At 33.6% G+C, this 115,343-nt stretch carries 99 protein-coding genes and 1 pseudogene (2 of these 100 cut by a window edge); 74 read left to right on the forward strand and 26 right to left on the reverse strand.

The features are described 5' to 3' along the window. The 3 genes in view from JJQ60_RS02285 to JJQ60_RS02295 are tightly spaced (at most 32 nt apart) and all read right to left on the reverse strand, a layout consistent with a single transcriptional unit that may run on beyond the window. Nucleotides 1–1,011: the 5' portion of a BamA/TamA family outer membrane protein gene (locus JJQ60_RS02285; RefSeq protein WP_201916317.1), read on the reverse strand. The gene continues 108 nt to the left of window position 1, outside the view; 1,011 of the gene's 1,119 nt are visible here — the first part of the coding sequence; it begins with the start codon at nt 1,009–1,011; its stop codon lies off the left edge, out of view. Then, on the reverse strand, nt 1,011–1,676 hold the full coding sequence (locus tag JJQ60_RS02290; protein ID WP_201916318.1) for a hypothetical protein: 666 nt from the start codon (nt 1,674–1,676) through the stop codon (nt 1,011–1,013). The genes JJQ60_RS02285 and JJQ60_RS02290 overlap by 1 nt, the downstream gene beginning before the upstream one ends. A 32-nt stretch (nt 1,677–1,708) precedes the next feature. Continuing rightward, nucleotides 1,709–2,722: a S1C family serine protease gene (locus tag JJQ60_RS02295; RefSeq protein ID WP_201916319.1), complete on the reverse strand. Its 1,014-nt coding sequence runs from the start codon at nt 2,720–2,722 to the stop codon at nt 1,709–1,711. A gap of 397 nt (nt 2,723–3,119) precedes the next feature. On the opposite strand from JJQ60_RS02295, the gene JJQ60_RS02300 reads away from it, so the two are divergent. The 12 genes from JJQ60_RS02300 (at nt 3,120) to JJQ60_RS02355 (ending at nt 16,956) form a co-directional block, all read left to right on the forward strand. After that, complete coding sequence (locus JJQ60_RS02300) at nt 3,120–3,533, forward strand: hypothetical protein (protein WP_201916320.1); 414 nt, start codon at nt 3,120–3,122, stop codon at nt 3,531–3,533. A 32-nt stretch (nt 3,534–3,565) separates the two neighbouring features. Further along, the gene (locus JJQ60_RS02305; protein WP_201916321.1) at nt 3,566–3,976 is read left to right on the forward strand and encodes a hypothetical protein; all 411 of its coding nucleotides are present in this window, start codon (nt 3,566–3,568) and stop codon (nt 3,974–3,976) included. Between the two features lie 43 nt (nt 3,977–4,019). Beyond that, complete coding sequence (locus tag JJQ60_RS02310; protein ID WP_201916322.1) at nt 4,020–6,362, forward strand: TolC family protein; 2,343 nt, start codon at nt 4,020–4,022, stop codon at nt 6,360–6,362. A gap of 10 nt (nt 6,363–6,372) precedes the next feature. Continuing rightward, nucleotides 6,373–7,464, forward strand: coding sequence for an efflux RND transporter periplasmic adaptor subunit (locus tag JJQ60_RS02315; RefSeq protein ID WP_236669019.1), 1,092 nt, complete (start codon nt 6,373–6,375; stop codon nt 7,462–7,464). A gap of 21 nt (nt 7,465–7,485) precedes the next feature. Continuing rightward, entirely contained in the window at nt 7,486–10,596 is a 3,111-nt protein-coding gene (locus JJQ60_RS02320) for an efflux RND transporter permease subunit (protein WP_201916323.1), read from the forward strand. A gap of 24 nt (nt 10,597–10,620) precedes the next feature. Then, on the forward strand, nt 10,621–11,274 hold the full coding sequence (locus JJQ60_RS02325) for a hypothetical protein (RefSeq protein WP_201916324.1): 654 nt from the start codon (nt 10,621–10,623) through the stop codon (nt 11,272–11,274). 5 nt (nt 11,275–11,279) lie between these two features. After that, nucleotides 11,280–12,500: a phospholipase effector Tle1 domain-containing protein gene (locus tag JJQ60_RS02330; RefSeq protein WP_201916325.1), complete on the forward strand. Its 1,221-nt coding sequence runs from the start codon at nt 11,280–11,282 to the stop codon at nt 12,498–12,500. 6 nt (nt 12,501–12,506) lie between these two features. After that, on the forward strand, nt 12,507–13,169 hold the full coding sequence (locus tag JJQ60_RS02335) for an ion channel (protein WP_201916326.1): 663 nt from the start codon (nt 12,507–12,509) through the stop codon (nt 13,167–13,169). A 1,049-nt stretch (nt 13,170–14,218) separates the two neighbouring features. Next, on the forward strand, nt 14,219–14,413 hold the full coding sequence (locus JJQ60_RS02340; protein ID WP_201916327.1) for a cold-shock protein: 195 nt from the start codon (nt 14,219–14,221) through the stop codon (nt 14,411–14,413). A gap of 401 nt (nt 14,414–14,814) precedes the next feature. Beyond that, the gene (locus JJQ60_RS02345; RefSeq protein WP_317193979.1) at nt 14,815–15,861 is read left to right on the forward strand and encodes a bestrophin family protein; all 1,047 of its coding nucleotides are present in this window, start codon (nt 14,815–14,817) and stop codon (nt 15,859–15,861) included. A 132-nt stretch (nt 15,862–15,993) separates the two neighbouring features. Then, nucleotides 15,994–16,338, forward strand: coding sequence for a hypothetical protein (locus JJQ60_RS02350; protein ID WP_201916329.1), 345 nt, complete (start codon nt 15,994–15,996; stop codon nt 16,336–16,338). 78 nt (nt 16,339–16,416) lie between these two features. Next, complete coding sequence (locus JJQ60_RS02355; RefSeq protein WP_201917186.1) at nt 16,417–16,956, forward strand: helix-turn-helix domain-containing protein; 540 nt, start codon at nt 16,417–16,419, stop codon at nt 16,954–16,956. Here JJQ60_RS02355 and JJQ60_RS02360 read toward each other — a convergent pair. Beyond that, complete coding sequence (locus tag JJQ60_RS02360) at nt 16,951–17,217, reverse strand: hypothetical protein (protein WP_201916330.1); 267 nt, start codon at nt 17,215–17,217, stop codon at nt 16,951–16,953. The genes JJQ60_RS02355 and JJQ60_RS02360 overlap by 6 nt on opposite strands. A 141-nt stretch (nt 17,218–17,358) precedes the next feature. Here JJQ60_RS02360 and JJQ60_RS02365 point away from each other — a divergent pair, with 141 nt between their 5' ends. From JJQ60_RS02365 to JJQ60_RS02395, 7 genes are all read left to right on the forward strand, one after another. Next, a complete protein-coding gene (locus tag JJQ60_RS02365; RefSeq protein WP_201916331.1) occupies nt 17,359–18,213 on the forward strand; it encodes a prohibitin family protein in 855 nt (284 codons plus the stop codon). Between the two features lie 163 nt (nt 18,214–18,376). Next, nucleotides 18,377–19,267 (forward strand): mechanosensitive ion channel family protein, encoded by an 891-nt coding sequence (locus JJQ60_RS02370; protein WP_201916332.1) that lies wholly within the window; start codon nt 18,377–18,379, stop codon nt 19,265–19,267. A gap of 431 nt (nt 19,268–19,698) precedes the next feature. Beyond that, a complete protein-coding gene (locus JJQ60_RS02375; RefSeq protein ID WP_201916333.1) occupies nt 19,699–20,049 on the forward strand; it encodes a cupin domain-containing protein in 351 nt (116 codons plus the stop codon). Between the two features lie 18 nt (nt 20,050–20,067). Next, nucleotides 20,068–20,235, forward strand: coding sequence for a hypothetical protein (locus tag JJQ60_RS02380; protein ID WP_201916334.1), 168 nt, complete (start codon nt 20,068–20,070; stop codon nt 20,233–20,235). 49 nt (nt 20,236–20,284) lie between these two features. Then, a complete protein-coding gene (locus JJQ60_RS02385; protein ID WP_201916335.1) occupies nt 20,285–21,328 on the forward strand; it encodes a beta-1,6-N-acetylglucosaminyltransferase in 1,044 nt (347 codons plus the stop codon). Nucleotides 21,329–21,336: 8 nt separating this feature from the next. Continuing rightward, nucleotides 21,337–21,531, forward strand: coding sequence for a hypothetical protein (locus JJQ60_RS02390; RefSeq protein ID WP_201916336.1), 195 nt, complete (start codon nt 21,337–21,339; stop codon nt 21,529–21,531). 25 nt (nt 21,532–21,556) lie between these two features. Continuing rightward, complete coding sequence (locus JJQ60_RS02395) at nt 21,557–21,862, forward strand: co-chaperone GroES (RefSeq protein ID WP_201916337.1); 306 nt, start codon at nt 21,557–21,559, stop codon at nt 21,860–21,862. Nucleotides 21,863–21,982: 120 nt separating this feature from the next. Here JJQ60_RS02395 and JJQ60_RS02400 read toward each other — a convergent pair whose 3' ends face one another. The 3 genes from JJQ60_RS02400 to JJQ60_RS02410 are packed head-to-tail and all read right to left on the reverse strand — an operon-like array spanning nt 21,983 to nt 25,077. Continuing rightward, nucleotides 21,983–23,776 carry an alanine racemase gene (locus JJQ60_RS02400; RefSeq protein ID WP_201916338.1) on the reverse strand — a complete coding sequence of 598 codons (1,794 nt, stop codon included), beginning with the start codon at nt 23,774–23,776 and terminating at the stop codon, nt 21,983–21,985. Next, nucleotides 23,758–24,849 (reverse strand): DUF1611 domain-containing protein, encoded by a 1,092-nt coding sequence (locus JJQ60_RS02405; protein ID WP_201916339.1) that lies wholly within the window; start codon nt 24,847–24,849, stop codon nt 23,758–23,760. The genes JJQ60_RS02400 and JJQ60_RS02405 overlap by 19 nt, the downstream gene beginning before the upstream one ends. A gap of 45 nt (nt 24,850–24,894) precedes the next feature. Then, entirely contained in the window at nt 24,895–25,077 is a 183-nt protein-coding gene (locus JJQ60_RS02410; RefSeq protein WP_201916340.1) for a hypothetical protein, read from the reverse strand. A gap of 1,696 nt (nt 25,078–26,773) precedes the next feature. Here JJQ60_RS02410 and JJQ60_RS02415 point away from each other — a divergent pair. From JJQ60_RS02415 to JJQ60_RS02460, 10 genes are all read left to right on the forward strand, one after another. Further along, nucleotides 26,774–28,231 carry an arginine decarboxylase gene (locus tag JJQ60_RS02415; RefSeq protein ID WP_201916341.1) on the forward strand — a complete coding sequence of 486 codons (1,458 nt, stop codon included), beginning with the start codon at nt 26,774–26,776 and terminating at the stop codon, nt 28,229–28,231. A 23-nt stretch (nt 28,232–28,254) separates the two neighbouring features. Continuing rightward, nucleotides 28,255–29,193 (forward strand): agmatinase, encoded by a 939-nt coding sequence (gene speB, locus JJQ60_RS02420; RefSeq protein WP_201916342.1) that lies wholly within the window; start codon nt 28,255–28,257, stop codon nt 29,191–29,193. Continuing rightward, nucleotides 29,193–30,614 (forward strand): hypothetical protein, encoded by a 1,422-nt coding sequence (locus JJQ60_RS02425; RefSeq protein WP_201916343.1) that lies wholly within the window; start codon nt 29,193–29,195, stop codon nt 30,612–30,614. The genes speB and JJQ60_RS02425 overlap by 1 nt, the downstream gene beginning before the upstream one ends. Continuing rightward, nucleotides 30,611–31,591, forward strand: coding sequence for a deoxyhypusine synthase family protein (locus JJQ60_RS02430; protein ID WP_201916344.1), 981 nt, complete (start codon nt 30,611–30,613; stop codon nt 31,589–31,591). The genes JJQ60_RS02425 and JJQ60_RS02430 overlap by 4 nt, the downstream gene beginning before the upstream one ends. A 3-nt stretch (nt 31,592–31,594) precedes the next feature. Beyond that, nucleotides 31,595–31,900, forward strand: a complete 306-nt coding sequence (locus tag JJQ60_RS02435; RefSeq protein WP_201916345.1) for a hypothetical protein — start codon at nt 31,595–31,597, stop codon at nt 31,898–31,900. Between the two features lie 11 nt (nt 31,901–31,911). Beyond that, entirely contained in the window at nt 31,912–32,328 is a 417-nt protein-coding gene (locus JJQ60_RS02440; protein WP_201916346.1) for a VOC family protein, read from the forward strand. A 38-nt stretch (nt 32,329–32,366) separates the two neighbouring features. Continuing rightward, nucleotides 32,367–32,957, forward strand: a complete 591-nt coding sequence (locus JJQ60_RS02445) for an SET domain-containing protein (protein ID WP_201916347.1) — start codon at nt 32,367–32,369, stop codon at nt 32,955–32,957. 886 nt (nt 32,958–33,843) lie between these two features. Continuing rightward, nucleotides 33,844–34,443: a hypothetical protein gene (locus JJQ60_RS02450; RefSeq protein ID WP_201916348.1), complete on the forward strand. Its 600-nt coding sequence runs from the start codon at nt 33,844–33,846 to the stop codon at nt 34,441–34,443. 266 nt (nt 34,444–34,709) lie between these two features. Further along, on the forward strand, nt 34,710–37,205 hold the full coding sequence (locus JJQ60_RS02455) for an efflux RND transporter permease subunit (RefSeq protein ID WP_317193990.1): 2,496 nt from the start codon (nt 34,710–34,712) through the stop codon (nt 37,203–37,205). A 6-nt stretch (nt 37,206–37,211) separates the two neighbouring features. Continuing rightward, complete coding sequence (locus JJQ60_RS02460) at nt 37,212–37,874, forward strand: two pore domain potassium channel family protein (RefSeq protein WP_201916349.1); 663 nt, start codon at nt 37,212–37,214, stop codon at nt 37,872–37,874. Between the two features lie 251 nt (nt 37,875–38,125). On the opposite strand, the gene JJQ60_RS02465 is transcribed toward JJQ60_RS02460, so the two are convergent. The 4 genes from JJQ60_RS02465 to JJQ60_RS02480 form a co-directional block, all read right to left on the reverse strand. Further along, nucleotides 38,126–39,736, reverse strand: a complete 1,611-nt coding sequence (locus JJQ60_RS02465) for an isocitrate lyase (protein WP_201916350.1) — start codon at nt 39,734–39,736, stop codon at nt 38,126–38,128. Nucleotides 39,737–40,402: 666 nt separating this feature from the next. Beyond that, the gene (locus tag JJQ60_RS02470) at nt 40,403–42,136 is read right to left on the reverse strand and encodes a serine hydrolase domain-containing protein (RefSeq protein ID WP_201916351.1); all 1,734 of its coding nucleotides are present in this window, start codon (nt 42,134–42,136) and stop codon (nt 40,403–40,405) included. 18 nt (nt 42,137–42,154) lie between these two features. Beyond that, nucleotides 42,155–42,955, reverse strand: coding sequence for a type 1 glutamine amidotransferase domain-containing protein (locus JJQ60_RS02475; protein ID WP_201916352.1), 801 nt, complete (start codon nt 42,953–42,955; stop codon nt 42,155–42,157). Between the two features lie 99 nt (nt 42,956–43,054). Then, nucleotides 43,055–44,125 (reverse strand): helix-turn-helix domain-containing protein, encoded by a 1,071-nt coding sequence (locus JJQ60_RS02480; protein WP_201916353.1) that lies wholly within the window; start codon nt 44,123–44,125, stop codon nt 43,055–43,057. A 407-nt stretch (nt 44,126–44,532) separates the two neighbouring features. Between JJQ60_RS02480 and JJQ60_RS02485 the strand changes: the two genes are divergently transcribed. From JJQ60_RS02485 to JJQ60_RS02515, 7 genes are read left to right on the forward strand one after another with little or no spacing between them, the layout of a single operon-like run. Continuing rightward, nucleotides 44,533–46,038 (forward strand): pyridoxal phosphate-dependent decarboxylase family protein, encoded by a 1,506-nt coding sequence (locus tag JJQ60_RS02485; protein WP_201916354.1) that lies wholly within the window; start codon nt 44,533–44,535, stop codon nt 46,036–46,038. Nucleotides 46,039–46,051: 13 nt separating this feature from the next. Continuing rightward, nucleotides 46,052–47,380: a lysine N(6)-hydroxylase/L-ornithine N(5)-oxygenase family protein gene (locus tag JJQ60_RS02490; protein ID WP_201916355.1), complete on the forward strand. Its 1,329-nt coding sequence runs from the start codon at nt 46,052–46,054 to the stop codon at nt 47,378–47,380. Beyond that, nucleotides 47,377–48,546 carry an MFS transporter gene (locus JJQ60_RS02495; RefSeq protein WP_236669021.1) on the forward strand — a complete coding sequence of 390 codons (1,170 nt, stop codon included), beginning with the start codon at nt 47,377–47,379 and terminating at the stop codon, nt 48,544–48,546. The genes JJQ60_RS02490 and JJQ60_RS02495 overlap by 4 nt, the downstream gene beginning before the upstream one ends. A 4-nt stretch (nt 48,547–48,550) precedes the next feature. After that, a complete protein-coding gene (locus JJQ60_RS02500; RefSeq protein ID WP_201916356.1) occupies nt 48,551–49,141 on the forward strand; it encodes a GNAT family N-acetyltransferase in 591 nt (196 codons plus the stop codon). Nucleotides 49,142–49,149: 8 nt separating this feature from the next. Next, a complete protein-coding gene (locus JJQ60_RS02505; protein WP_201916357.1) occupies nt 49,150–51,000 on the forward strand; it encodes an IucA/IucC family protein in 1,851 nt (616 codons plus the stop codon). Then, nucleotides 50,984–52,096, forward strand: coding sequence for a heparan-alpha-glucosaminide N-acetyltransferase domain-containing protein (locus tag JJQ60_RS02510; RefSeq protein WP_201916358.1), 1,113 nt, complete (start codon nt 50,984–50,986; stop codon nt 52,094–52,096). Before JJQ60_RS02505 ends, JJQ60_RS02510 begins: the two co-directional genes overlap by 17 nt. Nucleotides 52,097–52,100: 4 nt before the next feature. After that, a complete protein-coding gene (locus JJQ60_RS02515; RefSeq protein WP_201916359.1) occupies nt 52,101–52,928 on the forward strand; it encodes a crotonase/enoyl-CoA hydratase family protein in 828 nt (275 codons plus the stop codon). Here JJQ60_RS02515 and JJQ60_RS02520 read toward each other — a convergent pair. Continuing rightward, nucleotides 52,925–53,932, reverse strand: coding sequence for a helix-turn-helix transcriptional regulator (locus JJQ60_RS02520; protein WP_201916360.1), 1,008 nt, complete (start codon nt 53,930–53,932; stop codon nt 52,925–52,927). The two genes, JJQ60_RS02515 and JJQ60_RS02520, sit on opposite strands and share 4 nt — an antisense overlap. Before the next feature lie 114 nt (nt 53,933–54,046). On the opposite strand from JJQ60_RS02520, the gene JJQ60_RS02525 reads away from it, so the two are divergent. From JJQ60_RS02525 to JJQ60_RS02555, 7 genes are all read left to right on the forward strand, one after another. Next, nucleotides 54,047–56,443 (forward strand): TonB-dependent receptor, encoded by a 2,397-nt coding sequence (locus JJQ60_RS02525; protein ID WP_201916361.1) that lies wholly within the window; start codon nt 54,047–54,049, stop codon nt 56,441–56,443. Nucleotides 56,444–56,477: 34 nt separating this feature from the next. Beyond that, nucleotides 56,478–57,773, forward strand: coding sequence for a DUF4374 domain-containing protein (locus JJQ60_RS02530; RefSeq protein ID WP_201916362.1), 1,296 nt, complete (start codon nt 56,478–56,480; stop codon nt 57,771–57,773). Between the two features lie 80 nt (nt 57,774–57,853). Next, entirely contained in the window at nt 57,854–59,011 is a 1,158-nt protein-coding gene (locus tag JJQ60_RS02535) for a PepSY-associated TM helix domain-containing protein (protein WP_201916363.1), read from the forward strand. A gap of 270 nt (nt 59,012–59,281) precedes the next feature. Then, nucleotides 59,282–59,578, forward strand: a complete 297-nt coding sequence (locus JJQ60_RS02540) for a hypothetical protein (RefSeq protein ID WP_201916364.1) — start codon at nt 59,282–59,284, stop codon at nt 59,576–59,578. Continuing rightward, entirely contained in the window at nt 59,575–60,876 is a 1,302-nt protein-coding gene (locus JJQ60_RS02545) for a hypothetical protein (protein WP_201916365.1), read from the forward strand. The genes JJQ60_RS02540 and JJQ60_RS02545 overlap by 4 nt, the downstream gene beginning before the upstream one ends. Nucleotides 60,877–60,985: 109 nt before the next feature. Further along, on the forward strand, nt 60,986–61,312 hold the full coding sequence (locus JJQ60_RS02550) for a hypothetical protein (RefSeq protein ID WP_201916366.1): 327 nt from the start codon (nt 60,986–60,988) through the stop codon (nt 61,310–61,312). Between the two features lie 256 nt (nt 61,313–61,568). Continuing rightward, a complete protein-coding gene (locus JJQ60_RS02555; RefSeq protein WP_201916367.1) occupies nt 61,569–63,803 on the forward strand; it encodes a DUF5916 domain-containing protein in 2,235 nt (744 codons plus the stop codon). A gap of 102 nt (nt 63,804–63,905) precedes the next feature. Here the strand turns inward: JJQ60_RS02555 and JJQ60_RS02560 are convergent, their stop codons facing one another. The 5 genes from JJQ60_RS02560 to JJQ60_RS02580 form a co-directional block, all read right to left on the reverse strand. Continuing rightward, nucleotides 63,906–64,115 (reverse strand): hypothetical protein, encoded by a 210-nt coding sequence (locus tag JJQ60_RS02560; protein ID WP_201916368.1) that lies wholly within the window; start codon nt 64,113–64,115, stop codon nt 63,906–63,908. A 209-nt stretch (nt 64,116–64,324) separates the two neighbouring features. After that, on the reverse strand, nt 64,325–66,070 hold the full coding sequence (locus tag JJQ60_RS02565) for a helix-turn-helix domain-containing protein (RefSeq protein ID WP_201916369.1): 1,746 nt from the start codon (nt 66,068–66,070) through the stop codon (nt 64,325–64,327). A gap of 240 nt (nt 66,071–66,310) precedes the next feature. After that, on the reverse strand, nt 66,311–67,060 hold the full coding sequence (locus JJQ60_RS02570) for a LytR/AlgR family response regulator transcription factor (protein ID WP_201916370.1): 750 nt from the start codon (nt 67,058–67,060) through the stop codon (nt 66,311–66,313). 9 nt (nt 67,061–67,069) lie between these two features. After that, the gene (locus JJQ60_RS02575) at nt 67,070–70,129 is read right to left on the reverse strand and encodes a sensor histidine kinase (protein ID WP_201916371.1); all 3,060 of its coding nucleotides are present in this window, start codon (nt 70,127–70,129) and stop codon (nt 67,070–67,072) included. A gap of 171 nt (nt 70,130–70,300) precedes the next feature. After that, nucleotides 70,301–70,879, reverse strand: coding sequence for a hypothetical protein (locus JJQ60_RS02580; RefSeq protein WP_201916372.1), 579 nt, complete (start codon nt 70,877–70,879; stop codon nt 70,301–70,303). A 425-nt stretch (nt 70,880–71,304) separates the two neighbouring features. Here JJQ60_RS02580 and JJQ60_RS02585 point away from each other — a divergent pair, with 425 nt between their 5' ends. The 4 genes from JJQ60_RS02585 to JJQ60_RS02600 all read left to right on the forward strand — a co-directional run bounded on the left by JJQ60_RS02585 (nt 71,305) and on the right by JJQ60_RS02600 (nt 77,504). Beyond that, the gene (locus JJQ60_RS02585) at nt 71,305–72,147 is read left to right on the forward strand and encodes an N-acetylmuramidase domain-containing protein (RefSeq protein ID WP_201916373.1); all 843 of its coding nucleotides are present in this window, start codon (nt 71,305–71,307) and stop codon (nt 72,145–72,147) included. Nucleotides 72,148–72,311: 164 nt separating this feature from the next. After that, a complete protein-coding gene (locus JJQ60_RS02590) occupies nt 72,312–75,206 on the forward strand; it encodes a ligand-binding sensor domain-containing protein (RefSeq protein WP_201916374.1) in 2,895 nt (964 codons plus the stop codon). Between the two features lie 71 nt (nt 75,207–75,277). Further along, entirely contained in the window at nt 75,278–75,751 is a 474-nt protein-coding gene (locus tag JJQ60_RS02595) for an RNA methyltransferase (RefSeq protein ID WP_201916375.1), read from the forward strand. A gap of 370 nt (nt 75,752–76,121) precedes the next feature. After that, the gene (locus JJQ60_RS02600) at nt 76,122–77,504 is read left to right on the forward strand and encodes an alanine/glycine:cation symporter family protein (RefSeq protein WP_317193980.1); all 1,383 of its coding nucleotides are present in this window, start codon (nt 76,122–76,124) and stop codon (nt 77,502–77,504) included. A gap of 4 nt (nt 77,505–77,508) precedes the next feature. Here the strand turns inward: JJQ60_RS02600 and JJQ60_RS02605 are convergent, their stop codons facing one another. Beyond that, entirely contained in the window at nt 77,509–79,524 is a 2,016-nt protein-coding gene (locus JJQ60_RS02605) for an OmpA family protein (RefSeq protein WP_236669022.1), read from the reverse strand. A 223-nt stretch (nt 79,525–79,747) separates the two neighbouring features. Between JJQ60_RS02605 and era the strand changes: the two genes are divergently transcribed. The 4 genes from era (at nt 79,748) to der (ending at nt 88,113) form a co-directional block, all read left to right on the forward strand. Further along, nucleotides 79,748–80,629: a GTPase Era gene (era, locus tag JJQ60_RS02610; protein ID WP_201916376.1), complete on the forward strand. Its 882-nt coding sequence runs from the start codon at nt 79,748–79,750 to the stop codon at nt 80,627–80,629. 376 nt (nt 80,630–81,005) lie between these two features. Continuing rightward, nucleotides 81,006–83,774 carry a T9SS type A sorting domain-containing protein gene (locus JJQ60_RS02615; protein ID WP_201916377.1) on the forward strand — a complete coding sequence of 923 codons (2,769 nt, stop codon included), beginning with the start codon at nt 81,006–81,008 and terminating at the stop codon, nt 83,772–83,774. Nucleotides 83,775–84,223: 449 nt separating this feature from the next. Beyond that, nucleotides 84,224–86,395 carry a T9SS type A sorting domain-containing protein gene (locus JJQ60_RS02620; protein WP_201916378.1) on the forward strand — a complete coding sequence of 724 codons (2,172 nt, stop codon included), beginning with the start codon at nt 84,224–84,226 and terminating at the stop codon, nt 86,393–86,395. 410 nt (nt 86,396–86,805) lie between these two features. Continuing rightward, nucleotides 86,806–88,113, forward strand: a complete 1,308-nt coding sequence (gene der / locus JJQ60_RS02625; protein ID WP_201916379.1) for a ribosome biogenesis GTPase Der — start codon at nt 86,806–86,808, stop codon at nt 88,111–88,113. Nucleotides 88,114–88,306: 193 nt separating this feature from the next. On the opposite strand, the gene JJQ60_RS02630 is transcribed toward der, so the two are convergent. From JJQ60_RS02630 to JJQ60_RS02655, 6 genes are all read right to left on the reverse strand, one after another. Then, the gene (locus tag JJQ60_RS02630; protein WP_201916380.1) at nt 88,307–89,119 is read right to left on the reverse strand and encodes a TPM domain-containing protein; all 813 of its coding nucleotides are present in this window, start codon (nt 89,117–89,119) and stop codon (nt 88,307–88,309) included. Beyond that, on the reverse strand, nt 89,120–89,557 hold the full coding sequence (locus tag JJQ60_RS02635; protein ID WP_201916381.1) for a TPM domain-containing protein: 438 nt from the start codon (nt 89,555–89,557) through the stop codon (nt 89,120–89,122). Next, nucleotides 89,557–90,159 carry a LemA family protein gene (locus tag JJQ60_RS02640; RefSeq protein ID WP_201916382.1) on the reverse strand — a complete coding sequence of 201 codons (603 nt, stop codon included), beginning with the start codon at nt 90,157–90,159 and terminating at the stop codon, nt 89,557–89,559. Before JJQ60_RS02640 ends, JJQ60_RS02635 begins: the two co-directional genes overlap by 1 nt. A gap of 124 nt (nt 90,160–90,283) precedes the next feature. Next, a complete protein-coding gene (locus JJQ60_RS02645) occupies nt 90,284–90,613 on the reverse strand; it encodes a MerR family transcriptional regulator (RefSeq protein ID WP_201916383.1) in 330 nt (109 codons plus the stop codon). Between the two features lie 2 nt (nt 90,614–90,615). Continuing rightward, nucleotides 90,616–91,722: a CapA family protein gene (locus JJQ60_RS02650; protein WP_201916384.1), complete on the reverse strand. Its 1,107-nt coding sequence runs from the start codon at nt 91,720–91,722 to the stop codon at nt 90,616–90,618. 6 nt (nt 91,723–91,728) lie between these two features. Continuing rightward, on the reverse strand, nt 91,729–92,706 hold the full coding sequence (locus JJQ60_RS02655; protein ID WP_201916385.1) for a M23 family metallopeptidase: 978 nt from the start codon (nt 92,704–92,706) through the stop codon (nt 91,729–91,731). Nucleotides 92,707–92,916: 210 nt separating this feature from the next. Here JJQ60_RS02655 and alaS point away from each other — a divergent pair, with 210 nt between their 5' ends. The 4 genes from alaS to JJQ60_RS02670 all read left to right on the forward strand — a co-directional run bounded on the left by alaS (nt 92,917) and on the right by JJQ60_RS02670 (nt 96,998). Then, nucleotides 92,917–95,550 carry an alanine--tRNA ligase gene (gene alaS, locus JJQ60_RS02660; protein ID WP_201916386.1) on the forward strand — a complete coding sequence of 878 codons (2,634 nt, stop codon included), beginning with the start codon at nt 92,917–92,919 and terminating at the stop codon, nt 95,548–95,550. A gap of 23 nt (nt 95,551–95,573) precedes the next feature. Then, complete coding sequence (locus tag JJQ60_RS22250; protein WP_317193981.1) at nt 95,574–95,819, forward strand: GxxExxY protein; 246 nt, start codon at nt 95,574–95,576, stop codon at nt 95,817–95,819. Beyond that, nucleotides 95,791–95,985 carry a GxxExxY protein gene (locus tag JJQ60_RS22255; RefSeq protein ID WP_317193982.1) on the forward strand — a complete coding sequence of 65 codons (195 nt, stop codon included), beginning with the start codon at nt 95,791–95,793 and terminating at the stop codon, nt 95,983–95,985. Before JJQ60_RS22250 ends, JJQ60_RS22255 begins: the two co-directional genes overlap by 29 nt. A 65-nt stretch (nt 95,986–96,050) precedes the next feature. Then, a complete protein-coding gene (locus tag JJQ60_RS02670) occupies nt 96,051–96,998 on the forward strand; it encodes a GSCFA domain-containing protein (protein WP_201916387.1) in 948 nt (315 codons plus the stop codon). Between the two features lie 24 nt (nt 96,999–97,022). Here JJQ60_RS02670 and JJQ60_RS02675 read toward each other — a convergent pair whose 3' ends face one another. Further along, complete coding sequence (locus tag JJQ60_RS02675; RefSeq protein ID WP_201916388.1) at nt 97,023–98,783, reverse strand: aromatic amino acid hydroxylase; 1,761 nt, start codon at nt 98,781–98,783, stop codon at nt 97,023–97,025. A gap of 117 nt (nt 98,784–98,900) precedes the next feature. Here JJQ60_RS02675 and JJQ60_RS22260 point away from each other — a divergent pair, with 117 nt between their 5' ends. Then, nucleotides 98,901–100,589: a T9SS type A sorting domain-containing protein gene (locus tag JJQ60_RS22260; RefSeq protein ID WP_201916389.1), complete on the forward strand. Its 1,689-nt coding sequence runs from the start codon at nt 98,901–98,903 to the stop codon at nt 100,587–100,589. A 31-nt stretch (nt 100,590–100,620) separates the two neighbouring features. On the opposite strand, the gene JJQ60_RS02685 is transcribed toward JJQ60_RS22260, so the two are convergent. After that, nucleotides 100,621–101,061 carry an META domain-containing protein gene (locus JJQ60_RS02685; RefSeq protein WP_201916390.1) on the reverse strand — a complete coding sequence of 147 codons (441 nt, stop codon included), beginning with the start codon at nt 101,059–101,061 and terminating at the stop codon, nt 100,621–100,623. Between the two features lie 138 nt (nt 101,062–101,199). Here JJQ60_RS02685 and JJQ60_RS02690 point away from each other — a divergent pair, with 138 nt between their 5' ends. From JJQ60_RS02690 to JJQ60_RS02775, 18 genes and pseudogenes are all read left to right on the forward strand, one after another. Then, nucleotides 101,200–101,769: a TetR/AcrR family transcriptional regulator gene (locus tag JJQ60_RS02690; RefSeq protein ID WP_201916391.1), complete on the forward strand. Its 570-nt coding sequence runs from the start codon at nt 101,200–101,202 to the stop codon at nt 101,767–101,769. Between the two features lie 102 nt (nt 101,770–101,871). Continuing rightward, complete coding sequence (gene paaE / locus JJQ60_RS02695) at nt 101,872–102,945, forward strand: 1,2-phenylacetyl-CoA epoxidase subunit PaaE (RefSeq protein WP_201916392.1); 1,074 nt, start codon at nt 101,872–101,874, stop codon at nt 102,943–102,945. 12 nt (nt 102,946–102,957) lie between these two features. After that, a complete protein-coding gene (gene paaA, locus JJQ60_RS02700) occupies nt 102,958–103,938 on the forward strand; it encodes a 1,2-phenylacetyl-CoA epoxidase subunit PaaA (RefSeq protein WP_201916393.1) in 981 nt (326 codons plus the stop codon). A gap of 60 nt (nt 103,939–103,998) precedes the next feature. Continuing rightward, the gene (paaB, locus tag JJQ60_RS02705; RefSeq protein ID WP_201916394.1) at nt 103,999–104,283 is read left to right on the forward strand and encodes a 1,2-phenylacetyl-CoA epoxidase subunit PaaB; all 285 of its coding nucleotides are present in this window, start codon (nt 103,999–104,001) and stop codon (nt 104,281–104,283) included. A 72-nt stretch (nt 104,284–104,355) separates the two neighbouring features. Then, a complete protein-coding gene (gene paaC, locus JJQ60_RS02710; RefSeq protein WP_201916395.1) occupies nt 104,356–105,111 on the forward strand; it encodes a 1,2-phenylacetyl-CoA epoxidase subunit PaaC in 756 nt (251 codons plus the stop codon). Nucleotides 105,112–105,177: 66 nt separating this feature from the next. Next, nucleotides 105,178–105,681 carry a 1,2-phenylacetyl-CoA epoxidase subunit PaaD gene (gene paaD, locus JJQ60_RS02715; protein ID WP_201916396.1) on the forward strand — a complete coding sequence of 168 codons (504 nt, stop codon included), beginning with the start codon at nt 105,178–105,180 and terminating at the stop codon, nt 105,679–105,681. A gap of 1 nt (nt 105,682) precedes the next feature. Then, nucleotides 105,683–106,048 carry a VOC family protein gene (locus JJQ60_RS02720; protein WP_201916397.1) on the forward strand — a complete coding sequence of 122 codons (366 nt, stop codon included), beginning with the start codon at nt 105,683–105,685 and terminating at the stop codon, nt 106,046–106,048. A 2-nt stretch (nt 106,049–106,050) separates the two neighbouring features. Next, the gene (locus tag JJQ60_RS02725; RefSeq protein ID WP_201916398.1) at nt 106,051–106,830 is read left to right on the forward strand and encodes an enoyl-CoA hydratase-related protein; all 780 of its coding nucleotides are present in this window, start codon (nt 106,051–106,053) and stop codon (nt 106,828–106,830) included. Between the two features lie 199 nt (nt 106,831–107,029). Beyond that, nucleotides 107,030–108,193, forward strand: a complete 1,164-nt coding sequence (locus tag JJQ60_RS02730; RefSeq protein WP_201916399.1) for a 3-hydroxyacyl-CoA dehydrogenase NAD-binding domain-containing protein — start codon at nt 107,030–107,032, stop codon at nt 108,191–108,193. A gap of 42 nt (nt 108,194–108,235) precedes the next feature. After that, nucleotides 108,236–108,619: a four helix bundle protein gene (locus JJQ60_RS02735; RefSeq protein WP_201916400.1), complete on the forward strand. Its 384-nt coding sequence runs from the start codon at nt 108,236–108,238 to the stop codon at nt 108,617–108,619. Beyond that, complete coding sequence (locus JJQ60_RS02740; RefSeq protein ID WP_201916401.1) at nt 108,616–109,038, forward strand: PaaI family thioesterase; 423 nt, start codon at nt 108,616–108,618, stop codon at nt 109,036–109,038. Before JJQ60_RS02735 ends, JJQ60_RS02740 begins: the two co-directional genes overlap by 4 nt. A gap of 13 nt (nt 109,039–109,051) precedes the next feature. Then, nucleotides 109,052–109,609 carry a hypothetical protein gene (locus tag JJQ60_RS02745; protein ID WP_201916402.1) on the forward strand — a complete coding sequence of 186 codons (558 nt, stop codon included), beginning with the start codon at nt 109,052–109,054 and terminating at the stop codon, nt 109,607–109,609. Between the two features lie 94 nt (nt 109,610–109,703). After that, nucleotides 109,704–110,912: a 3-oxoadipyl-CoA thiolase gene (locus JJQ60_RS02750; protein ID WP_201916403.1), complete on the forward strand. Its 1,209-nt coding sequence runs from the start codon at nt 109,704–109,706 to the stop codon at nt 110,910–110,912. Between the two features lie 3 nt (nt 110,913–110,915). Then, nucleotides 110,916–113,414, forward strand: coding sequence for a phenylacetic acid degradation bifunctional protein PaaZ (paaZ, locus tag JJQ60_RS02755; RefSeq protein ID WP_201916404.1), 2,499 nt, complete (start codon nt 110,916–110,918; stop codon nt 113,412–113,414). Between the two features lie 64 nt (nt 113,415–113,478). Beyond that, nucleotides 113,479–113,775 (forward strand): annotated as a pseudogene (locus tag JJQ60_RS02760) (GIY-YIG nuclease family protein); the annotation flags it as partial. A gap of 39 nt (nt 113,776–113,814) precedes the next feature. Next, on the forward strand, nt 113,815–114,567 hold the full coding sequence (locus JJQ60_RS02765; protein ID WP_201916405.1) for an enoyl-CoA hydratase/isomerase family protein: 753 nt from the start codon (nt 113,815–113,817) through the stop codon (nt 114,565–114,567). Between the two features lie 74 nt (nt 114,568–114,641). After that, nucleotides 114,642–115,238: an acyltransferase gene (locus JJQ60_RS02770; RefSeq protein ID WP_201916406.1), complete on the forward strand. Its 597-nt coding sequence runs from the start codon at nt 114,642–114,644 to the stop codon at nt 115,236–115,238. A 72-nt stretch (nt 115,239–115,310) separates the two neighbouring features. Then, nucleotides 115,311–115,343, forward strand: the 5' end (the start) of a protein-coding gene (locus JJQ60_RS02775) for a dihydrolipoamide acetyltransferase family protein (protein WP_201916407.1). The gene runs 1,260 nt beyond the window's last position; the window shows 33 of its 1,293 coding nt (coding positions 1–33); it begins with the start codon at nt 115,311–115,313; its stop codon lies beyond the right edge, outside the window.

The raw sequence follows: 115,343 nt of genomic DNA on the forward strand, positions 1-115,343 counted from the left end.
TCCAGCTCCTACACTGGGTTTCATATTGCTTATGCTAAAGAAATTTTCAGGATTACTTGCTACTTCGCCTACTAATCCAAAGGCTGCCATTGTCCATCGTGGTCTAAAACGCCATCTATACTCTGTTTGTATAATATACATATGGTTGTCTGTAAATCTACCATAGAAATATCCTCTGGCACTATAGCTTCCACCAAACTTTGCTAATCCTTGAAAAGGTGCGTCTCCAAAAGTATTCTCACTATATACTTGCATAGCCAGAATGCTTGTTTTAGTTAATGGTTCGTAGGTCCGCAAATCCAAAAAGAATTTATTATACCCATGAGTGGCCCCCAGAAGTTCGCTAGAAAATTGAGCATTAAGCTTATAATAACGTCCGGATAGAGGAGATCCAATATCATCTCGGGTATCTAAATTAAAAACAACGCCTAGCCCGCTTATAATTGCACGATCACTGCCTAAAACTGTCGCAGCATCTAGAATTCCTCCCTCTTCAACCTCGGTAACTTCATGGTTTTCGAAGACATACTCAAATCCGAAATTAAGATTGGGAGGTAAGCGTCTTAAATACCCCATTTTTAATTTATGCGAAGTCATATTATAAACTTCCTCATTTCTGTCTGGTGTACTATTACCTATGCCCCAAAATAAATTAGGGTATATTTCCCAAGTATAGTCTATATCGATAAAATAATCTCCTTTACCCAAATAGATTTCTGGTTTGACTTCAAATAGAAACTGTTCATTTAGTGTGTAAATTCCACTAAATAAAATGTTTGATTGACGATCATTATAGATATTGCTTTTATTTAATAAAAAAAGTTGTCCTCCACCGCCAAAACCAAATTCAGTTTCTGGCGTATAAAAGGCAATAGGAACTCCTATAAATTGAATATTTTTTGTGCTTGCAATCGTGTCGGTTTTAAATACAGTCTCTTTACTTTGAGACTGAACCCCATTAGAAAATAATAATACGAGAGCAATTATATATGTTGAAATTTGTTTCTTCATTAGAACTGATCTACTAAAATGTTAAAACCAAACGAAAAAGAAATACTATTCACAAAAATGTCTTCTGAGGTAGTCGTATTTATAGGGATTGATTCTTGATCAATATTGATCCATAATAAGTTGGTTTTTAACCCGATATCAAAGGTGACTATGTCAAAAAAAGCATAAGAATACCCAACTCCCAGTAGTGTTCCAAAACCACCACCTTCACCTAATTCCTCTAAAAAACCGTTGGTTTGTTCTATTCGAGTATTATCTCGATAACGTACATAACCAGGGGATGCTTGAAAAAAAAGCGATCCACGTTCTACCTTTGAGATATAATACGAAACTAAAGGACCTACAAATAAGTTCTCTGTAGTTCTCTCTACAATTCCTGAGTTATTGCTCCTGTTAGCAGCAATAGTGATTCCTACTAAAAAACGATTTTTTATAAATTTTCCGGTAGTGAGATTAATCCCATATTCGTTGGTGGTTGTAGTTTCATCAGTACTTCTTAATTCAATGGTACTTGAATTAATCGTACCTGATAAACCCGTAAGCCATTTTCCTTTACGGAATGGAGATACAATGGTATCTTTTTCCTGACCACTTATACTATTGCTAAAAACTAGCAACAAGATAATGGTTAGTGTTTTTAATGAATTATAACTACGTATTTGCATGCAATTAATTTCTGTTAGATTCGAAATAAGGTTTAGTCTTTTTTTAAAGTTATAATTTTTCCATCACGCAGTACTTTTAACTCTAAGACATCTGTAGTTTTTAAGTTTTTACCCAACTCACCAAGTTTTACCAAAGAATCATCTGTAAGATCAAATATGATATTATTAAAAGCTAGAATAATATCACCACCAATAATGAGTTTTTGTCCATCAATTACAACTTCGGTATCACCTCCTAATAACCCCATTTTGTGCAATACAGATCCAAAAACAACACGTTGTACCAATAGCCCGCTATTTTGAGGTACATTAAAAAATCGCTTCGTCTTACCTGTAAGAGGGTGTGCATCAAAACCTAACCAAGGAGTTCTATTATTTGCGATCAGGTTTTTAGTAATATTTGCGGTCGCGGCGAACCCAATACCTTCAAAACCTCCTGATTTCGTAAGAATTTGGCTTACTACACCAATTACTTCTCCTTTCATATTAAACATTGGACCTCCAGAATTACCTGTATTAATAGCCGCATCTGTTTGAATAAACTCAGATTGAGTAAATGGATTAGCACCTAGTTTGTTCTTAATAATTCCGCTCACATACCCTGAAGAAAGTGAATGACTATAACCAAAGGGAGCACCAACAATGAACACTTGTTCTCCTATTTTTACTTGATCCGAGTCTCCAAAGGATACTGTTATAGCATTTTTTTTGGGTATATCTAATTTGATTAAAGCAACATCTGCTGATTTGAAGGTAGAAATCACTTTTGCAGATCGCACTTCTCCATCAATAAATTTAACTCTTAATGTTTCAGCAGCATCAACAACATGTGATGCAGTAATAATTTCAGATTCTGAAACCATAAAACCAGATCCTAATCCTTCAGAAGTAACTGTTTTGGTAATACCTCCATTAGATTCTAATTTTGCTTCTTGCGTGAAGATTACAACCACTGCCGGATTTACAGTTTCATAAATTTTAGAGAGATCTTGCGCCGTACAAAAACTACTTAGTAATATAAAAATAAGGAAGCATGTATTTTTCATCGTTGAATTTTCAAAAGAGTATGATTCTTGTATTACAGATGTTTTGCTACTTTAAAAAACTGAGTCAGTTTTTAGAGCATCGTAAGATTCATTAAAAGTAATATAAAAAACTTCTATATCAAACATCTCTAAATGCAACTGCGGAGATCAAAAGTATTGATCTTTTTCAGGGATTCTTATGAAAACATGATGATCGATATGACTTATCTTAAAATCTTTATTACTGACTTTTATCAGATTTTGGTATTCTAGATTTTATTTAAAAGTTTTTTGATTTCGTATAACTCCGTTTAAAACAAGTCTCAACAATTCATAAAAAAATCATAATCATATTATTTTAAATTAAAAAAGTTAAATTTATATGATTTTTAAACCAAAACTCATCAACACACAAATCATGAAAAATTACTTCACTGGACTACTCTTGCTAGTCTTCATATCTGCCTTTGGACAAACACAAGAAGAAAAACTACAGGAAAGGCAAAAGAACAAAGTAGAAATATTCGAATCCAATGAAAAAGACAATTTACAAGTTTTCGTTGCCGGAGAAGTGGATAAAATGAAACTAACAGAAGACCTTAGAGATGACTACTATGGTATTCTCTTATACTACACCAATAAAATGGGACGTATCGGAGATAAGAATAAAGGATATACCGAAGCTGAGATGAAAACAAAGTTTGACGCTATGGTAATTCAGCTTAATGATGAGGTCAAAGAATTTCTAACAGACGAGCAGTATAAAATACACCGAGAAAGTTTCGGTAAAATTGTTACTAGTGTCTACAATAGAAAAGGTTGGGTCAAGTAGCATATATCAATCATCATAACTTAGCTAAAGATATGAGGATCAAAGACATTTTTATCTGCATATGTTTTGCTTTTTTTTCAATAACCATTTTTGGACAAACAGAAGTTGTTGAAAAAGAGGCTAAACCTGTTTTGGAAATATTTAAGAAGGAAGAAACCAACTATATCGAAAATTGGATGAGGGATCTTATTACTGATGAAACGATGACTCCGGAAACAACTACCCGATTTACAATTATTACTTCTTATTATGGTTTGAAAATGAAGCAGCTTGGTGAAGACACTAAACTATCTAAGATTGAAATTATTGACGGCTTTAACAACCTGGTAAAAGAACAAAATAGGGAGCTTGAACAAATATTACCTATAGAACAATTCGAGAGTTTCTCTAATTTTTATGATAAACTATCCTGGTCAGTGAATAAGCGACTCAATCAATTATAAACTATTATTTTAATTTATAGTATACACGCATCATTTTAGTAATATGAAAAATATAAAATTACTACTCTTACTTATCTTCGTACACTTTTCAGGATATTCTCAATCCTATAAAACAGTGATCATAGGTATTCTTTCCGATACATCATCTGAAGAAACAAAACCCTTACTTTCTACATTAAAAAACGAAATAAAAGGTGTTGTTGGACAAGATGCAACGATCGTTTTTAAGGAAGTACTGGAAAACGGATTTAATGTTACCAGAGCAAAAGAAAACTATCAAACACTTATAAACTCTGATACTGATATTATTTTAGCGTTTGGAGTGATCAATACGCTGATCATTGATAAAGAAAAAAACTATCCAAAACCTGTTATTTTATTCGGATCTGCGAATAGCGATTTTTATGATTTTCCAGAAAATCAAAAAACTTCGGGAGTTGCTAATATTACCTACCTCATCGCGCCTTTTTCATATACAAAAGATTTAGATGTTTTCGAATCTCTTTACCCCTATAAAAAAGTGGGGATTATCATCGACGATTTTTTGCCTGATCTATTACCAATTAGAAAGTTATTAGACGACTATTTTTCAAAAAAAGAAGCTACGTATACATTGATTCCTCTTCAGAATAATCAAAATATAGCGACAGATTTAGATGATGTTGATGCAGTATACCTTACCACAGGATTTCATCTAAACGATACTGAATTCAAAACATTGGTTACTACGATCAACGCAAAAAAATTACCTTCGTTTTCAGCTTATAGTATCGAAGATGTACAGAGAGGGATTTTAGCATCTAACCAACCGGAAACGTATATCGATCAGTTTTTTAGACGTATTGCTTTAAATATAGAAGCCATTATTAATGGCACAAATGCTTCTGAGTTACCCATCTACTTAGAATACAAAAATAAACTTTCTATAAATGCTAATACCGCAAAAAAGATTGGATTTCCATTACGCTATAGTATGTTGGCTACAGCAGATTTTATCGGAGGAGCTAATGATGAACAAGTAGGTACGTCTTATTCTATTATAGATATCATGAAGGGAGTGGTCGCTAAAAACCTATCACTTGATGCAGAAAGAAAAAATATTGAGTTAAGTACTCAGGATCTAAAAACAGCAAAAAGCAGTTATCTTCCCAATGTAACCGCCAGTGCCAATAGTTTATATCTAGATCCGGATGTTGCAGAGATTTCTAATGGTGCTAATCCCGAGTTTTCTACTTCTGGAAACGTAACACTAGAACAAGTGATTTACTCTGAAGGTGCCGGAGCCAATATTACAATCAGTGAGAATTTACAAAAAGCACAGGAGGAAACTTATAATGCAGCAGAACTGGATGCATTATTAGACGCATCAGTAGCCTATTTTAATGCTTTGATTTTAAAAACTAATGTCGAAATTCAAAATCAAAATCTTCAGGTCACCAAAAAGAATTTAGAAATAGCGGATCAAAACTTTGCTGCTGGAGAATCCGGAAAGTCAGATGTATTACGTTTCAGAAGTCAGTTAGCACAGAATACCCAGAGTTTAATTAATGCAGAAAATCAAAAACAGCAAGCTTTTAACGCGATTAATCAGTTAATGAATAACCCTATTGCTACTGAGATTGATATTGATAATGCCGAAATATCCGAAGGGGTATTTGAAAATTATAAATACCAGGATTTTCTGGAAATTTTGGATGACCCAAAATTACGACCGGCACTCATTGAATTTTTAGTCGAAGAAGCAAAGAAAAATGCTCCTGAGTTAAAAAATATTGGCTACAATATGGAGGCTACCCAACGTAACTATCAATTTAATAATCTGGGACGATTTGTTCCTACAGTGGCGTTACAAGGCCAATATAATCTTGCTATTTCAGAATCTGGTAAAGGATCAACAATACCTGCCGGTTTTCCTGATGCTCCTGATGGAACCTATAATGTTGGTGTAAATCTTTCCTTACCTATATTTCAGCAAAACCAGCGAAACATTAACAGGCAAACTGCAAAAATTCAAGAAGATCAGTTATTGGTCCAGAAAGAGAATATAGAACTTAGCATCGAAAGAAATGTAAATGACATTTTGCTAGACATGATCAATCAAATTGCAAATATCGAAATATCCAAAGTATCAGAAGAGGCTGCCAAAGAGAGTTTAGACCTTACTCAAAATGCCTATGCTCAAGGAGCTGTTCCACTGATTCAGTTAATCGATGCGCAGACTAATTATTTACAGGCCAAACTTGCAAGAGCAACAGCCAATTATGATTACTTATTAACCTCTATGCAGTTAGAAAGGGCTATAGGATATTTCTTTTTAATGAATGATGAAGCAAATAACCAGGATTTTATTCAAAGAGCTACACAATATATTTTAAATAAAAACTAATACACCACCTATGAAATCTATAAAGCATATAGTACTTATGGTATTTTCATTACTAATGATACATGCCTGTAAAGAAAAAGAAGTTATAAAAGAAGAAGTGCTAAGACCGGTTGAATATCAAGTTGTAGGTAGTTCCAACGCTCAAAAGGTGAGAACCTTTAGTGGTGTTGCTAAAGCTGGTGATGAAATAGAACTAAGTTTCAGAAGTACTGGAATCATTACGACTCTCGATATCAAAGTTGGGCAAAAAGTAAGTAAAGGTGATTTGATTGCTAAATTGGACAATGTACAGGCCAATCTTGCTTATGAACAATCAGTTTCTGCTCTCAATAGCGCTAAATCAGCTATGAATACTGCCAAATCTAGTATGGATCGTATTAAATCCCTGTATGAAAAAGGGAGTAATTCTTTAAGTGATTACGAATCTGCAAAAAATAATTATCAGAGTGCTTTAGATCAATATGAATCTGCAAAACGAAATAAAAGTATCCAGCAATCTCAGATCAGTTATGGATATATCAAGGCACCAAAGACAGGGATCATTGCTGCAAAAAACAGTCAGCTTAATGAAAATGTAAGTGCCGGGCAGGTTATTGCAATACTTAATGCCGGAGACCATACTAATATCGAAGTAGGCTTACCAGAAAATGTAATTAACAAAGTACAATTAGGAATGAATCCCGAGATCTCATTTTCCGCTTTGGGTGATAAGAAATTCACCGGAAATGTTATCGAAATTGCCCCTATTGTAGGAGAAGGTTCTGCCACTTATCCGGTAAAAATTGATATTACAGATCCAACTAAAGAAATAAAACCCGGAATGACCGCCAATGTTACTTTTAATTTTGGAAATACTCAAACTAGTGGTGATACTGCATTAGTAATTCCCGTAAAAGCTGTTGGAGAAGATGGCGAAGGTAATTTTGTCTTTTTAATTGAATCTAAAGATGGAACCACAGGGATTGCAAAAAAACATCGCATAGAAATTGGAGAACTTACTACAGCTGGTTTTAAAATTAAAAACGGTCTTGCAGAAGGGCAAAAAATCGCTACTGCAGGGCTTCAGACCCTGTTAGACGGACAAAAAGTGAAGTTACAATAACCACTATCAAAAGAATCAACTATGAATTTTGCTAAATTTTCTATTGAAAAAAATCGTGTTGCGCTAAGTATTCTTGCTGTAGTGATGGTCATGGGGATGGTTTTTTATGCGTCACTTTCGCGAGATAGCATGCCACCATATACGATTCGTGTGGCATCTGTTGTTTCATCATTTCCAGGAGCAAGTCCAGAACGTGTTGAGGAATTGGTAACAGACAAAATTGAAAAAATAGCGCAGGAACTCCCTGAACTAAAAAAAGTAACCAGTACTTCCAGAACCGGACTTTCTGTAGTTCAGGTAGAGTTAAAGATGGAAGTTGCGCCTGAACAGTTACAACCCGTTTGGGATCGATTGCGGCGTAAATTAAATACAATCCAGGGATTGCCAAGTAATGTACAGCCACAATTGAATGATGACGGTATTGGAGAAGTATTTGGTATTGCTGTGGGAATTACCAGTGATGGATTTTCATATGCAGCTATGAAAGAACAAGCAGATGATCTTCGTGATGATCTGATTAAGTTAGAAGACGCTGCCAAAGTAGAAATCAATGGAGCACAAGAAGAACGTGTTTTTGTAAAATTTGATAATACAAAACTCAAGGCATATGGATTAACCTCCAGCAGTCTGCAAGGAATTATTGCAAGTACAAATATCCTGAATTCTGGAGGAGAAGTAAATATTGAAGACGAACGTATCATATTAGAGCCAACAGGTAATTTTAATGAAATAGAAGATATTAAAAGTATGCTGATTCCTATTGGGCAAAGTGGTCAAGTAGTTACCTTAGGGGATATTACGGATATAGAAAAAGGATATATCAATCCACCAAAACAAAAAGTTCGAATTAATGGAAAAGATGCTATTTCACTACATATTTCCTTAAAAGAAGGAAGAAATATTATCCAATTAGGAGAGGAAATTGATCTGTTATTGGCAGAATGGCAATCAAAACTGCCCATAGGATTAGAAGTTTCCCGATTAGCATCTATAGACCAATATATCGATCTTAAGATTAGTGATTTTTTAGGGAATTTGATGCAAGCTATTGCTATTGTATTAGCAGTGATGCTTATTTTCTTAGGATTCCGTACAGGGATGGTTATTGCCAGTTTAATTCCTATGGTAACGATTACGACATTAATGGTCATGGGACTTATTGATGTAGGTTTAAATCAGATAACCCTGGCGGCTTTGATTATGGCATTAGGAATGATGGTAGATAATGCCATTGTAGTGGCAGAATCCATTATGGTGAAAATGGAAAATGGGATTGAAGTTAAAAAAGCGGCTATTGATTCGTGTGCCGAATTATTTATGCCCTTATTGATTTCTACACTAACCACTTCCGCAGCATTTCTGGCATTTTTTATGGCAGAATCTGTGATGGGTGATATTATGGGGCCTATTTTTGTAGTAATTACTATAGCTCTCTTATCTTCCTGGATTATTTCACTAAGCATCATCACGCTATTCTGTGTGTTTTTTCTGAAAATAAAAAAACGAAAGGATGGCAAAGTTGGGTTCTTGGATCGAATGATCAATGGCCTAAAATCCAAATATAAAGATCTTATCCTAATCGCTCTGGCGTGGAAAAAATCTGTTTTGGTAAGTATTGTGGTCTTGTTCTTTTTATCACTCTATGGTTTCACAAAATTAGCATTTGTATTTTTCCCGGATAGTGATCGTAATATGATTACGATAGATATTAATTTACCTCAAGGAACAAAAATCGAAAGCACTACAGAAACCATATTAGCCATCGAAGAATTTATAACGAATACGCTAAAAGTTACTGAAGAAAGAACAGATGGTATCGTGGATTGGTCTTCGTATATTGGAGAAGGACCATCATCCTATGATCTGGGCTATAATGCCGATGAGCCCAATTCTAATTACGCTCATATTTTAGTCAATACTTCCTCTTTTTTAGTAAACAATGATATGGTAAAGCAACTGGATGCTTTTTGCTTCGATACCTTTCCTAATGCAGATATAAAAGTGGGATTGTTAGGATCAGGCGGTGGAGGAACTCCAATAGAAATTAAGGTATCTGGTGATAATCCGGATAAACTAGCCAGTATTGCCGAAGAAATCAAGGCAAAACTCTTTAGTATTTCGGGGACTAAAAATATTAAGGATGATTGGGGACCTAAAGGGAAAAAGTTCGTTATTGATATCGACCAAAATAAAGCACAGTTGGCAGGAATTACAAATCAGGATGTAGCCATCTCTCTTCAAACTGTATTAGATGGTTTTCAGGCAGGAGAATTTAGAGAAAATGATAAGTCTATTCCGATTGTAATGACCAGTAATCAAGGAAAACAACAATCCTTAGCTTCTCTGGAAACGCTTAATATTTATGGACAAAACTCCGGAAAAAGTGTTCCTTTATTACAAGTAGCGAATATCATTCCGCAATGGCAATATTCTAAGATAAAGCGATTAAACCTTACACGAACCATCAATGTATCCAGTGAATTAACCGAGGATGGAAATGCCTCAGAAGTGACTGCAATAGTAACTCCATGGTTAAAAGAACAAGAATCAAAATGGGGAAAAGAATACACCTATACATTAGGTGGAGATGCTGAGAATAGTGCAGAAAACATGGGCGCTGTGGCGAAATATTTACCACTTTCCGCTTTTATTATTGTCATGTTATTGATCATTCAATTTAACTCTTTTAGAAAAATGACAATGATTGTTACTACCATTCCTCTTGGTGTGATTGGTATGGTAATAGGTTTATTAATTTTTGGAGTCCCTTTTGGTTTTATGGCGTTCTTAGGTGTAATCTCATTAGCAGGAATCGTGATCAATAATGCTATTGTATTAATCGACAGGATAGAAATAGAAGAAAACGAACTGAAACGAAAACCTCAAGATGCGATTATCGCAGCTTGTATTCAACGTTTTCGACCTATTCTTTTAGCAACATTTACTACGGTACTCGGTTTAATCCCATTATATCTTGGTGGAGGAGAAATGTGGGAACCTATGGCGGTAACTATTATGATTGGACTATTATTTGGTACTGTGATCACCTTACTATTTATTCCTGCTTTTTATAGCGTATTGTATAAGGTAGATTATACAGAATATGAGTTCGATGATACATTGTTGGAGTAAGATTATAAAACAACTGTTTTTTTGATGAATAAATATGTGTCAATTTTATGTTTAGCACTCCTATTTACGAGTTGTGGAGCAAGTGAAGTAATAGATTCCTGGAAATCAGATAATTTTCAAAATATAAAAGGAAACAAAATTCTTGTTATAGCAAAAACTCCTGATCCTATTGTCCAGAAAACGTATGAAAAAGCGATTGTATCAAAATTACAAGGACAACATATTGATGCTATCGGAATGCATAGGATATTCCCTGATATTGAAGATAAAGAACAACGAACTACAGAAGAAGTAGAACAGATACTAAGAATGTTCAAAGACAAAAAAATAGAAGGCTTATTAATAACATCATTAAAGCAGACTATCGAAACCAATAGTTCTTCGAAACCGGAGCGAGGAAAAATTCAAATAGAGAATAAAAGAAAAGGTTCTTTCACCATAGAAGCTTATGATAATCTAACTGATTTACCGGACTTAGACAAGTTAGATTTTGATACCTCTAAAGGCTCAAAAAATATAGCTATTACGTATATTTTAGAATCTATTACGTACGATTTAACCTTAGAAAAAGACCAACAGCTAGTCAACGTATGTCTTCTTGATGTTGTAGATCCTGACGCTGCTGACCAAGTTCTAAATGCCTTTGTTAAAATGATTTCTGATCAATTTAAAAAATAGTTAATGTGACATTAAAGAAATCAACTTTCAGGAATTCATTAATGCTACTTCTTTGTCTTGCTTGTGCCAGTTGTGCTATTAAAGCTCCTATTGTTCACTATCCAATATCTAATGGAAAAGCGCCTAAAAAACTAGCTGTATTTCTGGATGGCACTCATAATAATGAGGCGAGTCATACGAATATATCTAAACTTTATAATCTAACGACACTTCAGGACAATCCAAATGTAAGTGCTGTATATCTAAGAGGAGTTGGAAATGGAGCAGATATATTAGGGATGGTGACAGGTTCAGGAATAAGACGAGAAGTATGTAAAGCGTATTTGTATCTGGCAGAGCATTATGATCATCAAACAAAAGATGAAATCTATATTTTTGGATTTAGTCGTGGTGCATATGCGTCCAGAATATTAGCAGGGTTAATTTACGTAGCAGGAATTGTAGATGTTAAAGATATTCCTAAAGAAAAGCGTTTAAAATTTATCAAAAGAATCTATGATGCGCACAAAACTAACAAGACCTTAGAAGATCGAAGAAATGATGTTTTAAAAATAACAGGAAAACTCTTAAATCCTGATAATTACAAGATCGATTTTATAGGGCTGTGGGATACAGTAGCAGCTCTTGGGGTTCCAAAATATGATGAAGAATATTATGCTCCAAAAAATAATTATTTTGATCAATTATGTAATGTAAAAAAAGCAGTACACGCATTATCGATTAATGATAATCGCAGTTCTATATTTACACCAGTATTGCTAACACAACAGCGTATGATATCTACATGTCCCGAGGTAAAGCCAGAGGATATTGCTAATGAAGTTTGGTTTTTTGGGGCACATTCTGATGTAGGAGGAGGCGCCAGAAATACCAATATTAGTGGGGTTTCACTAAACTGGATGATTCAACAATTAGAACCTTATCAACTACTTCCCCAAGGCGTGAGGGTGTACGAAGATCGTTTTGACAAAACTAATAATCCGGCAAAAGGCTTTGTGAGATTGTTTTATCCCAGAAGCAGTCGTAAGCTTTCTTTTTTAGTTTCTAAAAATGGTTATAAAAAAGAAAAACTAAAAATTCATAAATCCGTTTTAGACCGATTAAAAGTATCTTTACAAACTTATGAGATTAATCTTATCAAGCTTTTTAGCGAATGTTTTGAAAAAAATCAGATCGGAGGATACAATTATAATACAGATTCTGATTGTTTTATAGTGGTTGAATAACTTAATATGACAGAGAAATTATATTCATATCGTTTCGAGCTTTTTTTGTTTAGTCAGATTGCAATCCTATTTGGGTCTTTGATCATTCCTGGAGATTTTTTTGAGACGATAATATCTCCCATATTATTTCTTATCAACCTAGTTGCAGGGATTGTATTAATCTCTAAAAAGAAAAAACTCATGTGGTTTTTTATTATACTACTACTAGTATCTGGAATTGTTTTTAGTGCGGATTTATTCAAAAGTCAAAACAATAGGTTTCTAGATTTTCTTAATATGGGGACTTATTTTTTGTTTTACATCTTTGTTACTTTCGAGATTATCGGACAAATCTGGAAAACTAAGGTTATCAATAAGAATGTAATTTTTGGATTGATTAGTGGATATATTGCATTAGGGCTCATCAGTTTTTTTATTTGTTTATCTATAGAAATGGTTTACCCAAGTTCTTTTGAAGGACTTAAAGCTACCATTAACCAATCACAATTATTCACAGAACGATTGATGTATTATGCATATATTACTTTAATGACTATTGGGTATGGAGAAATCGTACCAGTGACTTCCTTGGCACAGAAAGCAGCTATCTTGATTGGAATGATGGGACAGTTTTATTTGGTGATTCTTACTGCGATTGTTGTTGGTAAGTATATAAATCAGAAAAAATGATTTCTTGAAAAACAGGTACTTCATAAAAAAGTACCTGTTTTAAGTACCCATTTGTAGGTATTTGCAAGTTTTTAGGTACTTCATATAAGTTAAAATACTGATAATCAGTATAATTTCAGTGAGACCGAAATGGCTCATAACCCGAAGGTCACAGGTTCGAGTCCTGTTCCCGCTACTATCAAAGGCTAAAACATTGAATATTAATGTTTTAGTCTTTTTTTTACTCCAATTTCATCTTGTAAAGGGTGAACTTTTCGTATCATCCACCCGAAGGTCTCAAATACATTTTTTGGTAATTTTCATATTTAAATTATTGGAAATGTGTAAATTATACTGATTCAAAAGTATTTTGAATAATAAAAGCAACTTTTGAAGTACCCAAACGAAGTACCTGTTTTTCCAAGTATACCTTCAACAAAGGTTTGGATCAAGACCAATTGTTGTGTTTATGCAAATATTCTGGTTAATCTAAATAGGAAGAATTCTACATTTTTAACCTCACTACTTTACCAGAAGTTAAGGTACTTGGTATTATGAAGCGTTTATAAAGAAGCTTGTAAGTTTAGTTTTAAGTTGGTATTCGGGTTTGATTTAAATTACGAAATATTGTATCTCAGTATTTAACATATGATATGGAGATAAGACCTAAATTAAAAGTATCTTTACAATGATAAAATTCGTAAAGCTTCAATTTAATTTTGTTTTTTCAAATTCAATATTCTTTTCTTGCTCTCTTTTTTTCTCGGCAATAGTGCAAAAACATTTTTAAGCTAAATGTAAGGATAGCAACATCAGTTTGGACGCTGTTTTCAACGTAGAACAAGTCCTTATAATTGGATATTTCTGTTTGTTTCTCAATCTTTTTATGCTTATACATCGTCCTCGAATTATACTTGGACAGGCTTAAAACAAAAAGCCGGTAGTATCAAAAATCTAATTTTTCCCGAAAGAACAAACTCTAACTTCTCAAAAAAAAAACGCTAAGAAGCAGAGTAAATAATTATATCAAACAAACATTAAATAGAATATTAAGTAATAAATACAAAGTAATGAAAGAAGGAACAGTAAAATTTTTCAATAGTGCCAAAGGATTTGGCTTTATTAAACTCAAGGATTCTGATGAGGATGTCTTTGTACATCAAAGCGGTATTATAGATGAAATTCGTGAGAATGATAACGTAAAATTTACGATGGAAAGAGGTGAAAAGGGAATGAACGCAGTCAATGTTGAATTGATTAAATAACAAGTCCTGTCGCTCTGAAAATGTTGAAAAGCCATCTATTGAAGATGGCTTTTTATGTCTAACATCCAGACTAGTATGGATCGAAGTGCCCGAAATTGAAAAAAAGGTTAGTTAATATTGAAATAACAAACCAAAGTCAGATAGGATGAAATATGACTATAGAAGTTTCTATCATGGCAGCAAAATTCAGTATGAAGTCCTATCGAGTGGCGTAAAAAGAACACGACATGCTTTCTAAATTGACGACCATTAATTGAGCATTTTAAACGAGTTTGATTCACGCTAGAATCGTAGTGCCAAATCATACACGTATATAGTGCTTATGTGGTCAAAGTTCACATTCGCTTAGCTGTAAATAAAAATAGAGTATGTATATAAAACCTGTTTACTCCTTAAAAATAGTGCTCCTATGGACGAGAAAATATATTTATTTTTTTTTCTTAATGTCCATTGTACCGGTGATACTGTATGATGTTGTTGGGTTAAAATGGTTATATCTGCCTTGGCTTCCCATTGGACTTATAGGCACATCTCTCGCATTCATAACCGGATTTAAAAACAATGCTTCTTACGAAAGACTTTGGGAAGCCCGAAAGATATATGGAGGTATTGTAAACACTTCAAGATTATTAGCTACTATGGTCAATGATTTCATTACCAATGAATTTGTCAGAGTAGAGAGAACCGATAAAGAATTTTTTAATATAAAGAAGGTTATTATCATGCGCCATATAGCTTGGATGACTTCTCTTAGGTATGCTCTTAGAATCAAAAAGCCTTGGGAAACCCTTGTGGGTAGTAAGTCAGGTAAAGAGCACATGAAAACGATAGTAGTCAAAGAACACGAGCTGACGCTACAAGAAGAACTTCATGGATATTTAAATGAAGATGAAAAAGAATTTGTGTTGAGCATGACAAATAAACAAGCAGCCTGCCTCAATATGCAATCTAAGCATTTTAAAGAATTAAAATTAGAAGGATTGATTGATGACTTCCGACATATCGAGTTCAACAATATCATTGGTGAACTATTTACCTTACAAGGTAAGGTCGAAAGAATTAAAAACTTTCCGTACCCAAGGCAATTTGCGACGCTAAACTTGTTTTTTATATGGATTTTCATGATTCTCCTACCGTTTGGAATGATGCATGAATTTCATGAAATTGCCCTCAATTTAGGCAATCATGAAAATAGATGTTTTATGAATCGCCTAATTGTTGAAAATTTTGTTTGGATGACCGTTCCGATCAGTGTTGTTATATCATGGGTGTTCATGCTTATGGAAAAGGTAGGCGATGTGTCGGAAAACCCTTTTGAAGGAACCAGAAATGACGTCCCGATTACTACAATTTCAAGGGGAATAGAAATTGATATCCGAGAAATAATTGGGGATGATAAAAATGTAATACCAAAACCCCATCCAAATTATGGTGATACTGAAATGTAAAGAGGATATTAACAGTCAACCAGGTGTATAACTAACCACTTTTGGTCAACAACGCCCTGGGCATATAAAATTAAGGTATTGTTCTATCCCATAAAACGAACAGTTAAACTACCTTTTAAAGACATTAAGATAATGATACGTACAATGCTATTCTTTATATCTCTTATCTCATTAGCCATTTTCCCTACGCAAGAAATAAATCAGATAAGACAATTAGAGGGGGTTTATCAAGGACAGGTTGAGGGGGGGTATTCGTTTTGTTATAAAACTGCATCTGGATTTGAAAGAATATTGGTTTTTAACGAAGTTTTGTCCGTTATACTTGAAAAATATCCATTACATATTGATAAACATGTCGGAGAAAATTTTATCATATCGTTTACTAAGAATATAATTATTGAGGGGAAGAAGAATAGAGAAGTATCAACCGTACTACGTTTACAGAAGCTTGTGCCTGGACAGCATATTCGAAAATGATATAAAATTTTAATTCTTAACAAAAAACAAATACCTCGTTAAAATATAAACATGAGCACAAAATTATTCATTAAATACATGGTCAGTTTACGATGCAAACTCATGGTGAAAGAAGAGTTAAAAAAACTTGGATTGCATTATGTCGTTTTGGAATTAGGTGTTATTGAACTCTTGGAAGATATAACCAAAGAGCAACGATTCGAATTGAAGAAAAATCTAAGTAAATCTGGCTTAGAATTAATGGAAAATAAAAAAAGTATTCTAATTGAAAAAATAAGAAATGTCATTATAGAAATGATTCATTATACAGATGAATTACCTAAAGTCAATTATTCCGATTATTTAAGTGAAAAAGTTGGCTATAACTACACATATCTAGCAAATATTTTTTCTGAAGTGAAAGGAATTACCATTCAGCAATTTATTATTATCCATAAAATTGAAAGGGTTAAAGAATTGCTTATTTATGATGAACTAAATCTTACCGAGATCTCCTATAAACTACACTACAGCAGTGTTGCGCATTTATCTAATCAATTCAAAAAAATCACAGGATTAACACCTACATTTTATAAGCAATTAAAAGAAAAGCGTAAACAAAATCTGGAAGATTTATAACCAATTATATCCTGTTATCCAGATCTTAAGCCTATAAATTAATCTTTTATACAAACTTACAGGATACCACTTTTTCAATTTAGCATCATTTAGATAAACAGATATATTGTTTTGATACTTACATATCACAAAATACCCTGCATTACGTTCAATGATTGCTGTTTTACCAGTAGCATTTCTTATCCTAATAGGTAAACCCATAGATAAAATTATTCTTTTATTCATAACCATAAAGGTGACCTCTTTTTTGCCAGAAATCATGTTTATTGAAAGTTATTTTATACAAAATAATCTTTTTCTGTATTGATATTTGAGAATGTGTGATATATGTAATATGGATTTAATGTAGTATAACACAATGTATATTTAATTATCCCATTTTTGCAGTAAAATAAAAGCAAAATGGATGATCAAGATATAAATCAAATAAAGAATGCATTGAAAAATGGCAAATGGAAGAAATTATTCATTTTGGCATTTGTATTTATACTATTAATAGCATTTAAGCCATGGGTTCAAGTAGGAGCAGGTGAAAGAGGAATTGTTCAAAATTTTGGGGCAGTTCAAGATGTTGTACTGGGGGAAGGGATTCACTTCAAAATACCAATAATGCAAACAGTGATTCTAATTGATGTAAAGATCCAAAAAACGATGACTGATGCTGCATCCTCTTCCTCAGACCTTCAGGATGTAGATTTATCAGTGGCCTTGAATTATCATATTATACCGGATAAAGCAAATTTAGTTTACCAAACCATTGGAGTAGAATTTAAAGAGCGTATTATTGATCCAGCCATTCAAGAGGTAATGAAAGCTGTTTCAGCTAGATATACTGCAGAAGAATTAATTACCAAAAGACCAGCCGTCAGTACCGAAATGCAACAGGCACTTACCTCAAGACTGCTTGCATCAAATATATCAGTTGATGCTTTCTCTATTATCTCTTTCAGCTTTTCTCAAACTTTTACTGATGCTATTGAAGCAAAACAAACCGCAGAACAAAATGCATTAAAGGCAAAGCGAGATTTGGATAGGATAAAAGTTGAAGCAGAGCAAACTATTGCTGCTGCAACAGCTGAGGCAGAGGCACTACGTTTACAAAAAATGAATATTTCACCTGATCTGATTGAACTCAGAAAGATCGAAGCTAACCTTAAAGCCATAGAAAAATGGAATGGAATTTTACCACAAGTTACAGGTGCAGGTGCTATACCCTTTATCGGAGTAAGTGATGCTGCTAAAAAGTTAAAACAATAGGATGATTTTAAGGGGTCAATCTATAGCTTATGATAATTTTATTTGTAATGATTCATTTGATTTCTTTTAAAACAAAAAAATAAGTTAACATATAACTGTCTTTAAAATAATCAAAATTAGTATTTAGCTTCATGTTGGGTTTAATAAAGACAGGTCATCACCTATGAAAATAATAGATTTTATAACTAAATGGAGCAACAATTACATCATAATTGTTGTTTTAGCCATTTTGGTGACAATGGCACTTATCAAAGTATCGATATGGGTACTCAATAAGTACATTCTGCATACTTCAAAAAAATCTCAAATAGCGCCTACTCATTATCATTTTTTTAAAAATGCTGTTGCTTTTCTATTTTGGCTAATTGCCCTAGCTACCATTACTTTCCTAATCCCTCCTCTCAAAGCTTATGCACTTACGGTTTTTGCAAGTGCAGGTATTTTTCTAGCTATTCTTGGGTTAGCTGCGCAACAAGCCTTATCTAATATTGTTAGTGGAACTTTTATTGTTATTTTCAAGCCATTTAGAGTTGGTGATTTTATCACAATTGCTAATCAATATACAGGGACAGTAGAAGATATTACTTTAAGACACACAGTAATTGTCAATTTTGAAAATAGAAGGATCATTATCCCAAACTCAATAATAAGTGGTGAAACAGTTATTAATAGTAGTATTGCAAATGAAAAAATATGTCAATCAATTGAGATTGGAATAAGTTATGAAAGCAATATTGATATTGCCAAAACCATTATGAGAGAGGAGGCAGAAAAACACCCTTTTTGTATTGATAACCGATCTAAGAAAGAAAAAAATAGAAATATAGAAATTGTTCAGGTTTTTCTTATTGGTTTTGGTGAGAGTAGTGTAAACCTGAAAGCTAGAGTATGGTGTGATAATCCATACAAAGCTTTTGATATGCACTATGATATTAATCAATCTATTAAAAAAAGGTTTGATAAAGAAAGTATTGAAATCCCATATCCACACCGTACAATTGTTTATAAGAAGCCTTTTAAAAAGAAGAGTGATATAATGCCTTCTTCATTATAATTAGACCCTTTTGTTTATGATTAATCAGAAAAACCTCAAATGAGGAATTACTATCTAATCATATCCTAACAAATTGTAGTTCTGATATATTGGTTATTTAATATTCAAAATAATATTATTCAAAAGTGTGATATATGTAACGTAGGTTCAGCGTAATGTAACGCATTAAATCATTAATTAACTGATTTTTGTATACATATTAAAACTACCCATAACAGGTGAGCTACTAATATTATTAAAACAGAAAATCATGTCAAAAGAAAAAGAAGGTAAATCCAAGTCAGGTAAAAAAGCACCTGCAAAAAGCTTGAAAGAAAAAAGGGCTGCAAAAGCTGCAAAAAGAAAGGAGAAAAGGAGTGGTGAATGAACGTTATGTAAAAAATCATGATCATCTTATTCTAGTTTAGCATTAATCTTCTATCATATTATTCATGAAAAATCAAGAATTAGAAAAATCCTTTAAACTTAATTTGGTTGACACTATTGATTATGTGCCTAAATCTGTGATTATGAAAGCAATCCTGAAGAAAAAAACAGGAACTGTAACTATATTATCATTTGATAGTGGAGAAGCGTTGCCCTCTAAAATATCTCCTTTTGACAATCTTATTCAGGTAATAGATGGAGAAGCTGAGATTATTATTAATGAAGAATCAAATACGATTGAAACTGGTCACGTAATCATTATCCCAGCTCATACAAGAAATGTAGTAAAGGCTAATAAACGATTTAAAATGATGTCGATCATCATTAAAAGTGGTTATGAAGATGTGAGTATTTAGAATTTAAATATAAAGTATATGGAAGGACAAGAAAGTAAATTCAAACCAGGTGATACGGTTTACACCAAAGCAAATCCTGAAGTTAAATTGATTGTACGATTATACTACCGCCGAATATATTACTGTACGTTTGCAGAAGATCCTAAGAAAAAGGAAGTAGTGTTTTTTGAAAGAGAGCTTTTATAATGATTACTTAAAATAACTAAAGTTAAGAACAAAATAACACATACATAAAATGGCACAAGAATTAGGTATACCAAAAAAGCAAAGCTTTCATTTTAACATTCCAAAAAAGAAGCCGAAGATTGCCTACTTCATATTGGTTCACCGTTTTCCTGGACAGTTCAAACGATTGTTTAAAGCCATTTACCATCCAGAAAACCACTACTTAATACAGATCGATCAAGAGGTTCATATAAACATTGAAAAAGGTGTTAAAACATTTTTGGAAGATTACTCCAGCGTTTATCTTTTAAAAAGCGAAAATGTAGAGAGGGGAGGATATAGTATGGTACAGTCTCAAATTAATGGAATGAAATATCTCTTAAACCGTTGTCTGAAATGGGACTTTTTCATTAATCTAAGCGATCAGGATTTTCCCTTAAAATCTCAAGATTTCATTCTTGATTTTTTGCATAGAAATAAAAGTAAAAACTTCATGAAAATAGTAAGTCAAGTTAGAGTACGACCTTATACACTGAACTGTGTCGAAAACCATTTTCAAGAGATAGATGTTGGCTTTTCGGGCATACCTTATAAAAGATCTTTCATGAAAAATGTGACTTGGTATGTTGGCGGACAATGGATGATCTTGACCAGAGCATGCTGTGAATTTATTTGTCACAGTCCTGAAGTGAAAAAGTTTGAAGATTTCTATCGTAAGATCCTAATTGCTGATAAATCATTTTTTCAAACGTTATTAATGAATACTTCATTCAAAGAAACGATCATAAACGATGATAAGAGAGCTGTTGTAAGGATAGTTGATGGCGATATAAAATTGAAACCAAAAACTTTGACAAGAGCGGATATCGACTTCTTAATACAAGGAGACAACTTATTCGCCAGAAAATTCGATGAAAGAGTAGATGAATCTATATTGAATATTCTGGAGGAAGCTCTAGACACACATCAAATAACAAATAATTCTAATAGTATTGATTTTAACCTTATTTCAACGCTTACTATTGATGCAAAAAAAAGTGATCTATTAGATCCAGAAACAATTATAAATCCGTCAATTCAACTACCAAAACCACTACTTAATGGTAGTAAATAAATAGTAAAATGGCTAAAACAAATATTACAAGAAGTTGGAGAGAACAAAAGGTAATGCTCAAACGGAGATTCACTTTTTTATCTGATAAAGATTTTGACTTTAGAGATGAGCAAAAAGAAATGATGCTTGATAATCTTGCTATTAAACTTAAGAAAACCAGAGCAGAGCTAGAATCGCTTTTTGCAGAGCTTCAAACCTATTGAATTTTAATAATTAAGAAAAAAGATCATGCATAAATTCAAAATACAACCACTTGCCGATGGGGTCTTAGTAAAAGCAGATATAGCAGAAGAAAAATCAAAGGGAGGCATTATCATACCTGATAGTGCTAAAGAAAAACCTCAAAAAGGAATCATCCTGGCCGTTGGAAAGGGTAAAAAAGATGAACCCATGACGGTAAAAGTTGGTGATACGGTATTATACGGAAAATATTCTGGAACCGAAATTACTATTGAGGGTATTGATGCGCTTATTATGAAAGAATCAGACATCTTTGGTATTATTCAACCAACTACTACTTTAGAACTTATATAAGAATATTGAAATAGGCATATGAGAAAAGAATATATATTTTAGTTAAAATACTACCTCAGTATACTTCAGGAAAAGAGTATTGAATTACGTAATGGAACATTTTTATAAAATACCACATGTCTAAAGATAAAAGAACACTTTATCAGGATATTGAAGATTGGCTGACTGTACAAACGATTCTTCTAAAATACCATAGTTAGCGTATTCCTTGTTTTTTTCTACCGCCCAACCAATATTGCCATAGTCAAAATGCCAATACTCTTTATGATCACACACAAAATCTTCATCCTCAAAAAGTTTCATTAGAAGTTTGCGGTTTTTCTTTGCTTCTTCACTAATGTCAGGATGTTTGGGATAGCATTTTTTATTTAAATCAATATGTAGTCCATCGTTGGTTCCAAAATTGAGTACGCATTTTTTTCTTAAATCATAAATCAGCGCATCAACAGCCCCTCCTGTTGCATGGGTAGATTGCCTTTTTGGAGCAATAAACATTGACACTATTTCGTTAATTTCTTCTTCTGTTTTTTTAGGGTATTTATTTTTCATAAAACTGGCTTTTTGATCCCATAGTTTTTGCTGATGTTCAAATGATCTCCAGGCTGATCTAATAATTAGTTTTTTGCCCAGGTTATCCAGAAGCTTACTGATTCGACCTATTTTTTTATATACCTCTTTTCTAACCAAATAGCGATAGTTTTTTTGAATAGACTTTTCAAATATTAGATTAAAATCCGAATCCTGGAGACTTATCAATGGCGAGTGATCCTCATTAATTGGCATAATAGCCGTATTCTTTTTGTGGAACCTGTCTTTTTCTTCTATTATGGTGCAATACGCTGCCGCACTTATAGGAGTGATAATGTTTTTAGAAATATAGGATGAATTCATAGCGGTAACTAATGCGCCATACTTTAATGTAAATGATACATCGCTACCCACTTTTAAGTCCTCCTTTTTGGCATTGATTATAATATGATCGCCACCGGCTCCCAGGATTTCAATATCCAATTTTGGAGTTAGCCCGGTCACCATTACATCTTGTACACCCATTGCCAGGATAGCCCGTCGTATCATGCCTTGGTCTTTAAATTTTGGTTTGTTACCAAAGGCATCCAGACCTATTTCACCATTGGGTACGGATGATTTGTTTTTCAATTCTATAACTTCAGCCACTAGCATAAAAGCGTCTTGATAAAGTTTTGGAATCGGTTTTCCAGTTAAGGGTTCATAACCCAAAAATATAGATTCTCCTAATCTCAAATTATTTATCCTACCAACATCTTTTGTAGTGCTGAACCAATTATAATTAGCCGAATTTCCTCCTGAAATTATGGATAGTTTAATATGAAATTTTTTTTCAATACTAACAGCAATAGTAGACAGCATGTCCATCTTTTCTGTTGTGGGTTTAACTCCCGAAAAACAAGCGAGATTTGTACCTATTCCTTTAAGTTCAATACCTTTAAGGGTTAGGACCTTTTTGATCGTGTTTTCTAATTGTGATGGGAGGATACCTTCGCGCAAATCCCCTAATTCTACCATAAGTATGATTTTATGGACCTTACGATGCAGGAGAGCAAATTCTGAAAGTTTTTTTATAACGGATAACTCCGAATTTAAACTCATATCGGTATCTAATACTACAGATTCTGCCTGACTTATCATAGGTGTCCTAATCAATAAAAAAGTAGCTTTTACACCAGCCTCTTGCATTTTTTTGATATTTGCTATTCTTGAGTCAGCAAGAATTTTAACTCCACTCTTTACCAAAATATTGGCAATATGAGGATCTGCACAAACTCCTTTGGTAACAACGATTATATTGATGCCTTTTGACTTAAAAAGGGAGCTTAAAACCTTAACGTTATGAGCAATTTTTTTGAGATTAATATCTATTCTTGGGGTTGGCATAGTAATGGATTGACACGAATTAAATCGGGGAATATTTCATAAAGTTTTTCTATCAGCTTACTACAGTCGTTTTTTAAGACATCAGTGACAGGTAATTGGTACTTTTCTTCATAAATCTTTGTTGTACTTTCAACTTCTTGGTCATTCATCTCTTCATGATTGATTGTAATTGCTATTACTTTGGAACCAGAGAAAGTTTCTAACATTTTTATTTCACTTTCAAGTGTTGGCATGGGAATTTTGGGGAAATCACATCTGTTACGCCTTTTTGGTGGATGTTGAAGGATAATAGCCTTAGGCATAGCACCTCGAATGATTGCACTCGAAGAGGTAAATGCTGGATGACTAAGTGCGCCCTGTCCCTCTACTACAATAATATCGGGTTCTTCTTTGAGTGCTTCTAGAATAGCATTTTCTACTTCTCCAGTAGCAAAACCAGAACTTAGAACATCTATAGCAATACCGTATTTTGAACCTTGGAGTATCCCTGTTTGGCCTGTAGTTATGAAGATGGCGTTCAATCCTTCATTCTTTAGAGCCGCTACCAACTTAAGTGCGGTGGTTCGCTTGCCAACTGCGCAATCTGTTCCAGATATCTTTATTATTGGTGTTTGAACATTTCTTATCTGTCCTGTAAAGTGCTTAAGATTTTCTTTTGATGGTGGTTTTCTAACATCAAATATGGATACATTGTACTTTTTTGCGAGACCCATACAAACTTCATCATCAGAAAGAAACTCTGGAAGTCCATTTATAATATGTAACCCAGCTTTGATGGCAGTGTAAATAACTTCTTTCTCATTATCACTAAGTAATGACTCTAGAGGCGCAATTCCGTAAATAAAGTATTCTGGAATACTATCTAACATTCCAATGGCTTGATTAAAATTCTGGAATATTGGTATCTCATTTTTAATTCCATCAAGATATTCTCCTGCGTCAAGGCCTGATTTTGTGCTATCAATAACACCAACAATTTTATACTTACCAGAATGCCTTACAAGACCATTTGCTACTTTGCCATCCAGTTTGCCAAATTCATTTTCGCAATAGACAATTGCTGATGTTTTCATATTATTAGTAATTTTAGATAAAAAGAAATCGATTTTAGAAAGAGTTTAACTTCCTACCAATGCTCTTGCAGACAAACCCAATTCCCATCTGTCTGGATCATTTTGAAATCCGCAGTAGTAGATTCCATTAATATATCGCTTTACTATCAGCGAAATGCTGGGGTTTATTTTTGTAAATACCGTATCCCCTACTTCATATGTTAGAATTACATTTTTATTTAGTTTCATAATTAATATTAAAAGAGGTTTATTTTTTTCATTTCTTTTGCCCCCAGAGAATTAATTAATAAGTAAATAACCTCTGAGGATAAAAAGAATCAGCAAGAAAAATGACGATTTTAAAGAATCTATTCGAATGGCTTTAAGAGTTAGACTAATTATGTGTCGTCATTTTATATTAAAATTGATCTATAACATTGATTTGTGTATTGTTTTAATATTTTCTTACTAAAGAATATTTGTTTTGTAAGGTTTTATTCAACTTTATTAAAAAAGGCAGAGTTTTGAATTTCTGCCTCTTTTTTTACCTGAAAATGTTTTGTAGTATATATCAAATACTCCGCATGCATTATCATTTTGGTAATTCTAGGTCGTTCAAGATTCATTTTTTGAAAACGATTATATTCTCATTTTATAATATTTATTACAAAGATCTTTATAATTAATCGATGCAAGGTTATACAATAGGAATTCAATGTTACATAAATCATAGGTTTTAGGTTTTTACGAAAAATCTATTCTAAACATTTGGTTATCTACAAGTAATTTTTTGAATTATTAAAAGGAAAAAGCTAAAAACTGTATGCAGCAATTGTGTACAGTTTTTGCGTATTTGTTTGTTTCTATTTGTTGGTGTTTGCATACGTTAAATAGGTACTTCATAAAAAAGTACCTGTTTTAAGTACCCATTTGTAGGTGTTTGCAAGTTTATAGGTACTTCAAAAAAATTAAAGCACTGACATTCAGTGTGGTTATAGTGCGACCGAAATGGCTCATAACCCGAAGGTCACTGGTTCGAGTCCAGTTCCCGCTACTAGTGAAGTCTAAAACATTGATTTTAAATGTTTTAGCCTTTCTTTTTTTTATCTAATTTCATCTCAAAAAAGGTGAACCTTTCGTACGATTCTCCCGAAGGTTGCAAATACATTATTTTAGATGATATATGAGTTAGATTGTTTATTATGAATGACTTAAAATGGTTTTAAAGGCAAATGTACTTTTTGAAGTACCTAAACGGAGTACCTATTTTTTTAGTTTTTTTATCTAAAAAATTGAATTTTGATATTATGAATACTATTAAACTAATGAATTTGGATCTTTCTATCTATTATGGAAATCAGGGATTAATGTAATATGGAATCCCTTATAAACTAGGAGTTTATTTGGTAAATTGGGAGCATTTGAAGATTTGACAAAAATTGCCAGAGAATACAGAAGAAAATAAACTTCATAAAATAGCTGAATTGCTTTTATTAATTTGGGGTTATATAAATATTGTATAGCATCAATTTTATTACTGGATTGTATTTCAATATTATTTTTTCATTACATTTGATAATATCATTAATGAGTCTGTACAATCAGACACATTGCCTATACAAAATGGAATCTTTTTTCAGATTCGGACTTAGGAGGATAATGAGGTCTACTCCAAAAGCTGCCCTAGGGATAGGGAACCGAATTCTCAGGCTGACTTCTAAAAAATACACGATTGCACTTCAATTCTTTGAACGGATAAAATTCGTTCCTAACACTATTTCTGTTATTCGGATATGAGAATAGATTAATACGAATGACTTAGTCGTTCACTTTACCAATTTATATTTTTTCAAATCTCGCATTATGGAATGATCCATAGGATGTTTAGGCTATATATGCCCGTGTTTCTATTGGTGATTTTCTTCTGTAAAACAAAACCGAATAGATGAAAACCAAATATATCGATCTTATCGAACAAACCTTTTATTTTCCACAAGAGGAATTCAATTTGGAAAATAATCAATTGCAATTTCACGGCATCAACCTGATGGCATTGATTGCCCAATATGGAGCACCGTTAAAATTCACATATCTACCCAAAATATCTGAAAATATAAATAGAGCAAAAGGATGGTTTGATAAAGCTATTAAAACCAATAATTATGCAGGTAAATATAATTATTGCTATTGTACCAAAAGCTCTCACTTTCAACATGTCTTGAATGAAGCATTAAAAAATGATATTTATATCGAAACTTCTTCGGCTTTTGATATTGATATTGTTGAAAATCTAAAAGCTCAAGGTAAAGTTAATAATCATACCTATGTGATCTGTAATGGCTTTAAAAGAGATCAGTACATTCAAAATATTGCGAGATTAATCAATAATGGGCATCAAAATTGTATCCCTATTATTGATAATTATGAAGAATTGTCATTGTTAAGTGATACTGTTGAAGGTACATTTCAAGTAGGGATTCGTATTGCTTCTGAAGAAGAACCAAAATTTGAATTTTATACCTCTAGATTAGGAATTGGATATCGCAATATTGTTCCATTTTACAACAATCAGATCAAAGGAAACCCTAAGGTAGAATTAAAGATGTTACATTTCTTTATTAATACCGGTATTCGCGATACTGCCTATTATTGGAATGAATTGCTAAAATGCCTTAAAGTATATATAAGTCTCAAAAAAATATGCCCGTCATTGGACAGTCTGAATATCGGAGGTGGTTTCCCAATTAAAAACTCATTAGCATTTAATTATGACTATGAGTATATGATCAATGAGATCGTAAACCAGATCCAAATTGCTTGTGAAGAAGCTCGGGTGGATGTTCCTAACATATTCACCGAATTTGGAAGCTTTACTGTTGGCGAAAGTGGTGGTGCTATTTATGAAGTATTGTATCAAAAACAGCAAAACGATCGTGAAAAATGGAACATGATCAATTCTTCATTCATCACTACCCTACCTGATACTTGGGCTATCAACAAGCGCTTCATTATGTTAGCGGTAAATAGATGGAATGATGAGTATGAGCGCGTATTATTAGGTGGTCTCACCTGTGACAGCGATGATTATTACAATTCTGAGCAGCATATGAATGCTATTTATCTGCCCAAGTATAAAAAAGAAAAACCACTATATATTGGATTTTTTAATACAGGAGCTTATCAGGAAACAATTGGTGGATTTGGAGGATTACAACACTGTCTTATACCACAGCCAAAACATATTATTATTGACCGGGATGAAGAAGGTAATTTGATTACCTCGGTTTTTTCTGAACAACAAACTTCAGAACAATTATTATCGATACTGGGATATCAAAAACGAGATCAAAAAATTAAGGAGTCACTTGAGGGCAATGAACAAGAGCTGGTGACTATTTTATAATACAACATTTAATTTTTTTCGAAATGAAAAATAAAACTTATGCAGGGATACCTGAAGAATTTGGGAAATTAGAAACAGCTAAGATTGTTTTAATACCAGTTCCTTATGATGGAACAAGTACTTGGCAAAAAGGAGCAGATAAAGGCCCCGAAGCTTTTTTAGAAGCTTCTGAAAATATGGAGTTATACGACATAGAAACAGATTCGGAAGTTTATAAGAACGGGATTTATCTTGCAGAGCCTGTTACCCTAAATGCAACTCCAGAAGCAATGGCAGATGCTGTTCATCAAGAAACCAAAAGATTTATAAAAAAGAAAAAGTTTGTAACCATCTTTGGGGGAGAACACTCTATATCAATAGGCACGATTAGAGCTTTTAATGAAGCTTTTGATAATCTAACGGTATTACATATAGATGCCCACGCCGATTTACGGAAATCCTATGAAGGCAGTAGCTGCAATCATGCTTGTGCTGTGTATGAAGCGAGTCAAAACACCGTTTTAATTCAGATTGGTATTCGCTCTATGGACATACAAGAAAAATCTGTAATGGATTATGATAAGACCTATTTTGCCCACGAAATGGCAATGGATGATACCTGGATGGATTCGGCAATTGAGCAAATGACGAATAATGTCTTTATTACATTCGATTTAGATGCGTTTGACCCTTCCATACTACCAAGTACAGGAACACCAGAACCGGGAGGTCTTTTTTGGTATGAAACTTTGGATTTTTTAAAGTTGGTGTTTAATGAGAAAAATGTGGTTGGTTTTGATATCGTTGAGTTATGTCCTAATAAAACTGATAAGTCTTCAGATTTTCTTGCTGCAAAGTTATACTACAAGATGCTGAGTTATAAATTTTATTCCAATGAGCAAAATTATACAGATCAAAGCGAAGAAGAAAGTGCGTCCCCATTTAGCAAGCTTTCAAAGTTTAAAGGTTTAGATGACGATTAATGTTGGTTGAACAAAAAATAGAACCCAAAGACTTTGAGATTCATAACCATTGGTATGATAAAGTATTAAATGCAACTATTCACCCAATAGTCAAGCATTTTTTAAATATGTCTCCGGATCAGATAATCACCAGATACTGTCATCTAAACCCTAAAGCAAGCAAAGAAAAATTAAAAGCCTTACTGCAATATAAGTCAAAGTATTTTTTGTGGTGCGGAGCGGATTTAATCAATGTTACCTCTCATACAGGAAAAAGACAAATGGTAATTATTGAAAATAATTCATGTCCATCAGGCCAAAAGTCTATGCCTTTAATAAATGAATATAGTGAGGATACTACATATCATCAGTTAATAAAAAACACCTTTAAAAGTGGTATTAAAAACATCAGAATGAAAGGTGTTTTAGCTGTGATTTATGATAAAAATAGAATGGAAGCATCGGGATACGCATTTGCAATAGCAGATGTTATGGATGAAAAAGTATACTTGATTCCTTTTCAAAGTACTGATTCTAATCCCAAAGTAAAATTTGAAAAGGGTATTATGCTCATTTGGGTAGATGATACTTGGCTAAAAGTAAGAGCCTGTTTTCGTTATTTAACTCAAAAACCATGGAATAGAATACCCATATTATCAAAAACCAAAATTATAAATCCAATTATAAGCTGCTTAGCAGGGGGGAGAAATAAATTGATAGCAGCAAAAGCTTACCAAATATTCAATTCTGAAATAAGTGAATTTGGTTTAAAGATAAATATCCCAAATACGGTATGGGAAGTTCGTAAAAATGAAATCCCTCTATGGGTGAAACAAATGGGAGGTCATGCAGTTATAAAAGTGCCATATTCTAATGCTGGACAAGGAGTTTATACCATAGTAACTCAACGTGATTTAGATGAGTTTATGAATAAAGACTTTGATTATGACATGTTTATTGTTCAGAGCTTAATAGGAAATTCAGATTGGAGTAGCATTTTTAAAAATCAAAAATTATATCACGTAGGTACCATTCCTAATAAACGAAATGAAACATATGTATGTGATATCAGAATGATGATTAGTTCTACATCAAAAGGTATAAGACCTGTATGTACCTATGCACGAAGAGCAAAAAAACCACTTCCTAATGAAATTGATCAAGTAATGAATAGCTGGGAGATATTGGGAACCAATTTATCTTATCAGGAACAAGGAACCTGGAAGACTGACACCAATAGATTGATTTTAATGGATACTAAAGATTTTAATTCCCTGGGAATTGGAATTGATGATTTAATTGATGCTTTTATCCAATCGTCCTTATCAATGATTGCTATCGATAAAATGTGTCAAACCTTGATAAGTTCTAAAGGAACTTTAAAAAAGAAACTCTTTAAGAGTTTAAATGATGATAAAAATTTAATCAATGAAATTTTATGACAAATACAAATAACAAACCTATTTCAAGCTTTATAGAAAAATACTTTCTTCATTTCAACGCTGCCACCTTGGTGGATGCTGCAAAGGGATATGAATCTCAATTGGCAAAAGGAGGAAAAATGCTAGTTTCACTTGCTGGGGCAATGAGTACAGCCGAGTTAGGAAAAATCTTTGCCGAAATGATTCGCCGGAATAAAGTACATATCATTTCTTGCACAGGAGCCAACCTTGAAGAAGATATTATGAACCTGGTAGCGCATAGTCATTACAAAAGAGTACCTAATTATAGAGACTTGACTCCGCAGCAGGAATGGGAATTACTAGAAAAAGGACTAAATCGCGTCACAGATACCTGCATTCCGGAAGAAGAAGCTTTTAGAAGATTACAGGAGCATATTTTTAAAATATGGAAAGAGACCGAAGAAACCGGAGAACGATATTTTCCGCACGAATTTATGTATAAGTTACTGCTCTCGGGAGTACTTGAACAATATTATGAAATTGATATCAAAGACTCCTGGATGTACGCTGCAGCTAAAGCTAATTTACCTATGATTGTTCCTGGTTGGGAAGATAGTACGATGGGTAACATCTTTGCAAGCTATGTAATGAAGGGTGAACTAAAGGCCAGTACAATGAAATCAGGCATTGAGTATATGACTTTTCTGGCTGACTGGTATACTGAAAATTCCGAAAAAGGTATAGGATTCTTCCAAATAGGAGGTGGTATTGCCGGTGATTTTCCTATTTGTGTAGTTCCTATGTTATATCAGGATTTAGAAAGAACCGATACTCCTTTTTGGAATTATTTCTGTCAAATAAGTGACTCAACTACAAGTTATGGATCTTATTCAGGAGCGATTCCCAATGAAAAGATTACCTGGGGTAAATTAGATATTGATACACCAAAGTTTGTAATAGAAAGTGATGCTACCATCGTTGCTCCTTTGATATTTGGATATTTATTAGATATGTAAAAAATGAAAACACGACGAAACACAAATTTGAAAAGAATTATTGTCGATTATAGAAAATTGAATGATAACATTCTGAATCTGTTGGTAAATAAATACCCCGATGGTTATGATGATGAAGATATTATCACCTTCAAAAATGCAAATAATGAGATCGTAGAATGTGTAGAAGTAGCAACAGAAGATACGCTATATCTTATAAAAGTTGGAAAACGATTGGTTACTGCTATGAAAGATTTTGATGAGTCGGAAGATAATAATAGTGAAAAGGGTCAGGACCTCCTTGATGAACCTGAAATGGAAGAAGAGTAAAATAATAAACAATGAGAAAAGCAGAATTTCATTTGGCGCTTCCTTGTGAAGACCTGGATAAGACTAAGGATTTTTATGTAAATATTCTTGGTGCACAATTAGGAAGAAATACAGATAATTGGATTGATATTAATCTCTATGAAAACCAAATTACCTTTACCAAATCAGGTAGTTTTAGTTTTGACTTTAAAAATTACCGGTTAGGTGATAAGATCCTGCCTTCATTTCATTTCGGAGTGATTATCGATGTCGAGTTATGGGGTAAATTGTATGCTAAACTATTTAAAATGGATCTTGAAGTCACTACAGAAGCAGTTTTTATGGAAAAAAAGATTGGAGAACATTTATCTTTTTTTATAAAAGATCCTAATGGGTATATGGTAGAATTTAAAAGCTTTAAAGATCATAGTGAGATATTTATCAAATAATAAGATAGAAATATACAGATACAGCTAAAATTTGAAGGATGATTCATCCCAATACGGAAATACGGTTCATTAATGAAGAAGTTGGTTATGGCGTAGTAGCCAAAGAACTCATTGCTAAGGGAACGATTACATGGGTACTAGATAAGTTTGATCGAGAATTCACACCAGATCAATATGATGCTTTAGAACCCATTTATAAAAACATTTTAAAAACGTATGCGTATAAAAACAATTTAGGTAATATAGTTTTATGCTGGGATAACGGGCGTTTTATAAACCACAGTCTTAATGCCAATTGTTTTACGACAGCTTATAATTTTGAGTTAGCAGTACGAGATATTCAACCTGGAGAACAGCTAACAAATGATTATAGTTACTTCAATATTGATACTTCTCTCTTCAGAGGAATCGATAAACGAATCAAAAGAAAAATTGTATATCCAGATGACACATTGAAATGTTATAAATCTTGGGACAAAAAACTAATCAAAGCTTTTAAATACATATCAAAAGTAAAACAACCTTTGATTGGATTATTAGATGAAGAACTGTGGCAATTAGTAGTTCAGATTGAAAAAGGAACAAAAGAAATGGAATCAATATTAGAAAATTATAATTACAGAATATAAAAGTAATAAAGCAATACATTTTATGATTCCAATAGTAAACTTCCATAAGAATCAAAGACATGATCAATGATAACAATGAAAAGAATATTTTCTTCACTAATAAAAGATAATACAGGTTTTATTATCAGATGTGTCTAGGTAAAGAAATATTTAAGAGAAAACTTTTAATACATAAATCGAACCATTTGGATTACGATTATTTTCTTTTTTTTGAGTGAATAGTAATTTTAAGTAAAATGGATTAAATAGGTACTTCCTAAAAAAGTACCTATTTCAAGTACCCATTTGTAGGTATTTGCAAGTTTTTAGGTACTTCAAAAAAGTTAAAATACTGATAATCAATAGCTTTTGAGTGCAACCGAAATGGCTCATAACCCGAAGGTCACAGGTTCGAGTCCTGTTCCCGCTACTAAAAAAGATAAAATATTGAATTTCAATATTTTAGCTTTTGTTTTTTAACCCCATTTTACCCGAAAATGGGTGCGACCTTCATCTTCTCTACCCGAAGGACGCCAGTATGTTGTTTTAAATAATTTTTGAGTATAACTATTTGAAAATAATAACATTAAACTTTTTTAAGAAACGGGTTAAAATATAAAAGTACCTTCTGGAGTACCTAAACGGAGTACCTATTTTTCCAGTTTTTATATCTGAAAACTGAATATGAATCATTTGGAGTCGCTATAAAATGAGGGATTCATACCTGTCTATTTCTAACGTGAAAAGTTATAAGTGTAAATATGTCGATTTTGGCTTTAAAAGGGTTAAGAAATTAATCTTAGAATGGTTTTGAAACTTTTTTAAAACAACTATCTTGAAAAGATGTTTTATGGAAATATTTAGCACTATTTGATTTGTAACTCTTTCACGAAAAAAAATCTAAAAAATGAATTCAAATAAGCTCACTTACCTTAAAAAGGTAATAGAATATAAACTGTCGAGTTTTGACTTTGATAAGCAAATAGAAGTTTATGATAGACAATTAGGTAAAATCCTTGGAACTCCTGCTGATGAGTATTCGAGTTCAGGGAATATACAATATGGCATCGATAATATTTTAGATGCTCTTGGTAATGTAAATTATCCTTTGGGATATATAAGATCAAAAAGGGATACCTATAAAGAAATCCTTGAGTTATTTGAAAAAGAAGAAAAAGAATTAGAGACTATTTTACATCCGCTTCATAAAAAAGATAATCCTGATACTCATCTATTAGATGGTATGGATTTATCAGAAGAAGAACCTTCAGAAAAACATTTCTATGACTGTAAACTCACTGATGAGGATTGGGGTGCAAAAGGTTGTATCTGTCCTGGAGCTTATGTGTATAGAAAATATTTGTCAATTGGATTAAGTGAAGAAGAAGCTAAATTAATTTCAGATTATGTTGAATTTGGATCTGTAATGGAAGAACAGAAAAGAATCAAAGCAGAAAAAATATATGAAAAGCATAAATTTTTAAATGTCAAAATGCTAGAAAAATAATGAAAGTATGGAAATAAATAAAGGATATAAAGTAGGGTTTTCCTTAAATCCTTAATATCCTAATTATCTGTTAATAACTGTATCTATCTTTTTGTTGCTGCTTATTTCCTTTTTTTTAGATTAGACAAATATTGTCAAGTCAAAATCTCTCTAATAATGGCATTTGGAAATCATATAAGAAAGTTAAGAGAAAAGAGGCAGTTATTGTTACGTGAAGTTGCTTCACAAATGAATATTGATACTGCTCTTCTAAACTTCAACAAATTATTGGATCTACCAATATTTTGAATTCCGGAGGGCAAATAAACCTTGGCGATGAGCGTATTATACTAGAACCTACGGGAAATTTTAATTCTGTAGAAGATATTCGAGAAATGCTAATTACAGTTGGAGGTGGTAACCAGCTTGTAAAACTTGGAGATATTACAACAGTGTCTCAAGGATATATTGATCCCCCTACGCAAAGAGTTCGTATTAATGGAAAAGATGCTATTTCTCTTCATGTTAATTTAAAAGAAAATGCTAATGTTATTGAGCTAGGAGAAGAAGTAAATAAAGTTGTTTTTGATTGGCAAAAAAGAATACCTGTAGGTTTAGAACTCACCAGAGTTTCTTCTCTAGACACTTATATTGATGTTAAGGTAAATGACTTCATTTCTAATCTTATGCAATCTATAGGTATTGTGCTTGCTGTTATGCTTATATTCTTAGGAATTAGAACTGGTTTTGTAATTGCAAGTCTAATTCCTATTGTGACTATAATGACCTTAATGATTATGGGGTTAATGAATATGGGTTTAAACCAGGTAACTCTTGCCGCTTTAATTATGGCATTGGGTATGTTGGTTGATAATGCAATAGTGGTTGCCGAAACAATTATGGTAAAAATGGAGCAAGGCATTGCAAAGAAACAAGCAGCTGTTGAGGCATTTACAGAATTATGGATGCCATTATTGATTTCGACATTAACAACATCTGCGGCATTTTTAGCATTTTACCTTTCTCCTACAACAATGGGTGATATTGTAGGACCAATTTTTGTTGTAATTACGATTGCTTTACTATCGTCATGGATTATTGCATTGACAGTAATTACCACGTTCTGTTATTTGTTTATTAAAGTACAACCCAAAGGAGAAAGAAAACAAAGTATAATTGATCGTGTTATTAACGCTTTAAAAGGGAAGTATAAAGACCTTATTTTGGTGGCTCTCAGGAATAAATACAAAATCATTATAGGTATTTTTATTGCGTTTTTTGCTTCTCTATTTGGTTTTGGTTATATCCCTTTTATATTCTTTCCAGATAGTGATCGTAACATGGTTACTATCGATATTAATCTCCCCGAAGGATATAAGATTGAACGAACGACCGAGGTGGTTAAAAAATTAGAGCAATATATGTCAGACTCTTTAAAGGTGAATGATAAACAGAAAACAGGTATTCTAGATTGGTCATCTTATATTGGAGAAGGTCCAGAATCGTATGATTTGGGGTATAGTCCTGATGAACCAAATTCTAATTATGCTCATATTTTGGTTAATACTTCTTCGTTTAATGAGAATGTAGCGGTCATAGAAAGATTAGATAATTTTACCTTTAACAGTTTTCCTAATGCTGATATCAAAGTGGGAGCACTGGGTGCAGGGGGTAGTGGTACCCCTATAGAGATTAAGGTTTCGGGGAGTAATCCCGATGAGCTTTCTAAAATCTCAGAAACTATTAAACAAAGATTATCAAGTATTTCGGGAACCAAAAATGTAAAAGATGATTGGGGGCCAAAGAGTAAAAAGTTTCTAATCAAAATAGACCAAAACAGAGCACAAACTGCTGGAGTTTCCAGTTCAGATATTGCAACATCATTACAAACAGTGCTAGATGGTTTTCAAACCGGTGAATATCGTGAGGATGATAAATCGATTCCAATTATCATGAGGAGTAGTGCAGGGCAACAACAAAGTTTAGCTTCTTTAGAAACTCTTAATATATATTCGCAAACATCTGGGAAAAGCGTTCCATTGTTACAGGTTGCATCTATAGAGCCTCAATGGCAGTATTCCAAAATAAAACGCTTCGATTTACGTCGTACAATAAATATAACAAGTGAACTTCGTGAAGGGGGAAATGCTTCTGCTATTACAGCAGAAATTACACCATGGCTAGATGAGCAAAAGAAAAATGTATGGACCATTGGGTATGAATATGAATTTGGAGGTGATGCAAAGCAGTCTGCAGAAAGTATGGGCTCTGTAATTGGATACCTTCCTATTTCAGGATTTATTATCGTTTTACTTCTGATTATTCAGTTTAATTCTTTTAGAAAAATGGGAATGGTTGTATTGACTATTCCTTTGGGTATTATTGGTGTAGTAATTGGCTTATTAACGTTTAGAGAAGCTTTTGGTTTTATGCCTTTTTTAGGGGTTATTTCTTTGGCTGGTATCGTTATTAATAATGCTATTGTACTTATTGACAGGATGGAAATCGAACAAAAAGATTTAGGTCGTTCTGAACAAGATGCCGTCATAGCAGCATGTTTACAGCGTTTTAGACCAATTCTTTTAGCAACATTTACAACTGTACTTGGGTTAATTCCACTGTATATAAGCGGCGGAGAAATGTGGGAAGGTATGGCAATAAGTATTATGATTGGTCTATTGTTTGGTACAGTTATCACATTACTATTTATTCCATCATTATACAGTGCTTTGTTTAAGGTGAGCTATAAAGGGTATGAATTTAATGAAGAGTTATTAGAGTAAAGGTCAATGTTAGAGAAATTATACACATATCGTTTTGAACTTTTTTTGTTTAGCCAGATCGCTATTCTTTTTGGGTCATTAGTCTTACCGGTAGATTTTTTTGAAACGTTTGTATCTCCTGTGTTATTTCTTATCAATTTAATGGCAGGAATTATATTGATCTCGGAAAAGAAAAAACTTATGTGGTTTTTAATAGCACTGCTTATCATATCTGGAATTATTTTTGGTGCTGATCTATTAGAACGCATGAGAAATAAGCCGTTGAAATTGCTCAATATGGCTACATACTTCTTGTTTTATAGCGTGGTGACTTTTGAAATCATACGACAGGTTTGGATAACTAAAATTGTAAATAAAACAGTAATTTTTGGATTGATTAGTGGTTATATATCACTTGGGTTAATCAGTTTTTTTATTTGTTTAAGTATAGAACTAGCCCATCCTGGATCTTTTACAGGTCTACTTGCTACGGTAAATCAACCAGAGATATTAACAGAACGATTAATGTATTATAGCTATATCACTCTTTTAACTATTGGTTATGGCGAGATCGTTCCGATTACTTCTTTGGCGCAAAAAGCAGCAATTTTGATTGGAATGATGGGGCAATTTTATTTGGTGATTTTGACTGCTGTCGTGGTGGGCAAATACATTAATCAGAAAAAATGATGTATTAGAAAACAGGACTCGATGATAGAATAATAGCTTCAAATACTGAAACGTATAGGAATAGATGTATTTACATCCTCAAAAAATATAAAGTCTAAGTGTTGGATAAAGGAGGTATTAGATTAACCTCATGATTCTATAACCTGTGGATTATAAGTCAAATTTGTGTCAACTTATTTCAGAATTGGACATAACAACAAAAAGGCGACCTAATTAAAAGGCGCCTTTTTGGATTACTTGATAACAAGTTTTTATTTATCTAGTGCCATTTCTGGTTCTTTAACACTTGCTTTAGTTTCAAATTGATTACTAGTGTTTTTCTCGCCACCAGCTTTTAGGGCTTTTTCACCAGCAAAGAAAGTTTTGTGATCATCTCCAAGGTCAGAACCTGCCATACGTTGGTGTTTTACACATGATACACCTTTTCGTATTTCCTGACGTTGTACAGAACCAACATAAGCTAACATTCCTTGATCTCCGAAATACCCTTCAACCAAATCATTCATATGCAAAGCAGTAGTATGATACGTTGGTAATGTAATTAGATGATGGAATACACCAGCTTCGCGAGAGGCATCAGCTTGGAAGTTTCTAATCATTTCATCTGCTCTATTTGCTAATTCGGTACCGTCATATTGGGCATCCATTAACTCAGCACGATTATATGCAGAAGTGTCTTCACCAGATTCTACCATAAGATCATATGCTTGTTGACGGAAGTTGATTGTCCAGTTGAACGATGGAGAATTATTGTATACTAATTTAGCATTTGATACTTTTTCTTTAACTCGGTTTACCATATGTGCAATTTGCTTCACATTTGGTGTTGGAGTTTCAATCCACAATAAATCAGCACCATTCTCAAGACTTGTAATACAATCTAATACTACACGATCTATGTTAGACCCATCTTTAAACTTATATAAACCATTTGGTAGTCTTACCGGACGAACAAGTTTACCATCTCTTTTAAATAATACATCATTTTCTTCTACATTTTCAAGCGTAACTTCTTCAGCTTCTACAAAATCCATGTACTGAGAAGCTAAATCACCTTCTTCCTGAGATACAGGTAATTTTTGTGTTAAACCAGCACCTTCAGAATCTGTTCTAGCTACAATTACACCTTCGTCAACACCTAATTCTAAGAAAGCATATCGAAGTGCATTAAGCTTAGCGATAAAATCTTCATGTGGAACGGTTACTTTACCATCTTGATGACCGCATTGCTTAGCATCAGATACTTGATTTTCAATCTGTAGTGCGCAAGCACCAGCTTCAATCATTTTTTTAGCCAAAAGATAGGTTGCTTCTTCATTACCAAAACCAGCATCAATATCAGCGATGATAGGTACTACATGAGTTTCAAAATTATCAATCTCGTCTTGAACATCTTCTCCAGCATCTAAGCGACGAAAAAGATCGTTTAATTCTACTGCATCGGCCTGACGTAAGAAAGTGTATATCTCTTCGATTAGCTTAGGAACAGCAGTTTTTTCGTGCATTGACTGATCTGGTAAAGGCCCTAATTCTGAACGCAATGCTGCTACCATCCAACCCGATAGATATAGATATGTTTTGTTTGTAGTTTTTTTATGTTTTTTAACTGCAATCATTTTTTGTTGTGCAACAAAACCATGCCAGCAACCTAAAGATTGTGTGTAGTTTACATTGTTAGCATCATATTCTGCCATATCCTTACGCATTATGGATGCTGTGTATTTTGCTATGTCCAATCCCGTTTTAAATCTGTTTTGTGCCGCAACACGAGCTGCATTTTCTGGGCTAATAGTGGCCCAAGTGTTTCCATGCTTAGCTTTTAATTTACGTACAACGTCAAGAGCTGAATTATAATTACTCATAATATTACTTTTTTTATTTTAAGGTTACTGTCTTTATTTTACACTATTGTTTTGCGTATTGTAATCAATGTTTTAGTTTTTACTTGTGTTTTCATCTTTTCCATTTTTTTGTTTTAATAATTCGAATTCCAATTTCTACTTAGTGGCCTCAACCAAATTCTTTTTTGTAATATGATTTACAGATGTTGTTGTGAATTAATTACAGGACAATATTATAAAAAAGTTTTTGAATAAAAAAGCGAACGTTCGCTAAATTTGTTCAAAAAAATATTTTGTATAGGTTCGCAAAACTTATAATATTTGCTTTATGCATATAATGAATTAGCGAGATTTTATGTGTATGTAATTGAAAAACAGAAGGATGGGGGTTTTGTAAAAACTTTTTTTATTGTGTAATAATTTTTTTTTAGTCGCTATTAAAAAAAATAATAAAATGAAGAAAAAAGAGAATATCCTATGAAGATAGAGTCGTATATTTTATTTTTTGGGAGATTACATGTGTCCAATGACGATCACAAGTTATTAAAACTCGATACAAATTTGGAGCCTATTATGTGTTTTCTTAACCTTCAAAACCAGATACATTAGTATCCGGTTTTTAGTATTGAAATATTGAAAATATACTTCAAGAATTCATAACCATAAGAGTAATAGGTTTTTTATGGATTACATTGAAGCCTTTTTTAACACTGAATTTAAATTGACTCTTTCAAACCATAAATTTCGAATGGCATTATTTTTCACATAAAAACCGATGACTTTACCTGATTGATTTTTTTTAAATTCTATGCTTTGCATAAACCATTTGTCTCCTAAGAACACGTTTGATTTAATAGGTGAATATTTAATATCTCCAACTTTCGAATTTGTTAAGATAAGTGCTTTGTCCCGTGTCTTGACACTAAAAGTAATGTTACATTCCTTGTTTATATAGTATCCATTAAAATTATTGGCAAGCTCGTCATCACTAAATACTTTCGGGATATATTTTTCAAAAGGTATTTGCTCAGCTCCCGCATATTCAAATATCATAGCGTCGGGCTTATCTTTTGGAAATAGGATATAGATTTTATCATCATACTGTACTTTCATTTGAAATCTATTCTCACTAAGAGGAATCAATGCACTTGCATTATTACTATTTCGCACATAACGTAACGTATCATTAATTACTTTAATTTCTCTGCTAAGCTCTCCTAACGGATCCCAATACTGTCCTTCGAATTTTTGTAGTTTATTTATAGACAATTTCTTTGTTTGTATTTTACTGAAATCTACAGTTTCTGGCTCGGTGAAATGCGTTTCTAGTATTCTATGGGCTGCTATTACTCCGGTATAGCCGTTATAACCATTACCGTCATTGCTTAAGGCAATAGCTACGTACTTTTGGTTCGGAAATTTAAAAATAGAACTATCATGCCCACCGGAACTACCTACTATATAGGTTGAGAATACTCCTCTTTCTTTATGGCCGTATAATTGGCCTAATGTTAGATTTCCATAATTAGTATTGTTTATTCTTCCATTATCCAATTGCGCCTTCGTGTCCATTAGTTGGATAATTTTTTTATGTTGTCCTTCTGAAGTAGAAAGATGTTTTTCCCATAAGATCATATCCTCTATAGAAGAAAATATATTATTAGCTCCTAAAATTTCATTTTTCGAATCATTGGCAACAATCTCTTTGTCAATAGTTCTGTATGCTTTAGCTACATTATTATAAATACGATTAGCTTTAGTTCGCACAAATGTATCTTTCATACCAATAGGGGTAAAGATATTTTCCTCCATATATTGTTTGTAACTTTTTCCTGAAATTTTAGATATGAGTTCTGCTAAAAGCACAAAATTAGTCCCTGATAAAGAATAATCGGTACCAGGAACAAAGGCTGCTTGTTTCTGAAATGATACCAATGTTAGAACATCTTTTTGAGAAAAGTTATCTGTGGGGTTCCAGCCATTAATAGACATAAGAACATAAAAATCATATATTCCGCTGGAACCATTTAATAAATCTCTAATACTAACCTTGTGGCTGAAGTTGTTAAGCTCTTTGATATGTTTTCTTACATCTTCATCCAAAGTGGTTTTGTTTTCTGTTATTAGTTTGAGAATAGCATAGGAAGTGAAATATGCAGAAGTGCGTGCCAAATTAAATCTTGTTTTGGAAGTTATAGGTACGTTGTTTTCTATATCTGAAGCTCCAAAACTTTTTTTGTAAGCTACTTTTCCATCTTGAAGAATAGCAAAAGAAATACCTGGAGTATTTGGCATTTTCCAGCCTCCATCTTCAAATATTTTATCTACTTTTTTCTCTAGCTTTTTGGGGAGTGTAGATTGATTTTGTGCAAATGTGTTCAATGTCAAAGTAAGGGCAATAAGAGCCATTATGTACTTCATGTTTTTCATAATAGTGATTTAGTTAATCTTCTGGTGTTTTAGAATTTCGATTACTTTTTTGGCTATAAGAGACGCACTAGTAGGATCTTGCCCTGTAACAATTCGGCCCTCCTGAATATGATAGTTATCCCAACCTTCTTTTGAATAGATGAAATCTCCTCCGTTCTCTATAATTTTTTCCTGAATCGAAAATGGAAATTCCTTAAAATATTGAGACTCTTTGTTTTCAAATACATCTGGAAAACCGGTAATTTTTCGGTTTGCCACTAGAAATGTACTATCAGATAATTTTAAGTTAGCTATACCAGCTGTTCCATGACATATTGCAGAAATTACTCCTCCGTTTTTTTCATAAATGTTCATAGAAATTTGTTGAATCTCTTTATTTTCCGGAACAGTAAACATGGCACTACCTCCACCAGAATAGTAGACAGCTATGTATTGAGCATAATCTATTTGTTTAGGGAGGTAGGTGTTTTCCAATTTGTCCATGAACTTTTCATCATACAAGTACTTTTTGGTTATAGAATCTGAACTGTGAATATATCCTATAGCAATGGCACCACCTTGCGGGCTTACAAAATCTATATCAAAACCTGCTTTGATAAACTCATGGTATGCAAAGATGATTTCGGGAAAATGATTAGTGGATTCAATATTAGAATTTCCATAGAAATGAGCATTACTAGTAACAAATAAAATTCGTTTTTTGGATATAGAGGTTTTTGTATAAGCTACGACTGTTGTTTTTTCTCCACTGATTGATGAATTACAGCTAATCGTCAAAACGAAAATAAAAGATGTGAATAAGGCTTTCATGCAATATCGTATTTAGCACAATAGTAGCTTTCATGAATTTAAAAACGATAGTAAGTAATAAATCAGGAGTACTGATTTATAAATCTGGAATAAAATTTTTTAGCTGTTGGTCAAATCTCTGTATTTCGAAGGGGTTTTTCCGGTATGCTTTTTAAAAGCAGCGTAAAAAGCCGATTTTGAGTTAAACCCGCAATCAAAACTGATGGTTTCAAGAGAATAGTTCGGATTGTTTTTTATGATTTTTTGTGCTTCTTCTATTCTTTTTTTATTCAAATAATTAGAAAAACTGATTTTCATAGTGTCATTAAGAAGCATAGATAATCTGTTAGGAGAAATAGCAAGTTTTTTGGCAATCTTAGGTAAAGTGATATTAGTATCCTTAAAAACTTGTTCTTCTTTCATAAGGTTTTCTAGCTTGTTAATCCATAATTGCGCTTCTTTTGTATTGATACTTTTGTCCAGATATTTAGGAGGGTTTAAAAATAGAAGTTCGTTACGTTTTTTAGCGAAGAGCAATAATAAAATTAAGAGATAGAAAACAAATGAAAACGACAAAGCACCGACAATATAAGAGGTGTAATGAGCAGTGTTAAAAGCAATACAAATAATCGTGTTTCCTATATAAATACTCAAAAACCAGAATTTGAAAGAAGGAATACTATTTTTTACGGTTCTTAATTTTGTATAATGTTTCCAAATCAAATAGCCACTAATTGCTACATAAATTATCCATTGGGTATAAATGGACTGGATAAATACAGAAAACCATAAATCTTCATATTGAGCGCGAGGGAATCCTATAAATAGAGTAAGAGCTATTAACATAAGGATAGAAAAATGCACTTTTACCTCTTTCTTAATAGTTCTGTTAATTTCTAAAGCAGATTTGGTATAGAAGTACAATAATGGACCAATAAACCAACAAGCAAATAATCCAATTTGAATGTAAACATCGGCTAGATCATAACTAAAGTAATAAAATACTGATTTGCCGACTCTAATACTTAAAGCAAGCAATAAAAGCCCTAAAAACAAGTGACTTCTATGCTTGGGTTTAGCATAGAAAAGAAAAAATATCCCAACAATAATCCCATTAAAAGCCCCAAGAGCACTGAAAAAAAATAATAATTGAGTTTTTAGGTCCATATACTTGGTCGATGTATGAATCAAATATAGATATTCTGGTATACTTTCTTAATTAATCTGTCTTTGCTATACGAGCATATCTATCAAGAGCAGACCCTAATTTAGGAAATTTGGTGCGATTTGCATCCCAATGTTCCTTTTTGTTACCAAATGTTGGAATTATTTTCTTCTTAAATATAGATCGAAAAATGTCTTTTGTTTTGAAATAGTAGAGAATGAAAAAGTATGCATTACAAAAGCTTTACGTTTAATTGCGAAAGCAGAAAAGGTTAAAAAGATGAATTTTTTGGTAGCGTTGGATTCATACATTATCTAAATATTAAATAATTCCAATTTTTGTTTCTGCGTCTTTTTTTATCCAATATACGTCATGAATATGTTTTTATGTCGATCTACATTTGCATAACTTATTTAGATTAAATAAAAATAATATGCTCCTCAATGCACAAACCAACGTAGTTATTGATCATAAAATTGATCAGTTATTTGATTCGCAATCAAAATATACCTACGAAGAATATATACAAAAGGCAGTACAATATGTTAAATCCTTTCTGGATAGAGATAGCTTTTATAGTGGAGAGTTCATAAGCGATTTTGATTCAAAACGGCATTTCATTACTCCCGATCCCAATGTTAATTTAACCATTGACGAGGCTTTACAGGAAATAAAAGCACTATATCTCGATCACACTATAGCGTTTCATCACCCCAATTATGTAGCACATCTCAATTGTCCAGTTTTGTTACCTGCCATAGTTGGGGACTTAGTCGCATCATCTATAAATACAGCAATCGAAACCTGGGATCAGAGTACTTCTGCTACTTTAATAGAGCAGGAGATGATTAAATGGATCTGTACCCAAATGAGATTACCGCGTATCTCAGATGGAGTATTTACTTGTGGAGGAACACAATCTAATTTTATGGCTTTGTTATTAGCTAGGGATGATTATGCTTTCAAACATTATGGACTTAACCTTAAAGAAAATGGTTGGTCTGATGTGGTTTCCAAATTTCGCTTCTTTTGTTCAGAAAAAGCACATTTTAGTATTAAGAAAAATGCTGCTCTAATGGGTATGGGATACAATGCAGTTATTCCAGTGGAAACAGATGATAAGATGAAAATGAAATCCGATGCTTTAATACAAGCAATCGAGAAAGAAAAGCAATCAGGTAACATTCCTATCGGTATTATTGCCACCGCCGGAACTACTGATTTTGGAAGCTTTGATCCATTAGAAACCATTGCTCAAATCGCCAAAGAATATCAGATATGGTTTCATGTTGACGGAGCGTACGGGGGAAGTTACATATTGACAGATACACATCAGCATCTGTTAAACGGAATAGAAAGAGCAGACTCGGTAACTATTGATTTTCATAAAACCATGTTTCAGCCTGTTTGTTCTAGTGCATTTTTGGTACGCGATACAGAACACTTTAAATACGTGTCGTATTATGCTGATTATCTTAATCCTTTAGAACATAGGGATGCAGAGTGCCCTAATCTAATCGAAAAATCAATTCAGACTACCCGTAGATTTGATGCACTAAAGCTTTGGTTTACATTAAAAATGACAGGAGCTAAAACGATAGGTTCTTTTTTAGAAAAAGTACATTACCTGGCTTTAGATTTATACCATAGTATAAAAGATGATCCTTATTTTGAGATTGTTCATAAACCTGAGCTCAGCACCTTAGTCTTCAGATATATTGATTTAGAGACAGATTCTAATCCTATTCATGATAAAATTAACCTGTATATAAAGAACACACTTTTTAAATCGGGTCAGGCATCTATTGCAAGTACAAAAATTGACGGAAAAATATACCTGAAATTTACATTACTTAATCCAAAAAGTACCATTGATGATTTGTTAAATATTATCCAGATGATCAAGAATACAGGAAGAGAATACAATCCTCATAATTAAAACAAATACAATAATGGAGAAAGAAAATATACTTGATTTTGTGGCTATTGGAATTGGTCCAATGAATCTTGGATTAGCTTGCTTAACCGAATCTATAGCCGAATTAGATGGCGTTTTTTTAGATAAGAAAGAAAAGTTTGATTGGCATCCTGGGATGATGCTTCAGGATACAACACTCCAGATCCCTTTTATGGCAGATTTGGTAACACTGGCAGATCCAACAAATCCATATAGTTTTCTAAATTATATCAAAGAACAAGGGCGCATTTATTCATTTTATATTAGAGAAAACTTCTTAGTATTACGTAATGAATATAATCAATATTGTCATTGGGCAATTCAGAAATTATCAAATGTTTACTTTCAGACAGAGGTTACCGATATCGATTACAATAAGGAAGAAAGGTACTTTACAGTTATTTCAAATAACACTACAACTGGAGAACAAAAAGTATATCAAACTCGTAAACTGGTTTTAGGTACCGGAACTCAACCTTATATTCCTAAGTGCTGTAAGGATTTGAGAGGAAAAGCTATTCATTCTTCAGCCTATCTTTCGCATAAAGAACAACTACAGTCTAAAAAATCAATTACCATTTTAGGTAGTGGGCAAAGTGCGGCTGAAATTTTCTATGATCTTTTGCAAGATATTGATATAAAGGGATACGAACTCAATTGGATTACAAGATCACCTAGATTCTTCCCTTTAGAATATTCTAAACTCACTTTAGAAATGACCTCCCCTGACTATGTAGATTATTTCTATGACTTGCCTTCTACTAAAAGAGATGATCTAATCAAGAACCAAAAACATTTGTATAAGGGAATTAATCAAGATTTGATTGCCAATATTTATGATTTGATCTATACTAAACAATTAACTCATAAAGTTAAGATCGACCTTAGAACGAATTCAGAATTAAAGAAGGCTGATTATGATGCTACTTTAGAAAAATTCTATCTCGAAATACATCAAAACGAGCAGAATAAATATTACCAACATCAGACAGAAGGATTGGTGTTAGCAACCGGTTATGGGTATCAACAACCCAAATGTATTGAGGGAATTAAAGATTGTATTCGATGGGATGAAAAAGGAAGATATAATGTGCATCGTAATTATGCCATTGATCATAAAGGCAGAGATATTTTTGTACAAAATGCAGAGCTACATACACATGGATTCGTTACACCAGATCTGGGAATGGCATGCTATCGAAATTCATATATCATCAAGGAGCTTACAGGAACAGATTACTACCCAATCGAAAAACGAATCGCTTTTCAGCAATTTGAAGTCACAAAGGAAGAAGAGATTAAGAAGGAAGCATCATTAGTATGAAAAAATTTCTGATCATAATGACCTTGGTTGCTGTGGTAAGTGATTATTTACTACATCCTTTTTACCCACAGTTCTTTGAGGCTCGTTTTGGTGTTACCGACCCAGAATGGGTAGGGTATTATTTTGCGGCTATTTGTTTTATGGTGATGATTGCTTTTCCGTTTTGGGCTTGTGTTTCTAAAAAAGTGGCAGAACTTAATATTTTGGTGTATACACAATTCATTGCCGGGCTATTAGCATTATACTGCTATTGGACTACGTCTTATATCAATTTTTGGATAGTATCGCTTATTATGATTTTGTTTAAGGGAAGTTACTTGTTGGTCTATCCATACATTCTAAGAATCATTACCAAAAAAGAACATCCAGATACTATAGGATTATTATCTGTAGTCGTTCATTTGGGTGGAATTCTAGGAGCTGTCATTGGTGGGTTTACGGTCGATTTAATTGATGCTAGTTATATTTTTTTGATTATGGCGGCAGGTGATTTTATACAAATGGGAATGAGTGCTTATTTATTGAAAAGCAAGAGGTATGACACTTCAAGAACCAAAGAAACCGAAGAGAAAATAGTTACTAATAAAAAAATGATTCCTAAAGGATTCATCTTCAAAATAGGAATTACAACACTACTATTATATGCAAGCGGATTTATTATCCGACCATTTTTTTCAACCTATTGGGAGTATATAACGGCCAATTCTAGTAAACTAATTTCTGGGGCGGTATATGCATTACCGGGCTTTGTAGCATTGCTTGTGCTATGGTGGGATATAAAAAGAAAAGGAACAAAATCCAGTGGCATAGTAATTCCTTTATGTATTGGTATCATTGGTTTGTTAGCACAGGGTATTCCAATTCCTTTTTTAGTTATTCTGGGTAGAATCGTATATGGATGGGCCGTTTTTAGAGCCATTGTTCGTTTTGATGTATTGTTGTTTGAATCCAGTACTCCTGAGACCTATGCAATAGACTATAGTAAAGTACATTTTTTCCAAAATCTAGGAGTGTTAATATCTTCCTTTTTAGTGGGTGTTCTTGTAGATCAATATGGATTAGTAATTCCTTTTACAATGGCATGCATTGGTTTTACTGTGACTTTAGGCTTATACGTTTTGCTTTTCAAAATAAATTTCAAAAAAATCATAGTAAAGACAACCTAAAATTATGGATACAATAACTAAAATAGACATACTATTTTCTAAGTATTGTGAAGGCCTTGGAGAGCTACAAATACGTGATTTTAATTGTAAGGAAGATTCAGAGAAAATACATCATTGGGTGACCAAGCCTTATGCAAAATATTGGGGAATGCAAGAGTCTTCGATTACAGAGTTCGAAGAGGAATATCGAAAAATTGTAGACAGTAAACATCATCATGTAGGTATTGGGATGTTACATGGTAAACCTATTTTTTTAATGGAATATTATGATCCGCATAAAGATACTATTGCTGATCATTATGATGTCCTTTCTGGAGATGTAGGCATGCATATTTTAGTGGCTCCTGTAGAAAAAAAGATTTCAAAATTTACCTGGAATGTATTTACCACTGTTATGGATTTCCTGTTTGCTGATCCAGCAATAAAAAGGATTGTGGTAGAACCTAATGTTGCGAATCAAAAGATTCATGTTCTCAATGCTAAAGCCGGTTTTCGGTACTTCAAAGAAGTTCAATTACCTCATAAAAGAGCACGTTTAGCAATATGCACGCGTAAAGATTATAAAAGTGCAATTCAAAAATCATATGTAAAATAATATAACCAATGAACACCTCAGACACTTTGTTATTATCAACTCAAATCTCACACTTAACTCCAAGAATTTGGGAGATAGTGAATAGAAACTTAATTAGAAAAGCAATTAGCGAATTTACTCATGAACTACTTTTAGAACTTGAATTCATAGGGCAAAAAGAGGATTGGAAAATCTATAAAATGTATACAGATATTCCTGATATTGTCTATTATTTCAATGTAAAAAAAAGAGTATTAGATCATTCACATATTGATCGTTCTTCTATTATAAAAATGAAGAATGATAAAGAAGTAGAACTAGACGCTCTTGATTTTATCTTAGAATTAAAAAATACACTTGGGATTCCTGATGATATGTTACCTACCTATATGGAAGAAATCACCAGTACCTTGCATGGTGCAGCTTATAAATATAAGTATCAAGAATATAATGCCAGTGAGTTAATAGCGGCCGATTTTCAAGATATAGAAAAAGCAATGACCGAAGGACATCCTTGCTTTGTTGCTAATAATGGCAGGATTGGATTTAATACATCCCAGTATCATCATTTCGCACCAGAAACAGAAACCTCCTTTGCTTTAGTTTGGATAGCAGGACACAAAACAAAAGCCGATTATCATAGTGTATCGATGCATGCTTATGATGTTTTGATAGAGAATGAACTGGGAAAAGAAACCGTGCAACTTTTTAACCAAAAATTGATGGATCTTGATCTTGATCCTGAAGATTATATTTTTATGCCTGTTCATCCTTGGCAATGGGATACTAAAATCAGTACTATTTTTGCTCAAGATATTGCACAACAATTTATCGTTTTATTAGGAAAAGGAAATGATCAATATGCTGCGCAGCAATCTATTCGTACACTGTTTAATATTACTCACCCAGAGAAGCTATATACCAAAACTGCACTCTCGATACTTAATATGGGCTTTATGAGAGGATTATCTCCCTATTATATGGGAAGTACTCCTGTGATTACAGACTGGATATCCCAATTATTAGAACATGATACTCTTATACGACAGACAGGATTTACCATGTTGGGAGAAATCGCAACAGTTGGTTATAGAAATCGATATTATGAAACCTTGGGTAAAACCAAAGCCCATAACAAGATGCTATCTGCACTTTGGAGAGAAAGTCCTTTTTCTAAGGTCACCAAAGACCAAAAGTTAATGACGATGGCGGCGTTTTTACATTTGGATAATCAAGGAAATTCATTGGTGGTCGAATTAATAAAAGCTTCCTCGGTATCTGTTGAGGTTTGGTTAGAAAACTATCTGCGTGTATATCTAACACCGCTTTTACATTGTTTATTTCAATATGACTTAGTGTTTATGCCTCATGGCGAAAATTTGATCATGGTTATTGAAAATAGCATTCCCGTAAAAGCGATCATGAAAGATATCACCGAAGAGATTGCCATTTTTGATGAAACAATAACATTACCTGAAAAAGCAAAACGATTACATGTTAAAGCAGATGATGATATTAAAGCCTTGGCCATCTTTACAGATGTTTTTGATTGTTTTTTTAGATTCCTTTCAGATATTTTGGTAACACAAGGTGATTATTCTGAAACCACATTTTGGAAACAAGTAGCACAATGCGTTATCAACTACCAAGAATCACATTCGGAACTTTCAGATAAATTTCAACGAATTGATCTTTTTGCACCAGAATTTAAAAGATGTTGCCTTAATCGGTTACAATTATTGAATACGAAACATATGCTCAACCTGGCAGATCCAGTAGACAGTTTACAATTTAAAGGAACTATAAAAAACCCTATTGCTACCTACAAAACTGATACAAAAAACACAAAAACCAATACATCATATGCAACGGCAAAATAGAATATTAGCTATAGACTTGGCAAGAGGAGTAAGTGTATTGATGGTAATCATTGTTCATACCTTATGGATCTATGGAGATATATTTACGCAATCTGAAACCTGGTTAGGCGAAGCGATTCATTTTATCGGTAAAGGAACTCCAATGTTCTTAATAGCAATGGGAGTATCATTTACATTATCTCGTAATCAAAGTATTATTCTATCTATAAAAAGAGCATTCTACATTTTAGGTGTAGGGTATCTTATGAACTTCCTGAAGTTTGTACTCCCGGTCCTTTTGGGTACTGTTCCAGATAATTTTATAGCAGCCTATGGTTGGACAAAACCAGTAACCTTGGATAACATGATCTATATGTTAGGGACTGGTGATGTTTTACAATTAGCTGGAGTTTCTCTATTGTTTATGGGAATTATCAATCATTTTTCAAAAAATAAATATGTACCATTATTAATAGCATTACTCATTGCTGTTGTGACCAAAGAGGTGCATGGTTTCCGCTTTGGGATTATAGGTATAGACTATGTGTTAGATCTTTTATGGGGAGCCAAGTGGAATGTATATTTTGCAGTATTTCCTTGGTTCTCGTTTATCCTTATCGGAATGTTTTTTGGAAAATGGTATAAAGAAAAAAAGAATAGTACGCAGTACCTTTTTAATAAAATGGGAGTTGCAGGAGTAATTCTAATGCTTATTGGAGGAGGGTTGTGTTACTATAATTTTGAGTACCATTTTGGAGACTACTTTCACTTAGGCCCAGGAGGAACATTATACCTGGCTGGATTTAATCTTGTACTGATGTGGTTAGCCAATGTATTAGTTACTCGAGTTAAGGAAAATAACATTTTTAAATTCTTTTATTATTGTAGCAAACGTGTAACGACAATCTATGTGATCCAATGGGTACTTATCTGCTGGGGGATGGGAGTTTTGGGGTACCAGCAATTTGGTATTACCGGTGTACTATTATTAATCCCATTTTACATTCTTTTAACGCTGGGAGTACAAAAATTTGTGTTGGATGTCGTATCGACTACAAATAAATCTAAAAAACAAACACGTATAGCTAAAAAACAAGTGGTTATACCAAAAACATAATGTTATGAGGGAGTTTGATTGCGTTTCTATAGCATATTTTAGAGAAGAAGAACTCTTGCTTTGGAAAATAAAAGATACCGGAATGCCTAACTTTTGTTTACAAGGCCTTCAGGAGTTTCGAGAATTTTGTGACTGGGTTAATGCCTATTTTTCGCACCCTGACAGGCCTTTAAAATTTATTGTTTCTGGATCAGAACATCAGGGTATCTATAATATGGGAGGAGATTTACCCTTTTTTCTTAATTGTATTCATACGAACGATAAGGAAAAACTACTCACCTATGCTCACCTGTGTATTGATGCAATCTATAATATTTATACTTCTTTTGGTTTGCCAGCAATTACAATTGCTCTAGTAGAAGGAAATGCTTACGGAGGTGGGTTTGAATGTGCATTAGCTCACGATTTTATTATTGCCGAAGAACAGGCACAATTTTGTCTGCCCGAGAATAAATTCAACTTGTTTCCAGGTATGGGGGCTCATAGCTTGTTAATCAGAAAAATTGATATAGTAGAAGCAGATAGATTGATTCGAAGCAGTAGAACATATAAAGCAAGGTTTTTACAATCGTTGGGGCTAGTAGAAAAAGTAACTGAAAAAGGAAAACCTATGCAAGGGTTGAATGATTTTGTGGACAAAATTTCAGAACAATTCAATTTTGAATATCATCATATTCAATGCAAAAAATTGGTCAATCCTTTACTGAAAAAAGAGTTATTAGCGATTACAAATCTTTGGGTAAAAGCTTGTATGAAAGTTGGATCATTTGACCTAAGAAAAATGGAGATTTTAGCCAAAGCGCAATTAAGAAAAGTAAGTGCTATATCTTAAGGTCGTGTACTATTTCTATATGTTTTGGGAGTAATACCTTCTATTTTTTTGAATGCTGCCGTAAAATGAGTAGAATTTTTATACCCTACCATTTCTGAAATCTCATAGATTGGTTTTTTACTATGATGTAATAATTGTTTAGCCTTATTCATTCGAAGTTCTGTGGCATACTCAAATATGGTTTTGCCAAATAGACACTTAAATTCTTTTTTCAATACAAAATCATTTACCCCTATCTGTCGGGATAGTTGTTGTATCGAATGTTGAACAGAAAGATCAGACGCAATTAAGTGTTGCGTCTGATATAATTTTTTGACTAAATTATCTACAGGGGTTATTATAGTCGGTTTTGGTTTGGATGAGTTTTCTAATTTTAAAGCAATCAATTCAAGTGTTTTTGATTCTAGAAACAAGCGTTTTAGCAACCCCTTTCGTTCGTCGGTTAAAATTTCGGAAAGTATATCTTGAGTTTTTGGGCATAGAGGTTTAAAAAAATTATTCTGCAATTTTATCAAAGAATATTTATCCAAAATAGTATACTCTTCGTCAAGCCGATGTCTTTTTATAAAATCAACACTCATTCTAATTTTGACTTCTTTAAGCCGTTTGCGCTTGTGGTAAGCCACAGAACCTCGGATTTTTGATAGATATAAAAGGTAACTCTCCTGACTTTCATAAATAAGATCATGTGTAATGCCTTCTATTTTGATAATTTGCTCCCCTTCAATAAGAAAAGAAAGTTCAAGAAAGTCTTTAGAAAGATACCCTTCCATGAAAAGGTCTTTCTTTAAAACTACATCGAATATGCTTAACTGCAGCCCGTCAAAACGATGATATTCAAAAAAACCTATACCAAATTTATCTAGAAATCTAAACCTCTTTGATAGAATACCACATTGTTTATGCGTCTTTATTAGCTCTGAAATTGAATATAAAGTATCGATCTTCTTTTTGTTATGTAATTTGGTTTTAAGTGACGTTTTTTCACGTCTTTTTTTATCCATAATGCGTCATTTTTATCCTTTTCTAGACACTAATTTTGCACTTTAAATTTATTTAGACCAAATATAAATAATGTTTTTCTGGTCGCTAAATTAATCAAAAAATAATTATAGTCAGTGGTTATTTTAAAACAAAAATGCAGCATCATTTTTTTGCTTTTTGCTGCCTTATGGTGCAATGCGCAAGAACTCGTTCAAGGAGTGGTTTTAGATCAAAATACTAATCCAGTTCCAGGAGCAACCATTCAGGTCCTTGGTCAAAAGGATATAGGTGTGGTTAGTAATCTTGAAGGAAAATTTCAAATTTTACTCCCTGCAGGCAGTCATACTTTAGAAACCAGTTTTGTGGGTTTTAAAACCAATCGTACTTCGATTACTACAATTGCTTCAGAAACTAGGTACGTAACTATCGTAATTAAAGAAAATATTGAAGAATTAACAGATGTACTTATCAAAGGGAAGACAGAGGCAAAAAAGACCCGTGAAAAACCTTTTGAGGTAGACGTAATTGAAACCAAGGAGCTTAAAAATATAAGTGTAGATATAAATGCTGTGCTAACAACAATTCCCGGAGTAAATGTTCGACAACAAGGAGGATTGGGTGCTACTTTTGACTTTTCGTTAAATGGATTATCTGGTAAACAGGTAAAGTTTTTTATTGATGGTATTCCTTTAGAAAATTATGGAAGCTCACTTTCTCTTAACAATTTTCCAGCAACACTCATAGAAAGGGCCGAAGTCTACAAAGGTGTTGTTCCTATTTTTCTGGGAGCAGATGCTTTGGGTGGGGCAATCAACATTATTACTAATCAGCGTAAAAACGATTTTCTGGAAGTTTCCTATGATATTGGTTCTTTCAATACACATCGTGCCACTGTAAATGGCCAATACTATAGTGAGAGTGGACTGGCTTTCCAAGTATCATCTTACTACAATTATTCAGATAATGATTATACCATAAATGGTGTAGATTCTGATGTAGATGGCTTCGTTGTGCGCGATGAATTGGGTAATCCCACTGGGGAAATCGTAGAAGAAGTCAAACGGTTTCATGACGCCTACACCTCTCAAATGATACATATAAAAGCTGGTGTAGTTAATAAAGCATTTACAGATCGTTTGATGTTTGGATTTATAGCCTCGACCAATGAAAATGAAATCCAGCATCCTATCGATCCACAAAATCCTTTTGGTGAGGTTTTTACAGAAAACAATGTCGTTTCGGGGAGCATTAATTTTGAAAAAGAGAACCTACTCAAAAACAGATTGAAGCTAAATATCTATGCTTCTATAGCCCAAAACCGAGATCAGGTTGTTGATACATCAGCTCGAAGATATAATTGGTTTGGTGGTTTTACCGAAAGGATAGATCAAACTTTAGGCGAATTTGAAGCCAATAAAACCCTTTTCAAATTCAAAGATAATTTGCATTTGGTCAATGCTTTGGCAACTTATACTATTGATGAATCGCAGACTATACTTTTTAATTATGCTAAGAATTATATCAAAAGAACAGGAGAGGATCCTGCTCGATCTGGTAGAATAGCTTTTCAGGATCCTCATGTGGTAAGTAAAAATCTAATAGGATTGTCGTATGATGTTGAATTGCTGGACTCTAAATGGAATACTTCATTATTTTCAAAAGGATATATACTGGATTCTGAAGGTACTATTGAAGACCTTTTTACTACTGTAGAAGAAGATCGATTTACTCCCTTTAAAAATTCTATTGAAGAATTAGGATATGGTTTTGCTTCGACGTATAAGGTTTTAGAAAGCCTTCAAATAAAAGGATCATTTGAAAGAACATTTAGAATCCCTGAAGGATTTGAACTTTTTGGCGATGGTTTTTTACTAAAATCAAATCCAGAGTTATTACCCGAAGAGAGTTATAATGCGAATCTAGGAATTCTTTTCAACACACAACTTAATAATTTCAAAATTCGAGCAGATACAAACGTGTTTTTGCGAGAATCCGAAAATTTTATTGCCATTAGATCCGAAGGGATTTTCTCAAGATTCTATAACACAGCAGATGCACGTAGTAGCGGAATTGAAGGAGAGATCAGAACACTGTATAATGACAGATTCTTTTTAGATCTTAATGCTACGTATCAAAATATTATAGATCGTAATGCAGGAGAAAATGCAGGAGTTGACTTTCTAGAGAATCAACGTATCGCAAATATTCCGTATCTATTCGGAAATGCCAGTTTTGGAGGAAGATTTAATAATATTCTAAAGACAGGAGATCAATTCAATGTTTCATGGAGTACCTACTATGTTCATGATTACCCACTTACTTCCTTCGTAGAAGGAAGCCCAGAAGAGCGAGACATTATCCCTGAACAAGTTTCGCACAATCTACAATTAGGATACTCTTTTGATAAAGGAAAATATAATGTTTCAGTATTAGCTCGTAACATCACTAATGCCAGGATTTATGACAATTTCGAGATTCAGCAACCGGGAAGAGCTTTTTATGTTAAGCTGAGGTATTTTTTAACAAACTAAAATAATTGCTAATTTTTTAAAATCATATATACAAATGAAAACAATACAAATAACTAAAAACATAATGTTGCTTATAGTAATGACTATAGTTGCATTTTCTTGTAGTAGCGATGATAATGGAGGGACTATTGTACCTGAGCCGACTGCTATATCTAAATATGTAGTAGGGTTTGAAGCATTCCCGGTTGGGCAAGCGGCACCTGTTGATTATATTTTAGAACTTCCTTCTTTAGAGTCACTAACTATTGGAGAAATTTCTGTTGAAGGACAAGGAAAACCTTTAAAAGGATGGAGATTTTTTCATAGTGCAGGAAATACTGTCTTTACGGCGGGTTATGCCGATGATGATAAATGTATATCCTATCAATTAGACGAAAATGGAGTATTGAAAGAGAAAACCAATTTCGAGTTTCAATCTACCTTGGATAATTATGCAGCCATTGATGACAACACTTTAATAGCTGTAGAGTTGAGTGCATCAGTTACCGATCCAGCAGCAACATCAATTCCAGACCGTAGTTTCTATATTATCAATGCAGAAACGGGGTTAGTAGAAAAAATAGAAACGCATCCTGTAGATAGTAGTCTTGGAGATGGAACAGCCAGTAATCTACCCTATATGCCTTGGGTTACAGGAATGACGTTAAGAGACGGAAAACTATTCGTGTCTTATCATAAATTATTACCTGATGGTACTTTTACCAATGTTGGAGCAGATAAAGCCAATGTAGCCGTTTTTAAGTATCCTGAATTTGAATTGGAAAAAATAATCGAAGACACCCGTACTAGCCCAATAGGTGTAAACGGTCATAGTACAGGAATAGAACAAACCGAAAATGGAGATATCTATTCGTTTTCTCCCTCGGCGTTGAGTGCCGGTTTTACAACAGCGGTTAAACCATCTGGAATTTTAAGAATTAAAAGCGGAGCAACAGAATTTGACCCTGATTATTTTTTCAATATTGAAGAGGCTGCCAACGGAGGGAAATTATTCTGGATGGATTATGTGGGTAACGGAAAAGCCATTGCCAGAATTATTATAGATGATACCAACGGAGCAGGAGAGTGGGGAGCCTTCTTTAAAAAAGATGTGTTCAAATTGGTAGTGATAGATCTCAATACTAAAACAGTAACCGATGTTTCAGGAGTTCCTGTACATGGACATCGGTATACGGCGCCTATGTTTGTAGAAAATGGTAAGGCATATATTAGTTGTTCTACCGATACCGAAACACATATTTATATAGTAGATTCAGAAACAGCTACAGCAACCAAAGGAGCCAAAGTTCTTGGCTTAGGGCTAAAAGGAATTTTCAAGGTAACTAACTAACCATTTTACTTGAAAAAGAACACTCTCAAATGCTTATCGCATCTGGGAGTGTCATTTTTTGTTGAAATGATCAAGCGACTATGAAGAAGAAAAATACTCGAAAAATCATATTAAAAATCCATAAAATATTGGGTTTAACAACGGGCTTAGTGGTTTTTGTAGTGTCTATTACTGGATGTCTTTGGGTTTTTAAAGAAGAAATTGAAAACTTTTATGATGGGTATAAATATGTAACTCCACTGGATCAAGAGTTCTTATCTGCATCCAAAATAAAAACGATTGCCGAAGAAGTTATTCCTAATAGAAGTATTCATGGAGTTATTTATGGAAAACCCAATGAAGCCATAGAGGTAGTGTTTTATGAAGCATCACCAGAAATATTTTATCATAGTGTTTTTTTAAATCCCTATACAGGAGATTTTATCAAAAAAATTGATAATGATGCCGGATTTTTTGGTTTCGTACTAAAAGGGCATTTACGGTTATGGTTACCCGATGCAGTAGGATCAAGAATTGTTTCGTATTCGGTGTTGTTTTTTTTAATAATCTTGATTAGCGGATTAATCTTATGGTGGCCCCGAAATAATAAAAACTGGAAACAACGATTGAAGTTCGATTGGAATTCTAAAACTAGATGGAAACGTAAAAATTTTGATCTCCATACGGTAGTTGGGTTTTATATATCCTCTTTTGGATTGATATTAGCATTTACAGGGTGTGTCATGGCGTTTAACTGGTTCTATTTTATTGCTTACAAAGCCACAGGAGGAGATAAAGCACCGCAATTTATCATTCCAGAAAGTAAAAGTGTAATGATTGTCGAAAAGAATGAAACTCCACCTTATGATAAACTCATTCCAATCCTCTACAAAACCTATAAAGATGCCAAAAACTTCGAATTACACTATCCTGAAAATGATACGACATCAGTTCTTGTAGAGGTAAGCAATTCTAAAGGACTATATTACAATATGGATTATCTTTTCTTTGATCAAAACACCCTAGAAGAAATTGAAACCACAAGTATTTATGGAAAATATAAAGATGCCAAGTTTGCCGATAAAGTGATTAGAATGAATTACGATATTCATATAGGAGTTATAGGAGGAATTGCAGGGAAAATTATTGCTTTTTTAATAAGTTTAATTTGTGCCTCATTACCAGTAAGCGGTATTTTACTTTGGTATGGTAGAAAGTATAAAAAAACTAACAAAGCAAAGTTTACATATGTAAATTAGAAATCAAGTACATATACAAATTGCCAATATTTGACATCATGGGATACCACTGTTAAAATATTTCTACAGTATAAATCAACATCATTATAGTTGTCTCCATAAAATTATAATTAATTTGTGAGGGTCAAATTTTGAGTTTGTCAGTTACAAGAGTCGTAATTGTATAGATAAAGTTGATTTTTCTAAATAATACCCGCTGTTGGGTATTTAAAAACAATAAAGGTTTTAATAGTTTTACTACATAAACGGTATAACTTAAAATATAAAGTAATGGCTAAATATATTTCGGTATTAAATTCGGATTTAAATAAGTCCTATTGGAAAGCTGTACAATGGGATAATTCATTGGTATCTATAGAAGCTAACCCGTATTATACGGCTGGTTATAATATGAATATTGCAAAAGAAGAAGGTCATCAAAAAATTAAAACAAAAACAATAAAAGAAATTAGAACTTTAAAAAGCGCAACTGCTACTATTATTAAACTAAGTAAAACGTCTACCGATGTTCTTAAGTTGGCCAACAATAGTGCTTCAAAGACATTTGTTAAAACTCTTGAGTCATGAGAAATAGTATATTAATTATCATTATATCCGTTTTGTGTCTTTCTTGTGGATCCGGTCATTTAACAAGGCGTTATAAATCTGTGGAGTCTATTAAAGATGATACTGTCATAAAAGATAATATCACTGTTGGAGCTTATTTCCTGGAAACGGCGAAAACGAGACCCATACCTCCCAAAACTATTTTTGACTTATCTCCAAAGGGTCAGAATTCTTTAATTACCGAAATAAGCAAAAAAGTAAACAACTCAAGTGATTTAATCAAAAAACTAGGGTCTAACCTTTCCATAAAGCCTAAAAAAAATATTCGTGTAATTGATCGCACAATTGTCGAAAAGCAGATTGTTCTTTCGGTAAGTAATAACAGCCACATGCCAGCCAATAGAATATCCAAAATCAACATAACGCTAGATTTAGGTGATGATATTAAATTATTAAGTTGTAACAAGATTGCTACTAGTTATGAAACGTTAGATCTGGGAAAGCTTAATTATTCTAATACAAATCAAGCTAGCCTTACTGGAAATGCATCTACTGCAATTGGTTCAGAAAAGACATCAGCGGGTGATGACACAACAAACTCAAAAACGAGTAGTAATGGAGCGGGGTTAACAGGTACTGTTTCGGCAAGTAGTACATTCTCTGAAGAAGTGATGTTAAGACAAAGGCGAGTAGCGCTTAATGCCACCATTTCCGATAATAAGTTATCCCTATATCAGGACGGAATCGTAGGAATTGATTTAACCGGAAATATTATTGCAGATATAGTTTTTGAAATAAAAGACGCTAATGTACTACCTGTATATACGTTTAAAGGATTAGTAGACAAAAACAAAAAAATAGGAGAGCCCAAAGATATTATAGTGAGCGAAATATTAGAAGTGCTGCCCAATGTAACTAATGATATTAGAGCGACAATATCGTATGAGGCCGATTTTAGAGAAGTTATTTCTGGCGATAAAACAATTTCAGAATCAGATGATGTTATAAAATTATATCACGGAACTGTGTCTAACGAAACAAATGAGGTTCTTATCCCGAAAGAAAAACTTATGAACCAGAAATTATGGAAACTTTCATTTTCCAAAGATAAAAATAAGTTTCCGGTAGAGATTAAATCAGTACTTGGACAGGGTGATTTAGTTTTTAATTCATGGGATCACGCTAGGGATTTTGCATTTTGGCTTATTGAAAAGTTTGACGACACAAAAAATATACTGGAGATTAACAATAGAAAGTATACACTTGTAATGCCTACCGGTTTTACTACGATTAAAGATATTATAATATTGCCTTATTAATTTATTTTTACTTCAGCAGTTCTGTTATTTAATAACTAAAAATGTTGTAGAAGGGACATTTTGGATTAAATTTGCACCTTAATTAGTAAATCATAAAATTTAATTGAAGATGAAAAAGATTCTTTTAGTACTTACAGTAATTTTTGCCTCAGCTTTTACTGATGTATCTAATAATCAAATTGAAGAAATAGAAGTAACTTATAATGGTCAGTCTGAAAAAGCATATTACTTTACCAATAAACAAACCGGAAAAGTAATGGAGTTTACCATTGTAAGTAAAAAAGCAGTATCAAAATACGATTTTAATGAAAAAGAACTTATCGGAAAATCTTTTAAGATTACTTATGAGGTAGATAAAGTTGAAATAAAGACCGATGATACTCAAGTAAAGCAATACAAACAAAGACTTATATTGATTGATATCAATAAAATCTAAAAACATTGAATTAATTTTTAATACCTTGAAGGTGATATAGTTTTATATCACCTTTTTTCTTTTTTGGATACCGATATAACACCTTCTTTATACAATTTAGAAGTAATTTTTATGCCTTACAATCGTTCAGTTGTTTTTGTGTATCAGTTCTAGTTTGTCATAATTTTAACAAAAACTAAATTTTCACACCCTATTTTTAGACATTCCTTAGCCAAACAACTATAATGATATCTAATATTTATATGAAAATTTCAATATGAGGTTTTTGATATTCTTAAGCTGTATTAATTTAGTAACAATATGTTGGGGGCAAACAAATCCCAATGAAAAAAAATCTTTTACAGTTGCGGTTACTTCTGAAACTATAGAAGTAGATGGTGATTTAAAAGAAGTTATTTGGGATGATCTATCACCCGCAAAAGACTTTATACAATACTTTCCATCAGATTCTATACCTGCAAAAGCACAAACAGAAATTTATATGTGCACGAATCAAAAAAGTTTGTACATAGGTATAAAATGTTACTCTACAGGTAACGATTGGATCGTAACTTCATTGCGGCGGGATTATCGAGCCGGGGGAACTGATAATATTACATTGCTGTTCGATACTTTTGATGATGGTACTAATGCAATATATTTTGGAATAAATCCTGAAGGTGTTCGTCGCGAAGGTATTATTAGTAATGGAGGAAATGATTTTAGAGATTTCTCGACCTCTTGGGATAATAAATGGCGAGGAGAAGCCAAAAAACATGATGGATATTATACCGCAGAATTAGAAATCCCATTTAGCACATTGCGTTATCCAACACCATCAAAAAAATGGGGTTTTTCTGCCTATCGATTTGATACACAAACCAACGAAATTAGTACGTATACAGGAACTCCACGTAATCAGATACTCTTTACATTGGCTTATCCTGCAGAGATGATCTGGGAAGAAGAATTGACCACAAAAAGTAGTGCTGTTTCTTTAATTCCTTTTGTTTCTTCTGGTTTTAATAAAGATTTTGAAGATGAGCTCCCGGCAGATGAATTTTTTGAAGCTGGAGGTGATGTTAAAATAGCGCTTACTCCTGGACTTAATTTAGATTTGACCGTTAACCCCGATTTTTCGCAAGTAGAAGTAGATGAGCAGATTACTAATTTGGATCGATTTGAAATATTTTTTCCAGAACGAAGACAGTTTTTTTTAGAAAACGCAGATTTGTTTGGTCAGTTTGGATTTTCTAACATCAACCCTTTCTTTTCAAGACGTATTGGTGCCAGTGAGGATATTGTTACAGAAGAGTTAGTGCAGAACAGGATTTATGGTGGTTTACGTCTAAGCGGAAAACTTGATCCAAATACAAGGATAGGTCTTTTAAATATGCAAACCGCAGCGAGTAATGGGCAAGGGATACCCGGCGTAAATTATGGGGTTGCAGTTGCCCAACGTAAACTCTGGACACGCTCTAATATTGGTATTATTGCTGTCAATAAAGAATCTCTTAACCTTGAAGATCTTAATTTTGATTTGGACACTCTAGATCTTAATCGATATAACAGGATGATTGGTGTAGATTTCAATTATGCGACCAAAGATAATACCTGGTCAGGGAAAACATTTGCTCATGGTACATTTTCCCCTGATACTGATTTGGCTATAGCTCAGGGTACTACATTAAACTACAATACCAGAAAATACGGAGCCTTATGGAAACATGAATATGTAGATGAAGATTATAATGCAGAGGTTGGTTTTGTACCACGAACAGATTATTTTAGGATTAACCCGGTTGCAGAGCTTCGATATTATCCGCAGAATGAGTTTTTAAATAATCATACCTATAGAGCTGAATCGGATATCTTTTGGCGTCCCGGTTTTGGTAAAACCGATCACCTATTTTCAGTAGGATGGGGAGGGGAGTTTGCCGAAAGAGCATCTTTTCAGTTAAACCTTAATCACAACTATGTATATTTATTTGATCCATTTGATCCAACGGGTACAGATTCTTTAGAACTAGAAGCGGAGCAGGATTTTTCTTATGTAAGTTTTACTGGAGAATATCGTAGTGATAGGCGTAAGATATTTAGCTGGAGTGTTAATCCCTATATAGGAGAATATTTTAACGGTTGGAGATATGGTACTCGAGGTAATTTTACAATTCGTTACCAACCCAAAGGCTTTTTCTCTTTAAATTATGCAGTAAATTATTTTGATTTACCACATCTTAATGGCAGTAGAGAGACTTTTTTGATCAGTCCTCGTATTGATTATACCTTTTCCAAAAATTTGTTTACTTCGTTTTTTATACAGTATAACTCTCAGGATGATAATACCAACATTAATGCCCGTATACAATGGCGTTTTGCACCAGTATCTGATATTATTCTTGTATATACCGATAACTTCTTAACAGGTGATGTAGATCCGTTAGATCGCTTTGCTTTTGATATACGTACCCGGTCTATAGTACTTAAAATTACCTATTGGCTTAATTTGTAAGATTAATGTAGATTTCATGTAATTAAAAAAGACAAAAATCAATTAAGATTTTCGTCTTTTTTAATATTCTAAAACTATAATCTTTAAACAGTCTTGAAAGTTTTATGGGTTCCCATCTTCTGTAAAACCGCCGTAGGAGGTAGGATTAGTTTCGGTGTTATTTGTACAAGTAAAATGGCCAGCGCAAGTCTGCATAGTAGGACCAACAATTGTCGTTACATCGGGGGACATAATCTGCCCGCCTTTAATATCGTATAAATTATTGAGTTTTGTAATAGTAATTTTCCCTAAGTTTAATTTTTTGTTTTCCATTATTTTTACTTTTAATGTGAGTTTGAATTTGAACTAACATACTATAATAAATTATGCTTTGGACATTTTATTTTCCCATTAAATATCCAAAATGAAATAGTGTTATCAATTCATATACAAATATAATTGATAATATAACATCCATTTTATTTTTTTATTGTTGCAATCAAATTTTATTGAAGATTAGATATTACGCATAGAATGCCTTGTTATCTTTGATTTTGGGTGGTTTGAAGCTGTTTTTCTAATTCTTTTATAAAATAAGAAGGATGAATCCCGTTTAGCTTGTAAAAAGCTTTAGAAAAAGCATCGGTTGTATTAAAACCAATTTCTTGTGCAATTGCTTTTATAGTATAATTTCTAAACTTAGAATCTGTTTTTAATTTGGTTATTGATTGCTCTATTCTTAAATCATTGATATATTGATTAAAGGGTTTCTTTTTATATGTATTAATAATTTTAGAGAGATATTTAGTATTGGTTCCAAATCTTTTTGCTAATGTATTGATAGACAAATAAGGTTCAATAAAACCTAAATTATTTTCAAAATCTGTTAATTTAGCAAGGATATCTTTTATAATCTCCTCGGGGATAGCAAGTTTTGCTTTCTTTTTCAATAATTCTGGTTGTTTTTTATTCTCTTTATTTATAGGTTGCTTATGGTAGAGTTCCTCAAAACGCCGTTTATATTGTTTTTGTCTTTGTCTATTTATTAGCCATAAACTGAGTAGTATAAAACTTAAAATAATCAGGATGCTTATGATTGTATTAGAATGTTGTTTTCCAGTTTCTAGATTATCTATAATTTCTTGTTTTTCTGAAAGTAACCTTGGTGTATCATAGTCTTGTACTACTGTTTTTATAAGATGCTTATAATTGGTATGTAATACACTATCTACGGTAATGAGTTGTTTGATATATTTTAATTGATTATCCTTGTCATCTAATTTTTTGTAGTAATTGATTAAGATTTCATAATTTTCTCTATTATTGGGCATAATCCGAGATATTTCCTGAAATATATCATCTACTTTAATATGTGCTGTAATAGCTTCTTTTTCTTCACCTAAAACGGTAAGCGTTTTACCAAAATAAAAATACGCCATAGAAAGATTGGCTCTATCTTCATTGATTTTAAACTCTTCAATAGCAATTGATAAACTATCTCTTGCATTTGTATACTTCTTTTTATCGAATAAGTTAATCCCTTCGTTCAAAGTAAAATAATACTTAAAATCCTCTTTGCCAAGCATTACAGACTCATTATAGCCAATAGTATTAATAATGGTTGCAGAATCAAGTTTTTTGTTGAGGTTATATGCATCAGATAAAGCAAATAATGTACTTAAATAAGTCATGGGTTTACTTTTCTTAAATTTTGAATAGTAATGTTGACATTCTCTAAGTTCTGTTAATGCTGTTTTATGTTCTCCAATTCTACTTTTTAATATTCCAATATTTTTTTTGCTGGCATAAAAAAGATGAATGTTTTCGACTTCTTTTGCACTCTCATTAGTTTTAAGATATAGTCCAAGAGCATTTTTAAAGCGTCCTTTGTTATGTTCAATTTTCCCTTTGTTATAATAAGCAAGCGCTGGATAAAATTTAGTTTTTAGATTTTTTGAAAACAGAATCATACTATCCACATATTTCTCTGTAAGCTCTTTATCTTGAATAATACCAGAATGATAATAAAACCCATTTACTATTTCAAGCGTATCGATTGCCTTTTTTGCCTTATAAAGATAAGTTTGTGCGTATTTAAATGCTTTAGAAGAGTCTTTTGCATTTTGGTACACCATTTTTTTTAGATAGGTATATTCTTTGGTGAGTAAGCTATCAGTGGGGGTTTGAAATGCTACAATCTTTAGACTGTTACATAACAATAAAAACAGTAGAAATAGATGCTTATAATAGTGGTTTCTACTACATGAAAATAAAATAGTATACGACATCTATGGGTAGTTTTGGTTAGCAAATCTACAGATTTACAAATGAAAAAACCAAAAATTGATTGGACCGCTTTCTTAGGTTGTATTGATGTTTTCTTATTGAAACCATGTGCTTAATAATATATCTATAATTGTATACTGTAAGTTTTAATAGCCTTGCATCCTTAAATAAGAGGTTTAAAGAAATCTATAAATGTAAGCTTTAACCTATGCAAATAAAAAATGAAATAGGATCAATATAACTTATCGATGCAATTGATCTAAAATTTCCATCACTTCATTCTTTTTACGTACAGATACGGGTATGTTTTCGCCATTTTTCAGCATTAAGTAGCCACCATCAGTTTTAATAAAAGCACTTATACATTGCAAATTAACCAAGTGACTTTGATGTACTCGTAAGAACTGATAGTGTTTAAGCATATCAGCAAAGTATTTTAGGGTTTTGGTTACAAAAATTTTTTGACCATCTTGAAGATAAAAAATAGTGTTATTACTGTCTGATTCGCACCTAATAATATCATCTAATCCCACAATAATGATTTTATCCAAAGTATGTAATGATATTTTATCAGGCTTTTGTTCTGGAGCAGATAAGGTATCTTTTAGAATATTTAATCGTTCCTTATTAGGTTGAATCTGTTTTTTTGCCTTAGCGATGGCTTGTGCCAATTCTTCATTAGAATACGGCTTTAAAACATAGTCGATAGCAGCAAATTTAAAAGCCCGTATGGCAAACTCATCGCTGGCTGTTACAAAAATGATTTTTGATTTTAAATCCGGAAATATTTCTAACACATCAAAACCAGTACCATCGCCAAGCATAATATCTAGAAAAAGGATATCGGGCTCGGTATTGCGCAATGATTTTGCAGCTTCTACAACGCTTTGAGCTGTGTCTATGATTTTTATTTCAGGATGATTAGCTTCAAGATCACTTTTTAAAAGCTGAAGCGCATCTGGCATATCTTCTACAATAATTGCTGTAAGCATAGGTAAGGTTTAATAATCGGTTTGTAATGGTATTTTGAATGCTATCTGGGTTCCGGCAACTGTATTGCCGTTAGTTTTGATTTCTTCGATGGTAAGAGAATCTTTTCCAGAAATAGATTCTAATCGTTCTCTGGTAACCGTAAGTGCCATGGATTGATGATCGGTATTCGTTTTGGCTTTTTGAGATTCAAAAATCCCCTGACCATTATCCAAAACAGTACAGTGTAGAAATTCTTCTGTGGTATGAAACTGTACTTTCAACTCACCGGCTCTACTTCCTTTTAAAATACCATGTCTCACAGCGTTTTCTACAAAAGGCTGTATAAGCATGGGAGGGATTAATATTTCTTCAGGATCAAACTCTGTATCTATGGCAATGTTATATGTAAATGGTTTGCTTGCCATTAACTGCTCTATTTCGATATAATGTTTTAAAGTTTGTATTTCTTGATCAAGTGTAATATAATCTTTTCTCGAATTATCTAATGTTTCTCTTAATAAGGTGGCAAAAGTATTGATGGTATTATTCATGCGTTGCGGATTGCTGGTTCCCATTGCTTTAATACCATTAAGAGCATTAAAAATGAAATGAGGGTTCATTTGTAAACGTAATGCCTTTTGCTCTAATGATAGCAGATGGTTTTTCATCTCCAGACGTTTTCGCTCTTCTTTATTTTTTCTTTTAACCCTTCGAATGTATGATATACCATACCCCCCTATAATGAGTAAGATAACAGCTAATACGGCAAGTTGAAACCAGAGTTTTTCATAAATGGGGCTGTCAATAAAAAAATTAAAAGCAATAGGATCGCTTTCTTCCCATCGGTAATTTCTTGATTGCGCATAAAAAACATGTGAGCCATAGGCAAGTCCGGCGAGATTTTGTTTATGATCTGATGACCATGGACTCCATTCAGAAGCATTGAGTTTAATCCTGTATTGAATATCATTAGGATGATCCAGGTCTATGGTTTTGTAACTAAACGATAATTCGGTTTGATTAGGCTTTAACTTTAAGACATTAGTGCTGTTTGTCCATGTATTTAAATTAATAGAATCTACACTTTGATAGGCTACTTCTATATTTTCAAAATATAATTCTGGTTTGATAGTGGTCTTGGTAATATCACTGGGCTGGTATTTTGTCAATCCATAGATAGCTCCAAACCATAGATTTCCTTCTTGGTCTTTAGTAACAGAATTAAGACAGGTTTCAATGCCTAAAAAACCATCATTTCTGCCAAAATGAAAAACATCTACAATATCATTAAATTGATTAAGTTCGATCTTATCAACTCCTCTTTCGCTACCAACCCATAAGTTATCCTGATTGTCAAATATCATTTGATAGATATTGTTCGAATATGGTTTTTTTCTTCCTTTTAGTTTTTTAAAAATTAGATCGCCTTCAAGACTTGTCCACCAAATACCTCTTCCGGCAGTACCTATAAACAAAGAATTTTTATGAAAGAATAATGTACTTATTGTTGTTTTTTGGTTCAGAACATTATCAAAATGAGTAACGCGATTATTTTTGATATATCCCAAGTGTCCATTTTGAGTAGCATACCATATTTTACCTAAAGAATCTTGCAGCATATAGCTGATCTGTAGATCTTTGATACCGTTTCTTCGTTGAAAATTCTTCACTCCCAATAGACGTTTCTTTTCTGGATCGTACTTGAATTTTGTAATACCGGTAGAGTATGAAGCCGCCCATATGGTAGAATTATCCACATGTATTGTTCTTATCCAATTAGAAAGTAATCCTTTATCGGTATCGATAATATGATTTTTGATTACAGTTTTGACAATAGTATCAATTTTTACTAAAGAGTCCTTTTCTATCCCTTGTATATTGCTGCTATCAATAACAATACTATCAACCTCTTTGATTTCTTTAAAAAGTATTCCTTTACCATCAGTACCAGCCCATATATTTCCGGAAATATCACTAGTAATACTTTTGATTTTTACCTCTGACAAGCGTTCTTCTTGTTTGATATGATGAATGCCGCTAGAGTCTATTTTTACCAGGCCAGCTTCAGAATTTGAAGCCCATATACCGTCTTTTGCCGTATGAATTGCATATACTCGATTACCTTTTAGTCCAGTGTTTTGATCATAGTGAATAAAGTTGTTTTCAAAATATTTATAGAAACCGCCACCTGAGGTAGCGATCCATATATTAGATTGGCGATCTAATATGGTTTTTCTAATATGAGAAACGGCTAAACCATTTCGCCGATTGATTCTCTTTTTTATCTTTCGTTTATTAGCATCAACAATAATGATTCCTTCATCATTTGTGGCAAACCATAACTCATTATCATTATATACAGAGATATTATTAACTCTAAGCGGTTTCGAAATCCAGCGGTTACCATAGCTTTTGGCATTAGTATTTATAACTAATACCCCTTGATTAAGAGCCGCAGCAAAGATTTTATTTTTATGAAAAATTGCAGCAGTATAATCATGTGCACTATGCCTTTCTATAATACTGGCACCTTTTCTAATATGATTTAGTTTCCAAAGCCCTTTATTGGTGGCAATCCAGAACAATCTACCATCATACACAATATCATTAATAATACTAGTATTGATTTTAGGGTTGAGATTGATTTTAACAAGCCCAAGGTTTTTTTGATACTCATATATACCAATGTTTGTTGCCAGGTATGTTTTATTCTTGATTTTATAAATTCTATTAATTCTGGGGCCTTCAAGATTTGTAAACTTATTTTTGGTTTTAATACTAAGCCCACTTTTTGTACCAATAAAAAGGCTGTCATTAGCAAAAGCGAGTGCATGTATATAATTAGATTGAAGCCCGTCACTTTCGGTCCAAATCTTAAATTCATCTCCATTAAATTGGCTAAGTCCGCCACCTTGAGTTCCAAGCCATAAATATCCTATTTCATCTTGCACAATGTCATATACCTGTGATTGTGGCAAACCATCTTCTAGGGTGTATGCTCTAAGCTGACTTGTTTGCGCAGATAATGAGCTGATGCAACTCCATACCAGGAAAGAAAAAAGTAAAGATGAAAGGCGATATAAATTCATATACATTTTGAGGTTGAGAACAAATATAATCAAACTGTTTTTTTGCTTTTGTAGTATTTGCCATTAATGTAACATACAAAAAACCGACACAGCCTTAAAGGTATGTCGGTTTATAATAAACAAAAGTTTCCCCCTTTTTGCTTATCAGATTGAGTTTGTGTCAGTTTAATTCTAATTGCTAGTAATAGCTATTGTGTTTGAAGGATCAATGGTTATGGCTCCATTAGTCCATTCAAAGCTTTTCTTCAGATTTACATACTTAATATCTGAAGTGTTTTTATAAAATGTTTGTGTTTGTAAAATATTTCCTTGAATACCATACTCTTGGTTTGGAAATATATACTGAAAATCAGTATTAGAATTTTCGCAGTATACATTTTTGAGTTCCGGAAGAGAAACAATAGTGTCGCCATCATCAGAAACAGTAAAGTAATAGGCTTCTACATGCGCGCAACATCCCAAGTATTCAACTTCCATCTTAATCACCTCAGAGATCCCTTCTAATCCGGGATTCTCCAAGGTGGTAATAAAGATGTCCTCAAAGAGCTCGGTGTCATCAATAGTTAAGGTCGAGATTTTCTCGGAGCTATTTCCTGACCTAACTAAGTTGACCACATAAGCAGGGTGTTCTTTTCCTTGATCGGTAATTTCTGTTGTTACTAAGTATTTTTTAGTTTCAATAAACCCTTTTTGGGCATAGATAAATTGAAAACTCTGAAAAAGAACAATAATGATGACAACATTTTTCATAACAACTTATTTTGAGGTTGGCTATTTGATGTAAAACTATGACCTTAAAATGATCTATGAGTTATGGTTTTAGAATTCGTTACGATCCAATTAGAATTCGTTTTAGAATTGAAGAAATAGTTTTTTAAAATTTTTGTGATTCTATAGAATGGTTACTTTTTTATCAACTCATGTTTTTATTTTAAAAGTTTTATTATAAGTGTGTTATGGTAAAACCATAAAGAAAAAATTAGTGCTTAGATGCAATATTTTAGTAGACTTTTTTTGTAAATTCATATGATTTCTTAAAACGATGTTTTTAAGATAGAAAATAGCTTACCCCTATAAAGAAAAATGCTTTTTTTAATAGCAATTATTACTTTTTACGTAGAATACTGTTTACTGTTTTTTAATCCTTTTTAAAGTAATTAATAATTTGATGTACTATGAAAACAATACGTTATCGATCCAGAGGGGCAGATGTTCATTATCTAGAAGAAATATTAACAAAACTCGGATATAGTGTTTATGTATCTAATTATTTTGGAAGAGATTCTGATAGAGCTGTAAAGGATTTTCAGGCAAAAAATGGTTTAGTTGTTGATGGTATTGTTGGTCTTAAAACATGGTCAAAACTAATTGAAGCAGAAAGAAATTTAACAGCTTATAATGATAAGTTTTTATCAGAACTAGATATCAAAGATTTTGCAAAAGACTTTGGCTTAGAAATAGCTATGGTTAAAGCCGTCAATGAGGTCGAAAGCAGAGGGAAGGGGTTTTTATTGAGTGGAAAGCCAATAATTTTATTCGAAGGGCATATTTTTTGGAGAGAACTAGAAAAAAGAGGAATTAAACCGACTCAATATGCTTCTCAACAAAATAAGGATGTATTGTATAAAAGATGGACCAAAACACATTATAGAGGAGGAGTAGGAGAATATGACCGTCTTGAAAAAGCAGCAAAAATATCTGACGCACCTGCATTTCATGAGGCAGCATATAGTTCGGCTTCATGGGGAGCTTTTCAGATCATGGGGTTTCATTATAAACATCTTGGATATGCTTCAGTAGATCAATTTGTTTCGGCAATGTATGAACACGAAAGAGAGCATCTTAAAGCTTTTGGTAAGTTTATTGAGAAAACCTCTTTTAGAGGTAAAAAATTGATCGAGTGGATTAAAGATAAGAATTGGGCTAGATTTGCAGAAGGATATAATGGACCTGGATATAGAAAAAACAAGTATGATACCAAGCTAAAAAATGCCTATACACGATATAGTAGCAACTAATTTCATGCTATACTAGCGAAACACGGAAATTGCTGCTTTTTTTAGTATATTTAAGAGTAAACTACCTCGGGGCAAGACCGCGAGACATCGGTTGGAAAATAATTTTGTTTTCGGGGCAAGCCTCGGAGCATTTAAATCTCGATTATCGAGTAAATCTTCGACATATGAAGAATCGCTATCTCCTCATATTTTTTTTGTTCCTATTCAATAATTTAGAAATTCTTGGGCAAAAATATAGATATACAACCTATCAAGGAGAAAAAATTCCATTTACAAAAGTCAATCAAACGATTCAGGATACTCGTAAATATATGTGGCTTGCCACAGATCAAGGTTTATTTCGTTTTGATGGAAGTCAATTTGAGGATTATAATACCTCTTTGCGAAGCCGGTATATTAAAACCATAATTCCCTGGAAAAAAGACACTTTACTTTTTGCTAATGATACGGGAGTTTTCAAACTTTTTTATGAAGATAACACACCAAAAATTGTCCCTCATATCATAATTAGTGACACCAAAAGTGGGATGAGTTATCCAGAGGAGTTGTTTACCGACTCTAAAGGCAGATTATGGATTGGGCAACTAAATGGAGAGGTATATCAACAGGACGAAACTAAAGTTAAAAAAGTGCCGTTTTCTTTAGCACTTAATCAAAGAATATCCAATATCTTTTTTAGTGAAGATCGCTTCAGAACCGTTTGGGTTTTAATTCCAAAAGAAGGACTGTATTACTTTGATGAGTCATCAAATGCTTTCGTAGAACTTGAAGGATATAGTGATATGTCACATTTTTATGTTGATGGGAATCAGATATTGATGGTGGGAGACTTACGTATTCTAGCTATGACGGTCGATGATAATCATAAGATGATTGATCAAAAGCAAATAGACAATATAGGATTGGATTTTTATTATATTAATAAGGATATGGCTGGAGCTTACTTTTTAGCTTCAGAACAAGGAATGTATACCTTAACCTCAGATCAGGCAAAAGTTATTGAGATTTTTGGATCTAATGACCCTCATCGTGTAGAGAAACTTCCGTACAATTCAATTCACCATATGTATTTTTCTGAAGATCAAATACGTCCGGGAGGAAAAATCTGGATAAGCACCTCAAATGGATTAGGATTATTGTGGTCCAGTTATTTTCAAAGTGTTTCAGGAATGTCTCATGATAATGTATTTAGTTTAAGCACTGGAATACATAATGAAATCTTAATTTCTCAAAGTAACGTAACTAGTGTAAAAAATCTGAATGCTCAAGTTAAATTTGATCAAATTAGAGATGTAAATCAAGTTACATCAATCTCTTCAGGTACTGAAAATATCTGGTACGGAACCGCTGCCGGAACCATTATTCTGCATAAAAATAGCACGAAACGCATTCGTTATAATTTGAGAAACAGAGGAGGAGGCATATTTTATATGTTTACTGATCATAAAGGTGACAATTGGTTTTGTCAAGCACCAACGGACCGTCCTTTGATAGGAGTTGCCAAAATTAATGAAGATGGACGTGTAACTATATACGATGAAGCAAATGGATTGAATAATCGAATTTTAGTAGTCAAGGCGGGAGGGAAATCCGCACTTTATGCGGCAGGTATTGGATCAGAAACATATTTGTACAAATACAATCGGTCCAGAGATGCTTTTGAAAATCAAAGTGTTCCTTTCCCTTTTCGAGTGAGCAATAATTTTGAAGTACATGACATCGCTATTGATAATAATGAAGTAGTATGGATGGCCACAACTGATGGTCTTATCAAATATGAAGCAGAAAAAGTAGAACGTATTGATCTTGGAGCGTATACAGAAAATGAAATTAGATCCATCTGTGTAATCCCAGGAGGGAATTTATGGCTTGCCACTGATACCAATGGATTAGTGTATCTAGATAATCAAGGTAGGTATGCGTTTTTTGACGAAAAAAGTGGAACACCTTCAAAAGTAGCATCGTATCGTAGTATGATTATAGACCATAATAATCAACTATGGGTTGGAACTGCCGAAGGAGCTGTTTATTCTTCTAAATCTAATCCAAAACCCTTACGTATTGATGCTCCAATATTAAATGAAGTAAAGATAAATCATGAAATTAAAAATGTCGAAAAATCAGCATTACGGTATACCGAAACAGCATCGGTAACATTAAAATTTATTTCTATTACCTTTCCGGCAGATGATATACAATATCAATACAAAATCATTGAAAATGATGCTGATATTGATAAAAATGACCAAATGCCAGGGTATTTGACTGCTGATGAAAATAAAATTACAGTGCCAGAACTTAAAAATGGCACATATTCATTACTAGTAAGAGCTCAAAAACAGGGAGGATATTCATGGAGTGACCCTTTAGAAATTAAATTAAAAGTTCAGAAAAAATGGTATAAAACATTTTTTGGGATACTGTTATTCGTCATTCTCGGGATGTCTATAGTGTGGTATACATTACGATTGTGGGTGTTTAAAAAAACAAAGAATATAAAAGCTTCACTCGGTTTAAAAGAGGAGCAGCTTTTGGAAAAAGAAAAGGCATTTATAGCGCAAACCCAGGACCTTAAAAACTCAAGTACTAAGCTTCAACTATTACATGATGTATTTAAGAAAATACCCAAGGGAGCAACCTGGGATAAAGCGTTGCCAGTTTTATCAAAGATCGTGGAGTTTCCCGGAATTGATGCTTTCGAATTTGCTTTTAAGAAAGGAGAAGAGATGATGTATCGAGGGATATCGCAAGAAAGAACCAATTATATGGACAGAAGTGAAGAGTTCAACAAAAAAGAAAGTTTAGCTACCTATGTTTTAATAGAGAATACACCTTTGATTATTACTAATTTTAATGAAGAAATTGACCAATACATTAATAAAAGAAAGAGTGAAGAATATCTATCAATGATACTAGTGCCTTTTGAACAAAAAACAAGTATTGAAATCGTGTTGTGTATCTACGGAAAAGAGAAAAACAGGTTTACGCAAAGAGATGTTACGCTTATTCAAATTTTAACCACTTTTCTTTCAATCTCAATACTAGATGAGTTGAAGTAATATGAGTAAAAGTCCTGAAAAACGGTCATACCAGTTGCAAAGATTATTTTAATCTTTATATTTTTACTCCCATGATTGATAACTTCGAAAACGAATTCTTTGGTATCGGAATCCAAAATGGTAAAACTCCTGAGAACTTAGGAGTTTTGTGGCGCTCGGCTCAAAATATGGGAGCTAGTTTTATTTTTACAATAGGAAATCGTTACGCAAAACAAGCTAGTGATACTCATAACGCCGTAAAAGCAATGCCATATTTTCATTATGATACTTTTGAAGATTTCTACAATCACCTCCCAAAAGGCGCTATGTTGGTAGGGGTAGAACTAACAGAGGATGCCGAACCTTTAGAGACATTTAAGCATCCTAAACGATGTGTTTATTTATTAGGAGCCGAAGATCATGGATTATCCAAGAAAGCAATAGAAAAATCTCATTTTTTGATCAAGTTTAAATCAGAACTAAGTATTAATGTCTCTGTAGCAGGTAGTATAGTCATGTATGATCGCGGAATTAATAAACCAAGATTTATAAGAGCTTCAGGATAAAACAATGTCGCAAATACAAAGTTCATTGTTATACAACTGATACGTATTGTAACACACCTTGAGTTCATTGTTGTATACCTAAAGGGTATTGTTACACGCTTCGACCTCATTGTTATGTTCCAGAAGTGCATTGTAACGTGCCTAAAGTGTATTGTTATACACCTCGACCTCATTGTTATGTCCAGGAAGTGTATTGTTGCATACCAGAAGCTTATTGTTACACAGCTCAAGAGTATTGTAAGATGCCTTATGTTTATTGTAATATACTTTAAAAGCATTGTGTTGCTTCAAACGGAATTTTAGTGGTTAGTTTATGTGGGATAGAATTACATGCTGATCAAAGTAATCTAGATTAAAACCTAAATACATTTTGTCACTACTTCCAGAACAAGTATTTTTATTGTCTATGTTTAAAACCTTAGAAGGTCTTGTTGCAGATTTTAGTTCCTGGGTATGGGACTGGCCTTTATTAGTGCTACTTATTGGTGGAGGGTTATTCTTTTTGATCTATTCGAGATTTACTCCCTTTTTATATTTTCCACATGCTATAGATGTTTTGCGAGGTAAACATAATAATGATAATGATCCAGGACAGTTGAGTCATTTCCAGGCGTTATCATCTGCAATCGCAGCTACTGTAGGTATGGGTAATATTAGTGGTGTGGCTGTTGCAATTGTAACCGGTGGTCCAGGCGCAGTTTTTTGGATGTGGATTAGTGGTTTGATCGGTATGGCAACCAAATTTTATACTTGTTCACTTTCAGTCATGTATCGATCCGAAGAAGAAAATGGAAACTTATTAGGAGGTCCAATGTATGTAATCACCCGAGGATTAGGCAAACAATGGAAACCATTGGCTATATTTTTTGCACTTGCAGGTTTGGTAGGCACACTTCCTGCTTTTACAGCAAACCAATTAACCCAAACACTAGTAGATGTTATGGGGTGGGAAGAAAATCATAAATTATATATTGGACTTGTTCTTGCAATTTTAGCTTCTTTAGTCATATTAGGAGGTATTAAAAGAATAGGTTTGGTAGCAAGTCGCTTAGTACCTTTTATGGTAATCTTGTATTTTATAACCGTAATCACAATCCTGATCATTCAAATAGAAGAAGTGCCCCATATGTTTGGTTTAATATTTTCTGATGCCTTTTCTGGTAATGCTATAGCAGGAGGAGGACTAGGACATTTGATCAAAACAGGGATTAAAAGAGGAGCTTTCTCTAACGAGGCCGGAGTTGGTACAGCTCCAATGATGCATGGTACGGCTAAAACCAAAGAACCTATTAGAGAAGGGTTAGTGGCAATGATAGGGCCGTCTATTGATACATTATTGGTTTGTACGTTAACAGCTTTGGCCATACTTTCAACCGGAGTTTGGCAATATAGTGACAGTAACGGAATTTCATTAACCCTACAGGCTTTTAATGCGGTGTTACCTTATGGATTGGGAGATGTTGTCGTAATTATTATGGTGTTAGTATTTGCGTTATCTACACTATTTTCATATTCATATTATGGGACCACTTGTCTAGGGTTTTTAACCAAACCCAAATATGGAAAATATTATAATTACATCTATATACTCTCTATTATAGTGGCAGCCGTTGTTAAAATAGATTTTGCGATAAATCTTATTGATAGTGCTTTCGCTTTAATGGCAATACCTACTGTAATTTCAGGGTTAGTACTAGCACCAAAAGTGAATAAAATGGCAAGACAATATTTTAAGAGTATACAAAAAATATAGTTTTTTATTTTCGTACTATAAACTCACTTCTTCTGTTTTCTTGATGTTCTTCTTCAGTACAAGGAACATCATTTTTGCATTTATTTATTAATCTTCTTTCGCCATATGCTTTACCTCGTATTCTTCGCCAATAAATTCCTCCTTCTACAACAATATATTTTATGGTAGCTCGCATTCGTTTTACGCTTAATCTTTTATTATACCAATAACTTGATCTACTATCGGTATGAGAACGAACTTCAATTTTGAGATCAGGATATTTTTTCATTACTGAAATAATCTTTTGAAGTTCTACCTCCGCTTCCGGGCTTATTGAAGAATCATCTAATCCAAAATGAATAGGTTCCATCTGTAGTGTTTTAGATAAGTCATCGCCAATGTTAACGGCTACCGATGTTAATAATTTATCACCATCATCAGAAGCGTTTAGAGGAATAGATAAGTCGTGAGCAAATTCGAAAATGTCGTCGGTATTATAGGTAATTTCTTTAGGCTGAAACCCTTTTAATTCGGTTTGTACAACATATTCGGTTTCACATTCTACATCAAATTTATATCTACCTAGGCTATTCGACTTTGTTTCGGTAACAATATTACCATTAGCATCTAATAATTTAAGATCGGCTTCAGGAAGACTGTCGTTAGTCTCACTATTGTAAATAGTACCTTCTATATATTGTTGGCATGATGTAATTAATTCTTCGGTTTGTTTAAAGCTATAGATATCATCATTTCCTTTGCCGCCTTTTCTATTACTGGCAAAGTAACCTATTTTCGTTTCTTCATTAAGTACAAAAGAGAAATCATCTTTAGAGCTATTTACAGGTTTACCAACATTAAATGCTGCCGAAAAACCAGATTCTTCGGGGACAGCTACAAAAATATCCAATCCACCTAAACCTACATGCCCATCACTAGCAAAGTATAATCGATTACTATCACTAATGTATGGAAAGGTTTCCCTTCCTTCGGTATTGATTTTATCTCCAAGATTTTTGGGTTCCCCAAACTTGCCACCACCCAAAACATCAACCACAAACAGATCAGATTTTCCTAGTGTTGCTGGCATATCACTGGCGAAGTACAACTTAGTACCGTCTGCATTGAGTGATGGGTGAGAAGTTGAATAATCATCACTACAAAAAGATAATTCTTCTACATTAACCCACTTTCCATCTTTGAGATCTGCTTTGTAAATTTTTAATAAAACTACACCTTGCTTGCTGGTTCCAAGTTTATTGTTAGAGTAGTTATTTCTGGAAAAGTAAACTGTTTTTCCGTCCCTACTAAAACTTGTTGATGATTCGTGAAATTTGGTATTTATTTTTCCTTTCAGTTTAACGGGTTCTTCCAGCGTTATTTGATCATCATTTATTTTTGAAGAAAATACGTCTAAAAAAGGCATTTTTGTCCATCCGTGTAATTTTGAATCTTTATTTGTTTTGGATCTTGAAGACGCAAAGACAATATGGTTATTATGATCAAAACTTGGAGCGTATTCAGAGTTTTTTGAGTTAATATTAAGCTTAAAAAGATCGTATCTTCCCGATTGCATTTCTATAAAATCAAGATAATTTCTTTTATTTATATAGGATTTGGCCCGAATATCGTTTCCAGTGATATCATAGAATTGATCCATAATTTTATCTGCATCCTTATAGCGTTCTATACTCTTCAAACTTTGAGCATATCTAAATAAATACTCAGGATTTAGATCTTCGGGATATGTTTTTATCAATTTTTCATACCACTCTACAGAATCTTCAAGTTCTCCGGTTAGATAAAAAGAATCTGCCAGTTTTTGAAATAAATTTTTAGATGAATACCCTTGTCTGGCAACATCCAAATAAATGGCTCTTGCATCTATATAGGCAAATGCTTGAAAACTTTGATCTGCTTTAGCTAACTGTTTTTCCTGATCTTGTGCGTTGAGAATTGAGGAAAAGAGGATGAACAGGTTCAATACTATAAACCAGCTTTTTGTATAGAGATGTGATGAATTGTATAAGTAATTTTTCAAATGATCCCAGTATTTGATAATAAAAACCTGCTTTCACGGGGTTTTTGAAAACATACTAGAATTAAAATTATGAAAATTCTATCGTAAAAGTTAATATGTTAAGAAATAGTTACCAACTGTTTTTAGCCATAAAATGTTAACAATTTTTAGGATAATAGATAATCTTACCTAGTAATTATTTTCTTGTTTAATATTCAACTACCTTTGTGCCAAAATAAAGTAAATGGCTCATAAAGCAGGTTTTGTAAATATTATTGGTAATCCAAATGTGGGTAAATCCACACTTATGAATGCCTTTATAGGAGAAAAATTGTCTATTATTACCTCTAAAGCGCAAACAACAAGACATCGTATACTTGGTATTGTTAATGGGGATGATTTTCAGGTTATTTTATCTGATACTCCTGGAATTATTAAACCGGCCTATGAACTTCAAGAATCCATGATGGATTTTGTAAAATCTGCTTTTGAAGATGCTGATGTATTAATTTATATGGTAGAAATTGGTGAAAAAGAGCTTAAAGATGAGGCATTCTTTGCTAAAATTAAAACCGCCAAAATACCAGTATTATTATTACTTAATAAGATAGATCAGTCAAATCAGGAACAATTAGAAGAGCAGGTGATTTTTTGGGCTGAGAAAGTTCCTAATGCAGAGATTTATCCAATATCTGCACTTGAAAACTTTAATGTAAAAGAAGTATTTGATCGATTGGTAGAACTATTGCCGCAATCTCCACCGTTTTACCCAAAAGATCAATTAACAGATAAACCTGAGCGATTTTTTGTAAATGAAGCCATACGCGAAAAAATATTACTTTATTATAAGAAAGAGATTCCTTATTCGGTTGAGGTAGAAACAGAAGAGTTTTTTGAAGACGAGGATATTATCAGGATTCGTTCGGTGATTATGGTAGAACGAGATTCTCAAAAAGGAATCATCATTGGTCATAAAGGATCTGCTTTAAAAAAAGTAGGAATTGAAGCGCGTAAAGAATTGGAAAAATTCTTTGGCAAGAAAATTCACATAGAACTCTATGTGAAAATCAATAAAAATTGGCGTAGTAATCAACGTCAATTAAAACGTTTTGGGTATAATAAATAATCCAAAAGGGGGGAAATTACCCCTTTAATAACGGTTTTTTTGTAATACTTTACGGTCTTTCTTTTTAGATTTTGTGCTGCCTATAGATTCAATTGGTATTTTAACGTTTTTTCTTTTTTTAACCTTGTCATTCAGGAGTTTATATATAATTTAGAACCCTAATTTAAAAGGTTTTATATGGTGTAAACACTACTTTCTTCACTTATTTATAATAATAATTTTATACAATTTGATCCGGGATAAGTATGGGAACTTAGCCCTTCTGTCATCTTATCGTATTCGAAATGATAATATGATATTATGATTAAGAAATTTATTGCACAATCACGTATTCAAAATGGATTACAACTTAAAATTTTAGCAAAAAACAACAACAATGAAAAAACTAACAACCAAACCAAGATTTTTTAAAAAAGCAATAGCTAAGATGGGAATAGCTGCTGTTTTTTATAGCTCGATTTTTTTTCTTTTCTCTTTTAATTCTGTAAAAGAAAATGAAATAGAAAATAACTCTTTTGATCATTATCTTGAAGAAACCAATACCGAATGTAGGTTAACGGTAGACGCAGGTAATGATGTCACATTTTGTGATGATCGCGATGTTACTTTAACAGCTAGTGTTTCTGGAGCGGCAGAATGCTGTGTGCAGTATGATATCGTAAACACGAAGCATTGTAAAAACAATAAACGATATGTTCTATGGTTATCAGACGGGAGGCACAAGTCAAAATATTATAGAGATGGTGGATTATCTTGGATAGAGAATGCTGATGGGACAGCAACTCTAAAAGGTAAGGTCAGAAATATTAGAAACAACAGAGATGTTTTATACGTAGATGTTACCTATTCTGGAAAAACGATAACACCACCTGCTAATAGTCCAAAAGGGCATTGGTGTTACAATGAAAATCCAAGAGGATGGGAATATTATACCAAAGTTACCGGAACCATAAAAAAGAGAAATAACTCGTGGTGGTCTTTTGAAATTTCTGAAAGAGGACCTGCATTTCAATTAGGAAGAGGAGCAAATATAACAGAGAAAAATAGAAGAAGACTAGGGGCTTCAGGCTGGTTTAATACTACGCATAGTAAATATAAAATTGGAGATTTTAACTTTAACCTGGGGTATTGCGAAGAGAAGGCGAGTGACGTTTCATATTTATGGTCAACGGGAGAAACTACTCCGACCATTACAGTTAATGAACCAGGAGTTTACTCGGTAGAAGTAAGCGATTGCAAAAACTGTGTAGTTACCGATGAGGTAAAAGTTGAAAAAATTAATTTAGAAGTAGATGCTGGTGAAGATCAGGAGGTATGTAAAGGTGATGAAATTACCATAACGGCTACAGTTTCAGGAGAATCAGAATGTACAGATTGTATCGCCTATGGTATAGAAAATACATATGATTGTAATGCTAATGTAGATTATGTGCTATGGTTAAAAGATGATGGAGGTCATAATAATGACGATGACGACGATGATGACGATGATGATGACGATGATGACGATGATGATGACGATGATCATAGAGATTCGGTAAGAAGGTTTTCTAATGTAGATTTGAAATGGCAGGAATTTGATGATGGTACTGCTACTCTAAAAGGAACAGTTGTAGACATTGAAGATTCAAATGTTACTCTTGAGGTAGATGTTACATATTCTGGAAGAACAATAAGCACACCACCGGGTAGCCCTAAAAATCATTTCTGTAATCAAGAAAATGCTGAAGGATGGGTATATTATACGGGTGTCACGGGAACGCTTACTAAAACAGATGGGTCATGGTCCTTTGATATTTCCAGAATGGGACCAGCTTTTCAATTAGGTAACGGAGCTAATATTACCGAAGATACAGTGGGTAAATATGGAGCTTCAGGGTGGTTTAATACAACAGACAATAGATATAATAGAGGGGATTTTAATATCAATATAGGAGAGTGTGTTGATGTGGTTACCAGTAATGAGGTTACTTATTTATGGTCAACAGGAGAAACCACACCAAGTATAACAGTATCACCTCAAGAAAATACTACCTATACAGTTACAGTTGAAGCTTGCTCAGGTTGTACAGCTTCAGATTCTGTTGATGTAACTCTAAGTGATCCACCACAAGTAGACGCTGGTGAGGGTCAAACCATTTGTTTAGGCGAAGAGGTAACTCTAATGGCTACTGTAGATGGCGAAGGAGAATGCGAGGAGTGTGTTGAGTATGGTGTAAGTGATACAGATTATTGTAGAGGAAGACATCATCAATTTGTCGTATTTATCAATGATAAAGGAACAAGATTATGGATGAGAAATGTAGATTTGGTATGGAAAGAGAATGCCGATGGAACAGCAACTTTAAAAGGTAGCGTTTTTGAATACAATTCTACCAATACAACTTTTGTTGTAGATGCAGTTTTTTCAGGAAAAACATTAATCCCTCCGGTAGGTAGCCCAAAGGCAAATTTATGTCAAGCGGCCGATGCATCGGGCTGGGTATACTATACCGAGATAAGTGGTACAGTTACTCAGGTTGATGGTTCATTAAGCTATGATATATCTAGAAGAGGTGAAGCTTTCCAAGTTGGATCAGGAGCTAATATATTTGAATATACAGCTAATGTGTTTGGTGGATCAGGATGGTTTAATTTAGAAGGAGACCCAACGTCTTTTGGTGATTTTAACATTAATCTGGAATGTGTAAAGTTTGAACCAAAAGGAATAGAATATCTTTGGTCTACTGGTGAAACAACTCAATCTATTACAGTATCTCCACTAGAAGATACTACATACCAAGTAATAACAACTGGTTGTACAGGGTGTGGAGAAGATATAGATACAATTGATGTTACAGTTATCAATTGTGAAGGTCGATCAAAATCTGGAACTGAGGCAGAAACAACCACAGTATATCCTACTTTATTAAACCAAAATAGTATGTTGTATGTTAATTTTGACCTATCTCAAAATCAAGAGGTCAATATTGATATTTATGACCTTACCGGAAGAATAGTTGGTTCAACAATAAAAAAGTCTGTAAATAACAGAGCTAAAGTTAATATAGACCTTAACCAGTATCAATTATCTAAAGGAATGTATGTCGTTAGAATAGTAGGTAATAATTGGGTTAAAACTGAAAGAATAGTAATTGCTAATTAGTACTATTGACTATAAACCAATATGATTAGAAAAGTAAAAACCTGTCCTTGCGACAGGTTTTTATTTGTTTAATACTGTATGCCTTCTGGTGTTTTTGTTAAATGCATTAATCAATAAAAAAACATGTAAGAAAATAAATTTACGTGTAAGATAAATCTTTGTAAGGTGTATTTCATAGATGATTTCTGTTTTTTTAACGTTTTTATGATGCTTTGTTATTGATCTTCAACGGTTAATGTATATTTTAGCACCCCAAACTTAACCTAAACACTATGAGTATGTTATAGAAATACTTCTTCACACCTAAATTACTAGAAACGGCTTTTTATTGTAAAATAACAGTATATCACATAGATACTATAGTGATGATTTCTAATTGAAGCTTTTTATAAACCTGAAATAAAATTAAGTAATAAATTAATTTTTTAAATTTTAAAAACAACAGCCAAATGTCAAATCTTACACGTAAACTTAATGAGTATAACCAAAAGATGGCGATGAGCACTTTCTCGTCCATGTTTTGTAGTTATATGTTGATGACCATTTTTATCATTTCTGCCAGTTTTACTATGGTAGCTAATGAAAATACTAATGATTCTTTTATAAATGAACCCTCAACACTGGATAATACTTGTATGTTATCTGTAGATGCAGGAGATGATGTAGAATTTTGCGGCAGTAGCGAAGTTACTCTTACTGCTACTGTATCAGGGGAGTCAGAATGTACTGATTGCTTAGAATATGGTATAGAAAACACATATAGATGTGGTAAAGATTTGTACTATGTTCTTTGGTTAAAAGATGATGCCAATAATATCGTAAGAAGGTTTTCTAATGTAGATTTAAAGTGGAAAGAACTTCCTGATGGTACAGCGACCTTAAAAGGAACTGTTGTAGATAATAATGACGCTCAGATTACTTTAGAAGTAGATGTTACCTATACCGGAAGAACTACCAGTACACCTTCTGGAAGTCCTAAAGATCATTTTTGCAATACAGAAGATTCAAACGGATGGATTTATTATACAGGTGTATCTGGAACTATTAGTCAAACAGATGGTTCTTGGTCATTTGATATTACTAGAATGGGACCTGCATTTCAATTGGGTAACGGAGCCAATGTTACCGAAGATGTAGTTGGGAAATATGGTGCTTCAGGATGGTTTAATACAACTGATAGTGATTTTACCAGAGGTGATTTTAATATTAATATAGGGCCTTGTATTTCTTCTGAAACTAGTGACGTTACCTATTTATGGTCAACCGGTGAAACCACACAAAGCATAACTGTATCGCCGCAAGAGAGTACTTCATATACAGTTACAGTAATAGATTGCGAAGACTGCGAAGCTTCAGATACGGTTCAAGTAATTATCAAAGATGGTCTTCAGGTAGATGCAGGAGAAGATCAAAATATATGCAAAGGACAAGAGACTACACTAACCGCAACAGTAACTGGCGAAGGAGAATGTGTGGAATGTGTTGATTATAGTGTTGGTGATACCGATTATTGTAGAGGAAGACAACATCAGTTTGTAGTATTTATCAATGATAATGGAACCAGGTTATGGATGAGAAACGAAAGCCTTGTATGGAAAGAGAATGCAGACGGAACGGCTACTTTAAAAGGTAATGTTTTTGAATACAATTCTACCAATACGACTTTTGTAGTAGACGCAGTTTTTTCTGGAAGAACAACAACACCTCCGGTAGGTAGCCCTAAAGCAAACTTATGCCAGGCAGCAGATGCTTCAGATTGGGTGTATTACACAGAGATAAGTGGTACAGTTACTCAGGTTGATGGTTCATTAAGCTATGATATATCAAGAAGAGGTGAGGCCTTCCAAGTAGGAGCCGGAGCTAATGTTTTTGAATATACTGCAGATGTATTTGGTGCTTCTGGATGGTTTAATTTAGAAGGAAATCCTACATCTTTTGGTGATTTTAACATCAATCTGGAATGTGTAAAATTTGAGCCAAAAGGGATAGAGTACCTTTGGTCTACAGGTGAAACAACTCAGTCTATTACAGTATCTCCAGAAGTAGATACAACATATTCTGTTACTGTAGATGGTTGTAACGGTTGTGGTGAAGCAACAGATGAAGTGTTGGTTACAGTGTCAGATGGTATTACATTTGATCTTGGAGAAGATCAAGTAGTATGTATTGGACAGTTTACTACGCTTACTTCACCAATAGAAGGAGACACGTATCTATGGTCTACTGGAGAGACTACGAGATCTATAACGGTACAGGTATTTGAAACATTAACATATACACTTGAGGTAACTAAAGATGGTTGTTCAGGTACAGATGACATAGTTGTAGAGCTAAGGTTCTGTGAAGGTAGAGGTGCTGTAGATTTATATCCAACTGTGCTGAAATCATCAGGAGACTTATCTTTGGCGGTATATAATCAAAACGCACAAGAAGTTAAGATTTCAATACATGATTTAACAGGGGTAGCTGTGGGACCTGTATTAATTAAAAATGTATCAAAAGGTCAAGACGTTATTAATATAAATCTAGAGCAGTACTCAAAGATTTCTTCTGGAATGTATGTGGTGATGATTACAGATTCTAACGGAAAAACTACAACACGTAGAATGATTATAGAATAATGTAATTCTTTAATAGTATACTTAAAAAACCCCTTGCTGTCCGGCAAGGGGTTTTTGTTTTTGATCTTTTTTGTTCATGTGATTTAGATGATTATATCAGAGATGACCTCGTGATTGTAACCTGCGAAGTATCAAAACTCTATAGTTGTTTACGAAGTGAAATAACATCCATAAAAAGTTTGTTGTTTTACAGTAACCAACTTAGACCAATTACTTGGTATCTTTGAAGTAAGTAATTATTTCACTGACTGACTATCAATTATGAAAAGTTCCATAGGCCTGAAACATTGGCCTTTGGACTTTTTATTTTTTAGCCTTTAAGTAATCCTTTCAAAACAAAACATTTCTACATTTATAGTAGTGCTGAAATAAAAAAGTCTAATTTTGCACAAAATTTAGAATATATCACAATGAGCGGTATAGTAGCAATAGTAGGGAGACCTAACGTAGGAAAGTCAACATTCTTTAATCGATTAATTCAAAGAAGAGAAGCAATCGTTGATGCGGTTAGCGGTGTTACCCGTGATCGTCATTACGGGAAAAGTGATTGGAACGGAGTAGAATTCTCTCTAATCGATACCGGAGGGTATGTAGTGGGTAGTGATGATGTTTTTGAAGCTGAAATCGATAAACAAGTAGAATTAGCTATAGATGAGGCAGATGCCATTATTTTTATGGTTGATGTAGAGTCTGGTATTACCGGTATGGATGAAGATGTAGCCAATCTACTTCGCAAGGTCGATAAACCAGTATTTTTAGCTGTAAATAAAGTAGATAATTCGAAGAGAGCTGCTGATGCAGTAGAATTTTATAGTTTAGGGCTTGGAGAATATTATACTATTGCCAGTATCAATGGGAGCGGTACAGGTGAGCTTTTGGATGCACTAGTCGAGGCTTTGCCTGAAAAAGAAGAAGAAGAGGCTGATGAATTGCCAAGATTTGCAGTGGTAGGAAGACCTAATGCTGGAAAATCATCTTTTATCAATGCATTAATTGGTGAAGACCGTTATATCGTTACTGATATTGCAGGAACTACTCGTGATGCTATTGATACTAAATATAACCGTTTTGGATTCGAGTTTAATTTAGTGGATACTGCCGGGATTCGTAGAAAATCAAAAGTTAAAGAAGACCTGGAGTTTTATTCGGTGATGCGATCTGTTCGTGCTATAGAACATTGTGATGTGTGTTTGTTGGTGCTAGATGCTACCCGCGGATTTGACGGGCAGGTGCAAAATATATTTTGGCTTGCTGAGCGTAACCGCAAAGGGGTTGTGATCCTGGTTAATAAATGGGATCTTATCGAAAATAAGGAAAGTAATACCCTAAAGGATTTTGAAAAACAAATTCGTAGAGAAATTGAACCATTTACCGATGTTCCTATAGTATTTATATCTACACTAACAAAACAAAGGATCTTTAAAGCAATTGAGACGGCTGTAGAGGTGTACAAAAATAGGTCTAAAAAGATTAAAACAAGCGAGCTTAATGATGTGTTATTACCTATTATTGAGCACAATCCACCGCCTGCGTATAAAGGCAAATATGTAAAAATAAAATACATTACACAGTTACCAACTCCTCAACCTCAGTTTGCGTTTTTTTGCAATCTTCCACAATATATACGAGATCCGTACAAACGTTTTATCGAAAATCAACTTCGCAAAGAGTTTGATTTTCATGGAGTACCTGTTTCTGTATATTTTAGGAAGAAGTAGCGCTTTGTAGCAATAAGGTTAAAAAATGATGCTTTTAATATTCTTTTTTTAATAGCATCTTCCATGCTGTGACTAAAAGTTTATTGTAATGCTTAGCAAGAATAAGTGAATAGACATGATTTAAATTATAAGATTAGTTGTGTATAAAAAAGAATACAGTTATTCTATACTTGCTAACTATTACAAGCCAATCTTACCAACTTCCACCAGCACCGCCGCCGCCTCCCATTCCGCCACCGAAACCTCCTCCGAAGCCACCACTACCAAAACCACCACTAGATCCTCCTCCAAAACTTCCGCCACCATAACTACCACGGCCCATATTACTTAGGATGATTACATCAAGAAGGCTTCCTCCTCGAGATCGATTTCCTCGATTTCCTCTGCCATCATTACCATGATTACTTTTAGAAAACGCCTTGATAATGATGATAAAAAAGATCAATAATAAAACCAATTGTCCTATAGGGATATCCTTTTTCTTTTTTCTGGCCCCTTTAAAAGTGCCATCGAGGACTTGAAAAATGGCAGTGGTTCCTTTGTCTAATCCACTATAGAAATTACCTTTTTTAAATTCTGGTGTTATAATTTGATCAACAATAGTTTTCGAATTAAAATCGGTTAGCTTTTCTTCTACACCGTAGCCAGTAGTGATCCATATTTTTCGATCGTTCTTTGCAATCAGAATTAAGACTCCATTATCTTCTTTTTCTTGTCCTATTCCCCAATCGGATAACCATTCGGCAGCATATAGGCCAATGTTTTCTCCTTGTAATGAGTTAATGGTGGCTATTACAATTTGTGTTGATGTAGTATCTGAATAACGAACTAGTTTTTGTTCAAGACGTGTAGCTTCTGCAGCAGAAAGTATTTTAGCTTCATCATATACCGAAGTTTGTGATCTGGGTTTAGGCGGAATTTTTCTTTGAGCATAAATTGTATTAATACTTAAAGCAAAAACAGTTAAGAGTAGATAGTGTAGTATAGATTGTTGTAGTACTCTCATTTATCCTTTAGATATTTCGTCTGGTAATTCATTAATATCACCATGCTCCCAGGGAAAGTATTTCTGCAATTGCTCTCCAGCCATAATAACTCCATCTATTAATCCTTGTGTAAAATTTCCGTCCTTAAATTTAGAAAGAATAGCATCTCTAGTGCTTTCCCAAAAGTTGTTTTTTACGACCTTGTTAATGCCTTCATCTCCATAAATAGCAAAAGTATGATCATGTACAGCAACATAGATCAACACTCCATTCCTTTGTTGAGTATTGTCCATCTTTAAAAAATGAAATACTTCTTTGGTTCTGTCTAGCACATCAAGATCAGTATGATTTTCTATATGAACACGAATTTCTCCAGAGGTGTTTTTTTCTGCATGCCTAATCGCAGCAACTATTTGCTGTTCTTGCACTTCGGTAAGAAAATTTTCTACTTCAGACATTACTTAAATTCGAAATCCACATCTGGCGCTTTTTCTGCACCTTCATCGGCTTTAAATCTTGCCATTTCCTCAAAACTACCCATCAATCCTAAAATAATATTGTTAGGAAACACCCTTAGGTGTTTGTTGAATATGCCTACTGCTTCATTATATCGATTACGTTCAACGTTAATCCGATTTTCGGTTCCTTCAAGTTGTGTTTGTAAATTCAGGAAGTTTTGATTGGCTTTTAAATCAGGATACCGTTCTACAGTAACTAACAATCTTGATAAGGCAGAAGAAAGTCCACTTTGCACTTGTTGAAATTGGGCAATTTGGTCTGCTGTAATATTACTAGGGTCAATGCTCATAGAAGTAGCTTTTGCTCGTGCTTCAACCACCTCTTTAAGAGTATTACGTTCAAAATCTGCAGCACCTTGAACAGTTTTTACAAGATTACCGATAAGGTCACTTCTTCTTTGATAGGCACTTTCTACATTGGACCAGGCCGTTTTAGCATCTTCCTGCAATGTTATGGCAGTGTTATACTTGCCGGCAGAAAGAAAATATAAAACACCAAGAATTGCAATAATAACTACAATAGGAATTAAAGTCTTTTTCATTTATTATGCTGTTGTTTTCGGGTTATTCTATTTGATTAGTCTACAATCATCGAATTTTGTTTCAAATCGAAGCAAAATTTTGCAAATTAACTATCGGGATAAATAAAAATTTAAAGAAAAAAGGTTATAACTGTTCTTTAATTTTAAGAAGTTGTCCTTTTATTGACTCTAGTTTACGAATGATATCAAAACTATCCAGAGCTTCGTGCTTTTGTTCTTTAAGGTGGATTTTGGCACCTTCTAACGTAAATCCTCGCTCCTTAACCAAATGATATATCAGTTCCAGATTTTTGATATCTTCTGGAGTAAATTTTCGGTTACCTTTTGCATTTTTTTTCGGCTTCAGAATATCAAATTCTTTTTCCCAAAAGCGAATCAGAGAGGCATTAACATCGAATGCTTCAGCTACTTCGCCAATACCATAGTACATTTTTTTTGGTAAGTCTACATACATAATTATTCTTTTTGTTGTGTAAAACTTCCATCTTCATCAAAAATAAGTTTGCTTTCAGGAAAATCTTCTTGTGTAAGCTTTTTAATTTCCTTTAGCGCTCTTTTTTTCTCATCTATAAATGGATATACCTCGTCAATTTGCTTAGCAGAATGAAGTTTTCCTTTCATGAAATTTCCATCTAAGTCAATTTCAATTTCTGCGATAGGAGCATATCCTTTAATCCCATCAAGATTAAATCTTGAGTAGGTGCAAAAATTACCTAAACTGTATGCAATAAACTTATTTTTATACACTTCAAAGGCTCTTGATACATGTGGCCCATGACCAATAATCACATCGGCCCCGGCGTCAATCATTGTATGTGCAAACTTGTAAACATTACCTCGGTCCTCACCATAAAAACGTTCAGTTTTTCTGGTCACGTGGGTGTGTTTTAGTCCTTCGGCACCACCATGAAAAGAAACAATTACGATATCAGCCTTTTGTTTAAGTTCTTCTACGATTTTTTTTGCATTGGTTAAGTTATGAATTTTTATGCAATCTTTGTTTGGTGCAAAAGCACAAAATCCATAAGTAATTCCATTTTTTTCAAAAATTGTGGAAGGTTGAGCAAATATGCCAGCATAGGCAATATTATGTTTTTCTAAAGTTTTTGAAGTGTTTTTAATTCCGATAGCGCCAAAATCACCAATATGATTATTAGCAATGCTCATAACATCAAAACCAGTTTCTTCAAGGTATTTGCCATAAGATTCTGGAGATCTAAATGAGTAACATTTTGAGGGGTCAGAACACCTTTTGGCATTTTCACCTTCATCGGTAAGTGTACCTTCCAGGTTTCCGAAAAGAATATCGGCTTGAGTTAGAATCACATTAACATTATCAAAAGGGCCTTTGCCTTCTGGAGGAAGATAACTATCATTTGGAAAATTGGTTCCCATCATAATATCCCCAACGGCCATTAATTTAATGGATTTTGGTTTAGTCAGTTCAAGCTTAGTTTGCTGAGTTATCGAATACATAGAGTCCAATACTTCTTTTGAATATTTTTGGGCCTGTATCGAAGAACTGAAACCAAAAATGATTACAAAAAAAAGTAGTTTACGCATCGATGTTTAGTCTAAAGTTTCATTAACCAGATTGGAAGCTTTAAGCATTTCGGCAAACTCTTCAGGAGTTAAACTTCCGTAGTAAAAATTTCTAGGGTTGATTTTCTTACCATCTTTAAAAATCTCATAATGTAAGTGAGGGGCAACAGATCTACCAGTGTTTCCAACATAACCAATAATATCACCACGTTTAACCTTTTGACCTTTCTTAACATTGTACTTGCTTAAATGAGCATATAAACTCATATAATTAAAACCATGATCAATACGTATATGTCTTCCGTACCCAGTAGAATTTGCATCAGCTCTTTTTACAACACCATTACCAGAAGCATATACAGGGGTTCCTGTGGCTGCCGAGAAATCCATACCATAATGAAATTTTCGTGCTTTTGTAAAAGGATCACTTCTCCATCCATAACCAGATGCCATACGTTTCAGATCTGAATTTTGTATGGGTTGTATTGCAGGTATAGTTGCAAGTAATTCTTCTTTCTGCTCAGCAAGCTCTGCAATTTCATCAAGAGATTTTGATTGCACAACAATCTGTTTGGTTAATTTGTCTATTCGTTCACTACTCTCTATAATCATGTTAGAATTATCGTAGCCCTCAAGATTTTTATATCGATTTACACCACCGAACCCTGCATTACGTACATCTGCAGGTATAGGGTTGGCTCCAAAATAAAGACGATAAATATTATCATCACGTTCTGCAACTTCTTTTAAGATTTCTTCGTTACGACTTAATCTTTTATTCATTAAATCATATTGAAATACCATGTTTTCGAGCTCTCTTCTATATTTTTTTTCTTTAGGAGTTTCTAACTGAGGGATATTAAGATAAATGAGTAGAAGAACAAACCCGGCTAAAAAAGTACCAACTACACCTAATGCAGCGATACCAAATTTCCTTCCTTTCTTTTGCTCTATTTTGCGATAAGAAAGTGTGTCACTATCATAGTAATATTTAACCTTTGACATAATCTAAAATATGCTATTTTTGCAGGATATCAACCAAAAAAGTCTTGCTTAAAACCAAGACAACGCAACAAATATAGTAAAATGTTGCAAAGTCAAGAAAAAACTGACAACTATAGATCGATTTTTCCTAAATGGAAAACCTTTTAATTGTTTGTTTTTCATGTAGTTGAAGTTTTTTTGATGTAAATAAAATGCAATACAATAGAATTTATGAAATCCCAAGAAGTTAGAAATCAATTTTTAGAGTTTTTTAAGTCCAAAAAACATAGCATCGTAGCATCTGCACCAATGGTAATCAAAGATGATCCAACCTTGATGTTTACAAATGCTGGGATGAATCAATTCAAAGAGTATTTTTTAGGCAATGGTACTCCTAAAAGCAATAGAATTGCCGATACTCAAAAATGTTTGCGAGTAAGTGGCAAGCACAATGATCTTGAAGAAGTTGGTATGGATACGTATCATCATACCATGTTTGAAATGTTAGGTAATTGGAGTTTTGGGGATTATTTTAAAAAAGAAGCAATTCAATGGGCTTGGGAATTATTAACTGAAGTATATGGTATAGATAAAAACATATTGTATGTGTCTGTTTTTGAAGGAGCAAAAGATGAAAACCTTGAAATGGATCAGGAGGCTTATGACTTATGGAGTGCAATTGTTCCCGAGGATCGCATCATAATGGGAAATAAGAAAGATAACTTCTGGGAAATGGGAGATCAGGGACCATGTGGTCCTTGTTCAGAGATTCATGTCGATCTAAGATCAGAAGATGAAAAAAAGAAAGTGCCAGGGAGAGAATTAGTAAATCAAGATGATCCATTAGTTGTAGAAGTATGGAATCTGGTTTTTATGCAGTATAATAGAAAAGCAAATGGATTATTAGAAAAGTTACCGGCGCAACATGTAGATACAGGTATGGGGTTTGAGCGTTTGTGTATGGCATTACAAGGAGTTAAATCCAACTACGATACAGATGTTTTTACACCATTAATTAGAGAAATTGAGACGATAACTAATACAACATACGATAAAGATAGTTTACCCACTAATGAAGATGGTAAAGTGAGTGTAGCTATTCGAGTAATTGCTGATCATGTAAGGGCAGTTTCGTTTTCAATAGCAGATGGTCAATTGCCAAGTAATACAGGAGCGGGATATGTAATAAGAAGAATTTTGCGCAGAGCAATTCGATACGGATTTACATTTTTAAATACCAAAGAACCATTTATATATAAATTGGTAGAGACGCTAAGCAAGCAGATGAGTGATGCATTCCCAGAATTAAAAGCACAGAAAAACCTTATTATAAACGTGATTAAAGAAGAGGAACAATCTTTTTTAAGAACGTTAGATCAAGGGTTGGCACTTCTGGATAATGTAATAAAAAATACTAACGGGAAAGAAGTTTCTGGTGAAAAGGCATTTGAGTTATATGATACCTATGGTTTCCCTATTGATCTTACTGCCTTGATTTTGAGTGAGCAAGGGTATACGTTAGATGAAAAAGGTTTTGAAACCGAACTTCAAAAACAAAAGGAAAGGTCAAGAGCAGCTTCTCAGGTTTCTACGGGTGACTGGCAAGAGTTATCAAAAGAAACTTCTGAAGGATTTGTTGGGTATGATAATCTTTCTACAGATGTGAAAATAACTCGCTATAGAAAAGTGAGTAGCAAAAAAGAAGGAGAATTATATCAATTTGTTTTTAATAAAACGCCTTTTTATCCAGAGGGTGGAGGGCAAGTAGGAGATAAAGGTTATCTCGAGGCAACCAATGGAGATGTAGTCTATATTATTGATACTAAAAAAGAGAATAATTTAATTGTTCATTTTTCTAAAAATCTACCTAAAAAGATTGAAGGAAGTTTTAAAGCTGTAGTAGATAGTAAGCAACGCGCAAGGACGGCGGCTAACCATACCGCAACACATTTATTGCATCAAGCACTTCGCTCAATTTTAGGAACTCATGTAGAACAAAAAGGGTCAATGGTGCATAGCGGTAATTTGCGTTTTGATTTTTCGCACTTTGCCAAAGTAAGTAGTGAAGAGTTAAAAGAAGTTGAAGATTTTGTAAATGCTAGGATTAGAGAGCACCTTCCTTTAGAGGAAAAGAATGGTATCTCCTATGATCAGGCAATTGCAGATGGGGCCATAGCATTGTTTGGTGAGAAATATGGAGATTCTGTGCGTGCAATTCGATTTGGAGAATCTATGGAATTATGTGGAGGAACCCATGTGCAGAATACCAGGGATATTTGGCATTTTAAAATTACTTCAGAAAGTGCAATTGCGGCTGGGGTTAGGCGTATAGAAGCTATTACCAGTGATGCGGCCAAAGAATACTTTACTTCCCAATCAGAATCATTTAATGAAGTAAAAGCTGTTCTGAAAAATGCTAAAGATCCTGTTAAGGCTATTACTTCACTGCAAGAAGAAAATACAAGTTTAAAAAAGCAAATAGAATTATTACTTAAAGATAAAGCTAAAAACCTAAAAGGAGACCTTAAATCTGAATTTCAGGAAATAAATGGAGTGAATTTCTTAGCAAAGAAAGTAGATTTAGATGCTGCTGGGATTAAAGATTTATCTTTTGAATTAGGAGGTGAATTAGAAAATATCTTAGTGGTTTTTGGAGCTGAGAAAAATGGTAAAGCTTTATTATCATGCTATCTGTCTAAAAATTTAGTAGATGAAAAGAGTCTTAATGCAGGGCAAATTGTTAGAGAGTTAGGTAAATATATTCAAGGCGGCGGCGGCGGACAGCCATTTTTTGCTACTGCAGGAGGTAAAAACCCAGAAGGGATCAAAGAAGCATTAGAGAATGCAAAACAATATTTAAGTTAAAATACTCACGCAAAGTCGCTAAGATGCAAAGAAATGATAAAGATTTTGATGAGGAGTTGTTCGAAAATGAATTAGCGGGTATTATTGTTGATTGTTCATATCATATCCATGTAGAATTAGGACAAGGACTTTTTGAATCGGTTTATGAAGAAATAATGTTTCATGAATTGACCTCGATTGGTTTAAAAGTTGAAAAGACAAAAAGCTTTGCCGGTTATTTGGAAAGGAAAGACAATGGATATGGGATTTCGAACAGATTTGATTGTTGAGAATAAAGTGATAGTTGAGTTGAAATCAGTTGAGCAAGTTGCTTCCGTACATTCAAAGCAGCTGCTTACATATCTTAAATTAACTGGAATAAAATTAGGATTGTTAATTAATTTCAATAGTCCGTTAATAAAAACAGGAATTACTAGAATAGTGAATGGATTGTAAAATCTTAAATCAGAGATAAATAAAAACTTTGTGCCTTTGCGTCTTTGCGAGAGCTAAGTGTGTATATGAATCTACAAACAAAAATATCGTTATCAGCTCAAGAGCCAAAAATTGATTATAAATCAGAAATATTGATGCTGGGTTCTTGTTTTGCTGAAAATATTGGTGAAACGTTTGGATATTATAAGTTTAAGAATCTGATTAATCCTTTTGGAATTCTATTTCATCCTAAGGCAATAGAAACTTTTTTATGGATGGCAAGTCAAGATGAACACTATGTTGATACCGATTTGTTTTTTCATAACGAAAGATGGCACTGTTTTGACGCACATTCTTCATTAAGTAACCCAAGTAAAGAAAAGTTACTTTTTGATCTGAACGCAGCTTTAATTCTTACAAAAGAGAAATTACAATCTTCGACACATATATTTATAACTTTAGGAACAGCCTGGGTGTATCGTTTAAAATCTCTGGATATGATTGTGGCAAATTGCCATAAGATCCCGCAAAGAGAATTTGAAAAGACACTTTTGACAATTAATGAGGTTAATCAATGTCTTCAAAACTGTGTTCATTTCATAAGAAATCTTAATCCGTCAATTCAAATAGTATTTACGGTATCACCAGTAAGACATAGTAAAGATGGATTTGTAGAGAATAATAGGAGTAAATCTCATTTGCTTGCCGCAATTCATCAAACTATAAATGGTGATTCAGGTCTAAGTTATTTTCCGTCTTATGAGATTATGATGGATGAACTAAGAGATTACAGATTTTATAGTGCTGATATGATTCATCCTAATGAAACCGCGATCCAATATATCTGGGAGCGTTTTTCTGAAGTTTGGATTTCCGAAAAGGCTAAGACAACAATGAAGAGTGTTGAAGAAATTCAAAAAGGATTAGCACATCGCTCATTTAATCCTAAAAGTAAACAACATCTTACTTTTCTTAAAAACTTAGAGCATAAAAAAAACAAGCTAAAAGAAGAGCATCCTTTTATAGAGTTTTAAGTTTCTGATGTATAGTGTTTTCTTTTAAACAGTGATAAAATTTGGATTAATTATTTTTAATCCACTATCAATCAAATGCTTGATTTTTGGTTTTCTAGATTTTATTTGCTCTAAATGACCGATGATTTGAAGAGAAAAATCTTCATCTCTGGTATATGTCAGTTCATAAATTTCTATAGGTAGTAACCAATCGTCAGAATGGTCAGTTTTTAAAATATCAAAAACGGCTTCTAATGAAAACTTGGTGTTTTTGCCTTCTCTTATATTTCGTACAGACTGATATAAAGAGTGAAGTTCTTTTTCTGTGTTATTATAACTTCTTTTTGTTGTCGAAGAATTTGGATTATGTGTGATTAAATTAAAAGAATAATCATCTGCTGGTCCTGAAAATGCTGACACAATTTCTTTTCCTACGGCAAGATCAAAAGTTCCCCATTCGGGTTTGAAAAGGCACTCATCTTTGTAGTTGATAGTACATTCGCTAAATTGAATTAATATGAGCTCTCCCTGTATATTTCTAATACCTGTAATATTTGTTCCTGCAACCGTAATTCCGCTTTCAAATTCAAATTCGATGTATTCTCCGTCATAAAAATTATATGCTTTCAGATCTCTGGGAGACATATTTTCGATGGCAAGATTGATTCCTTTTAATTTACCTAATGGTGATCTGAAGCCATCGGGATGCGCATCGATACCATGTCCGATAAGTTCTTTTTCTCTAAATGAAAGAGCGGTTGGTCCTGATGTTTCAAAATAAATAACTTCGTTATCTTCGTTCCTAATCATGCGCGTAAACACACCAGAAACTTGTAACCCAGTGCTTAATTCGATAGTACCAAGGTTTTCTGACTCAATTAACTTAGCTAGTCCACGATGTCCTCCTTTTCGCAAGGCCATTGTATCAGCAAATTCTTCAAGAACCTGGCACAAGTATGCAAAATCTGGAGTAACAAATAATTGTGGTTGAGGTTTGGTGATGTCAAAATCCTGAAAAGCGGCTTCTGGAGAATATTCAAGTTTTTTTACATGATCTGTCATACACCATTCACTTTCTCCAATAGAAGATAATAAACCGGCGCCATAGATTTTAGGATTCTCTACCGAACCGACTAGGCCGTATTCTACAGTCCACCAATGCAAGTTTCGAATCAAAGCCATTTCAGAAGGTTCTTCTTTTTGATTTTGTAATATCTCGATCTTCTTCTCTGCCTCTTCTATGTCTTTTTGTTTTGTATTGTGGGCTTCTTTTAAAATTGAAAGCTTCCTAACGGCTTCATATAATTCATAATCTCTTTTTGAGGAAATTGCTTTGCAACCTATTTTCCCAAAACGTCTTAGGTATTCGGCATAGTCTGGATTGGCAATAATAGGTGCATGTCCAGCAGCTTCATGAATAATATCCGGTGCAGGGGTATATTCAATGTTTTCTAATTGTCGTATATCAGAGGCAATAACCAGGATGTTATACGCCTGAAACTCCATGAAGGCATTAGGAGGGATAAAGCCATCTACAGCCACTGCAGCCCAGCCAATCTCTTGTAAAATCCTGTTCATCCCATACATGCTCGGGATTTGATCAATAGAAATGCCGGTTTTTTGAAGTCCGTTTAGATAAGAATCATGAGCAACTTTGGGTAATGAGAAAATATTTTTTCGCATTACATATCGCCACACTGCATGGTCAACAGGCGTATATTCCTCATAATTTTGTGGTTTTATGAATTGTTTCAAATGAGGAGGAAGCCTATCTAACAAAGGATTAGATTCTATATTTAAGGACATGTGCAAATTATTTTGTGGTCAAAAATACTATAATTGGTAAATTAAAAGTTTTATTTAATATTGAAGTGTCTATAAATAGTTAAATTTGTTTTTGTTGATCTTAAAAAAAAATTGATTGTGAGATGTAAATTGATAATACTACTAGGATTGTTTAGCATTGTATTTGTTAATGCCCAGGTTACAAATAAAGGAGTTCCAAAAAGTTGGGAAATGCAAAATGCTAAAAAAAGTATAAGTCCAATCCTTATGAAAAGTATTGATTTTAAAAAAATCAATGCTGAAGATGCAATTAATGATAAAAAAGATAATATACCTTTCAGGTTTGGTCATGAGCTTAGTGTTAATCTTGGATTGGATAACGCTGGTGTTTGGGATCAACTTGAAAATGGAGATAGAATATGGCGTATTAACATTGTCTCTAAAGGTGCAACAACTTTAAATTTTATTTTTAACGTATTTCAAATTCCTAATGGAGCTACATTATATCTATATAATGATGATAGATCTGATGTATTGGGGGCATATACAGATGTTTTTAACAGGCCTGATAAAATGTTAGGAACTTGGTTGATCGAAGGAGATGATATATGGATAGAATACTATGAGCCAGCTTCTGTTAAAGGACAAGGGAAACTCAATATTTCAAAAGTAATTCATGGATATCGCTCTGTAACTGATGCCATGGCTAGGCGAAAAGATCTAGGGAGCTCAGATAATTGTAATCATGATGTAGATTGTACAGTTGGAAATGATTTTGATGCCATAAAAGATGAATTAAAAAGATCTGTCGCTTTATTTATTCTTGGAGGGGGTGTATGTTCAGGGACTTTGATCAATAATACTAGTAACGATAGGGCTCCATATTTTTTATCGGCTAACCATTGTTTTGTAAATAATGATACGGGTCAGATGGATAATCCGGCAACTTGGGCATTTCGATTTAATTGGATAAGTCCAAATCCATCTTGTGGAACTGCAGCTGCAAGTACAGATGGTGATCGAACCCAAGAAACTACTAGTGGTGCAACGATACTGGCTCGAAATGAAAAAACTGATGTGCTTTTAGTTAATATAGACACAGGACTACCAGAAGAATGGGATTTAAACTGGGCTGGATGGGATCGATCAGGTAATGTTCCAAGTTTTGTAGTAGGGATTCATCATCCCGAGGGGGATATTATGAAAGTATGTAGAGAAGATCAATCACCCTCTAAATCATTACTTAATTTTAATGGTGAACCGCAAACTGAAATATGGGAAATTTCAGATTGGGATATTGGGGTAACTGAAAGAGGTTCGTCGGGTTCGGCGATTTTTGATCCAAGTGGTAGGATTATTGGTCAATTAGCAGGAGGAGGCGCAGCTTGTAGCGGTCTTGATGATAATGGTCTTCCTGATTTTTATGGTAGATTTGATGTTTCCTGGGATTTTGGTACCACAGATGAAACTAGATTATCAAATTGGCTAGATCCAACAAATACAGGTGACCTTACTACTGATATTGTTTCTCAAGACGGAACAGTTCCTCCAACTCCAACTCCTCCAGCACCGGAAGAAAAAGAAGAAGTTACACTGTTTGTTGATACTTTTAAAGCTGTAGTAACTATTTCTAATACCATAACCGATAATGTTGTTACCTATTCAATTTATAATATTTCAGGAGCACTTGTTGATTCAGGACAAGTTACAGGAGAAAAAGAAGATATTGATATGACATCTAAATCATCAGGAATGTATTTTGTGTTTATAGAAAACTCGGTTGGTGGTTCTTTTACCCAAAAAGTTATCGTCAATCAAAGATTCTAAAATAATTAAGAGTTTTAGTAAAGAAACTGTGTTATTGAGGTGTTTTTATACCATAAAATAGTACAGTTCCTTTATTATTTTCTAAAAACAAAGAATCTTCTTTAATTCTCTTAACTTTTACCTCAGATAATGCTTTAAAAAATTCATCTTCTAAAGCTGTTTTTTCGGGGCAATACATTTTAGAAGCCATTGCAAAACCTACAGAAATCGAATCTTTTTCGGTTTTATACTTACATGAAAAGGTATTACAACCTGAAAAACCAGATATAGAATTATGTTCTTCGTCAATGGTTATATGTAACTTCTCTTCAGAAACATCTTTACCATTCAGAGAATTTATGTAAAATTTACTTCTTGATGTATCTTGAGATTTTACTTCTTCTTTTTTGGCAATTTTTTCATTTTTATTAGTGTTGCAAGTATTCGTGTTAGTGAAAGTTAGAAAGGATAAAGCAAGAATTAAATATTTCATAAGGACGTGTTCTTTTTTAAATGATAAGGTGTGTTGTAAAATAACAAATTTATGATAATCTTGGTTTTTAATTGCAAAAACCTTCATTGTAAGAGATTAAAATTTATTTTTGGCAGTGAAACAAAGAGATGTTATTGAATGAAACCTGAAAGTCGAAAGCAAGAAATTATTAATGCAGCATCAATTCTTTTTAAAGAAAAAGGATATAGTGCAGTGACCATGAGAGATTTAGCAAAAGCAATGGGCATTAAAGCTGCCAGTTTGTATAATCATATTCAATCTAAACAGGAGATTTTAGCTACAATAATAATTGAGCTTGCTGAAGAATTTACTACCGGAATGAATCGAATAGTAAATTCAGAAAAAAGCACAATTCAAAAACTTGAGAACATCATAGATCTTCATATTGATGTTACATTGAGAAATGCAGATGGTTTAGCATCTCTAAACAACGACTGGATGCATCTCGAAGAAGAAAACCTTCAGTATTTTGAAAAAATGCGTCAAGACTATGAAGAGAATTTTAGAAATATAGTGCAAAAAGGTGTTGATAAAAGTGAAATACGATCATATAACATTGAGATCATGGTGTTTTCAACACTTTCAACATTGAGAACACTCTATCTCTGGTATCCTAAGCAAAACGACATAGATGCTGCCATTTTAAAACATGATATGATGTCTGTATTGCTTAAAGGAGTTGTGTAGCGCATCATTAGGGAGTTCTTAAAATTAACAAATAATTATTTGTGTATACAACTAACAATTGTTAGTTTTGTTTAGCTATAACGATATAGTTGAACAGTATTTATGACAGATTTTTATCCCATACAAATTTCTGAAGTCCAAAAAGAAACAAAAGATTGTACGTCTATTACTTTTGATATCCCAGAAGAACATAAAGAAAAGTTTTTATACAAACAAGGTCAGCATCTAACTCTGAAAGCTTCTATTAATGGAGAAGAAGTACGACGTTCCTATTCCCTTTGTTCCAGTCCAATAGAAAATAAATGGCAGGTAGCGGTTAAAAGGATTAATGGAGGTGTTTTTTCTAATTATGCTAATGATGTTTTAAAACCGGGAGATGTATTAGAATTAATGCCACCTTTAGGAAGTTTTTTTGTAGAAGTTGATCCATCAAAAGCTAAGAATTACATTGTTTTTGCGGCAGGAAGCGGTATTACTCCAATATTATCAATAATTAAAACGCATTTAGCTACAGAGCCTAATAGCACTTTCAAGCTCTTTTACTTGAATCGAAACGCTAAATCAATTATCTTTAAAGAAGAGATTGAAGCACTTAGGAATAAATATTTTGGGCGTCTTGAAATATTTTATTTTTTAACCAAAGAACAACGTGATATTCCGATACTTAATGGAAGATTTACAGCTGATAAAATACAAGAGCTTACCAATACATTGATAAATGTAGATGATGTTGATGAATGTTTTGTCTGTGGACCTGAGGAAATGATTTTTTTAATTAGAGATGAGTTGGTAAATGCCGGATTATCTAAAAATAAAATTCATTATGAGCTTTTCTTTTCTGGATTAACAGATGAAGATAAGAAAAGAGCCGCTGAGGCAATTGAGCATAAGTTTGAAGGAACCGAAGTCACTATAATAGATGGAGGAAAAGAATTTCATTTTGACATGGATGATGATTATGATAATATTTTAGATGGAGCTCTAGCTGCGGGTGCCGATCTGCCTTTTGCTTGCAAAGGAGGAGTTTGCAGCACTTGTAAATGTAAGATAGTTGATGGCGCAGTCGAGATGAAAATAAATTATGCGCTAGAAGAAGACGAGGTTGCCAAGGGGTTAGTGTTATCATGCCAGGCAGTACCTACTACAGAGAAAGTAGTTGTAGATTTTGATGTATAAAACTCTATTGTTATGAGTGAAAAAGAGATAAAAAATTCTGGGGCTGAGCAAAGTCGAAGTCTAGAAGAAATTTTTGAGCAAAGAATTGCGAGAGATGAAAAGATTGAGCCCAAAGATTGGATGCCAGAGAAATATCGAAAAACACATATTCGACAGATTTCTCAACATGCGCATTCAGAAATTGTAGGAATGCTACCCGAAGGAAATTGGATTACTCGTGCACCTTCCTTACGCCGTAAAGTGGCATTACTTGCAAAAGTTCAAGACGAGGCTGGGCATGGTTTATATCTGTATAGTGCATGCGAAACACTAGGAATTTCCAGAGAAGAACTATACGAACAACTGCATACGGGCAAAGCAAAATATTCAAGTATATTTAATTACCCAACAATTACCTGGGCAGACATGGGGGCTATTGGTTGGTTGGTAGATGGTGCAGCAATTATTAATCAGGTTCCACTTTGTAGTACTTCTTATGGGCCCTATGCCCGAGCGATGATTCGTGTATGTAAAGAAGAAAGTTTTCATCAGCGTCAAGGATATGAAATTATGATTACGCTTGCTAATGGCACGCCAGAGCAAAAAGCAATGGCGCAAGATGCATTAAACAGGTGGTGGTGGCCTTCATTAATGATGTTAGGACCTACAGATGCAGAATCTGTGCATACAGAGCAATCTATGAAATGGAAACTGAAACGTAAAACTAATGATGAACTACGTCAACAGTTTATAGACCAAACAGTTCCACAAGCAGATTTAATTGGACTTACAATTCCTGATCCTGATTTAAAATGGAATGAGGAAACAGGTCATTATGACTTTGGTGAAATAGATTGGGATGAGTTTTGGCAAGTAGTCAAAGGTCATGGTCCATGCAATAAAGAACGTTTATCTGCGAGAGTAAATGCGTGGGAAAACGGTGAATGGGTTCGTGATGCTGCAATGGCATATGCTCAAAAACAAGAAGATAAAAAATTAAAGAAAGCAATTTAAAAAAATACCTTGCTTACTCCCTTCTCTATTTGAGAGGGCAGAGGGTAAGGACTGATAGATATGAAAAATAATTGGCCACTTTGGGAAGTGTTTGTAAGAAGTAAAAATGGTCTGGAACATCGTCATTTTGGAAGCCTCCATGCTGCAGATGCAGAAATGGCATTAGAAAATGCAAGAGATGTGTATACTCGTAGAAATGAGGGGGTTAGTATATGGGTAGTAGAATCTAAACATATCACAGCTTCTAACCCCGAAAATAATGGAGAACTTTTTGAACCGGCACAGGATAAAGTATATAGACATCCAACGTTCTATTCGTTGCCAGATGAAGTAAAACATATGTGATTTACTTTCAAATTAGCTTGAGTGAAACTGAAGGGTAAATAAGACATGCTTAATTAAAGCAAACTTTAAATGATGAAAAACGAAAATATTATACAATACATCTTTGGAATTGCCGATAATGCATTGATTCTAGGACAGCGATTATCAGAATTGTGTGGCCATGGCCCAAGTCTGGAAACTGATATTGCATTGACTAATATGGCATTAGATATGTTAGGGCAAACTCGAAGTTATTATCAATACGCAGCGCAACTTTCTGGAGAAGGAAAAACAGAAGATGATATTGCTTTCTTAAGAATTGAAAGACAATATAAAAATGTTTTATTAGTAGAGCAACCTAATAAGCATTTCGGATATGTAATCACAAGGCAGTTTTTTTATGATGTATTTCATCTGTTTTTATTACAGGAACTACAACATAGTAAAGGTGAAATACTTTCTGCTATTGCAAGAAAAGCAATTAAAGAAGTTAGCTATCATCAACGATTTTCTTCAGATTGGATAAAAAGATTGGGAGATGGTACAAAAGAGAGTCATCAAAAAGTTCAAGAAGCTGTAGATGATTTATGGGGGTTCACAGATGAGTTATTCCATATGACTGAAGATGATACACTCGCGTTTGAATCAGGAATAGGAGTCGATGTATCGTTGATTAAGGACAAATACTATCAAAAAATAAAGGAAGTGCTTGAAGAAGCTACGCTAAAGGTTCCTGAAACAAAATGGTTTCAAAAAGGAGGTAAACAAGGAATACATAGTGAGCATATGGGATATTTACTTGCGGATTTACAATACATGCAACGCACATATCCTAATATGAAATGGTAGGCAAATCTATAAGTATTATTTCCGCAAAGACGGAAATCTAATTTTTGATTGCTTAAGTACAAAAAAATGACAATCGAACTAGAACAACATATTGACCCAAGACTTGTTTCTATTCTGGAAAAAATATCCGATCCAGAAATTCCTGTTTTATCTATCATGGATATGGGGGTTGTTCGTTATGCTGAGATAGTAAATGATGTGGCTCAGATTAAAATTACTCCCACCTACAGCGGATGTCCTGCAATGGATGTTATAGGAGAAGACATTGTTGCAGCGTTTAAAAAAGAAGGCATACAGGCAAAAGTTGACTTGGTTTTAGCACCGGCATGGACTACAGATTGGATTACTCCAAAAGGTAGAATGGCCTTAGAAAAATATGGTATTGCAGCTCCACTTGATGAAGAAGCTGATAAAGAGGCATTGCTTGGTCATAAAAAGATTGTAAAATGCCCTCAATGTGGCTCTACAAATACAAAAATGATAAGTCAATTTGGCTCTACAGCTTGCAAAGCACTTTTTAAATGTGACGATTGTCTAGAACCTTTTGATTACTTCAAATGCCTCAAATAATATGTTAGGATTAAGGACAACAATATATAAAGTAAGTGACTTGGATGCTGCAAAAAAATGGTATTCAGAAGCGTTTGGTAGAAAACCATATTTTGATGAACCCTTTTATGTAGGGTTTAATATTGGTGGATATGAACTTGGATTACTACCAGAAGGAACTGGCGAAAATACAAAATCTGATAGTGTACTTTCATACTGGGGCGTTGAAAACATAAATGAAGTATATCAAAAACTGTTGGATTTAGGAGCTATTGAACATGAGAAACCAACCAATGTTGGTGGAGAAATTGTAGTAGCTTCTATAAAATGCCCTTGGAATAATATTATAGGAATTATTTATAACCCAGAATTTAAACTAGAAAATTAAACATGCCTTCAATAGAATTGCAGATTGATAATGGAGTAGCAAAAGTTACACTAAATCGACCAGAAACCTTTAATAGTTTTAATAGAGAAATGGCTTTGCTTTTGCAAGAGACATTAGATCAATGCAATACAAATGACCAAGTAAGAGCTATTGTTCTTACCGGAAATGGAAAAGCATTTTGTGCAGGCCAGGATCTTAACGAAGTGACTTCTCCAGAATTAAATCCAGGTTTCAGAAAAATACTGGAAGAACATTATAATCCTATAGTAGAAAGAATAAGATCGATAGAAAAACCAATCATAGCCGCAGTAAATGGAGTTGCTGCTGGAGCTGGAGCCAATATTGCTTTGGCTTGTGATATTGTTGTAGCGATCGAAACAGCAAGTTTTATCCAGGCATTTAGTAAAATAGGATTAATACCTGATAGTGCGGGGACTTTCTTTTTACCTCGATTAATAGGTTTACAGAAAGCATCTGCTTTAATGATGTTAGGAGATAAAGTAAGCGCAAATGAGGCAGAGCAATTAGGGATGTTGTATAAAGTATTTTCTGTAGAAACTTTTGAAGAAGAAGTTGATAAATTAGCTCTAAAACTGGCTCATATGCCTACAAAAGCATTAGGCTTAACCAAAAGACTATTAAATCAATCCATGGTGAATAATTTAGAACAACAATTGAATATGGAGTCAGATTTGCAAATAGAAGCAGCAGAAAGTGAAGATTATTCTGAGGGAGTAAATGCATTTATAGAAAAAAGAAAACCTGTATTTAAAGGAAAGTGAAAATATTGAATATCAAACAGTGGAATATCGAATGATGAAGTTGAGTTTGATTTTGGAAAAAAAATAATGAGTTAATCGCGATTTTTATTTCAAGCATTTGAAATTCGCAAACGAAGAATAAACATAATGAGTGTTTTCAGCTAGTTGAAATTAAAAACTTCAAGTTTCTGTATTAAGCATTCAATATTCGATATTAATTATGATTATAGGGGTTATAGGTTCAGGAACAATGGGAAGTGGTATTGCGCAAGTAGCAGCTACTTCAGGTTGTAAAGTAAAAGTATTTGATACAAAACAAGAAGCCTTAGATAAAAGCAAAAATGCGTTAGAAAAAATTCTTTCTCGATTAATCGAGAAAGGAAGAATCGATCAAAATGAAAAAGATCGAATCCAGAATAATATTTCTTATGTAAGTGCACTGGATCACTTAAAAGATGCCGACCTTACGATTGAAGCAATTATTGAAGACTTAGAGATAAAAAAGAAAGTGTTTTCAGAATTAGAAAACCATGTTTCTGAAGATACAATTATAGCTTCAAATACGTCCTCATTATCTATTGCTTCTATAGCTTCAGCCTTGAAAAAACCCGAACGTTGTATAGGAATCCATTTTTTTAATCCAGCTCCATTAATGAAGCTTGTTGAAGTGATTCCAGCAATACAAACTTCAGAAGAAGTTAAGGATAAAGTAGTACAGATTATCAAAGACTGGAAAAAAACAGTTGCCATAGCGAAAGACACCCCAGGTTTTATTGTAAATCGCGTTGCCAGACCGTTTTATGGAGAATCTCTTAGGATTCTTGAAGAAGGTTTGGCAGATGTAGCTACGATTGATTGGAGTTTGAAGACCTTAGGAAGGTTTAAAATGGGACCTTTTGAGTTAATGGATTTTATCGGAAATGATGTTAATTATACAGTGACAGAAACTGTTTTTAAGGCATTTTATTATGATCCTAGGTATAAACCTTCATTCACACAAAAAAGATTATCTGAAGCTGGATATCTGGGTAGAAAATCTGGAAAAGGATATTATCGCTATAAAGAAGGAACAGCAAAACCTGATCCTGTTAAAGATGAGCAATTAGCTACGTATATTTTTGAAAGAGTGCTTGCAATGCTGATTAACGAAGCAGCAGATGCATTGTTTTGGAATATAGCTTCTGCTGAAGATATTGATAATGCTATGACCAAAGGGGTAAATTACCCTAAAGGATTATTATGTTGGGCAGATGAAAAAGGTATTGATTGGTGTGTAAATGCCTTAGATAAACTCTATGATGAATATCACGAAGATCGATACAGATGTAGCCCTATTTTGAGAAAGATGAATAAAGAAAAGAAAACTTTTTTTTCTTTGGTATGAGATATGAGGGAATTGGTTTGAAGATATTTAAAATAGTTAAGAATGGAATCTAAATACAATTTTAAGTTCGAAAATTTAACCACTTATAACAGTGCGATGGAATTTGGTGAAGTAGTCAACAGTTTAACAAAAAAGTTTCCAAATGAAGAAAAGTTTGAATTGGCCTCTCAATTTAGAAGAGCTGCAGATTCTATTGCGTTAAATATTGCTGAAGGTTCTTCAGGAAGCGACAAACAGTTCTATAACTATCTAGGAAATGCTTGGCATGGTACGCATGAATGTGTTGCATGTAGTTCTAAGGCAAAAATGAGAGGATATATTACGTTTCAAGATGATGAAGAAAACAGAAGAATTGTAATAGAACTTTCTAAAATGATTACCACACTAAGAAATCGAATTTCTACAAGAATAGATAATAAGAAATGAAAGACCTCAAACCTATTGCCACACACCTCATACCTGTCAAGATGTTAAGTCTTGATGCCTTTAGTCAATGGTTAGGAATTGAGATTCTTGAAGTTGAAAAAGGGAGATGTAAAGTCGGCATGACGGTAAGAAAAGAAATGCTAAATAGTATGGGTAAAGCACATGGAGGGATATCGTATAGCTTAGCAGATACCGCTTTTGGATTTTCGGCCAATACACATGGTAAATATGCGGTTTCTATTGAAACGTCGATTAATCATATTGAAGCCCTGGAAGAAGGCGATTATCTAATAGCAGAAGCAGTAACTGATATTGCTAAAACCAAAATCGGTTTTAATATTGTTGAAGTTAAGCGTAATGATCAAATCGTTGCATTGTTCAAAGGAGTAGTATATAGAACCAATAAAGATTGGGAATAATAGAGAAATATAAATGAAAAAGTTTTTAACGATAATAACCACAGCGGTATTCATTATTTCATGTGGAAAAGAAACCAAATCAAAAACAGAATCTCTTCCAGGAACAGAGGATCTTCATTCGGAAGAGACTTCCGATGTAACTCAGCAAGAAATTGATCAGGCTTTGGGAGAAGTATTTAATGATCAGATTGAAATGGAGATAGACGAATCTGTTTTTGTAGTAGATAATGGTTCTAATCGTGTTAATGAAGAAATGACTGCTGGAATTATGAAGATGCTAGCCCCACAACCATATCTAGAATTTAAGAAGAAATTAGAAGCCGAACCCGAAAATCAAAATGGAATGACCTCTTTGGGGATCGAAGAAGTCGAGCTAGGAGATAAAAAAGTATTGGTGCAAAAATCTATGACTGTTGATGAGGTTGGAGATAAAATGATCATGATGATGCACGCGTTTCCTGCAGGAAATAAAACTATAATGATTTCTTCCTTTTTTATGCAAGAAGAAGAATCAAAATATTTGCCATTAATAGAGAAATCGGTTGTATCAGCCAGACTTAGAATAGAGTAATATCGAACATAGAATAACGAATAATGAAGTTTTGAATATTTTATGGAGACATACTTCGATATTCGGAGTTCAAAATTTAAAATTCAATATTTAGATGGAAGCATATATCATTGATGGAGTCCGTACTCCAATAGGAAATTATAAAGGAACCTTATCGGCAGTAAGAACTGATGATTTAGGTGCTTTGGTCATAGAAAAATTGGTGGCAAAAAATCCCAATATCCCTAAGGAAGCGTATGATGATGTGATTATGGGGTGTGCAAATCAAGCAGGTGAGGATAATCGTAATGTGGCACGTATGTGCTCTCTCTTAGCGGGTTTGCCATTTACTGTTCCAGGTGAAACGGTAAATCGTTTGTGTAGTTCAGGATTATCAGCTATTATACATGCTAATCGTGCAATTAAGGCTGGAGATGGTGATTTATTTATCTCTGGAGGAGTAGAAAATATGACTCGCGGACCTTATGTAATAGCAAAACCGTCTTCTGCATTTGGTAATGATTCGAAGATGTATGATTCAAGTTTTGGATGGCGTTTTGTAAATCAAAAAATGCATGAGTTGTATGGAACAGATGGTATGGGTAATACTGCCGAGAATCTGGTTGAAAAATATAACATTTCTAGAGAAGATCAAGATGCTTTTGCCTATTGGAGTCAAGTGAAAGCTTCAAAAGCTCAACAATCTGGTAGATTAGCAAAAGAGATTACAACTGTAGAAATTCCACAAAGAAAGAAAGATCCTATTCAATTTTCCAATGATGAGTTCGTAAAGCCGACAACAACCAAAGAAATTCTTGGAAAGCTTAGACCGGCATTCAAAAAAGAAGGAAGCGTAACTGCAGGGAACTCTTCGGGCTTAAATGATGGTGCGGCAGCAACTATAATCGCATCTGAAGATGCTGTAAAAAAATATAATCTAAAGCCTATTGCCAGAATTGTTAGTTCCGCCGTAGTGGGTGTAGAGCCAAGAATTATGGGTATTGGTCCAGTACAAGCATCCAATAAAGCGTTAGAAAAAGCAGGAATCACAATGGATGATATTGATGTGATTGAATTAAATGAAGCATTTGCCTCGCAGGCTTTGGCATGCATAAGAGAATGGGGGCTAGCAGATGATGATCCAAGAATTAATCCTAATGGAGGTTCAATTGCTATCGGACACCCACTAGGAGTAACCGGTACTAGAATTGCATATTCTGCAGCATTAGAATTACAAGAACAAAAAAAACGATATGCCTTGATTACTATGTGCGTTGGGGTGGGTCAAGGATATGCCTGTATAATTGAAAACACAAATCTCTGATTTATGAAAATATTAGAAAGTTATATCAACGGAAAATGGGTCGCAGGTTCTGGAGAAGGACTAATCATGCATGATGCTGTTTCTGGTGAGGTGATCGGTCGCTCTACCACTGAAGGGTTAGATATTCCTGAAGTCTTACAATATGGTAGAACGAAAGGAGGAGAAGTTTTACGAAAAATGACCTTTCAACAGCGGGGCAATATGCTGAAAAAATTGGCATTGTTTCTTACCAAACGTAAAGAAGATTTCTATGAGCTAAGTTACCGCACCGGTGCTACACGAATTGATAGTTGGATTGATATCGAAGGAGGATTTGGAAACCTATTTGCGAATGCGTCATTACGTAAATTATTTCCGAACCAATCTTATCATGTAGAAGGAGATCCTATTGATCTTTCGCGTGGAGGTCGTTTTATGGCACACCATATTCTAGTGCCCAAAAGAGGTGTAGCAGTGCATATTAATGCCTTTAATTTTCCCATTTGGGGAATGCTGGAGAAATGCGCAGTAAATTGGATGGCAGGAGTACCAGCTGTTGTATTACCAGCACCACAAACTGCATATTTGACTGAAGCCGTAGTGCGCGTAATTATAGATTCAGGGATTCTTCCTGAAGGAGCATTACAGCTGCTAAGTGGTATGACCAAAAATATTTTGGATACTGTTGAATCTCAAGATGTGGTAACCTTTACGGGTTCTGCGCATACAGGAAGAATTCTTAAAGCACATCCAAGGTTGATAGAAGAGTCAGTACCATTTACTATGGAAGCAGATTCACTTAATGCCTCAGTATTGGGAAAAGATGCGGTACCTGGAACACCAGAATTTGATTTATTTATCAAAGAAGTACGAAAGGAGATGACCGTAAAATCTGGTCAAAAATGTACTGCGATTCGTAGAATTATAGTACCTGCTAACCTTGTTGAAGATGTTCAAATAGCTTTAGGACAGCAATTGGATAAAGTTACTATTGGAGACCCGAGACTTAAAGAAGTAAGAATGGGAGCTTTGGCTAGTAAACAACAAGTAGAGAGTTTCAAAAATAATGTTTCTGCAATCGCCAAAACAGCCCAAATGGTATATGGCAACCTGGATAAAATAGAAACTATCGGTGCAGATGCCAAAAAAGGAGCCTTTGTACCTCCAATTCTATTAAGAGAGGATCAGCCATTTAAAAATACAGAGGTTCATGAGATTGAAGCTTTTGGACCAGTATCTACAATCATGCCTTATGATAGCCTAGATGATGCAATTATCTTGTCTCAAATGGGAAAAGGATCTTTAGTATCTTCTATTTTTACATATGATGATAAAATAGCTAAAGAGTTTGTTGTGGGAGCGGCTTCCCATCATGGGCGTATCTTGGTAGGTAATAGAGAAAATGCCAAACAAAGTACAGGTCATGGTTCTCCATTACCTATGCTTACTCATGGTGGTCCTGGTCGAGCCGGTGGTGGAGAAGAAATGGGAGGAATGCGTGGTATCAAACACTATATGCAGCGATGTGCGATCCAAGGAACACCAACAACGCTTACAGAGATCACAGGGATTTATCAGGCAAATTCAGCATATAAAGAATCAGAAAAACATCCTTTTGCATACCATTGGGAAGATATAGAGCCAGGGATGTCTATCAAAACACATAAACGCACCATTACCGATACTGATATAATCAATTTTGGGAATCTTACATGGGATCATTTTTATGCACATACCGATATTACATCTTTAGACGGAAGTATTTTTGAAAAACGAACTGCACATGGATATTTCATCCTGGCAGCGGCAGCAGGGTTATTCGTATATCCTAATAAAGGTCCGGTAGCAGCTAATTACGGATTGGAAGAATGTCGATTCCTGAGACCAATCTATCATAATGATACAGTATATGTGCGATTAACTTGTAAACAAAAAATTGATCGTGATCATAGAGGTAAAGAGCTACCAAGCGGAATTGTAAAGTGGTTTGTGGAAGTTTTTGATCAAGAGGATGAATTGACTGCAATAGCTACGATTTTAACAATGGTACAGAAAAAATCACCATTTGTACAAGTTGACAGATCTAATATTGAAAGATATTTAAGGCAGTTAAAAGAAGATACAAAACCAAAATGGGGAACGATGACTCCCCAGCATATGATAGAGCATTTAGAAAAAACAATACGAATTGGTGCCGGACAGATTCAGAATTTTGAAATCGCTACCCCAGAAAAGTACCTGGAGAAAGTACAAGAAATGATCTATAATCATAAGCAAATGCCTAGGGATGTGTATCATCCTTTAATGAGAGAAGGAGCACTGGAAGATTTGATTCACGAGGATTTAGCCACTGCAAAAGCAAAATTGTTAGAAGCTTATGATGAATTTGAAGTATATTTTCAAGAAAACCCTGAAGCCATAACCAAAAATGCAGTTTTTGGAGAAATGAATAAATTCGAGTGGGATTTGTTAAATGTTAAACATTTAAATCATCACCTTGAACAATTTGGGTTACTCTTGTAATGTCAATGCGCACTTGTTGCGCATGCGGTTGAAATAAAAAAGAAGTGCCAAAAAATATTATACATATATTCTTACACACGAAAGAAATCATATCTTTTATGTAGGAGTGACTAATAATATAGAACGACGAATGAGCGAGCATAAGTTAGCAACTTTTGGAACTCATGTAGGGCATTATAACATTAAGAAATTAGTTTATTTCGAAGAGCATTCAGATATCAGAGTTGCAATAAAAAGAGAAAAGACCATTAAAAAATGGAACAAACAGTGGAAGATTAATCAAGTAAGTAAGTTAAACCCGGAATGGATAGATTTAAGTTTAGATTGGGATCTTTCGAAGTATAGTAAAAGAATAAATTAAACCGAATGCGCAACAAGTGCGCATTGACATAATAATAAAATGAGTGACCCTTACGTAAATATAGAAATAGATAACGGTGTAGGAACTATAGAATTTTTTCACCCTGCACATAATTCATTGCCTGGAGATATTTTGGCAAAATTGGCACAAACAATTACAGAGGCAGGAGAGAATGATGAGATTAAGGTAATTGTACTAAAAAGTGGAAGAGACAGAACTTTTTGTGCAGGGGCAAGTTTCAAGGAGCTAATCAATATTAATGATGCCGAAACAGGAAAAGTCTTTTTCTCGGGATTTGCCAACGTGATTAATGCTATGCGCAAATGTCCAAAATTTGTGATCGGTCGCATACAGGGAAAAACTGTAGGCGGGGGAGTAGGATTGGCTGCTGCTACAGATTATTGTATGGCTACAAAATATGCATCGATTAAGTTAAGTGAACTTAATGTGGGTATAGGACCATTTGTAGTAGGACCCGCTATAGAACGCAAAATAGGATTATCTGCGATGACGCAAATTGCTGTAGATGCGAATTCATTCTATGATGCAGAGTGGGCAAGGACCAAAGGGTTGTTTACCAAGGTTTTTGAAGATATTGAAACCTTAGATGTCGAGATAAAAGCTTTTGCTGAACATTTGTGTACCTATAATCCAGAGGCAATGAAAGATATGAAAAAAGTATTTTGGGAAGGAACTGAACATTGGGATACATTGTTGGCAGATAGAGCAGTAATTAGCGGAAGGTTAGCACTAAGTGAATTTACTAAAGAAACATTAAAGCGATTTAAATAATTTATGAAATGCGATTGTAGATAGGTATTGAAGGCCCAGAATCGTGAATCGTAATTCAAAAACCTCAGATAAGAATGATTTATAGTTTCAAAGGATATATACCTGTAGTGCATGAAAGTAGTTTTGTGCATCCTTTGGCAGCAGTGACTGGTAATGTGATTATTGGTAAAAATTGCTATATAGGACCTGGAGCAGCAATCCGGGGAGATTGGGGTGAAATTGTCCTTGAAGATGGAGTAAATGTGCAAGAAAATTGTACTGTACATATGTTTCCTGGTAAATCGATTGTGTTAAAAGAAAGTGCACACGTAGGCCACGGAGCTATAATCCATGGGGCAAACCTGGGGCGAAATTGCCTAATTGGAATGAATACAGTGATTATGGATGATGCAGAGATTGGTGATGAGTGCATAGTAGGAGCGATGTCTTTTGTAAAAGCTAAAACGGTTTTTCCAATGAGAAGTTTAATAGTTGGTAATCCGGCCGAGGTAGTTAAACAAGTGAGTGATGATATGATCGCATGGAAAGCAAAAGGAACTCAACTATATCAACAGCTACCAGCGGATTGTTTTGATTCGCTACAGGAGGTAGAACCATTACGAGAAGTACCAAAAGACAGACCAGCGCAAGAAGCATTTTATAAGACACTAGAAGAGTTTAAAAATAAGTAGAAGTTGTATTTTTGTAATACGCTGTAATTTAGGTAAGTATAATGAATAAACTAACGAACATTAGTTAACCAAATGACAACAATAGAATTAAAAATGCCCAAAATG

The sequence above is a fragment of the Aquimarina mytili genome, from assembly GCF_016735115.1.
Taxonomy (GTDB): domain Bacteria; phylum Bacteroidota; class Bacteroidia; order Flavobacteriales; family Flavobacteriaceae; genus Aquimarina; species Aquimarina mytili.

Bases quoted from the DNA above. Each gene is read 5' to 3' on its own strand.
- JJQ60_RS02290 (WP_201916318.1), bottom strand. From the start codon at position 1,676: ATGCAAATACGTAGTTATAATTCATTAAAAACACTAACCATTATCTTG.
- JJQ60_RS02295 (WP_201916319.1), bottom strand. From the start codon at position 2,722: ATGAAAAATACATGCTTCCTTATTTTTATATTACTAAGTAGTTTTTGT.
- JJQ60_RS02300 (WP_201916320.1), top strand. From the start codon at position 3,120: ATGAAAAATTACTTCACTGGACTACTCTTGCTAGTCTTCATATCTGCC.
- JJQ60_RS02305 (WP_201916321.1), top strand. From the start codon at position 3,566: ATGAGGATCAAAGACATTTTTATCTGCATATGTTTTGCTTTTTTTTCA.
- JJQ60_RS02310 (WP_201916322.1), top strand. From the start codon at position 4,020: ATGAAAAATATAAAATTACTACTCTTACTTATCTTCGTACACTTTTCA.
- JJQ60_RS02315 (WP_236669019.1), top strand. From the start codon at position 6,373: ATGAAATCTATAAAGCATATAGTACTTATGGTATTTTCATTACTAATG.
- JJQ60_RS02320 (WP_201916323.1), top strand. From the start codon at position 7,486: ATGAATTTTGCTAAATTTTCTATTGAAAAAAATCGTGTTGCGCTAAGT.
- JJQ60_RS02325 (WP_201916324.1), top strand. From the start codon at position 10,621: ATGAATAAATATGTGTCAATTTTATGTTTAGCACTCCTATTTACGAGT.
- JJQ60_RS02335 (WP_201916326.1), top strand. From the start codon at position 12,507: ATGACAGAGAAATTATATTCATATCGTTTCGAGCTTTTTTTGTTTAGT.
- JJQ60_RS02340 (WP_201916327.1), top strand. From the start codon at position 14,219: ATGAAAGAAGGAACAGTAAAATTTTTCAATAGTGCCAAAGGATTTGGC.
- JJQ60_RS02350 (WP_201916329.1), top strand. From the start codon at position 15,994: ATGATACGTACAATGCTATTCTTTATATCTCTTATCTCATTAGCCATT.
- JJQ60_RS02355 (WP_201917186.1), top strand. From the start codon at position 16,417: ATGGTCAGTTTACGATGCAAACTCATGGTGAAAGAAGAGTTAAAAAAA.
- JJQ60_RS02360 (WP_201916330.1), bottom strand. From the start codon at position 17,217: ATGATTTCTGGCAAAAAAGAGGTCACCTTTATGGTTATGAATAAAAGA.
- JJQ60_RS02365 (WP_201916331.1), top strand. From the start codon at position 17,359: ATGGATGATCAAGATATAAATCAAATAAAGAATGCATTGAAAAATGGC.
- JJQ60_RS02370 (WP_201916332.1), top strand. From the start codon at position 18,377: ATGAAAATAATAGATTTTATAACTAAATGGAGCAACAATTACATCATA.
- JJQ60_RS02375 (WP_201916333.1), top strand. From the start codon at position 19,699: ATGAAAAATCAAGAATTAGAAAAATCCTTTAAACTTAATTTGGTTGAC.
- JJQ60_RS02380 (WP_201916334.1), top strand. From the start codon at position 20,068: ATGGAAGGACAAGAAAGTAAATTCAAACCAGGTGATACGGTTTACACC.
- JJQ60_RS02385 (WP_201916335.1), top strand. From the start codon at position 20,285: ATGGCACAAGAATTAGGTATACCAAAAAAGCAAAGCTTTCATTTTAAC.
- JJQ60_RS02390 (WP_201916336.1), top strand. From the start codon at position 21,337: ATGGCTAAAACAAATATTACAAGAAGTTGGAGAGAACAAAAGGTAATG.
- JJQ60_RS02395 (WP_201916337.1), top strand. From the start codon at position 21,557: ATGCATAAATTCAAAATACAACCACTTGCCGATGGGGTCTTAGTAAAA.
- JJQ60_RS02400 (WP_201916338.1), bottom strand. From the start codon at position 23,776: ATGCCAACCCCAAGAATAGATATTAATCTCAAAAAAATTGCTCATAAC.
- JJQ60_RS02405 (WP_201916339.1), bottom strand. From the start codon at position 24,849: ATGAAAACATCAGCAATTGTCTATTGCGAAAATGAATTTGGCAAACTG.
- JJQ60_RS02410 (WP_201916340.1), bottom strand. From the start codon at position 25,077: ATGAAACTAAATAAAAATGTAATTCTAACATATGAAGTAGGGGATACG.
- JJQ60_RS02415 (WP_201916341.1), top strand. From the start codon at position 26,774: ATGAAAACCAAATATATCGATCTTATCGAACAAACCTTTTATTTTCCA.
- speB (WP_201916342.1), top strand. From the start codon at position 28,255: ATGAAAAATAAAACTTATGCAGGGATACCTGAAGAATTTGGGAAATTA.
- JJQ60_RS02425 (WP_201916343.1), top strand. From the start codon at position 29,193: ATGTTGGTTGAACAAAAAATAGAACCCAAAGACTTTGAGATTCATAAC.
- JJQ60_RS02430 (WP_201916344.1), top strand. From the start codon at position 30,611: ATGACAAATACAAATAACAAACCTATTTCAAGCTTTATAGAAAAATAC.
- JJQ60_RS02435 (WP_201916345.1), top strand. From the start codon at position 31,595: ATGAAAACACGACGAAACACAAATTTGAAAAGAATTATTGTCGATTAT.
- JJQ60_RS02440 (WP_201916346.1), top strand. From the start codon at position 31,912: ATGAGAAAAGCAGAATTTCATTTGGCGCTTCCTTGTGAAGACCTGGAT.
- JJQ60_RS02445 (WP_201916347.1), top strand. From the start codon at position 32,367: ATGATTCATCCCAATACGGAAATACGGTTCATTAATGAAGAAGTTGGT.
- JJQ60_RS02450 (WP_201916348.1), top strand. From the start codon at position 33,844: ATGAATTCAAATAAGCTCACTTACCTTAAAAAGGTAATAGAATATAAA.
- JJQ60_RS02460 (WP_201916349.1), top strand. From the start codon at position 37,212: ATGTTAGAGAAATTATACACATATCGTTTTGAACTTTTTTTGTTTAGC.
- JJQ60_RS02465 (WP_201916350.1), bottom strand. From the start codon at position 39,736: ATGAGTAATTATAATTCAGCTCTTGACGTTGTACGTAAATTAAAAGCT.
- JJQ60_RS02470 (WP_201916351.1), bottom strand. From the start codon at position 42,136: ATGAAGTACATAATGGCTCTTATTGCCCTTACTTTGACATTGAACACA.
- JJQ60_RS02475 (WP_201916352.1), bottom strand. From the start codon at position 42,955: ATGAAAGCCTTATTCACATCTTTTATTTTCGTTTTGACGATTAGCTGT.
- JJQ60_RS02485 (WP_201916354.1), top strand. From the start codon at position 44,533: ATGCTCCTCAATGCACAAACCAACGTAGTTATTGATCATAAAATTGAT.
- JJQ60_RS02490 (WP_201916355.1), top strand. From the start codon at position 46,052: ATGGAGAAAGAAAATATACTTGATTTTGTGGCTATTGGAATTGGTCCA.
- JJQ60_RS02495 (WP_236669021.1), top strand. From the start codon at position 47,377: ATGAAAAAATTTCTGATCATAATGACCTTGGTTGCTGTGGTAAGTGAT.
- JJQ60_RS02500 (WP_201916356.1), top strand. From the start codon at position 48,551: ATGGATACAATAACTAAAATAGACATACTATTTTCTAAGTATTGTGAA.
- JJQ60_RS02505 (WP_201916357.1), top strand. From the start codon at position 49,150: ATGAACACCTCAGACACTTTGTTATTATCAACTCAAATCTCACACTTA.
- JJQ60_RS02510 (WP_201916358.1), top strand. From the start codon at position 50,984: ATGCAACGGCAAAATAGAATATTAGCTATAGACTTGGCAAGAGGAGTA.
- JJQ60_RS02515 (WP_201916359.1), top strand. From the start codon at position 52,101: ATGAGGGAGTTTGATTGCGTTTCTATAGCATATTTTAGAGAAGAAGAA.
- JJQ60_RS02520 (WP_201916360.1), bottom strand. From the start codon at position 53,932: ATGGATAAAAAAAGACGTGAAAAAACGTCACTTAAAACCAAATTACAT.
- JJQ60_RS02530 (WP_201916362.1), top strand. From the start codon at position 56,478: ATGAAAACAATACAAATAACTAAAAACATAATGTTGCTTATAGTAATG.
- JJQ60_RS02535 (WP_201916363.1), top strand. From the start codon at position 57,854: ATGAAGAAGAAAAATACTCGAAAAATCATATTAAAAATCCATAAAATA.
- JJQ60_RS02540 (WP_201916364.1), top strand. From the start codon at position 59,282: ATGGCTAAATATATTTCGGTATTAAATTCGGATTTAAATAAGTCCTAT.
- JJQ60_RS02545 (WP_201916365.1), top strand. From the start codon at position 59,575: ATGAGAAATAGTATATTAATTATCATTATATCCGTTTTGTGTCTTTCT.
- JJQ60_RS02550 (WP_201916366.1), top strand. From the start codon at position 60,986: ATGAAAAAGATTCTTTTAGTACTTACAGTAATTTTTGCCTCAGCTTTT.
- JJQ60_RS02555 (WP_201916367.1), top strand. From the start codon at position 61,569: ATGAGGTTTTTGATATTCTTAAGCTGTATTAATTTAGTAACAATATGT.
- JJQ60_RS02560 (WP_201916368.1), bottom strand. From the start codon at position 64,115: ATGGAAAACAAAAAATTAAACTTAGGGAAAATTACTATTACAAAACTC.
- JJQ60_RS02565 (WP_201916369.1), bottom strand. From the start codon at position 66,070: ATGTCGTATACTATTTTATTTTCATGTAGTAGAAACCACTATTATAAG.
- JJQ60_RS02570 (WP_201916370.1), bottom strand. From the start codon at position 67,060: ATGCTTACAGCAATTATTGTAGAAGATATGCCAGATGCGCTTCAGCTT.
- JJQ60_RS02575 (WP_201916371.1), bottom strand. From the start codon at position 70,129: ATGAATTTATATCGCCTTTCATCTTTACTTTTTTCTTTCCTGGTATGG.
- JJQ60_RS02580 (WP_201916372.1), bottom strand. From the start codon at position 70,879: ATGAAAAATGTTGTCATCATTATTGTTCTTTTTCAGAGTTTTCAATTT.
- JJQ60_RS02585 (WP_201916373.1), top strand. From the start codon at position 71,305: ATGAAAACAATACGTTATCGATCCAGAGGGGCAGATGTTCATTATCTA.
- JJQ60_RS02590 (WP_201916374.1), top strand. From the start codon at position 72,312: ATGAAGAATCGCTATCTCCTCATATTTTTTTTGTTCCTATTCAATAAT.
- JJQ60_RS02595 (WP_201916375.1), top strand. From the start codon at position 75,278: ATGATTGATAACTTCGAAAACGAATTCTTTGGTATCGGAATCCAAAAT.
- era (WP_201916376.1), top strand. From the start codon at position 79,748: ATGGCTCATAAAGCAGGTTTTGTAAATATTATTGGTAATCCAAATGTG.
- JJQ60_RS02615 (WP_201916377.1), top strand. From the start codon at position 81,006: ATGAAAAAACTAACAACCAAACCAAGATTTTTTAAAAAAGCAATAGCT.
- JJQ60_RS02620 (WP_201916378.1), top strand. From the start codon at position 84,224: ATGTCAAATCTTACACGTAAACTTAATGAGTATAACCAAAAGATGGCG.
- der (WP_201916379.1), top strand. From the start codon at position 86,806: ATGAGCGGTATAGTAGCAATAGTAGGGAGACCTAACGTAGGAAAGTCA.
- JJQ60_RS02630 (WP_201916380.1), bottom strand. From the start codon at position 89,119: ATGAGAGTACTACAACAATCTATACTACACTATCTACTCTTAACTGTT.
- JJQ60_RS02635 (WP_201916381.1), bottom strand. From the start codon at position 89,557: ATGTCTGAAGTAGAAAATTTTCTTACCGAAGTGCAAGAACAGCAAATA.
- JJQ60_RS02640 (WP_201916382.1), bottom strand. From the start codon at position 90,159: ATGAAAAAGACTTTAATTCCTATTGTAGTTATTATTGCAATTCTTGGT.
- JJQ60_RS02645 (WP_201916383.1), bottom strand. From the start codon at position 90,613: ATGTATGTAGACTTACCAAAAAAAATGTACTATGGTATTGGCGAAGTA.
- JJQ60_RS02650 (WP_201916384.1), bottom strand. From the start codon at position 91,722: ATGCGTAAACTACTTTTTTTTGTAATCATTTTTGGTTTCAGTTCTTCG.
- JJQ60_RS02655 (WP_201916385.1), bottom strand. From the start codon at position 92,706: ATGTCAAAGGTTAAATATTACTATGATAGTGACACACTTTCTTATCGC.
- alaS (WP_201916386.1), top strand. From the start codon at position 92,917: ATGAAATCCCAAGAAGTTAGAAATCAATTTTTAGAGTTTTTTAAGTCC.
- JJQ60_RS22250 (WP_317193981.1), top strand. From the start codon at position 95,574: ATGCAAAGAAATGATAAAGATTTTGATGAGGAGTTGTTCGAAAATGAA.
- JJQ60_RS22255 (WP_317193982.1), top strand. From the start codon at position 95,791: ATGGGATTTCGAACAGATTTGATTGTTGAGAATAAAGTGATAGTTGAG.
- JJQ60_RS02670 (WP_201916387.1), top strand. From the start codon at position 96,051: ATGAATCTACAAACAAAAATATCGTTATCAGCTCAAGAGCCAAAAATT.
- JJQ60_RS02675 (WP_201916388.1), bottom strand. From the start codon at position 98,783: ATGTCCTTAAATATAGAATCTAATCCTTTGTTAGATAGGCTTCCTCCT.
- JJQ60_RS02685 (WP_201916390.1), bottom strand. From the start codon at position 101,061: ATGAAATATTTAATTCTTGCTTTATCCTTTCTAACTTTCACTAACACG.
- JJQ60_RS02690 (WP_201916391.1), top strand. From the start codon at position 101,200: ATGAAACCTGAAAGTCGAAAGCAAGAAATTATTAATGCAGCATCAATT.
- paaE (WP_201916392.1), top strand. From the start codon at position 101,872: ATGACAGATTTTTATCCCATACAAATTTCTGAAGTCCAAAAAGAAACA.
- paaA (WP_201916393.1), top strand. From the start codon at position 102,958: ATGAGTGAAAAAGAGATAAAAAATTCTGGGGCTGAGCAAAGTCGAAGT.
- paaB (WP_201916394.1), top strand. From the start codon at position 103,999: ATGAAAAATAATTGGCCACTTTGGGAAGTGTTTGTAAGAAGTAAAAAT.
- paaC (WP_201916395.1), top strand. From the start codon at position 104,356: ATGAAAAACGAAAATATTATACAATACATCTTTGGAATTGCCGATAAT.
- paaD (WP_201916396.1), top strand. From the start codon at position 105,178: ATGACAATCGAACTAGAACAACATATTGACCCAAGACTTGTTTCTATT.
- JJQ60_RS02720 (WP_201916397.1), top strand. From the start codon at position 105,683: ATGTTAGGATTAAGGACAACAATATATAAAGTAAGTGACTTGGATGCT.
- JJQ60_RS02725 (WP_201916398.1), top strand. From the start codon at position 106,051: ATGCCTTCAATAGAATTGCAGATTGATAATGGAGTAGCAAAAGTTACA.
- JJQ60_RS02730 (WP_201916399.1), top strand. From the start codon at position 107,030: ATGATTATAGGGGTTATAGGTTCAGGAACAATGGGAAGTGGTATTGCG.
- JJQ60_RS02735 (WP_201916400.1), top strand. From the start codon at position 108,236: ATGGAATCTAAATACAATTTTAAGTTCGAAAATTTAACCACTTATAAC.
- JJQ60_RS02740 (WP_201916401.1), top strand. From the start codon at position 108,616: ATGAAAGACCTCAAACCTATTGCCACACACCTCATACCTGTCAAGATG.
- JJQ60_RS02745 (WP_201916402.1), top strand. From the start codon at position 109,052: ATGAAAAAGTTTTTAACGATAATAACCACAGCGGTATTCATTATTTCA.
- JJQ60_RS02750 (WP_201916403.1), top strand. From the start codon at position 109,704: ATGGAAGCATATATCATTGATGGAGTCCGTACTCCAATAGGAAATTAT.
- paaZ (WP_201916404.1), top strand. From the start codon at position 110,916: ATGAAAATATTAGAAAGTTATATCAACGGAAAATGGGTCGCAGGTTCT.
- JJQ60_RS02765 (WP_201916405.1), top strand. From the start codon at position 113,815: ATGAGTGACCCTTACGTAAATATAGAAATAGATAACGGTGTAGGAACT.
- JJQ60_RS02770 (WP_201916406.1), top strand. From the start codon at position 114,642: ATGATTTATAGTTTCAAAGGATATATACCTGTAGTGCATGAAAGTAGT.